The organism is Bacteroides parvus (assembly GCF_017309675.2).
Lineage (GTDB): Bacteria > Bacteroidota > Bacteroidia > Bacteroidales > Bacteroidaceae > Bacteroides > Bacteroides uniformis.
Genome location: NZ_CP084680.1, coordinates 1,730,148 through 1,845,490, shown reverse-complemented (window position 1 = coordinate 1,845,490; position 115,343 = coordinate 1,730,148). Strand labels below are relative to the sequence as shown.

Annotated in this window: 97 protein-coding genes and 2 tRNA genes (2 of these 99 cut by a window edge); 59 read left to right on the top strand and 40 right to left on the bottom strand. The window is 48.2% G+C overall.

Annotation, left to right across the window (positions count from 1 at the left end; translation table 11 throughout):
• The 6 genes from JXR92_RS07330 to JXR92_RS07305 all read right to left on the bottom strand — a co-directional run.
• On the bottom strand, positions 1-515 hold the 5' portion of the coding sequence (locus tag JXR92_RS07330) for a DEAD/DEAH box helicase (RefSeq protein WP_138345889.1). Its footprint begins 2,950 nt before the window's first position; only the first 515 of its 3,465 coding nucleotides appear in the window; the start codon lies at positions 513-515; its stop codon lies off the left edge, out of view.
• On the bottom strand, positions 512-1,333 hold the full coding sequence (tatC, locus tag JXR92_RS07325) for a twin-arginine translocase subunit TatC (RefSeq protein ID WP_005823936.1): 822 nt from the start codon (positions 1,331-1,333) through the stop codon (positions 512-514). The genes JXR92_RS07330 and tatC overlap by 4 nt, the downstream gene beginning before the upstream one ends.
• A gap of 137 nt (positions 1,334-1,470) precedes the next feature.
• Complete coding sequence (locus JXR92_RS07320) at positions 1,471-1,686, bottom strand: Sec-independent protein translocase subunit TatA/TatB (protein ID WP_005823939.1); 216 nt, start codon at positions 1,684-1,686, stop codon at positions 1,471-1,473.
• Positions 1,687-1,797: 111 nt separating this feature from the next.
• Positions 1,798-4,323, bottom strand: coding sequence for a bifunctional UDP-N-acetylmuramoyl-tripeptide:D-alanyl-D-alanine ligase/alanine racemase (locus tag JXR92_RS07315; RefSeq protein ID WP_138345887.1), 2,526 nt, complete (start codon positions 4,321-4,323; stop codon positions 1,798-1,800).
• A complete protein-coding gene (locus tag JXR92_RS07310; RefSeq protein ID WP_117599331.1) occupies positions 4,299-5,288 on the bottom strand; it encodes a GSCFA domain-containing protein in 990 nt (329 codons plus the stop codon). Before JXR92_RS07310 ends, JXR92_RS07315 begins: the two co-directional genes overlap by 25 nt.
• Before the next feature lie 162 nt (positions 5,289-5,450).
• Complete coding sequence (locus JXR92_RS07305) at positions 5,451-6,548, bottom strand: hypothetical protein (RefSeq protein WP_034525358.1); 1,098 nt, start codon at positions 6,546-6,548, stop codon at positions 5,451-5,453.
• Between the two features lie 566 nt (positions 6,549-7,114).
• On the opposite strand from JXR92_RS07305, the gene dxs reads away from it, so the two are divergent.
• The 14 genes from dxs to JXR92_RS07235 all read left to right on the top strand — a co-directional run bounded on the left by dxs (position 7,115) and on the right by JXR92_RS07235 (position 22,622).
• Positions 7,115-9,019, top strand: a complete 1,905-nt coding sequence (dxs, locus tag JXR92_RS07300) for a 1-deoxy-D-xylulose-5-phosphate synthase (protein ID WP_034525360.1) — start codon at positions 7,115-7,117, stop codon at positions 9,017-9,019.
• Between the two features lie 66 nt (positions 9,020-9,085).
• On the top strand, positions 9,086-10,426 hold the full coding sequence (gene trkA / locus JXR92_RS07295; protein ID WP_005823949.1) for a Trk system potassium transporter TrkA: 1,341 nt from the start codon (positions 9,086-9,088) through the stop codon (positions 10,424-10,426).
• A 21-nt stretch (positions 10,427-10,447) separates the two neighbouring features.
• The gene (locus JXR92_RS07290) at positions 10,448-11,899 is read left to right on the top strand and encodes a TrkH family potassium uptake protein (RefSeq protein WP_117599329.1); all 1,452 of its coding nucleotides are present in this window, start codon (positions 10,448-10,450) and stop codon (positions 11,897-11,899) included.
• Between the two features lie 102 nt (positions 11,900-12,001).
• Positions 12,002-12,373 carry a hypothetical protein gene (locus JXR92_RS07285; RefSeq protein WP_117599328.1) on the top strand — a complete coding sequence of 124 codons (372 nt, stop codon included), beginning with the start codon at positions 12,002-12,004 and terminating at the stop codon, positions 12,371-12,373.
• 112 nt (positions 12,374-12,485) lie between these two features.
• Positions 12,486-12,836 carry an NADH-quinone oxidoreductase subunit A gene (locus JXR92_RS07280; RefSeq protein WP_005823956.1) on the top strand — a complete coding sequence of 117 codons (351 nt, stop codon included), beginning with the start codon at positions 12,486-12,488 and terminating at the stop codon, positions 12,834-12,836.
• Positions 12,827-13,408 carry an NADH-quinone oxidoreductase subunit B gene (locus tag JXR92_RS07275; RefSeq protein ID WP_005823959.1) on the top strand — a complete coding sequence of 194 codons (582 nt, stop codon included), beginning with the start codon at positions 12,827-12,829 and terminating at the stop codon, positions 13,406-13,408. The genes JXR92_RS07280 and JXR92_RS07275 overlap by 10 nt, the downstream gene beginning before the upstream one ends.
• 15 nt (positions 13,409-13,423) lie before the next feature.
• A complete protein-coding gene (locus JXR92_RS07270) occupies positions 13,424-15,013 on the top strand; it encodes an NADH-quinone oxidoreductase subunit D (protein WP_138345883.1) in 1,590 nt (529 codons plus the stop codon).
• A 133-nt stretch (positions 15,014-15,146) separates the two neighbouring features.
• Positions 15,147-16,223, top strand: a complete 1,077-nt coding sequence (nuoH, locus tag JXR92_RS07265; protein WP_009037156.1) for an NADH-quinone oxidoreductase subunit NuoH — start codon at positions 15,147-15,149, stop codon at positions 16,221-16,223.
• 57 nt (positions 16,224-16,280) lie between these two features.
• Positions 16,281-16,784: a 4Fe-4S binding protein gene (locus JXR92_RS07260; protein ID WP_117599326.1), complete on the top strand. Its 504-nt coding sequence runs from the start codon at positions 16,281-16,283 to the stop codon at positions 16,782-16,784.
• Between the two features lie 30 nt (positions 16,785-16,814).
• Positions 16,815-17,327: an NADH-quinone oxidoreductase subunit J family protein gene (locus JXR92_RS07255; protein ID WP_005823970.1), complete on the top strand. Its 513-nt coding sequence runs from the start codon at positions 16,815-16,817 to the stop codon at positions 17,325-17,327.
• Between the two features lie 5 nt (positions 17,328-17,332).
• Complete coding sequence (gene nuoK / locus JXR92_RS07250; protein ID WP_005823972.1) at positions 17,333-17,641, top strand: NADH-quinone oxidoreductase subunit NuoK; 309 nt, start codon at positions 17,333-17,335, stop codon at positions 17,639-17,641.
• Between the two features lie 58 nt (positions 17,642-17,699).
• On the top strand, positions 17,700-19,613 hold the full coding sequence (gene nuoL, locus JXR92_RS07245; RefSeq protein ID WP_119961798.1) for an NADH-quinone oxidoreductase subunit L: 1,914 nt from the start codon (positions 17,700-17,702) through the stop codon (positions 19,611-19,613).
• Positions 19,614-19,664: 51 nt separating this feature from the next.
• On the top strand, positions 19,665-21,143 hold the full coding sequence (locus JXR92_RS07240; protein WP_117964860.1) for a complex I subunit 4 family protein: 1,479 nt from the start codon (positions 19,665-19,667) through the stop codon (positions 21,141-21,143).
• Between the two features lie 39 nt (positions 21,144-21,182).
• Positions 21,183-22,622 carry an NADH-quinone oxidoreductase subunit N gene (locus tag JXR92_RS07235; RefSeq protein WP_117599323.1) on the top strand — a complete coding sequence of 480 codons (1,440 nt, stop codon included), beginning with the start codon at positions 21,183-21,185 and terminating at the stop codon, positions 22,620-22,622.
• 135 nt (positions 22,623-22,757) lie between these two features.
• Here the strand turns inward: JXR92_RS07235 and JXR92_RS07230 are convergent, their stop codons facing one another.
• On the bottom strand, positions 22,758-25,541 hold the full coding sequence (locus JXR92_RS07230; protein WP_138345881.1) for a sensor histidine kinase: 2,784 nt from the start codon (positions 25,539-25,541) through the stop codon (positions 22,758-22,760).
• A 235-nt stretch (positions 25,542-25,776) separates the two neighbouring features.
• Between JXR92_RS07230 and JXR92_RS07225 the strand changes: the two genes are divergently transcribed.
• Positions 25,777-28,482, top strand: a complete 2,706-nt coding sequence (locus JXR92_RS07225; protein WP_117599321.1) for a TonB-dependent receptor — start codon at positions 25,777-25,779, stop codon at positions 28,480-28,482.
• Positions 28,483-28,602: 120 nt separating this feature from the next.
• Positions 28,603-29,784, top strand: a complete 1,182-nt coding sequence (locus tag JXR92_RS07220; RefSeq protein WP_138345879.1) for a hypothetical protein — start codon at positions 28,603-28,605, stop codon at positions 29,782-29,784.
• 120 nt (positions 29,785-29,904) lie between these two features.
• Here JXR92_RS07220 and JXR92_RS07215 read toward each other — a convergent pair whose 3' ends face one another.
• The 4 genes from JXR92_RS07215 to JXR92_RS07200 form a co-directional block, all read right to left on the bottom strand.
• A complete protein-coding gene (locus JXR92_RS07215) occupies positions 29,905-30,330 on the bottom strand; it encodes an HU family DNA-binding protein (protein WP_087332919.1) in 426 nt (141 codons plus the stop codon).
• A gap of 335 nt (positions 30,331-30,665) precedes the next feature.
• The gene (locus tag JXR92_RS07210) at positions 30,666-31,943 is read right to left on the bottom strand and encodes a mechanosensitive ion channel family protein (RefSeq protein ID WP_165853602.1); all 1,278 of its coding nucleotides are present in this window, start codon (positions 31,941-31,943) and stop codon (positions 30,666-30,668) included.
• Between the two features lie 27 nt (positions 31,944-31,970).
• Positions 31,971-32,984, bottom strand: a complete 1,014-nt coding sequence (locus JXR92_RS07205) for a DUF4435 domain-containing protein (protein WP_119961795.1) — start codon at positions 32,982-32,984, stop codon at positions 31,971-31,973.
• 11 nt (positions 32,985-32,995) lie between these two features.
• Positions 32,996-33,826 (bottom strand): AAA family ATPase, encoded by an 831-nt coding sequence (locus JXR92_RS07200; RefSeq protein ID WP_119961794.1) that lies wholly within the window; start codon positions 33,824-33,826, stop codon positions 32,996-32,998.
• Positions 33,827-33,965: 139 nt separating this feature from the next.
• Between JXR92_RS07200 and JXR92_RS07195 the strand changes: the two genes are divergently transcribed.
• Positions 33,966-34,877, top strand: a complete 912-nt coding sequence (locus JXR92_RS07195; protein WP_138345877.1) for a DMT family transporter — start codon at positions 33,966-33,968, stop codon at positions 34,875-34,877.
• A gap of 16 nt (positions 34,878-34,893) precedes the next feature.
• Here the strand turns inward: JXR92_RS07195 and JXR92_RS07190 are convergent, their stop codons facing one another.
• The 6 genes from JXR92_RS07190 to JXR92_RS07165 form a co-directional block, all read right to left on the bottom strand.
• Positions 34,894-35,478: a Crp/Fnr family transcriptional regulator gene (locus tag JXR92_RS07190; RefSeq protein WP_005824006.1), complete on the bottom strand. Its 585-nt coding sequence runs from the start codon at positions 35,476-35,478 to the stop codon at positions 34,894-34,896.
• 24 nt (positions 35,479-35,502) lie between these two features.
• Complete coding sequence (gene meaB / locus JXR92_RS07185; RefSeq protein ID WP_119961792.1) at positions 35,503-36,606, bottom strand: methylmalonyl Co-A mutase-associated GTPase MeaB; 1,104 nt, start codon at positions 36,604-36,606, stop codon at positions 35,503-35,505.
• A gap of 130 nt (positions 36,607-36,736) precedes the next feature.
• Entirely contained in the window at positions 36,737-37,801 is a 1,065-nt protein-coding gene (locus JXR92_RS07180) for a DUF1573 domain-containing protein (RefSeq protein ID WP_138345875.1), read from the bottom strand.
• A 134-nt stretch (positions 37,802-37,935) separates the two neighbouring features.
• On the bottom strand, positions 37,936-43,821 hold the full coding sequence (locus tag JXR92_RS07175; protein WP_138345873.1) for an alpha-2-macroglobulin family protein: 5,886 nt from the start codon (positions 43,819-43,821) through the stop codon (positions 37,936-37,938).
• A gap of 699 nt (positions 43,822-44,520) precedes the next feature.
• Positions 44,521-45,978 carry an aminoacyl-histidine dipeptidase gene (locus JXR92_RS07170; protein ID WP_138345871.1) on the bottom strand — a complete coding sequence of 486 codons (1,458 nt, stop codon included), beginning with the start codon at positions 45,976-45,978 and terminating at the stop codon, positions 44,521-44,523.
• Between the two features lie 337 nt (positions 45,979-46,315).
• Positions 46,316-47,302 carry a lysylphosphatidylglycerol synthase transmembrane domain-containing protein gene (locus tag JXR92_RS07165; protein ID WP_138345869.1) on the bottom strand — a complete coding sequence of 329 codons (987 nt, stop codon included), beginning with the start codon at positions 47,300-47,302 and terminating at the stop codon, positions 46,316-46,318.
• Between the two features lie 135 nt (positions 47,303-47,437).
• Between JXR92_RS07165 and rsmA the strand changes: the two genes are divergently transcribed.
• From rsmA to JXR92_RS07150, 3 genes are all read left to right on the top strand, one after another.
• Positions 47,438-48,232, top strand: a complete 795-nt coding sequence (gene rsmA, locus JXR92_RS07160; protein ID WP_119961787.1) for a 16S rRNA (adenine(1518)-N(6)/adenine(1519)-N(6))-dimethyltransferase RsmA — start codon at positions 47,438-47,440, stop codon at positions 48,230-48,232.
• A gap of 26 nt (positions 48,233-48,258) precedes the next feature.
• A complete protein-coding gene (gene mgtE, locus JXR92_RS07155; RefSeq protein WP_165491386.1) occupies positions 48,259-49,605 on the top strand; it encodes a magnesium transporter in 1,347 nt (448 codons plus the stop codon).
• A gap of 117 nt (positions 49,606-49,722) precedes the next feature.
• A complete protein-coding gene (locus JXR92_RS07150) occupies positions 49,723-51,576 on the top strand; it encodes a DUF349 domain-containing protein (protein WP_138345867.1) in 1,854 nt (617 codons plus the stop codon).
• 88 nt (positions 51,577-51,664) lie between these two features.
• Here the strand turns inward: JXR92_RS07150 and JXR92_RS07145 are convergent, their stop codons facing one another.
• Positions 51,665-52,843 carry a phosphoribosylaminoimidazolecarboxamide formyltransferase gene (locus tag JXR92_RS07145; RefSeq protein WP_138345865.1) on the bottom strand — a complete coding sequence of 393 codons (1,179 nt, stop codon included), beginning with the start codon at positions 52,841-52,843 and terminating at the stop codon, positions 51,665-51,667.
• A gap of 185 nt (positions 52,844-53,028) precedes the next feature.
• Positions 53,029-53,099 (bottom strand) — tRNA-Gln (locus tag JXR92_RS07140).
• Positions 53,100-53,316: 217 nt separating this feature from the next.
• Here JXR92_RS07140 and rsfS point away from each other — a divergent pair.
• The 3 genes from rsfS to JXR92_RS07125 are packed head-to-tail and all read left to right on the top strand — an operon-like array spanning position 53,317 to position 56,533.
• Positions 53,317-53,676 carry a ribosome silencing factor gene (gene rsfS, locus JXR92_RS07135; RefSeq protein WP_117599304.1) on the top strand — a complete coding sequence of 120 codons (360 nt, stop codon included), beginning with the start codon at positions 53,317-53,319 and terminating at the stop codon, positions 53,674-53,676.
• 9 nt (positions 53,677-53,685) lie between these two features.
• Complete coding sequence (ftsH, locus tag JXR92_RS07130; protein WP_016274133.1) at positions 53,686-55,701, top strand: ATP-dependent zinc metalloprotease FtsH; 2,016 nt, start codon at positions 53,686-53,688, stop codon at positions 55,699-55,701.
• Positions 55,691-56,533 carry a phosphatidate cytidylyltransferase gene (locus JXR92_RS07125; protein ID WP_117599303.1) on the top strand — a complete coding sequence of 281 codons (843 nt, stop codon included), beginning with the start codon at positions 55,691-55,693 and terminating at the stop codon, positions 56,531-56,533. The genes ftsH and JXR92_RS07125 overlap by 11 nt, the downstream gene beginning before the upstream one ends.
• Before the next feature lie 117 nt (positions 56,534-56,650).
• Here JXR92_RS07125 and JXR92_RS07120 read toward each other — a convergent pair whose 3' ends face one another.
• The 3 genes from JXR92_RS07120 to surE all read right to left on the bottom strand — a co-directional run bounded on the left by JXR92_RS07120 (position 56,651) and on the right by surE (position 59,433).
• Entirely contained in the window at positions 56,651-57,400 is a 750-nt protein-coding gene (locus tag JXR92_RS07120; RefSeq protein WP_171030449.1) for a NigD1/NigD2 family lipoprotein, read from the bottom strand.
• Between the two features lie 98 nt (positions 57,401-57,498).
• A complete protein-coding gene (lpxB, locus tag JXR92_RS07115; protein WP_117599301.1) occupies positions 57,499-58,644 on the bottom strand; it encodes a lipid-A-disaccharide synthase in 1,146 nt (381 codons plus the stop codon).
• 24 nt (positions 58,645-58,668) lie between these two features.
• Positions 58,669-59,433 carry a 5'/3'-nucleotidase SurE gene (surE, locus tag JXR92_RS07110; RefSeq protein ID WP_025836086.1) on the bottom strand — a complete coding sequence of 255 codons (765 nt, stop codon included), beginning with the start codon at positions 59,431-59,433 and terminating at the stop codon, positions 58,669-58,671.
• Positions 59,434-59,590: 157 nt separating this feature from the next.
• Here surE and JXR92_RS07105 point away from each other — a divergent pair, with 157 nt between their 5' ends.
• The 7 genes from JXR92_RS07105 to JXR92_RS07075 all read left to right on the top strand — a co-directional run bounded on the left by JXR92_RS07105 (position 59,591) and on the right by JXR92_RS07075 (position 68,274).
• Complete coding sequence (locus JXR92_RS07105; RefSeq protein ID WP_138345861.1) at positions 59,591-61,027, top strand: DUF1080 domain-containing protein; 1,437 nt, start codon at positions 59,591-59,593, stop codon at positions 61,025-61,027.
• 45 nt (positions 61,028-61,072) lie between these two features.
• Positions 61,073-61,546, top strand: a complete 474-nt coding sequence (locus JXR92_RS07100) for a DUF456 domain-containing protein (RefSeq protein ID WP_117964875.1) — start codon at positions 61,073-61,075, stop codon at positions 61,544-61,546.
• A gap of 421 nt (positions 61,547-61,967) precedes the next feature.
• Complete coding sequence (locus tag JXR92_RS07095; RefSeq protein ID WP_117964877.1) at positions 61,968-62,741, top strand: ParA family protein; 774 nt, start codon at positions 61,968-61,970, stop codon at positions 62,739-62,741.
• 185 nt (positions 62,742-62,926) lie between these two features.
• Positions 62,927-63,811 (top strand): ParB/RepB/Spo0J family partition protein, encoded by an 885-nt coding sequence (locus JXR92_RS07090; protein ID WP_061411439.1) that lies wholly within the window; start codon positions 62,927-62,929, stop codon positions 63,809-63,811.
• Positions 63,812-64,591, top strand: a complete 780-nt coding sequence (locus tag JXR92_RS07085) for a DUF5683 domain-containing protein (RefSeq protein WP_117964879.1) — start codon at positions 63,812-63,814, stop codon at positions 64,589-64,591.
• A 31-nt stretch (positions 64,592-64,622) separates the two neighbouring features.
• On the top strand, positions 64,623-65,939 hold the full coding sequence (locus tag JXR92_RS07080; RefSeq protein WP_117964881.1) for a lytic transglycosylase domain-containing protein: 1,317 nt from the start codon (positions 64,623-64,625) through the stop codon (positions 65,937-65,939).
• A gap of 76 nt (positions 65,940-66,015) precedes the next feature.
• Positions 66,016-68,274 carry a RelA/SpoT family protein gene (locus tag JXR92_RS07075; protein ID WP_138345859.1) on the top strand — a complete coding sequence of 753 codons (2,259 nt, stop codon included), beginning with the start codon at positions 66,016-66,018 and terminating at the stop codon, positions 68,272-68,274.
• Positions 68,275-68,287: 13 nt separating this feature from the next.
• On the opposite strand, the gene JXR92_RS07070 is transcribed toward JXR92_RS07075, so the two are convergent.
• Positions 68,288-68,677, bottom strand: a complete 390-nt coding sequence (locus tag JXR92_RS07070) for a MerR family transcriptional regulator (RefSeq protein WP_117588667.1) — start codon at positions 68,675-68,677, stop codon at positions 68,288-68,290.
• Positions 68,678-68,706: 29 nt separating this feature from the next.
• Positions 68,707-69,675, bottom strand: a complete 969-nt coding sequence (locus JXR92_RS07065) for a M23 family metallopeptidase (protein ID WP_117588668.1) — start codon at positions 69,673-69,675, stop codon at positions 68,707-68,709.
• A 171-nt stretch (positions 69,676-69,846) separates the two neighbouring features.
• On the opposite strand from JXR92_RS07065, the gene alaS reads away from it, so the two are divergent.
• Positions 69,847-72,465 carry an alanine--tRNA ligase gene (alaS, locus tag JXR92_RS07060; protein ID WP_117588669.1) on the top strand — a complete coding sequence of 873 codons (2,619 nt, stop codon included), beginning with the start codon at positions 69,847-69,849 and terminating at the stop codon, positions 72,463-72,465.
• Between the two features lie 453 nt (positions 72,466-72,918).
• Here the strand turns inward: alaS and JXR92_RS07055 are convergent, their stop codons facing one another.
• Positions 72,919-73,728: a hypothetical protein gene (locus tag JXR92_RS07055; protein WP_117588670.1), complete on the bottom strand. Its 810-nt coding sequence runs from the start codon at positions 73,726-73,728 to the stop codon at positions 72,919-72,921.
• A gap of 76 nt (positions 73,729-73,804) precedes the next feature.
• Positions 73,805-75,223 (bottom strand): ATP-dependent DNA helicase, encoded by a 1,419-nt coding sequence (locus JXR92_RS07050; protein ID WP_138345857.1) that lies wholly within the window; start codon positions 75,221-75,223, stop codon positions 73,805-73,807.
• 95 nt (positions 75,224-75,318) lie between these two features.
• Here JXR92_RS07050 and JXR92_RS07045 point away from each other — a divergent pair, with 95 nt between their 5' ends.
• Genes JXR92_RS07045 through rsmD form a run of 3 tightly spaced genes read left to right on the top strand, consistent with a single transcriptional unit; the run spans position 75,319 to position 77,342 of the window.
• Positions 75,319-76,005 (top strand): hypothetical protein, encoded by a 687-nt coding sequence (locus JXR92_RS07045; RefSeq protein ID WP_117964889.1) that lies wholly within the window; start codon positions 75,319-75,321, stop codon positions 76,003-76,005.
• Between the two features lie 18 nt (positions 76,006-76,023).
• Positions 76,024-76,803 carry a DUF3822 family protein gene (locus JXR92_RS07040; RefSeq protein ID WP_117588673.1) on the top strand — a complete coding sequence of 260 codons (780 nt, stop codon included), beginning with the start codon at positions 76,024-76,026 and terminating at the stop codon, positions 76,801-76,803.
• Positions 76,794-77,342: a 16S rRNA (guanine(966)-N(2))-methyltransferase RsmD gene (rsmD, locus tag JXR92_RS07035; protein WP_117964891.1), complete on the top strand. Its 549-nt coding sequence runs from the start codon at positions 76,794-76,796 to the stop codon at positions 77,340-77,342. Before JXR92_RS07040 ends, rsmD begins: the two co-directional genes overlap by 10 nt.
• 64 nt (positions 77,343-77,406) lie before the next feature.
• Here rsmD and cls read toward each other — a convergent pair whose 3' ends face one another.
• The 3 genes from cls to JXR92_RS07020 form a co-directional block, all read right to left on the bottom strand.
• The gene (gene cls / locus JXR92_RS07030) at positions 77,407-78,846 is read right to left on the bottom strand and encodes a cardiolipin synthase (RefSeq protein WP_117964893.1); all 1,440 of its coding nucleotides are present in this window, start codon (positions 78,844-78,846) and stop codon (positions 77,407-77,409) included.
• Positions 78,847-79,023: 177 nt separating this feature from the next.
• Positions 79,024-81,948 (bottom strand): TonB-dependent receptor, encoded by a 2,925-nt coding sequence (locus JXR92_RS07025; RefSeq protein WP_138345855.1) that lies wholly within the window; start codon positions 81,946-81,948, stop codon positions 79,024-79,026.
• A 108-nt stretch (positions 81,949-82,056) separates the two neighbouring features.
• Positions 82,057-82,470 (bottom strand): hypothetical protein, encoded by a 414-nt coding sequence (locus JXR92_RS07020; RefSeq protein ID WP_016274145.1) that lies wholly within the window; start codon positions 82,468-82,470, stop codon positions 82,057-82,059.
• Positions 82,471-82,677: 207 nt separating this feature from the next.
• On the opposite strand from JXR92_RS07020, the gene aroB reads away from it, so the two are divergent.
• Complete coding sequence (gene aroB, locus JXR92_RS07015) at positions 82,678-83,739, top strand: 3-dehydroquinate synthase (RefSeq protein WP_117974686.1); 1,062 nt, start codon at positions 82,678-82,680, stop codon at positions 83,737-83,739.
• Between the two features lie 51 nt (positions 83,740-83,790).
• On the opposite strand, the gene JXR92_RS07010 is transcribed toward aroB, so the two are convergent.
• Positions 83,791-84,321, bottom strand: coding sequence for an HU family DNA-binding protein (locus JXR92_RS07010; protein ID WP_008665685.1), 531 nt, complete (start codon positions 84,319-84,321; stop codon positions 83,791-83,793).
• A gap of 373 nt (positions 84,322-84,694) precedes the next feature.
• Here JXR92_RS07010 and JXR92_RS07005 point away from each other — a divergent pair, with 373 nt between their 5' ends.
• The 7 genes from JXR92_RS07005 (at position 84,695) to JXR92_RS06975 (ending at position 93,368) form a co-directional block, all read left to right on the top strand.
• Positions 84,695-85,444: a NigD1/NigD2 family lipoprotein gene (locus tag JXR92_RS07005; RefSeq protein WP_165491384.1), complete on the top strand. Its 750-nt coding sequence runs from the start codon at positions 84,695-84,697 to the stop codon at positions 85,442-85,444.
• A 183-nt stretch (positions 85,445-85,627) separates the two neighbouring features.
• Positions 85,628-85,701 (top strand) — tRNA-Pro (locus JXR92_RS07000).
• A gap of 199 nt (positions 85,702-85,900) precedes the next feature.
• Positions 85,901-86,680, top strand: coding sequence for a DnaJ domain-containing protein (locus tag JXR92_RS06995; protein WP_119961778.1), 780 nt, complete (start codon positions 85,901-85,903; stop codon positions 86,678-86,680).
• Positions 86,681-86,756: 76 nt separating this feature from the next.
• The gene (locus tag JXR92_RS06990; protein WP_138345853.1) at positions 86,757-90,029 is read left to right on the top strand and encodes a S41 family peptidase; all 3,273 of its coding nucleotides are present in this window, start codon (positions 86,757-86,759) and stop codon (positions 90,027-90,029) included.
• 167 nt (positions 90,030-90,196) lie between these two features.
• Positions 90,197-91,795 carry an aspartate:alanine exchanger family transporter gene (locus JXR92_RS06985; RefSeq protein ID WP_117599288.1) on the top strand — a complete coding sequence of 533 codons (1,599 nt, stop codon included), beginning with the start codon at positions 90,197-90,199 and terminating at the stop codon, positions 91,793-91,795.
• A gap of 3 nt (positions 91,796-91,798) precedes the next feature.
• Positions 91,799-92,788 (top strand): aminodeoxychorismate synthase component I, encoded by a 990-nt coding sequence (locus JXR92_RS06980; protein ID WP_117964905.1) that lies wholly within the window; start codon positions 91,799-91,801, stop codon positions 92,786-92,788.
• A complete protein-coding gene (locus tag JXR92_RS06975) occupies positions 92,772-93,368 on the top strand; it encodes an aminotransferase class IV family protein (protein ID WP_138345851.1) in 597 nt (198 codons plus the stop codon). Before JXR92_RS06980 ends, JXR92_RS06975 begins: the two co-directional genes overlap by 17 nt.
• Before the next feature lie 5 nt (positions 93,369-93,373).
• On the opposite strand, the gene JXR92_RS06970 is transcribed toward JXR92_RS06975, so the two are convergent.
• Positions 93,374-93,763 (bottom strand): DUF2721 domain-containing protein, encoded by a 390-nt coding sequence (locus JXR92_RS06970; protein WP_057097244.1) that lies wholly within the window; start codon positions 93,761-93,763, stop codon positions 93,374-93,376.
• 176 nt (positions 93,764-93,939) lie between these two features.
• Here JXR92_RS06970 and JXR92_RS06965 point away from each other — a divergent pair, with 176 nt between their 5' ends.
• The 5 genes from JXR92_RS06965 to JXR92_RS06945 all read left to right on the top strand — a co-directional run bounded on the left by JXR92_RS06965 (position 93,940) and on the right by JXR92_RS06945 (position 97,513).
• The gene (locus tag JXR92_RS06965; protein ID WP_138345848.1) at positions 93,940-95,256 is read left to right on the top strand and encodes a 3-phosphoshikimate 1-carboxyvinyltransferase; all 1,317 of its coding nucleotides are present in this window, start codon (positions 93,940-93,942) and stop codon (positions 95,254-95,256) included.
• 254 nt (positions 95,257-95,510) lie between these two features.
• Positions 95,511-95,939, top strand: coding sequence for a phospholipase (locus JXR92_RS06960; protein WP_138345846.1), 429 nt, complete (start codon positions 95,511-95,513; stop codon positions 95,937-95,939).
• 50 nt (positions 95,940-95,989) lie between these two features.
• Positions 95,990-96,802, top strand: coding sequence for a metal ABC transporter permease (locus tag JXR92_RS06955; RefSeq protein ID WP_055288494.1), 813 nt, complete (start codon positions 95,990-95,992; stop codon positions 96,800-96,802).
• 17 nt (positions 96,803-96,819) lie between these two features.
• Complete coding sequence (tsaE, locus tag JXR92_RS06950) at positions 96,820-97,245, top strand: tRNA (adenosine(37)-N6)-threonylcarbamoyltransferase complex ATPase subunit type 1 TsaE (RefSeq protein ID WP_057097246.1); 426 nt, start codon at positions 96,820-96,822, stop codon at positions 97,243-97,245.
• Positions 97,246-97,294: 49 nt separating this feature from the next.
• Positions 97,295-97,513, top strand: a complete 219-nt coding sequence (locus JXR92_RS06945; protein WP_117599285.1) for an immunity 17 family protein — start codon at positions 97,295-97,297, stop codon at positions 97,511-97,513.
• A 61-nt stretch (positions 97,514-97,574) separates the two neighbouring features.
• Here the strand turns inward: JXR92_RS06945 and JXR92_RS06940 are convergent, their stop codons facing one another.
• The 3 genes from JXR92_RS06940 to dnaE all read right to left on the bottom strand — a co-directional run bounded on the left by JXR92_RS06940 (position 97,575) and on the right by dnaE (position 102,304).
• Complete coding sequence (locus JXR92_RS06940) at positions 97,575-97,907, bottom strand: hypothetical protein (RefSeq protein WP_005824189.1); 333 nt, start codon at positions 97,905-97,907, stop codon at positions 97,575-97,577.
• Positions 97,908-98,025: 118 nt separating this feature from the next.
• Entirely contained in the window at positions 98,026-98,340 is a 315-nt protein-coding gene (gene trxA / locus JXR92_RS06935) for a thioredoxin (protein ID WP_005824191.1), read from the bottom strand.
• A gap of 166 nt (positions 98,341-98,506) precedes the next feature.
• Entirely contained in the window at positions 98,507-102,304 is a 3,798-nt protein-coding gene (dnaE, locus tag JXR92_RS06930; RefSeq protein WP_138345844.1) for a DNA polymerase III subunit alpha, read from the bottom strand.
• Between the two features lie 170 nt (positions 102,305-102,474).
• Between dnaE and JXR92_RS06925 the strand changes: the two genes are divergently transcribed.
• From JXR92_RS06925 to JXR92_RS06915, 3 genes are all read left to right on the top strand, one after another.
• Positions 102,475-103,161, top strand: coding sequence for a phosphatidylserine decarboxylase family protein (locus JXR92_RS06925; protein ID WP_005824199.1), 687 nt, complete (start codon positions 102,475-102,477; stop codon positions 103,159-103,161).
• Between the two features lie 13 nt (positions 103,162-103,174).
• The gene (gene pssA, locus JXR92_RS06920; RefSeq protein WP_117599282.1) at positions 103,175-103,882 is read left to right on the top strand and encodes a CDP-diacylglycerol--serine O-phosphatidyltransferase; all 708 of its coding nucleotides are present in this window, start codon (positions 103,175-103,177) and stop codon (positions 103,880-103,882) included.
• Between the two features lie 67 nt (positions 103,883-103,949).
• Positions 103,950-104,249, top strand: a complete 300-nt coding sequence (locus JXR92_RS06915; protein WP_016274162.1) for a DUF4834 family protein — start codon at positions 103,950-103,952, stop codon at positions 104,247-104,249.
• A 24-nt stretch (positions 104,250-104,273) separates the two neighbouring features.
• Here JXR92_RS06915 and JXR92_RS06910 read toward each other — a convergent pair whose 3' ends face one another.
• Together JXR92_RS06910 and JXR92_RS06905 are read right to left on the bottom strand one after the other, a co-directional pair.
• Positions 104,274-104,708: a nucleoside deaminase gene (locus JXR92_RS06910; RefSeq protein WP_117599445.1), complete on the bottom strand. Its 435-nt coding sequence runs from the start codon at positions 104,706-104,708 to the stop codon at positions 104,274-104,276.
• Between the two features lie 40 nt (positions 104,709-104,748).
• Complete coding sequence (locus tag JXR92_RS06905) at positions 104,749-104,982, bottom strand: hypothetical protein (RefSeq protein WP_005824205.1); 234 nt, start codon at positions 104,980-104,982, stop codon at positions 104,749-104,751.
• 180 nt (positions 104,983-105,162) lie between these two features.
• Here JXR92_RS06905 and JXR92_RS06900 point away from each other — a divergent pair, with 180 nt between their 5' ends.
• From JXR92_RS06900 to JXR92_RS06880, 5 genes are all read left to right on the top strand, one after another.
• The gene (locus JXR92_RS06900) at positions 105,163-106,935 is read left to right on the top strand and encodes a S41 family peptidase (protein WP_138345842.1); all 1,773 of its coding nucleotides are present in this window, start codon (positions 105,163-105,165) and stop codon (positions 106,933-106,935) included.
• Positions 106,935-107,300, top strand: coding sequence for a YraN family protein (locus JXR92_RS06895; RefSeq protein WP_117599281.1), 366 nt, complete (start codon positions 106,935-106,937; stop codon positions 107,298-107,300). The genes JXR92_RS06900 and JXR92_RS06895 overlap by 1 nt, the downstream gene beginning before the upstream one ends.
• Positions 107,301-107,375: 75 nt before the next feature.
• Entirely contained in the window at positions 107,376-107,732 is a 357-nt protein-coding gene (locus tag JXR92_RS06890; protein ID WP_025834268.1) for an MmcQ/YjbR family DNA-binding protein, read from the top strand.
• Positions 107,716-108,489 carry a biotin--[acetyl-CoA-carboxylase] ligase gene (locus JXR92_RS06885; protein ID WP_005835105.1) on the top strand — a complete coding sequence of 258 codons (774 nt, stop codon included), beginning with the start codon at positions 107,716-107,718 and terminating at the stop codon, positions 108,487-108,489. The genes JXR92_RS06890 and JXR92_RS06885 overlap by 17 nt, the downstream gene beginning before the upstream one ends.
• Positions 108,490-108,880: 391 nt before the next feature.
• Positions 108,881-109,060, top strand: coding sequence for a hypothetical protein (locus JXR92_RS06880; protein WP_117599280.1), 180 nt, complete (start codon positions 108,881-108,883; stop codon positions 109,058-109,060).
• A 188-nt stretch (positions 109,061-109,248) separates the two neighbouring features.
• Here JXR92_RS06880 and JXR92_RS06875 read toward each other — a convergent pair whose 3' ends face one another.
• Genes JXR92_RS06875 through JXR92_RS06865 form a run of 3 tightly spaced genes read right to left on the bottom strand, consistent with a single transcriptional unit; the run spans position 109,249 to position 111,721 of the window.
• Entirely contained in the window at positions 109,249-109,665 is a 417-nt protein-coding gene (locus JXR92_RS06875; RefSeq protein ID WP_117599279.1) for a zinc ribbon domain-containing protein, read from the bottom strand.
• A gap of 34 nt (positions 109,666-109,699) precedes the next feature.
• Positions 109,700-110,428: a zinc ribbon domain-containing protein gene (locus tag JXR92_RS06870; RefSeq protein WP_138345840.1), complete on the bottom strand. Its 729-nt coding sequence runs from the start codon at positions 110,426-110,428 to the stop codon at positions 109,700-109,702.
• A 12-nt stretch (positions 110,429-110,440) separates the two neighbouring features.
• The gene (locus JXR92_RS06865; protein WP_117964913.1) at positions 110,441-111,721 is read right to left on the bottom strand and encodes an SH3 domain-containing protein; all 1,281 of its coding nucleotides are present in this window, start codon (positions 111,719-111,721) and stop codon (positions 110,441-110,443) included.
• A gap of 425 nt (positions 111,722-112,146) precedes the next feature.
• Between JXR92_RS06865 and JXR92_RS06860 the strand changes: the two genes are divergently transcribed.
• The 3 genes from JXR92_RS06860 to JXR92_RS06850 are packed head-to-tail and all read left to right on the top strand — an operon-like array spanning position 112,147 to position 113,547.
• Positions 112,147-112,305, top strand: coding sequence for a hypothetical protein (locus tag JXR92_RS06860; RefSeq protein ID WP_171030448.1), 159 nt, complete (start codon positions 112,147-112,149; stop codon positions 112,303-112,305).
• A 27-nt stretch (positions 112,306-112,332) separates the two neighbouring features.
• Entirely contained in the window at positions 112,333-113,073 is a 741-nt protein-coding gene (locus JXR92_RS06855; RefSeq protein WP_171030447.1) for an ATP-binding cassette domain-containing protein, read from the top strand.
• Positions 113,074-113,076: 3 nt separating this feature from the next.
• Positions 113,077-113,547 (top strand): HlyD family secretion protein, encoded by a 471-nt coding sequence (locus JXR92_RS06850; protein ID WP_117964915.1) that lies wholly within the window; start codon positions 113,077-113,079, stop codon positions 113,545-113,547.
• Positions 113,548-113,668: 121 nt separating this feature from the next.
• On the opposite strand, the gene JXR92_RS06845 is transcribed toward JXR92_RS06850, so the two are convergent.
• Positions 113,669-114,349, bottom strand: a complete 681-nt coding sequence (locus JXR92_RS06845) for a tetratricopeptide repeat protein (protein WP_138346429.1) — start codon at positions 114,347-114,349, stop codon at positions 113,669-113,671.
• A 163-nt stretch (positions 114,350-114,512) separates the two neighbouring features.
• On the opposite strand from JXR92_RS06845, the gene JXR92_RS06840 reads away from it, so the two are divergent.
• Positions 114,513-115,343, top strand: partial view of an MATE family efflux transporter gene (locus tag JXR92_RS06840; RefSeq protein WP_138346426.1) — the 5' portion only. The gene runs 522 nt beyond the window's last position; the window shows 831 of its 1,353 coding nt (coding positions 1-831); its start codon is at positions 114,513-114,515; its stop codon lies off the right edge, out of view.

The window sequence follows — 115,343 nt, the reverse complement described above, 5'->3', positions numbered from 1 at the left end:
TAACGGACACGCAATGGTTCATCGGCCACAGTGTCTACGGGCAGTACATATAAGTAAGTATCATCGGCATACTGAAAACAGACGCGCATGCGCTTTATCCGCTCTTTGGCGGGCGGTGCCACTATATAGGTGGCATCCGCACGGGGCAGCAGGCGATAAAGCCCGGCAGGTATCTCCTTCCCCGTCAAGCGCTTGACAAAGAATGCCAGTGTCTTGGCATCACGCAACAACTGTTCACGTTGCGGTTCCGTCTGGCGGTTCAGAATAGCATTGGAGGTCAGCCGGAAGGTATGCAGACGGTTCTGTTCCACGGTGGAAAGTCCGGCCTTCGAAGCCACGAAACTGATACGTGCAGAAAGATCCGTCATCTGCAAGCTTCCGTCGGGCATCTGTGTACGGCACAAACGCTCCAGCAATTCGCGCAATTGCCGATAGGCCACATCCAGGGAGCTTTCCTCAACGTGGCAGGCTTCCTGCAATATACTAAAATATTCTTTTACTTCACAATCCGTCATTCCTCTGTCTCCACTTCTTCCGCTTCATCATCAGTTTTTTTATCCTTTATCATCAGGATACTCAACTCATAGAGCAGATAAAGCGGCACCGCCACTACTGTCAAGGTAAACGGGTCACCGGTCGGAGTAATGATGGCCGAGGCAATAACAATGATGACAACAGCATGACGGCGGTATTTCCGCAAAAAGGTCTTGTGCACCAGTCCCAGCAGGGAAAGCAACCATGTCACCAGCGGCAGTTCGAATGCCAGCCCCATGCAAAGCACCAGCATCATGAAATTGTCAATGTACGAGTTCAGGGAAATTTGATTCTCGATGGCTGCACTCAGTTGATAAGTAGAAAGGAAACGCAAAGTCAGTGGATAGACCATAAAATACCCCAGCGACACACCGATGAAAAACATCACCGTACCTATACCCAGCGCTTTCCTCACCCCTTTACGCTCGTTTGGATAAAGGGCAGGGCTTACAAAGCGCCAGATTTCATAGAATATATAAGGAGCAGCCGTAACCACCGACATCCAGAAAGCGGTAGACATGTGGACAAAGAACGGTGCGGCAAGATTGATATTGATGAGTTTCACATGAAACTCTTGAGTAAAGAATTCATCCTTCAAATCCAATTTCTGCCCTATCCAACGGAGCAGGTCATAGAAAACAAAGTCGTTATGGCAAGGAGCCAGTATCACGTTGTCAAACAGATAAGGCATGGCAATAAAATAACCGATAGCCAATACAAACCACACACCAAGCACACGAAACAGTACCCGGCGCAACTCGTCCAAGTGATCCCAAAAGGTTAGCTCTTTTTCTGCCATAAACACCAATGCATTTACTATTTTACGATTTACTATTTGGGCTACGCAGTGGAATGAAAGATAACAAATCTCCCCATACTTCTGCAATTTACAGAGTATCAAATAGTAAATCGTAAATAGTCAAATAGTAAATCCTTTTATTTCTTTTCAGCCGGTTTATCCAAATCTTCCTGAGCCTTGTTTATCTCTTCTTTGGCTTCATTCACACCATCCTTGAAGCTCTTCACTCCTTTGCCCAAACCACGCATCAATTCGGGAATTTTCTTACCGCCAAACAATAGTAAGATGACCAATGCAATAATTATCCATTCGGAGCCGCTGGGCAGAAAGCCTAATAAAAGTAAGTTTGTCATAGTTATATCTGATTAATTATAATGCAAAGATAGAAAAATTAAGGATTAGGGATTAAGGATTAAGGATTAATTTTATTGTAATCTCCATCCCCTAATCCCTGCCCCCTATCTTCAGTCTTGATAATAAACACGTTTTACCCGCGTAGAAACGCTTGTCAACACCTCATAAGGAATAGTTGCAAGCGCATCGGAAAGAACGGTTATAGGCAGATGATTACCAAAAATTTCCACACTGTCACCCTCCTTGCAATCGATGTCCGTTACATCAATCATACAGACATCCATGCAGATATTCCCTACATAGGCAGCCCGTTGGCCGTTTACAAGACAATAGGCATGTCCGTTTCCAAGATGGCGATTCAGACCGTCGGCATAACCAATGGGAAGAGCCGCTATACGTGACGGACGGGTGAGATGCCCTTTCCGGCTATACCCAACCGTATCCTCTTCAGGAACATCACGTATTTGGAGGATGGTAGTCTTTAACGTGCTCACATTATTCATAATGGAATTGTCTATGGGATTGACACCATAAAGACCGATACCCAGACGCACCATATCGAATTGCGCCCCCGGGAAACGCTCGATACCTGCAGAATTGCAGATATGGCGAAGTATCTTATGCGGAAAAGCTCCCTGCAATTCCATGGACGCTTTTTCGAACATTTCTATCTGCCGGCGTGTAAAACTGTCGAATTGCTGCGAATCGCTCCCTACCAAATGTGAGAAGACGGAACGGGCAATCACGGCATTCTGTCCCTTCAGCCGTTCTATCAGCCGGGGCATATCCTCCGGAGCAAACCCCAGGCGGTGCATACCGGTATCCAGCTTTATGTGGATGGGGAAGTTTGTGATACCTTCCTTTTCCGCTTCTTTAATCAAAGCGTCCAGCAGATGGAAGCTATATACTTCGGGCTCCAGCTTGTAATCGAACATGGTCTTGAAAGCAGTCATCTCAGGATTCATGATAATGATGTTCGCTGTGATACCCGCTTTGCGGAGTTCGGAGCCTTCGTCGGCAACTGCCACAGCAAGATAATCGACATGATGTTCCTGCAAAGTCTTGGCTATCTCATAAGAACCTGCACCGTAAGCGGAGGCTTTCACCATGCAGACCATCTTTGTTTCCGGCTTCAACTTGCCACGATAATAGTTCAGATTGGCAATCATCGCTCCAAGATTAACCTCCAGGATAGTTTCGTGCACCTTCTTCTCCAATACTTCCGTCAAGGAGTCAAAACCGAACTTACGTGCACCCTTAATCAGAATAATTTCGTTTTCAAGGCGCAGTTCCCCACGCTGGATAGTGCGTATCAAAGCTGCCGTATCCGGATAAAAGGTCTTCTCTATATTAAAGCGTGCAGCGCAGGAAGAGATTTCATTTCCTACACCTATGATGCGTTCAATGCCGCGGCTGTTTACCAGCTGTGCCACTTGTCGGTAAAGTGTCGGCGTATTCTGACCGGTCTCCAATATATCCGAAAGAATCAAGGTCCGCCTCAATCCCTTACTTTGCGAACGGCGGTAAAGAAAATCGAGTGCAATATCCAATGAGCCAAGGTCAGAATTATAACTGTCGTTAATCAACAGACAGTTGTTTTTTCCCTCCTTGACTTCCAAACGCATGGCGATGGGTTCCAGCTTTGCCATACGTTCCGTAATCCGTTCGGCAGGAAGCATCAGATAGAGGCATGCGGCCAGACAGTTCAGCGAGTTCTCGATGGAAGCATCATCTATGAACGGCAAGGTAAACGTATTGTCCATATCCAGATAACGATAGGAAATGACAGTACAGTCATCCTGTTTCTCCACTTTACTTATATATAAAGGACGTTCCATATCCTTCCGGCTCCACGCAATCTCACGTGCAGAAAGCATGGACTTCGCCACACAGTTGCTGACGAACTCATCGTCACCATTATAAATCACTACATCACAATTCTTGAAAAGCATCAACTTCTCCATACACTTCTCCTGTAACGAGAAGAAATTTTCCTGGTGAGCCCCTCCTATATTGGTCAGGATGCCTATGGTAGGCTTAATGATGTTCTGCAAAGCGCGCATTTCCCCCGGTTCGGAAATACCGGCTTCAAAAATAGCAAGTTCAGACTGTTCGTTCATCTGCCACACAGACAAAGGTACTCCAATCTGGGAGTTATAACTACGGGGAGAACGGATAATGGCACGTTCCGGACTGAGCAACTGGTGCAGCCATTCCTTCACAACTGTCTTTCCGTTGCTTCCCGTAATACCGATGACTGGTATCTGGAACCGGTTCCTATGCTGTTCTGCCAGTTTTTGCAGGGCTTTCAGCGGATTGGAAACAATAAGGTAGTTGACAGTGGAAGATTGAAAATGGATAGCGGGTTGCTGCGCATCATTATCAATTTTCAATTCTCCATGCTCAATTAATCTAAAGCTTTCTTCGCTAAGCACAAAATTACGTACTCCACGGGCATATAAATCTGCGATATAGCGCGCACCGTCATTTCTCTTGGTGGTCAAGGCAAAGAATAATGTTTCCTCAGGAAAATTCAGGGAACGGCTGTCTGTGAGCAGCCAGTCTATGGTAGCCGGCACGTTTCCCACACGCCGTGCGCCAATACTTTCGGTTATGCTTTCAATCGAATACGACATATTTCTCTCTCTTTTTGGAAATCTAAGTACGGGTATTTTCCGTTAAGTTGGTCTATTTTTAACACAATTTGTCCTAAAAAACGCTTATACTCTTCTGAAGCAGGATAAAATGGCTTATGCGACAACATCTTACGGATATTTTCACTTTCTTCCATAATCCGTAACGCATCGGCAGAGATGCACGACCGAATAAACCTTTCCCAGATATAGCGAATGGCTATTTCAGAAGGATGCACCATGTCTTCTGCATAGAAGCGATAGTCACGAAGCTCGTCGAGCAACAGCTCGTATGCCGGAAAATAGAAAACATGTTTTGGGAAAGTGGCTTGCAACTGATTCACGGCAAGCAGCAAGGTAGCTTTACTGAGCTGGTTGGCATGCATTCCGTCACGCACGTGGCGGATGGGGCTGACGGTAAACAATATTTTCAGCCGGGGAATCCGCGCCAGCAAACCGGAAAGCAAAGAGGTGTAGTCAGACACTATTTCACTGACGGAAAGCATGTGACGAGTAAAGCAAGACTCAGGTTGCTTATGGCAGTTGGCAACTATAGTTCCCGTCTTTTTATTTTCATATACCCAAGCAGAGCCGAAAGTCAGTAGCAGACAATCCAACCGATCCAATCTTTCATGGGCGCTTTTCAAACGTCCGTTAATACCTGCCAATGTTTCCTCTGCAGAGACTGAGGAGAAGCTACCATGATGCATGGCACTGTGCCAAAGTCCATGAAAGAGGAAAATGTCGTTTTCATTGTAGCATTTGCCCGCAATGATTTCACGCAATGCCACAGAAATGGAAAAAGGATTATAAAGCACACCATAAGGATTGACGTCACAACAGAACTTGGCATCCGCCAGCCTTTGTCCCATCTCGGATGCAAAACAAGAACCCATCAGCAACAGATTATTCTCTTGCGAAAGAAGGGGCATACCGGAAACTACTTCTACAGGCGTATAAAGATTCATAAGCTCGGAATAAAAAAACATTCACATTCGGGAAAAAGGATGTACCAACCTACTTGCTACGCCACAAAGATAGTAAATTTCAATATATAACGGTCGAAACATAAAAAAGGCAGGTAATATAACCTTCCATTATATCACCTACCTTAAATACTATATATTCCATTAATACCAATTAACCGTAGGATCAGCCACCCAATTTGCAAAATCTGGATATTTATTATTAATAGCCTGACGCTCAGAAGTCCAGTCATATCTTGTCTCTACACGTATCTTCTGCGGAGCTTTGCCTACCTCCGCTTTCAGTGTATATACTTCAGCATTTTGACCTTCCACTTTGATATTTACGGCACCAGTACCGTTAACTCTATACATCACCGGAGCCTTAGTTGCTCCAGCACCCGTATTTATCATTGTAGTACTAGAAACACTAAAGATCTCATGAACTTCACGACTATCACCGCCTACCTCAATATACAAAGGCAAAGTACCACCCGCAGCCTGCAGGGTAATGATAGTTGTTCCTCCATTGGTCGCTACATCAAACACGACATCGTTGAAATCAAAATCGTCACTGTCTCCAAGGTCTTCCGCTATGATTCTGTACGCATTTGTATATACGGCCGGAGAGATCTTTACAATCCAATCACTATAATACCCATCTGCAGCTACTTGTTGATTTGGGTTCTGGCCGGTAGCTTCAAAGTCAAATCCCACATAATAAGCACCCTCAATATATTGTATAGTATAATTATAGTGCATTTTACTATCCAGAGAAGCCCTATAGCCAAAAGAAGACGTCCCACTATTCTGCATTAGCATTATAGCTCCCTCAGCAGCATTAAAATTATTGATATGATCATCTGATGCCGCAACCAAAAAATCCATATCAGAGCGTGAGCCACTTACATGTTGAACAAAAAAGTCGGTCCAATCCACACCAATGGATTGTGGATTCTGATGTGTTTCAAACCATTTCGTAACCACTTCTTTTTCTATAGCCGTAACACTCCCCGGTACTTCCGCAAAATCTCTCCATTGATTGCTATTAGTGTTAGCAACACGCGTTGTCGGTGTTACCCCAAATCCCCAATCCTGATTAACTGCAATTTTTCCATACTTCCGCACGAAAGCCGATGCATACTGTGCCTCTTTCTTAGCCACCGCCTTTTCCGGGTCGAACAGATCGCTATCAGAACCGCAAGCGGAAAAAAACACTACGCTCACAATAGCCAAAATTCCAAAGTTAAACTTTTTCTTCATATCATTCATTGTTTATTCATTTAGCAATTCGTGGTTACGCCCCATTCCGGCACATATTACAACTAAGAATGCCATCATGTACAATTCATAATCGTATAACATATTGATAAATAGGACATATTCTACTTTGCAAATATAGATAATATTATATTAACAACAGTCCAAGCTCCTAAAAAAGTTGCAATAAACAGTTTGCAAAGTTGCATTTTTCAACAAGTGTTAAGTTTAAAGCATCTCTTATCATAGATGCACACATACGAGAGTACAAGTCAATCTTTGAAAGGATTAATATCTTTGCTTGCCAAAACTAAATCATTCCTATATGGAGAAAAAATCGTTCCACCATGGTGGAACGATTTTTCTACCATGATGGAACAATATTTTCTCCATGGAGGAACGATTTACCATCAGGCATCTTTTTCCTTAATTATAGGCAGAACAAGAAATGCAATTTATACAGAGAAAGTAAAAACAGAAGTGAACAAAAGAGGCTTTTTTTCCTTCTAAAACTTCCCGTCATCCGTTTTCTTTTGCTATTTTTGCATTTTGTAATCTTCAGATTAGAAATGAGAACAGAACCAACAACATATAACTTGCTTAGCACCATTACATTTCCCGAGGATTTACGCCAACTCAGCGTAGAAGAGCTTCCTGAAGTCTGTAAAGAATTGAGGCAAGACATTATAAAGGAGGTTTCGTGTAACCCCGGACATTTCGCAGCCAGTCTGGGCACGGTAGAGCTGACCGTTGCCTTGCACTACGTATTCAATACTCCGTACGACCGCATAGTCTGGGATGTAGGCCATCAGGCATACGGGCACAAGATACTGACCGGACGCCGTGAAGCATTCTCCACCAACCGTAAATTCAAGGGAGTTCGTCCTTTTCCCTCACCAGAGGAAAGCGATTATGACACATTCACCTGCGGACATGCGTCAAATTCAATCTCCGCCGCCCTTGGCATGGCTGTTGCCGCTGCCGAAAAAGGCGAGAAGGACCGCCATGTAGTGGCCATCATCGGCGACGGAAGCATGAGCGGCGGCTTAGCTTTTGAAGGACTGAACAACGCTTCGTCCACCCCAAACAACCTTCTTATCATTCTCAACGACAATGATATGTCGATAGACAGAAGTGTAGGTGGCATGAAGCAGTATCTTTTCAACCTAACTACCAGCAACCGCTATAACCAGCTGCGCTTCAAAACTTCCAGACTGCTATTCAAAATGGGACTTTTGAACGAGGACCGCCGCAAAGCGCTGATTCGCTTTGCCAACAGTCTGAAATCAATGGCCGCCCAGCAGCAGAATATCTTTGAAGGGATGAACATCCGCTACTTCGGTCCTATCAATGGACACGATGTGAAAAACATAGCCCGTGTCCTGCGGGACATCAAAGATATGCAGGGACCGAAAATACTGCATCTGCACACTGTAAAAGGAAAAGGATTCGAACCTGCCGAGAAGAATCCCGATATCTGGCATGCACCGGGCAAGTTCGATCCGAAAACCGGAAAACGCCTCAAGGCAGATACCAGCAACCTGCCTCCGCTTTACCAGGACGTGTTTGGGGAAACACTGGTAGAACTGGCAAAGGAAAATCCGAGAATCGTCGGAGTAACCCCCGCCATGCCCACTGGCTGCTCTATGAACAAGCTGATGGACACCATGCCCGACCGTGCCTTCGATGTGGGTATTGCCGAAGGACATGCAGCCACTTTCTCGGGCGGTATGGCAAAAGAAGGAATGCAACCTTTCTGCAACATCTACTCCTCCTTCATGCAGCGGGCATACGATAATGTCATCCATGACATCGCCCTGCTCCGCCTCCCCGTCGTACTTTGTCTGGACCGCGCCGGACTGGTGGGAGAAGACGGACCGACCCACCACGGAGTTTTCGACCTGGCCTATTTCCGTCCGATTCCCAACCTGACCATATCTTCACCGATGGACGAACATGAATTGCGCCGCCTGATGTACACGGCACAATTGTCAGACAAAGGTCCGTTCGTCATCCGCTATCCCCGCGGACGCGGCGTATTACTGGACTGGAAATGTCCGCTGGAAGAAATCCCCGTAGGTAAAGGGCGTAAACTGAAGGAAGGTAAAGACCTGGCAGTCATCACCCTCGGTCCCATAGGCAACGTAGCCGCACGTGCCATAGAGCGCGCAGAGAAAGACAAAGGGATCTCCATAGCCCATTACGACCTGCGTTTTCTCAAACCGCTCGACGAAGCCTTGCTGCACGAGGTAGGACTCAACTTCCAGCATGTCGTCACCATAGAAGACGGTGTCAAAAAAGGAGGAATGGGCAGTGCCATACTGGAGTTCATGGCAGACAATGACTATATCCCCCATATCAGACGTATCGGTGTACCCGATGCCTTCATAGAGCACGGCACCATACAAGAGTTGCATCATCTTTGCGGAATGGACGAAGAAGGAATCTATAATCAATTGATAATTGATAGTTGAAAATTGACCGTTTAAGTATCTACCCCATATGTCAACTATTAATTATCAACTATCAACTAATTAAAAGTGAAAATAATTATTGCAGGTGCCGGCGCAGTAGGCACACACTTGGCTAAATTGCTGTCCCGCGAGAAGCAGGACATCATTCTGATGGACGACAACGAAGAAAAGTTGAGCACCCTAAACTCCAACTTTGACTTAATGACGGCTACGGCCTCCCCTACATCCATAAAAGGCTTGAAAGAAGTGGGAGTGAGAGAAGCCGACTTGTTCATAGCCGTCACCCCTGATGAAAGCCGGAACATGACCGCATGCATGCTGGCAAACAATCTGGGAGCACAGAAGACCGTAGCCCGCATTGACAACTACGAATACCTGCTGCCCAAAAACAAGGAATTTTTCCAGAAGCTGGGTGTCGATTCACTCATCTACCCGGAAATGCTTGCCGCCAAAGAGATCGTATCCTCCATCCGCATGAGCTGGGTACGCCAATGGTGGGAATTCTGCGGAGGCGCCTTGATACTGATAGGCACCAAAATACGCGAAAAAGCCGAGATACTGGACATCCCTCTCCACAAACTGGGCGGACCGGAGCTGCCCTATCACGTGGTAGCCATCAAACGGGGAAGCGAGACACTGATTCCCCGCGGTGACGATACCATCAAGCTACATGACATCGTATACTTTACCACCATCAGGAAATACGTCCCCTACATCCGCAAAATAGCTGGCAAGGAAGATTATGCTGATGTGCGCAACGTAATGATTATGGGTGGAAGCCGAATTGCCGTACGCACCGCCCAATACGTCCCGGACTACATGCAGGTGAAAATCGTGGACAACGACTTGAACCGCTGCAACCGTCTGACCGAGTTGCTTGACGACCGCACCATGATTATCAATGGCGACGGGCGGGATATGGACTTACTTGTGGAAGAGGGACTGAAAAACACGGAAGCCTTCGTTGCCTTGACCGGCAATTCGGAGACCAATATTCTAGCCTGCCTTGCCGCCAAACGCATGGGAGTCAGCAAAACCGTAGCAGAAGTGGAGAATATAGACTACATAGGCATGGCTGAAAGCCTTGACATCGGCACTGTCATCAACAAAAAGATGATTGCCGCCAGCCACATTTATCAGATGATGCTGGATGCGGACGTCAGCAATGTGAAATGCCTGACCTTTGCCAATGCCGATGTAGCGGAATTTACCGTTAAGGCCGGCTCAAAGATTACCAAACATCCGGTAAAAGACCTCGGCCTCCCGAAAGGAACCACCATCGGCGGACTTATCCGTCAGGGGGAAGGCGTCGTGGTTATGGGTAATACCTTGATACAACCGGGTGACCATGTGGTGGTATTCTGTCTAAACATGATGATTAAGAAAATCGAAAAATACTTTAACTAATAGAGAATGAGTCGTTGGTAAATGATTAACTTCAAGACAATCATACGGATTATCGGTATTCTGCTATTGCTGGAAACAGTCATGTTTCTGGTCTGTTCGAGCGTGTCTTTCTACTACAGAGAAAGCGATATGCTCGATTTCTGGAAAGCAGGAGGTATCACAGCAGGGATAGGCTTATTGCTGGCAGCTCTCGGTAAAGGAGGTGAACGGCAACTGACGCGCCGTGACGGATATGTACTGGTCAGCTTTGCCTGGGTGGCATTCTCTCTTTTCGGAATGCTGCCTTTCTATATAGGCGGATACATACCCGACATTGCCGATGCATTCTTCGAGACCATGTCCGGTTTCAGCAGTACGGGTGCCACTATTTTGGACGACATCGAGTCACTTCCTCATGGAATACTGTTCTGGCGCAGCATGACACAGTGGATTGGCGGCTTGGGAATCATCATGTTCACCATTGCAGTGCTTCCTATCTTCGGAGTCAGTGGTCTGCAGGTATTCGCAGCCGAAGCAAGCGGCCCCACACATGACAAGGTTCATCCGCGTATCGGTATCACCGCCAAGTGGATTTGGAGCATCTATACCGGCATAACCACTTTACTTGTCTGCCTGCTGATGCTTGGAGGCATGGACTGGTTCGACAGCATCTGCCATGCATTTGCCACTACCGGCACCGGTGGATTCTCTACCAAGCAGGCCAGCGTTGCCTACTATAATTCTCCTTATATAGAATATGTCATCTCCATCTTCATGTTTATCTCCGGTATCAACTTCACTTTAGTATTATTGTTCGTCAACCGGAAATTCAAGAAATTCATCAGCAACGCCGAGCTGAAATTCTATTTCAGCTCAGTCGTATTTTTCACTGCAGTCATAGCCATCGCGCTCTATTATACCAGTCCCATGGGGATGGAAGAATCCTTCCGCAAATCCTTGTTCCAGGTAATTTCCCTTCATACGTCCACCGGCTTTGCAACGGATGACTACATGCAATGGTCGCCCGTCCTATGGGGCCTGCTTACCATCATCATGCTGATGGGAGCGTGTGCAGGCAGTACCACCGGAGGCTTGAAATGCATACGTATGGTAATTCTTACCAAAGTATCACGGAACGAATTCAAACACATCCTACACCCCAATGCCATACTTCCGGTACGAATAAACAAGCAAGTCATATCTTCCTCCATTGTCTCCACCGTACTGGCTTTTTGCTTTATTTATATCACCATTATAGTTATCAGCACACTGCTTATGATGACTATGGGAGTCGGAGCTGAAGAGTCAATAGGCTGCGTTATTTCCAGCATCGGTAATATGGGACCCGGATTGGGTGAAACCGGACCTGCCTATTCGTGGAATGCCCTGCCCGATGCAGCTAAATGGCTATTATCCCTTTTAATGCTTCTGGGACGTCTTGAGTTATTCACCGTACTACTGCTTTTCACACCTGATTTCTGGAAACGAAATTGATTTAGGATAAAAAGTGTAAAAATAACCATTTTTGTTATGCGGGGATAGCAAAATGAGCAAGACTTATTATATCTTTGCGCCCTTGAAAGAGAGATTTGTGGTATGAAGCAATGCATCAAATACTGTTTAATCATTATCTTTGCAGCCCTATTGCACGACAGTGCAATAGGAGTTGCGGACATTTTGTGTGTTCCTGCCACCCGACAAGCAGAATGCTGTACGCTGTCACAAGCTCCTACCACCCAACAAGTAGTCCAGAAGTTCTACGACTTGTTTTCACCAAACTCCCTCTGCATAGAGCATGTGGATCATACGCAAGTACCAACCAATAAAAACGTACTCCTGCGCATGTACATCTACAAGATGCAGCAGTATGCTTATGCACCGGAATGCGACCGTTTGTTAAATCTGTCTCCTCATCCCGTACCCGACGCAAACTATTATGTGTTCGGACTAAGAAAGATTATCATTTAGAAGGCCTGCAAGCGCAAATGCTTGCCCCTTGACCTCGCCCCGGACAACATTCAGTTTTTTGTCCTCTGGTACGATGTATCTATTATTATATATCTAAAATCTTATCAGGTTTATGAACTTTACTTTGTTAGTGGTCGTCTTATTGACGGCAATCGCTTTCGTGGGTATCGTCATCGCGCTCTCCAATGCGATAGCACCCCGTTCGTACAATGCACAGAAGATGGAACCGTACGAGTGTGGCATCCCTACCCGCGGTAAATCGTGGATGCAATTCCGGGTAGGTTACTATCTGTTTGCCATCTTGTTCCTGATGTTCGAAGTGGAAACGGTATTTCTGTTCCCTTGGGCAGTCATCACCCGCGAACTTGGCGTGGCAGGACTTTTCAGTGTTTTATTTTTCCTGATTATATTGATTCTGGGTCTTGCTTATGCCTGGAGGAAAGGAGCTTTGGAATGGAAGTAACAAAGAAGCCGAAAATTAAATCTATCCCTTATGAGGAGTTTACAGACAACGAAACGTTGGAGAAACTGGTTCGGGAACTTAATGCCGGAGGCGCCAATGTTGCCCTTGGCGTACTGGACGATTTCGTCAATTGGGGACGCAGCAACTCACTGTGGCCTCTTACGTTTGCAACCAGCTGTTGCGGTATCGAATTCATGGCCCTCGGCGCAGCCCGCTATGATATGGCGCGCTTCGGGTTCGAAGTAGCCCGTGCCAGTCCGCGCCAGGCAGATATGATTATGGTTTGCGGGACAATAACCAACAAGATGGCTCCCGTTCTGAAACGTCTTTACGACCAGATGGCCGATCCAAAATATGTAGTAGCCGTAGGCGGCTGTGCCGTCAGCGGAGGCCCGTTCAAGAAATCCTATCATGTGGTGAACGGTGTGGACAAGATTCTGCCGGTGGATGTCTACATTCCCGGTTGCCCTCCGCGTCCGGAAGCATTCTACTACGGCATGATGCAATTGCAGCGTAAAGTGAAAATAGAAAAATACTTCGGTGGAGTAAACAGAAAAGAAGAAAACCACTAATCAGCACTTAAATATATGGAAATAAAATACATAGAGCCCTCAGCCCTGCACGACGAAATGCTGCGTCTGCGGAAAGAGAAACAGATGGACTTTCTGGAATGCCTCAGCGGTATGGATTGGGGAATACCCGACGAGAAAGACACACCGGACACTCCCCGCGGACTCGGTGTAGTCTATCTGTTGGAATCTACCGTTACCGGCGAACGGATAGCGGTACGTACCGCCACTCTAAACCGGGAACATCCCGAACTCCCTTCCGTCAGCGATATCTGGAAAGCTGCGGATTTCAACGAACGCGAAGTCTACGACTTTTACGGTATCGTTTTCATCGGTCACCCGGATATGCGCCGACTCTATCTGCGCAATGACTGGGTAGGCTATCCCATGCGTAAGGACAATGAACCGGAAAAAGATAATCCGTTACGTATGGACAACGAAGAAACGGTAGACACCACCATGGAGTTGGAGCTGAATCCCGACGGTAGCATCAAAAATAAGGAGATGCAACTTTTTGGTGATGAAGAATATGTGGTGAACATCGGTCCCCAACATCCGGCCACCCACGGCGTAATGCGCTTCCGTGTATCATTGGAGGGTGAAGTCATCGACAAGATTGATGCCAACTGCGGCTACATCCACCGGGGTATCGAGAAGATGTGCGAAAGCCTGACCTATCCGCAGACTTTGGCTCTGACCGACCGTCTGGACTATCTGGGTGCACACCAGAACCGCCATGCCTTGTGCATGTGTATCGAAAAGGCAATGGGCGTGGAAGTTAGTGAACGCGTGCAGTACATACGTACCATTATGGACGAGTTGCAGCGAATAGACTCTCATCTGCTGTTCTACTCTTGTCTTGCTATGGACTTGGGTGCATTAACGGCCTTCTTCTACGGTTTCCGCGACCGCGAAAAGATACTCGACATCTTTGAGGAAACTTGTGGCGGACGCCTCATCATGAACTACAACACCATCGGTGGCGTGCAGGCGGACATTGCTCCCGGCTTCGTAAAGAAAGTGAAGGAGTTCATCCCCTACCTCCGCGGTATCCTACACGAATATCACGACGTATTCACCGGAAACATCATTGCCCAGCAACGTCTGAAAGGTGTGGGTATACTCTCACGGGAAGATACCATCGCCTTTGGAGCTACCGGAGGCACCGGACGCGCCAGCGGATGGGCCTGCGACGTGCGTAAGCGTATGCCGTATGCCGTATATGACAAGGTGGACTTTAAAGAAGTCATCCGCACCGAAGGTGATTCATGGGCACGCTACCTTATCCGTATGGATGAAATTTTGGAGAGCCTGAAGATTATCGAGCAACTGATAGACAACATCCCGGAAGGAGCCTACCAGAAAAAGATGAAACCTATTATCCGCGTACCGGAAGGCACTTATTATGCAGCCGTAGAAGGTAGCCGCGGTGAATTCGGCGTCTTCCTCGAAAGCCACGGTGACAAAACGCCTTACCGCCTGCACTTCCGCAGTACGGGTTTGCCATTGGTATCGACCGTAAACACGATTTGCCGCGGAGCTAAAATCGCCGACCTTATTGCCATTGGCGGAACATTAGATTATGTAGTACCAGATATTGATAGATAAAAGAATTTACGATTTGACAATTCACAATTTACCATGCGGAATTACAGCGCAGCCAAATTGTAAATTGTACATTGTAAATCAAAAAGCGCCTCGTAAATTGTACATTGTAAATAGTAAATAGTAAATGAACAACGTGTTTGACTTTAGTATAGTAACCAACTGGATACACCAGATGCTGACTTCCCTGATGCCGGAAGGTCTGGCAATATTCCTCGAATGCGTGGTGATTGGCGTATGCATCATCTTGATGTATGCCGTGCTTGCCATCATCCTGATTTACATGGAGCGTAAAATATGCGCCTTCTTCCAATGCCGCCTCGGTCCGATGCGCGTGGGGAAATGGGGATTGCTCCAAGTGCCCTGCGACGTCATCAAGATGTTGACGAAGGAAATCATTGATTTGAAATTTTCTGACCGGTTCCTCTACAATCTGGCACCGTTCATGGTAATCATCGCTTCTTTCCTGACATTTGCCTGCCTGCCCATCAACAAGGGATTGGAGGTATTGGACTTCAATGTAGGAGTGTTCTTCCTGCTGGCTGCATCGAGTATCGGCGTAGTGGGTATCCTGCTGGCAGGCTGGAGCTCCAACAATAAATTCTCGCTGATTGGAGCCATGCGAAGCGGTGCGCAGATTATCAGCTACGAGTTGTCCTGCGGATTGAGCATACTGACAATGGTAGTGTTGATGGGAACCATGCAGTTCTCCGAAATAGTAGAAGGACAAGCTGACGGCTGGTTCATCTTCAAGGGACATATCCCTGCATTGATAGCCTTCATCATCTACCTCATTGCCGGAAATGCGGAAACCAACCGTGGTCCCTTCGACTTGCCCGAAGCCGAAAGCGAGTTGACTGCCGGATACCATACGGAGTACAGCGGTATGGGCTTCGGATTCTTCTATCTGGCGGAATATTTGAATCTGTTTATCGTAGCCTCCGTGGCAGCCACCATCTTCCTGGGAGGCTGGATGCCGCTACACATCGTAGGTCTGGACGGCTTCAACGCAGTGATGGATTACATTCCGGGCTTTGTATGGTTCTTCGGAAAGGCCTTCTTCGTAGTCTTCCTGCTGATGTGGATAAAGTGGACTTTCCCCCGCCTGCGTATTGACCAGATTCTGAATCTGGAGTGGAAGTACCTGGTACCCATCTCTATGGTGAACTTGATTTTGATGGTATTAATTGTAGTATTTAAATTGCATTTCTAACCGGCGTAGCGCCGGAGCAAGATTTCCTTGCGGATAATTTTAATAAAGGCAAAAGTAATGAAAGAAAAGAACTCTTATATCGGCGGACTCATACACGGCGTCACTTCTCTGCTGACGGGTATGAAGACAACCATGACCGTATTCTGCCGACGAAAGACTACCGAACAATATCCGGAAAACCGCTCGACATTGAAACTCTCCGACCGTTTCCGTGGCACGCTGACCATGCCCCATAATGACAAAAATGAACATCGGTGCGTGGCTTGCGGCTTGTGCCAGATGGCTTGTCCCAACGACACCATCAAGGTGACCGGCGAGATGATTGAAACGGAAGACGGCAAGAAAAAGAAGATATTGGCTAAGTACGAGTACGACCTCGGTTCGTGCATGTTCTGCCAACTCTGTGTGAATGCCTGCCCTCACGATGCCATCACGTTCGACCAGGATTTTGAGCATGCTGTGTTCGACCGCACGAAACTGGTCATGACGCTGAACCGTCCGGGCAGCCATGTAGAAGAAAAAAAGAAACCCGCTGCTCCCAAAGAAGAGACAACAAAGTAATTCGTTAATAGTAACTTGTAATTAAACAACATGGAAATAACTCTTGAAACAGTAGTATTCTACTTCCTTGCGGCCTTTATCACCGTATTTTCCATCTTGACGGTAACGACCCACCGCATGGTGCGCTCGGCCACCTACCTGCTGTTCGTGCTTTTCGGTACGGCAGGCATCTACTTTCTGCTGGGTTACACCTTCCTCGGTTCCGTGCAGATTATGGTCTATGCCGGCGGTATCGTGGTACTCTACGTCTTCTCCATACTGCTTACCAGTGGCGAAGGCGATGTCATCGAGAAGTTAAAGCGTAGCAGATTCCTTGCCGGACTGGGTGCCACCGTGGGCGGTGCCATCATCGTAGTATTCATCACTTTAAAGCATAAGTTCATTGCCACTACCGACGTGGAGCCTTTGGAAGTCAACATCAAGACCATCGGTCACCACATGCTGAGCGGTGACAAGTATGGTTATCTGCTTCCCTTCGAAGCTGTCAGCATTTTATTATTGGCATGTATCGTAGGCGGATTATTAATAGCACGTAAAAGATAAGAATTATGATACACATGGAATATTATCTGATAGTTTCGGCTATCATGTTCTTCGCAGGCATCTATGGGTTCTTTACCCGCCGCAACACACTGGCGATACTTATCAGCATCGAGCTGATTCTGAATGCCACGGACATCAACTTTGCGGTGTTCAACCGTTTCTTATTCCCTGGAGGACTGGAAGGATATTTCTTCTCTTTATTCTCCATTGCCATCTCGGCGGCCGAAACGGCTGTAGCCATTGCCATCATGATCAACATCTACCGTAACATCCGCAGCATCCAGGTGAACAAACTGGATGAGATGAAATGGTAAGAGCCAAAATCGCCAAACGATGTTTCTTGAATAGTAATAATTGATAAACATAGTATATATGGAATATACAATATTAATCCTTCTGCTCCCTTTCCTCTCTTTCCTCGCCCTGGGACTTGGAGGTAAATGGATGTCGCACCGCATTGCCGGCCTTATCGGAACTGCAGTACTGGGCCTGGTCGCAGTGCTTTCCTATCTCACCGCAGGAATGTACTTCAGCGCTCCCCGCCTTGCTGACGGTACGTACGAGACGCTGATGCCCTATAACTTCAAATGGCTGCCCTTCACAGAAAGCCTCAGTATCGACATGGGCATTCTGCTTGACCCGATTTCGGTCATGATGCTCGTAGTCATCAGCACCGTTTCGCTGCTAGTACACATATACTCTTTCGGTTACATGAAGGGCGAACGCGGTTTCCAGCGCTACTACGCCTTCTTGTCGCTCTTCACCATGTCCATGCTCGGACTGGTAGTGGCTACGAATATCTTCCAGATGTATCTTTTCTGGGAGTTGGTGGGCGTGTCCTCCTACCTGCTGATTGGTTTCTACTATACGAAACCCGCAGCTATTGCTGCTTCGAAGAAAGCATTTATCGTTACCCGTTTTGCTGACCTAGGTTTCCTTATAGGTATCCTTGTCTATGGATATTATGCCGGCACATACACCTTCAGCCCCAATGAGATGGCGCTGGCAAAGGGCGGTGCGGCCATGATTCCGCTTGCCTTGGGACTGATGTTCATCGGTGGCGCCGGAAAGAGTGCCATGTTCCCGTTGCACATCTGGCTGCCCGATGCCATGGAAGGTCCTACGCCAGTCAGTGCACTGATTCATGCCGCCACGATGGTGGTTGCAGGGGTCTATCTGGTGGCACGCATGTTCCCGTTGTTCATAGAGTATGCTCCCAGCGTGCTGCACATCGTGGCATACGTAGGAGCTTTCACGGCATTCTATGCCGCCAGTGTGGCATGTGTGCAGAGTGATATCAAACGTGTACTGGCATTCTCCACCATCTCCCAAATCGGTTTCATGATGGTGGCGCTGGGTGTATGTACATCAGCCGACCCGCACGAAGGGGGACTGGGCTACATGGCAGGCATGTTCCACTTGTTCACACATGCCATGTTCAAGGCATTGCTGTTCCTCGGAGCGGGTAGCATCATCCATACCGTACACAGTAACGAGATGTCTGCCATGGGCGGACTGCGGAAGTATATGCCCATTACGCATATCACGTTCCTCATCGCCTGCCTTGCCATTGCAGGTATCCCGCCGTTCTCCGGATTCTTCTCCAAAGATGAAATCCTGACGGCATGCTTCCAGTTCAGCCCCACTATGGGATGGATTATGACAGTGATTGCAGGTATGACAGCATTCTATATGTTCCGTCTTTATTATGGTATCTTTTGGGCCGGCTCAGAGCCGGGACAAAAGTCGGCAAGTGATGGGGGCGACAGCCACGTGCCTCACCCCCACGAGAGTCCACTGGCGATGACCTTGCCCCTGATGCTCCTGGCTGTTGTTACGATAGTTGCCGGTTTCATTCCTTTCGGACACTTCATCAGTTCCAACGGTGAAGCATATAGCATCCATCTTGATTGGAGTGTGGCAGGTACAAGTATCGTCGTAGCAGTGGTTGCCATAGCCATTGCCACCTACATCTATGCAGGTAGCCGGCAGCCCGTTGCCAACGCACTGGCACGCCGTTTCAAAGGCCTATGGACAGCAGCTTACCACCGCTTCTACCTGGATGAAGTTTACCAGTTCATCACCCACCGCATCATCTTCGGCTGCATCTGCCGCCCCATCGCCTGGTGGGACCGCCACGTGGTCGACGGCTTCTTCAACTTCCTTGCCTGGAGTGCCGAGGCTACCAGTGACGAGATACGCGGTCTGCAGAGCGGACGCATCCAGCAATATACATTTGTATTCCTGCTGGGCACGCTGGCATTGATACTGCTACTATTGCTATAACCCGAGATCTTTCAATCGTAAATCGTAAATCGTTAAATCATAAATATAAAGATGAACTTTTTATCATTATTTGTACTCATCCCCTTGCTGATGTTGCTGGGTCTTTGGCTCAGCCGCAACATCGCACAAATACGTGCGGTGATGGTGACCGGTGCATCGGCTCTGCTGGTTCTTTCTGCAGCATTGACCGTAATGTACCTCAATGCACGCCACGCCGGTGCCACGGATGAAATGCTGTTCCGTGCCGACATGGCCTGGTATCCTGCACTCAACATCCACTATTCGGTAGGAGTAGACGGTATTTCGGTAGCCATGCTGCTGCTTTCGGCCATCATTGTCTTTACCGGAACATTCGCCTCCTGGAGGCTGCAACCGCTGACTAAAGAATATTTCCTTTGGTTCACCTTCCTTTCCATCGGTGTGTTCGGGTTCTTCATCTCAATAGACTTGTTCACCATGTTCATGTTCTACGAGGTAGCCCTCATTCCCATGTATCTGCTTATCGGTGTATGGGGGTCGGGACGCAAGGAGTACTCTGCCATGAAGCTGACACTGATGCTGATGGGCGGCTCCGCCTTCCTGCTTATCGGTATCCTGGGTATCTACTACGGTGCCGGAGCCACCTCTATGAATCTATTGGAAATAGCACAGATGCACAATATTCCCATCGAACAGCAACGTATCTGGTTCCCGCTCACTTTCCTCGGTTTCGGTGTGCTGGGCGCTCTGTTCCCGTTCCACACATGGAGCCCCGACGGTCACGCCTCCGCACCGACTGCCGTATCCATGCTCCATGCCGGTGTATTGATGAAGCTGGGAGGTTACGGTTGTTTCCGCATAGCCATGTACCTGATGCCCGAAGCTGCACAGGAACTGGGATGGATATTCCTGATTCTTACCGGAATCTCCGTAGTATACGGCGCATTCTCCGCTTGTGTACAAACCGACTTGAAGTATATCAACGCCTACTCTTCCGTCAGCCATTGCGGTCTGGTGTTGTTCGCCATTCTGATGATGAACCAAACAGCTTGCACGGGTGCTGTTCTGCAGATGCTCTCTCACGGACTGATGACAGCCTTGTTCTTCGCCCTTATCGGTATGATATACGGACGTACCCATACGCGTGACGTCCGCGAACTCTCCGGTCTGATGAAGATTATGCCTTTCCTGGCTGTCTGCTATGTAATCGCCGGTCTTGCCAATCTGGGATTACCCGGACTCAGCGGTTTCATTGCCGAAATGACCATCTTCACCGGTTCGTTCCAGCATCCCGATACGTTCCACCGCGTGTGGACAGTCATTGCATGCAGTTCCATCGTGATTACAGCAGTCTATATCCTGCGACTGGTAGGAAAGATTCTCTATGGCACCTGCACTAACAAACATCACCTCACTTTGAGCGACGCTACCTGGGATGAACGCACAGCGGTCATTATCCTCATAGCATGCGTTGCCGCCCTTGGTATGGCACCATGGTGGATTAGCGGCATGATTGGAGACAGCGTATTGCCGATAGTTAATGCACTGTAAATTGTAAATAGAAAATTGTAAAACAATAAATACATAGTCATGGATTATTCTCAATTCCTCCTGCTCAAAGAAGAGCTTTCGCTGATATTGGTCATCGTCATCCTTTTTGTCGCCGACCTCTTCATGAGTCCGGATGCACACAAGAATGACGGCAAACCGGTGCTGAACACAATGCTGCCAGTTGTTCTGCTGACCATACATACACTTATCACCATCGTTCCCGGTCCTATGGCCGATGCCTTTGGCGGCATGTACCACAACCAGCCTATACAAAGCATCGTGAAATCCATCCTCAGTATAGGTACACTGATTGTATTCCTGATGGCCCACGAATGGATGCGCCGTCCGGACACTGCCATCAAACAAGGTGAGTTCTACATTCTGACACTTTCCACCCTGCTGGGTATGTACTTCATGATTTCCGCCGGCCACTTCCTGATGTTCTTTATCGGCCTGGAAACGGCAAGTATCCCAATGGCAGCATTGGTTGCCTTCGACAAATACCGCCATCACTCTGCCGAGGCAGGTGCCAAATATATTCTCACGGCACTGTTCTCCAGCGGATTGCTGCTATACGGATTATCTTTGATTTACGGTACGGTAGGCACTCTCTACTTTGCCGACATACCGGCACGCCTCACCGGTGACCCGTTGCAGATTATGGCATTCGTATTCTTCTTCTCTGGCATGGGATTCAAAATATCACTGGTGCCTTTCCATCTTTGGACAGCAGACGTTTACGAAGGTGCTCCAAGCACGGTGACAGCCTATCTGAGTGTCATCTCTAAAGGCTCTGCCGCTTTCGTACTGATGACTATCCTCATCAAGGTATTCGCTCCGATGGTGGAGCAATGGCAGGAAGTGCTGTACTGGGTTATCATCGCCTCCATCACAATCGCCAACCTCTTCGCCCTGCGCCAGCAGAACCTGAAGCGGTTGATGGCTTTCTCCAGTATCTCGCAAGCAGGTTACATCATGCTGGGTGTCATCAGCGGAAGCGCACAAGGTATGACGTCGCTGGTATACTACGTGCTGATATATATGTTCGCCAATCTTGCCGTATTTACCGTTATCACGATTGTGGCACTGCGGGCAGGCAAGTTCACACTTGAAGACTATAACGGGCTGTATACCACTAATCCGAAGTTGGCGTTCTTGATGACGCTGGCACTGTTCTCTCTGGCAGGCATCCCGCCGTTTGCGGGCTTCTTCTCGAAGTTCTTCATCTTTGCGGCAGCTTTCGAAGGCGGCTTCCATCTGCTGGTATTCATTGCCCTTATCAATACAATCATCTCGCTTTATTACTATCTGAAGATTGTAAAGGCAATGTACATCAACAAGAGCGACGAACCGATTGCAGCATTCCGCAGCGACAACTATACACGTGCCAGCCTGGCCATTTGCACGCTGGGTATTGTGGTACTGAGCATTGCAAGTGTGGTATATCAATCCATCGATAAGTTCTCATTCGGATTATAACCGGAGGGTATCATCACTCACCACAGATTACGCAGATTGACACAAATTATCTTTAGAAGTTCTGATAATCAAGAGCTTTGAGTTATATTAATCTGCATAATCTGTGGTGAGTGTGTATTTGGGCATATTTTCATACTATACAACCGGCAGCATAAACCAAAAGCATGAGCCTTTCCCCGGCTCACTGTCCACACCGATTGTGCCACCCAACTGTTCTATAATACTCTTGCTGATAGAAAGCCCCAGACCCGTACCATGTACAAACGTATTCAGCTTTATAAAACGACCGAATATCTGATCCTGCATTTCCGGCTCGATGCCAATGCCCGTATCGGCCACATAAAAACGTAAACGAGTTTCATCTACCTTGTCATATCCTACACAGATACTTCCCGCAGTGGTGAACTTGATGGCATTGTTGACAAAGTTGGCTATGACCTGATTCAAACGGTTACGGTCACTGACAATCCGGCATTCCGGCAGATGACGGTCGAAAAGAACTTCCACCCCCGGTTTAGCCTTCATCTTCATGAAGCGCACGATGTCCTCACACAGCACGTTCACGTCCAGCTCTTTTTTCACAAAGTCAAATGTCCCGGCCTCTATCTTGGACAAATCCAGTATATCGGAAATCAGCTGCAACAACAAGTCATTGTTTTCTTCGATAATCGCCATATACCGCCTTTTTTCCTCCATGTCCCCGGTCTCTCCCATCAGACTGGAGAAACCGACAATCGCATTCAGAGGCGTACGTATCTCATGACTCATATTGGCAAGGAAGGCACTCTTCAAACGATCGGCGGTTTCTGCCTTCTCTTTGGCTTCAATCAACATAGCTTCCGTCTCCTTCAATTCCGTAATATCATAGTTGACTCCTATCAGTTCTATTTGTCCGTTCTCCGGTTCAAACAGATTGACGACCACATTGGTACGTACCCAATTCCATTTCCCCTTCTCGCCCGGACGCTCAATACGCATCTCTCCCTGAAAATGTTTGGCTTCACCCACACGGGCCTTACAGAAGAAATCGAGCATCCTTCTGCGGTCGCTGGGGTACATCTTGCTATATATCCCCACAATATCCGCCAACTGGGTATTCTCGTCCTCTCCCATATTCTTATACCATTGCTTGATGGCATAGCCTTTCCGGTCAAGCAAGTTCAGCTTGGCATAACCTACCTTCGCATAATCCGATATAAGCAAGAAGAAATTCTCGAAATCACAGATACGGCTCATGGCATCAATCCGTTCCGTATTGTCAATGTTAATCATGGCATAGCCGGTAAAGTTGCCTTTACTGTCATACACCTTGCTCACTTTCGTATAAAGATGTATCACATCCTTCGGCTGTTTGGAAGTGGAGTAATACCCTTCAGTCCGGTCGAAAGCATAATTCAGGCGGAAGTCGACCATATCCTCGGTCTGTATACGTTCTGCCAATTGGGCGGACACATTCGGGTTCTCGAATAAGTTCACTCCAATGACATCCTGTTTGTCACGGACCCCGAATATCTCCATATCCTTATTGTTAATATCTACCAGGAATCCGTCTTTGTCATAGATTTCCACCCCGGCCGGTATATTGGCAAAGATATTCTTGAACAGTTTTTCGCTATGATCCAAAGCCTGATGAGTCTGTACCGAGTCTGTCGTATCGAGGAATAACGCCACCACTTCATTCTTCTCCGGAGAGTATATCACCACATGGCAGTGCTTGTTGGTGAGCTCAAAACACATGTCCATTTCCTTATGTGTCCCGGTGTTCACTATATCAAGCAGATATTCCAGCCTGGGGGCCGCCTCTCTTGAAAAAGACGAGGCAGTCTTGCCGATAAACGCCGACGCGGTTTTTCCCAGAAAATCGGCAAAGATAGAATTCGCATCTGTCACATAATACCCGTAGGGATTGTCCTTTTCATCACAGACAATAGACATCCGTACATACCCCAAAGGCATATAGCGGAACAAATTGCTGAGGAAAGTACGTTCGCGTACAGCCTCATCCTTCGTTTTACGCAATTCTATGCAAATGCTGATGACATTTGCCAACGAACTAAACCATTGATAATCCTCGTTAGTCCACATTCGGATACGGTCTACCAAATCAATGCCCATATATCCCCATACCTGGTCATTGGCAACCAGCGGAGTTACCATCAAGGACTTTATATTCTGTTTCGCCAGAATTTCATATTCGGCATAGGCGTGCTCCGGCAGTTGCCCCAGTGTTTCCAGCAGAACGGGCTTTTGTGCCATAATCTGTGACGTCCACCACGGCAGGCTGTCGGCTTGGACTCCCTGAAGCATTTCTTTCTCAGGAGCCACTCCTGGAGCCACCACCTCGTATGTGCAGCTCTGGTACCGGCACATCTCATCGTATTGGAATATATAGACACGTCCGCCGCGAAAGAAATCAAGAATATCTTTCAATATGTCGTAAATGCCCGCGCTTATATCCTCGTCTTTCAGGAAGCGGAATAGGGAATGGGATATTGAGGTCTGCCGATAAAGCAAATCGTTCACTCTTTGCAAAGCCTGCTTCGCAGCCTCCTCCTTCGGCATCTCTACGCGCTGCAACACTCCGAAAGCCTTCAACGTACCATCCGGCAAATACTCCTTGTATCCCACGCGCGAATAGACCCAGACCACTCCTTCGGTAGAATAGATGGGAAACGTCTGTTCATAGACCTCCATATTCTGAATGGCAAGGAACTCCCGGCTGATACGCGCCCGATAGTCTTCGCGTATCATTTTACCGAAATCCTCAAAGCTCAGGTATTCCCCTTCCAAGCCTAACAACTTACAGACATATTCGGAACAGAGATACTGCCTTGAAGAAAAATCAGCCTCCCACCAACCTATCCGGCCAAGGATGGAAAGACGCCGGAAACGTTCACTATCGTCACGATGAACAGCCATATATTTATCAATATTGGTTTGAGATACAAAAATAGCCATAAAACTCTAATAAGCAACCATTAGAAACTTTTTTCGTCCCAAGCAGCCTATATATAAGGATAACAAACAATCCGGAAAAATGTGCGGTAACCGAATCGTAATAGATTTGAAAATGAAACGTATGTTCCATGTATCACCGGTGTAACGTCATTGCCTCATCTTTGCAGCGGATTAAAAAAACGTACAAAGAAAAGAGATGAGCATGAAATTAGACTTGGGAAAGATTTTCTTCCTTATTTTATTCCTCACACTTTCCGTCATGGCTGCCACGGCGGGAACCATCAAAGGGACAATCACCGACCGACAAACCAAAGAACCGCTGACGGGAGCCACCGTGCAAGTGAGCGGAACGGTACAAGGCGCCGTCGCCGATTTGGATGGTAACTATACACTGGAGCTGAAAAACGGGACCTATACCCTCACCGTCCGTTACATCGGCTACAAAGACATGACGATAAAAGCCGTAGAGATAAAGGGTGAAACCGTGCTTAACTTCGACATGGAGCCGGACACGCAAACCCTGGGCGAAGTGCAGGTTACCGCCAAGAAGAACCTCGAAGGCGAACGCGCCTTGCAAATGGAACGGCAAAAAGCGACCCTCGCCATCGAAAACCTCGGTTCCAAAGAGATGTCCCTCAAAGGTATCGGCAATGTGGAAGAAGGAGTAAAGAAAATAACGGGTATCTCCATCGCCAGCGCCGGACAGCTTATCGTCCGCGGACTGGGTGACCGCTACAGCACCACCACGCTGAACGGACTGCCCATCGCCTCGCCCAACCCGGACAACAAGCTGGTGCCACTCGACCTGTTCCCCTCGTCCACCGTACAGAACATCACTGTCAGTAAAGTGTATGACGCAGCCGCCTTTGCCGACTACAGCGGTGCGCACATCAACATCAGCACCAAAGAAAACATACCGGAAGATTTCTTCCAACTGAGCCTCAACACGGGTGGGAAGTTCAACACCTTAGGCAAAGACCGCTATCAGATGGACCGCAGCGGCTCGCTCCTGAAGACACCCGGCGTAGACGCGGCCGCCCTCGACATGCCCTTGATGGAGTTTGACAAATACGTGAAGACCCACAATATCTTCGATACCTCCTTTGCCGCCAGCAAGAAGAGTTCGTTGCCCGAACTGGGCGGAAACCTCGGTTTCGGCAAGAACTTCGGTATAGGCAACCAGACACTCAGCCTGCTTGCCTCCTTCAGCGCCAGCAACGGCTACCAGAACATGGAAGATGCCTTCTACAAGACACTCGAAGCCACCGGCACCGTGCAGGACGACTTCTCCTACGACAGCTTTGCGCAGGAACTGAAGCTCGCCGCCCTCGGCTACCTGGGCTATACCCTGCGCCGGAGCGACCGCATAGGCTACACTTTCTTCTACGCCCGCAACGCCATCGACACCTATCAGCGCCGCGAAGGTACTGATGCCGAAGGACACGAGCTGACCGGCAGCAACAACATCATGCACATATACACCCTGCAAAACCATCAACTGAACGGAATCCATAACTTCGGCGAGAGCGACAGGTGGCAACTGACTTGGGGAGGCTCGTACAGCAAGACCGGCAGTGAAGAGCCCGACCGCCGCCAAGTGATGTACGTCAGGGACAACGACGGCAGCCTCAGGCTCTTCAAGCTGAACCGCCAAGAGACCATGCGCTACTTCGGCAGCCTGGACGAAGAAGAGTGGAACGCCAACCTCGCCATGCGCTGGAAGTGGAACGACACCAGCCACCTCAAGCTCGGCTTCAACTACAAGGACAAGAACCGCGACTATAGCGCTACCCGCTTCTACTACAACCTGAACAAACTGAACCCCGTCATCACCGACATCTACAACACCGACGGCTTCCTCAACCAGCAGAACATTGCCGACGGACAAATCGTGGTACAGCGTGTGATGCAGCCCAAAGACAGCTACCGTGCCGGAAACGAAATCTACTCCACCTACCTGCTGACCGATTTCTATCCCACCGAAGCCCTCTTGGTGAACCTCGGCCTGCGCTACGAAATGAGCAAGCAATGGGTGCGCTACGCCAGCGACGGCGGCGACTGGTACTCCCGTCGACGCAATTTAGACAAGAACGACCTCTTCCCCGCCCTGAACCTGAAATATGCGGTGAACCCCGCCAACAGCATCCGCTTCTCTGCCTCGCGCACCGTCACCCGCCCCTCGTTCATCGAGATGGCACCCTTCCTCTACCAAGAGTCCTACGGTTCGGCACAAATCCGCGGTAACGAAGAGTTGCAGAACGGTTACAACTACAACTTCGACCTACGTTACGAACGCTTCGGCAAGGACGGCGACATGCTCTCCGTGACAGGCTACTTCAAATACCTCGACAGCCCCATCGAACGCATCCAAGACCTGCAAGGCGGCGCCACGCTGCACAGTTTCAAGAATGCCGACAACGGCATGGCTGCCGGCGTGGAGCTGGAGATGCGCAAACGGCTCGTCAAAGACCTGCGCCTGGGTGCCAACATCAGTTACATGTACACCAACGTGAAGCTGCCCCAAGGCGGTGCCTACACCAACAAGGAACGTTCGCTGCAAGGCGCATCGCCCATCCTTGCCAATGCCGACCTCACCTACTCTCCACGCTTCGGTGAAGACAGGCAACTCAACCTCGCCCTGCTCTACAACCTGCAAGGCAGCCGCATCCATGCGGTAGGCGTGTCGGGCCTGGGCGATGTCAGGCAACAGACGCTGCACACGTTGAACTTCAGCGCCGGATATAGCCTGAACAAACACTTCAACCTGAAGCTGCAAGTGAACGACCTGCTGAACCGCGATGTCATCTTCAAGCAAGATGTGCCCACCACGGGGCAGGAGATGGAAGTGGAACGCTACCACAAGGGAACGAACTTTGAGGTGGGAATAAGCTACAACCTATAAAGTCTCCCACCCTCCCCCTGAAGAGAACGGAGAACACTCTTTGACAAACAAGCTGATTTAAGAGAATCAATCTGAATGACAGACAGATGAATTGAATATAATAACTAAAACAATTGAATCATGAAAACAATGAAATGGAAATTCTACTCTCTGGCCTTTGTAGCCGGAATGTCTATCCTCACCGCTTGCAGCAGCGACGACAACAACGACAATGACGGCAACGACGGCAACGGAAACGGCAATGAAATCGAAAACGGTACGATACTGAAAGGTACCATCACCTCCGACGTGACCCTGGCTGCCGGAAACACCTACAAGCTGAGCGGCGAATACATCGTAGAAGAAGGCGCCACGCTCCACATAGAGGAAGGCGTGAAGATTATCGCCGTCTACGATGACATCGCAGACTACATCCTCGTGAAACAGGGCGGTAAAATCAACGCCGTAGGCACGCCGGACAAACCCATCGTAATGACCAGCGAAAAAGAAGAACCGGGCGCATGGGGAGGCATCCACATCTGCGGACGCGCCCACACCAATGCCGAAGGCGGCAAGGGAAGTTCTGAAATAGGTGGCGCCGTTTACGGCGGCAACGATGATGCCGACAACTCGGGCACGCTGCAATACATTCGTCTGGAATACACCGGCTTTGCCTTCGATGAAGAGCATGAAGCCAACGGTATCTCTTTCTACGGCGTAGGCAACGGTACCATCGTGGACCACTGCCAAGCCTACAAAGGTTCCGACGACGGCTTTGAGTTCTTCGGCGGCTCGGTAAACGTGAGCAACCTCGTAGCCGTAAGCTGTAGCGACGACTCCTTCGACTGGACCGAAGGCTGGAACGGCAAAGGCACCAACCTCGTGGCTTACCAAGAAGCCGAATCCACACTGGGCTACGACTGCGACTGCCTGATGGAGTGCGACAACAACGGCAGCAACAACGCCGCCACTCCCGTTGCCCACCCCGTATTGAAGAACCTCATCCTCGTCGGCAACGGCGGCAGCAAGCAAGGCATCCGTCTGCGTGCCGGCACGGAAGTGGAAATAGACAACGCCAAGATCTGCGGCAAAGGCCAACCCCTGACCGTGGAAACCGCCCTTACCGAAAACGCCCTAAAGAACGGCACTTCCAAGCTGACCAACATCACCCTCACCGCCGAGCTGAGCAGCAAAGAAGGCATCTACACCCATGCCGACTTCATCGCCGTGACAAGCAACAAGGTGAACGCCAACCTGAGCTACAGCTCTTTCGAGGACATCAGGAAAGAATGCAGCTGGATGAACGGAAGCTGGGTGAAGTAAAAAAAGAAGCACTCGCAAGACTATAAAAAAACACACAACTTCTTCAACAGCGTGCCCCTCGAATGCCTTTCCTGCTTCAAGGGGTACGTGCTGTTTCAAGAAAGAAACTAAAAATACCGTTTACTTCTTCTTCAGCTCCTTCTTCAATTCTTGAACCTGAAAGCTGAACAAGTCCAGACGACGGCAAACGCGCTGCATGAAACTGCCTGCCGCCCTGAAGCAGATACGCGAAATGCGCACTTTATCTGCCGTGCAGTCCTCTATCCGTTCCACCGGTTCGCTGGTGATGGAGGGGAAAAAATTTCCAAGTCCCTTGATGTTCACCGTGCGTCCACTGGCCAGATAGTCCGCTATAATATCCGGCAGTTGCACCAGCACGGACTGGGCATCGCCCACCTGCAGGGAGCTGACAAAAGCCAGTCTCTTGGCAAGTTCATCGTTGCTCACCGGTTCAGGCTGAAGCACTTTTGATGCCGCATAGTAGCGCACCACTTCCTTGTCTCCACTCTTGTCCACCTTCTTGCGGACCACATAATTCATTGACATACCAATCTTTCTTTTAATTAGGTTAGCAAAAAAACGAAAGATATTCCCACCCGGCGTGAAACACATCTACAGCCTACGCACACAAAGCCTATACCTTACGGTAAAGACTCCGTGACCGAATACCTTTCACTATATAACTGAATACCTAAAACACCCGGATGTATTGCCCCAAAACATGGGGATGTTTTCACCCAAAACACCCGGATGTAATACCCCAAAACATGGGGATGTTTTGGGAGAAAAGATAGGGATGTTCTGACCTTTCAGTATAGGGTTCAAAGGTAATGACTCCCTATGAGAAATACAATAGATATAGGTCTTTTTGATGGTCGGAATCAAGCTCCTTTTTCTTCGGAAGCAACAGGCAGTATCCGCTGGAAATCTCTGCCGGACGGAGACTGGAATACCTGCAAATCGAATTCGGGGATAATTGCCAGCACATGGTCGAACACATCCGCCTGCACCCCTTCATAGGGCACCCAATCCTTCAGCGCACAGAAGAAATAAAGCTCTATCGGGATACCGCGGTCGGTAGGCTGGAGTTGGCGCACCATGCAGGTCAGTTCCTGATTTACATCGGGAAGACTTTTCAAATAAGCCGTCAGATACGCCCGGAACACACCCAGATTGGTCTGGCGGCGTCCGTTGACGAGGATGGAGTTATCGATGCCGTTTTCTGCATTGTACTTTTCAATCACTTCCTCCGTCTGCTCCACATAATCTTTCAGCAGTTGTATCTTGCGATATTTTGCCAGCATCTCCGGGGTGCAGAAACGGACGCTGGTCATGTCGATATTGATGCTGCGCTTCACTCGCCGCCCACCGCTCTCGCGCATGCCGCGCCAGTTCTGGAAGGAGTCGCTGACAAGCAGGTAAGGAGGGATGGTGGTAATGGTATTGTCCCAGTTGCGCACTTTTACGGTGTTCAGTGTCACTTCTATCACCGTGCCGTCGGCGCCATACTTGGGCATGGCAATCCAATCGCCCACCTTCAGCATGTCGTTCGCCGAAAGCTGCACCCCGGAGACAAAGCCCATAATGGAATCCTTGAACACCAGCATCAGGATGGCTGCCGAAGCACCCAATCCGGCAAGCAGCGAAAGCGGGTCGCGGCCTATCAGCTCACCCACAACCACAATGCCACCCACCAGCCACAGAATGACCTGCATGGTCTGCAACATCCCCTTTAAAGGGCGGTCGCGGAACTGCTCCCTCTCGCTGTATACGCTATAAACGGCTTTCAGGAAGGAGTTGACGAAGCTCAGGAAAGTAATGATAATGTAAATAAGGCAGATACGCCGGATAAAATCCATTGCCGATGAACCGACTTCGACAAATGCCAATGGGACAAACAGATAGATGATGACGGGAGCCACCATGCGGCTGAGGTGCACCATCACTTTGCGGTCGAATACGATGTCGTCCCATGTAGCTTTGGTCTTCTTCACCAGTTGTGCCACTACTTTCAGCAGAATTTTCCGGCATAGGGCATCCGCCAGAAAAGCAACGGCAAGTATCAGTGCGAAGGCTATGAACTGGTCGAACATGTCGGCACGGGAAGGGGATATGCCCCACCCGATTAAAAGGTCGTCTATCTTCTTCAATATCTCCATAATCATATGTTTATCATAACGGCAATCTTATCTACGCGACTGCTCCTCCCGCTCAAGGAACTCCATGATATCTTCTTTCAACCACTGATAAAGATAAAGGTTCTTGTAGCCGCTGTTTTTTTTCAGCATCACGGATACATTGACCTGACTGTTCTCATACCCCGTCAGTTCGTTGCGGAACTGTTCGTTATGCTCTGCCAGGCGCTTTATCTCCTGCTCGCGCTCGCGACGCAAGACGGTACATACCGGGATAAGGATTTTCAGCACTACACAATCCATGATATGGTGTCCCTGGATATAAAGATAGGTATTGTCCGGAGTCAGTCCCAAACGTTCCAACTCCGTGCCCAGCTGTTCCACCCGGTCGATGTAGTGGGGGAAACGGGCTTGCAGTTCGGACAGCTTTGCCGACACCGTCTTTTGCATCTCGTCCAGACTACGGTAAGGATGACGCAGGCTTATCTCCTGCAAACGCACGCAGGCGTTGAAGTCGTACATCGGGAAAGTGTGTGTGTCGTGCTGGCGGTAGAACCAGACATTCCACAGAAACAGCGGATAGGCAATCTGAGAATAACGCTTCAGAAAAGCAGGGAAGTCCAGGATATGCCGGTCGTTCAGCGTGGCCTGCACACAGACTTCATGCAGACTGTCGGCAAAGCAGTGGAAGTTCTCGATGGCATAGCCATAAGTCTGAAAGATATAGGGATTCTTGTTTATCTTATGCGACACCTTGGTGGCACCTTGCAGCAGGAAGTCGTAGTCGCTGTCTACACAAGCTATCAGGCTGCGGCCCAGCTCTGCCGTATTCAGCGTGTTCATCAGTACCATTTTCTTGCCCTTTGCCAGAGAGGTGGCCGAGGGAAGCATCACTTGAAAATAACGTTCCTCGTTCTCGAACTCGGACAACAGCGTCCGCCAGAAAGCGATGTCATCATAGCTTTCCACATACGCCACTATGCGCCTGCGTGCCCTCTTGGGAGACAACTTGCGGGCGGCATCCAGATAGGAGGAAGTAAGGTTATGTCTTAGGGAAGTAGCCACGCATCCAGGGATTAAGGATTAGGGATTAGGGATGAAATCTCGCTCACTTCGGTCACGGCATCCAGCCAGCCTTCCATGATGACGGCAGGCGAATGGGTGGTGAGAATAAGCTGCACATTGGGATTCAGGTTGCGTATCATGCCGATGAGTTTCTGCTGCCATTCGATGTGCAGGGAGGCTTCCGGCTCATCCATGAAGAGTACGCAGTGGTCATCGTCACGCACCAACACGGTCAGCAGGATGACGAGCATCTGCTTCTCGCCCGAAGACAATTTGTAAGGCAATAGGCGCTCGCCGTTCTGATAGAAAACGATGTCGTTGCTTTTGCGGTCTATCGTCTTATGGGTATAGCTAAAAAGCTCGTCAATCATATCCTGGAACTTCCGCTTCGGGAGGGAAAGGGAGGGAGCTAGGCTGCGCTGCTCTTCATCACCACTGAGCAGCTCTATCATCTTATTGCCGATGTTCACTTGGTAGTCCAGATAACGGCGCTGGAGCAGATAGAGCTGCCAGTCCAGTTCCGACTTCACGTTGGCATCGGCCATGCGTGCCGTAAAGTCGCCCATGATAAGGGGGCGGTCGTAACTACGGATTACATCATAAGGGATAAAGGTGGCTGCGGGGTTGTCGAAGTAGACGTGTACGCCGTTCTTCTCGTCACTCTTCACTTCACCCGATGTCTGTTCCAGATAGTTGACCGAACGGTTCAGGATAGTGGTCTTCCCCACTCCGTTGATGCCGGAAAGTATATTGACGTCAGGACGCAGGTCCCAGGCAATATCGTACCGATGCCACAATTCGTGTATTTCGATACGCTTGATGTAATTGGCTTGTACTTCCATGGTTTCTTGCTTTAATTAAAAGCAAATATACACGATAATCTCTTATTTCTACGCCCACGAACCAGAAAAATCATATAATGAAAGATTTTCTCTTTTCAGAAAATAGTTGTTCTTTTGCACCCGCAAAAAACAAAAGAGTATGAACAAGAACATTCAAGGGCATCTGTTCGCCCTTACCGCAAATATCTTATGGGGCTTGATGGCACCTATAGGCAAGTCGGCTCTGGTGGAGTTTTCCGCGTTGTCAGTAACCACATTCCGCATGGTAGGCGCAGCCGCCTGCTTCTGGCTCCTTTCCTTGTTCTGCAAACGCGAACAGGTGGACCACCGGGACATGCTGAAGATATTCTTCGCCGCACTCTTCGCCCTGGTATTCAATCAGGGTGTCTATATCTTCGGCCTCTCCATGACTTCGCCCATAGACGCCTCCATCGTTACAACCACGCTGCCTATCGTCACCATGATAGTGGCTGCAATCTATCTGAAAGAACCGGTCACCAACAAGAAAGTGCTGGGTATCTTTGTAGGGGCTATGGGAGCATTTATACTCATCATGAGCAGCCAGACCACCGGTGCCGGCAATAGCAACCTTATCGGAGACCTTCTCTGCCTGCTCGCCCAAATCAGCTTCTCCATTTATCTGACCGTATTCAAGGGGTTGTCGCAGAAATACTCTCCCATCACCCTGAACAAATGGATGTTTGTCTATGCCTCCATGTGCTACATCCCGTTCTCTTACCACGACGTGGCTTCCATACAGTGGAGCAGCATCTCCACAGCCGCCCTGCTGCAAGCGGGATATGTGGTTGTGGGTGGAAGCTTCCTTGCCTATATCTTCATAATGAGTGCGCAGAGACTGTTGCGCCCCACTGTGGTGAGCATGTACAACTACATGCAGCCCATCGTGGCCTCAACCGTTGCCATCATCTTAGGCTTGGGAGTGTTCAATTTGGAAAAGGGGATAGCCATAGCCCTGGTATTCCTGGGAGTGTACATCGTGACACAAAGCAAGTCACGCAAGGACTTTGAGAAAGAAGGGAAAGCCGTATAGGACAGCCATTCCGCCGTCACAGCACACCGGCACGTACCCGGCTCAGAGATTCGGGAGTCATTAACAGATAAGATGCTATGTGGTTGACTGAGGCACGCCGGGCTATCTCCGGATAATCCCTGACGAAACGCGCATACCGTTCGCGTGAGGTTTCGAAACGCCAAGAGTCTGCCTTATATTGGGAAAGCATTAAAGACCCCTCCAACAAATGACGAAGCAGACGGGCTATATGCAGATAGCGCTCAGAGAGTTCGACCAGTCCTGCATACGAAATGCTCCAGATGACGCCTTCCTCCAGGGATTCCAACTGAAGGCAATTACGGCGTCCGGTGAAAAGGCTGACGATACACATGGCGCCGTCACCATCGCAGGCAAAGTTCTCTGTAATGTCCCGGCCTTCTTTGAAATAGAACTGGCGAAGCAGTCCTTTCTCTACGAAAACAATATCCCTGGCTATATCTTTCTCACTAATCAACAGTTCTCCTTTGTGCACCTCACGGCGTACAAACAAACCGGCAATGAGCTCCAGCTCCTCAGAAGGGAGTTCATGAAGGCGGCGGGTAAACCGCCGCGCCACTTCCATGTTGTTTTCCTTAGTCATCGATATAGAGAAAGGGATATGCCCTTATTTCTTCAGTTCTGCAAAATAGGTGTCCAGCAAGTTCTTGGCAGCCACAAAAGAAGTCAAGTTGCCTTGTAGCACTTGGTTTTCCTTGCCAGTCAGCATCGCTTCAATCTGCGGATTGTGGTAGAAGCTGTCACGCAGCTGTTCGTTAATGGTCTCGTACATCCAGTATTTGCTTTGCTCGTTGCGGCGGTATTCAAAGTAGCCGTTGTCTTTCACAAAATCAATGTATTTGTAGACCATATCCCACACTTCTTTTACACCAAGATTATAGAACCCGGAATAAGTCAGCACTTGGGGTGTCCAACCGCTCTCCGGAGCCGGGAAGAGGTGCAGCGCATTACGGAACTGCGTTGCTGCCAGCCTGGCCCGCTCCAGATTGTCGCCATCAGCCTTATTAATGACAATGCCATCGGCCATTTCCATGATGCCGCGTTTGATACCTTGCAACTCATCGCCCGTACCCGCCAGCTGTATCAGCAGGAAGAAGTCTACCATGGAATGTACGGCAGTCTCACTCTGCCCCACCCCTACCGTCTCTACAAATATCTTGTCGAAACCGGCAGCCTCACAAAGCACAATCGTCTCACGCGTCTTGCGTGCCACACCACCCAACGAACCGGCAGAGGGACTGGGACGTATGAAGGACTTGGGATGAACGGAGAGCTTCTCCATACGCGTCTTATCACCGAGAATACTGCCTTTGCTGCGTTCGCTGCTCGGGTCAATGGCAAGAACGGCCAACTTGCCTCCGTGTTCCTCCAGTACATGCAAGCCAAATACATCAATAGAGGTACTTTTACCAGCACCGGGCACACCACTGATGCCCACACGAACAGAGTTACCTGAATAGGGCAAACACTTCTCTATCACCTCCTGCGCCACAGTCTGGTGCTCCGGTTTCACACTTTCCACCAGCGTCACAGCCTGGCTGAGTACCGTAACATCACCTTTCACTATGCCCTCCACATAGTCTGATACAGAAAGCTCGCGTTTCTTCCGCCTGGGACGGTTCTTCAAGTAAGGATTGACCGATGAAGGTTGCTCAATGCCTGCATTGACAACCAAGCCTTTATATGCTTCATTATTTTCGGGATGTTCCATGGTTTAATGTGCTAATATGGTTAATATGCTAATGTGCTAATATGAGGAATGTGCTGAATATATTAATAGGCTTTTATGACAATCTCTACTATCTCCATTAGCATATTGGCACATTCCTCACATTAGAACATTACTTGATGTTGATTTCAACTTTCGGCTGCATCGGGTCATTGGTAATCATCAGCAGACGCAGATGACGACGCTTCTTGCCTATATTCTTCTTCACTACCGTTACCCGCAGGCGGGTGCTTTCGCCGGGTTGCAATACGCTCTTCTTGAGGTTAACGCCCACTGCCGGGTGGAATACCTGGAGCTTGTTTATCTGTAAAGGAGAACGCCCGGTATTGGTAATGGTAATATCTTGACGTGCTTTTGACTTCTTGGCCAATATCGCACTCATATCAACTTCTTTAGTAGAAAGGTTGATGGCAGGAGCATTTTCCTTCTCCACTTCCGTCATTCCGGAGAAATCCGGTAAAAGAATGGCAGAAACGGGAATTTCGTTTTCATCGCCCACCTTGTCACCGGAGAAACGAGAAAGATAGACCGACGCTTGAGTCAGTCCGAGGTCAGTCAGTCTTTCCGAATTCAATGTAAGTGTAATCACTCCTTTTTCTCCCTTTTGCAATACATTAGGTTCTACTTTTGTCTGCAAATAAGGGGGTAGATGCATCAGTACCGGTTCATAAGGACGGTCGGAAAGATTGACCACGCCGATATGAATCACCGGCTGCTCACCATGCTGAATATCGGGAAAGTCGAGGCTGTTCTTGTCAATACGTATCTGGCCGATAAGATAAGGGTGCGTCTTGGTAAAGTCCTTGATTTCCTGTACTACTTCACCATTGAACTTCAAATAGACCAGATTGGGTTGCGCATTGCTGTAAATAGCCACGGATTTCTGGAAATGCCCCAATGCCTTGGCGTCAAAAGTCACATTCACCGTTCCTTTTGCCCCCGGAGCAATAGGCGTTTTTGTCCACTGAGCTACGGAGCAGGCACAATCCGGCTCCACTTCTGTAAGCACTAAAGGCCGGTCACCCGTATTGGTGATGGTATATTGCACAGTCACGGGATGCTTCCATTCTATCTGGCCGAAACTGTACATCTCTGTATTCGAGGTAAAACGAGCTTGCGCTACGGCAGCCAATGCCACACTTGCAAGCACATATAAAGTGATCAATATCCTCTTCATCTATTTTTTAATATCAAGATTTCCTAATTCTGCTACTCTTATTCAATATTAGCCGGACAAAAATAGGTGTTTTTAGCGAGAGTACCTAAAATAGAGGAGCGCAATTTGTACAAATTGCGCTCCATACTCTATTGTTACTTTATTACAATTATCCCTCCCGCCGAATGCGAAGCATACTCCGGAGCATACGCACATTGTATAGTGGCCAGCCCCGTTTCGTATGTTCCGCCACGGGCTATGCGATAACTGTGCTCTAAGACATAAACGCCTTTGCCCAAATGGTCGAAGAAGAAATTGGTTGCGGCATCTTCCACTTCTGCATAATAACCGAGGCCATTACTCCAACGATAACCGGAAAGCGAGCCTATAGGTTCAAAGCAGGCACCCCGCAGGTCTTTCAACTGAACAAAATCCATAGCACGATCCAAGCGGATAGTCAAACGGGCCACTATTTTATCACCGACGGATAATACGGTCCCTTCCGCAACCGGTTGCAAGGACTTGCCGCCACTGGCCGATATACGCTCTACATAAAGTTTCTTCTCTACATTCAATTCACCACCCTGCTGCTTTACATCGGATATGGGTGACAGATACTGGGCATAAACAGCTCCCCAGGCAATGCCTGCATCCCGTTTCTCTACTGTAACGGTTTTAGCTTTCAGCTCCGGACTTCCTTGAATGAAAGTTTCCTTGACATAACCTAAATCTGGGATTATGGTCTTTGCAGGCGACAATGTTTCCAGAACTTCGTTGCCTAACGTAATACGTACGTCTCCCCGGCTTTCCAGCAGGTTAGTGCCCTGACAAAGCAATGCATAAACAGCATCAGCCGTTGCAACCGGAGAATTCCAGCTGACAGTCTGCTTCTGTTTCAGCAGCCAGAGTTTCATTTCCTCCACCAAAGCATCGTTGCCACCTGCCATACGCAGGGCTTCCATTACTTCTACATGGGCAGGGATGGGTAGCATACCCCAGTTGTACGGATTTGCCTGGAAAGCAAAGTATGCACCCAGTTCATCCGTCTGTACCAAGTGTTCCTTGAGAGAGGCGATGAATTCATGCGCCTCGGCTGTACGCCCTACCGCTTTCAGAATGATGGCAGACTGCGCCTTGCTGCTCATTGTTCCATCTTTAAGATTGGCCCCAACTTTCGACAAGAAGTAACGGTAAGCATCCTGGTTTGCAGCCGGTACTTTTTCACCGCTGACAGCAATCAGATACAGATACGTCATGGCAGCTTCCGAGTTGACAGTAATTCTAGCGCCATTTTTCTCAGATTTACGGATATTGCGATATTCTTCCAAAGCCTGCCGATTCAAATAGCCGAAAGCTTTCTGCCGCATGGCGGCAACTTCTTCAGGCAGCTCATTTTTCGTCAGCAAAGGAAGACGAACAAGTAATTCTGTAATATAGCCAGTTATATAGCGGCTACCGGGCATTCCTTTATACCAGCTCCATCCACCGTCTTCACCCTGCAATTCTTTCAATTTGGTAAAAGCGGAAAGATTGCGGTTATTCAGTTGGTTGATATCAAACAGCGTGGCAATACGTGCCTGCTGTTCGGCTTCAGTAGTAGCTTCCAGTACCCACGGAGACTCGCTGAGCAGGATATTCTTCACATCCTGATTCTTCTCCAACTGGCTGAGGAAGGTTTCTTTCGTACCACCGGCAGCCTTCCAACTGTCAAATACAGTCTTAATGCGGGGCTGGCTGTTGGCAATGAAGCCTGCCAGACTATTGGCATACCAAGCTGTAGCCCAAGAAATGGCATTATCATTGGCAGGCAGGCTCAATGCCGGCAACGCTTGTACAGCATACCAAGCCGGATTCCCGGTAAATTCTACAGTTAGACGACGGTCTGTCGCTGTACGGCTATTACGATTGAAAAGGCTGTCTAATGAGAACGTACGGGTCTCTTCGCCACGAATAGGCATAGCAAGCGTTTCCGTAATGTACTCCTTATTACTTAATACGGGCAACAGATGCTGCTCGCCATCGCTGAACGCGCCTCCATCAGCGACCATACGGACACCAAGCAAATCATAGCAGTCGGACACATCGAAATGGAAGTTGACGGCAGTATTTCTTCCTGCTTCTACTGAGAATTTCTGACGCTGAGTAGCAATAACTTTCTCCGTCATAGGGTCGAACAGTGTGAATACAGCTGTTCCTTTCACCGCTTTACCCGTCAGATTGGCTATTGTTCCGGCTATCTGTGTTTTATCTCCTACGCGGACAAACCGAGGCATATTCGGAGTCAGCATAAACTCCTTGGCAGTTACAACAGAAGCATCCAACATCCCAGTCAGCATATCCTTAGTATGTGAGTAACCACGGAAATTCCAACGGGTCAAACTCTGCGACATCGTAAAGGAAAATGCAAGCTCCCCTTGTTCGTTGGTACGAAGTTGAGGATAAAAAAAGGCTGTTTCGGCAAAATTGGTGCGAAGTCCCTCAATAGGTTGCAAGGCCTCGCCAACCGGTATCGTTTCCGATTCAAAAACAACATCTTCCACTACTTGTGCAGGAACATATTTCACTTCAACGGCATTCCCAGATTCTGCTTTAGAAGCAAGCATCGGCTGGTTGGCACCACGTATTCTAAGATTACCGGTCAAAGAGCCATTCCGGGTAGTCCCATATCCCACAACACTTACTTCTTCCAAAAGCGCATTGTCTTCTACCATCACTATCCGCATCCTTCCATCCATATAAGGAGAACAGAAGTGGTCAAACGACCACACCGGAACCCTCCAAGCCTTCAACGGGAAATAAATGGAGAAGTAATTGCTATTATAACGGCTCGCACCACGGAATGCTCCATACAGATTATCCGGATAGAAGACCCGTAGTATCTGGTTACTCTTATAAATCTTATCCAGTGAAGCGTCGTACATCGTAGCCAGCATTTCAGCCGCAGCAGGCATACCTTGAGGCGTCTTTATGACGAGCTTCCACTCTTCCTCTTGTCCGGGATGCAAACGGTCACGGAACACTTCCCATTTCATGCCGAGAGCACGTTCAGGCTGCCGCTTCTTCAGTTCAACCTGATGGTTATACATCTCACCATCTTTCACAAAACTGAAAAGAACGGTGATTCCCTTGCCATATGCTTCCTTATAAGGGAATTCCATACGGATAATAGTATCATTCAACTGCAACACACGGCTTTCAATGCGTTTTCTCTCACAAAATACATCCATCAGCACATATGCATCCCGATAAGAAGTCCCCAACAGAAAAGCGGCAGGGTGCTGTACATCAAATTCCTCATTTTCTTTATAATAAAAGAAATCTGTAAACGCAGCCGGACACTTGTCACTCTTTGAAAAGAGCATGAAACTGTCACTGCCATATGCCCCGTTATTCTCTTCACGTCCCAAACTATCACGCACGGAAAGTTTCAAACGATAGTTACCTGAAGGAAGCTTGTTCCAAGCCGAAAAATCCTGGAGCCGATTGGCCATGAAGTCCCCCTCTAATATTACATCAGTCAAAGGGTCAGAGTCTCCTATATTCCTCCCCCGATCCCGTTCTGTTAATGGATACAGATAATAGGAGCCTTTCATATCTTGAGGAACATTCATCATATTATTCACTCTAAAAGTGAACAGCATGCTATCTTCCTTACAAACATATTGAGGCAGGCGGACATCAAAGGAATAAGCCTTAGGGCCTGCCAGCAAGTTATACGAAGCGGACTGCGTTTCACCAGCCTCATCCGTCACCACCGCCTCCACATGATAAGTATACACACTTCCATACCCGTCTGTATCTACAACCGGAACCTCTAAAGTCAAGGGTATGGAAAAATCCCCGTTGGCATCCAATTGTATGGTGTCAGACAGTAATGGTTTATCAGCATTGCTCCAATAGCCAGGTCTCGGATTCCGGCGAGTCACCGTATATGCCAATGGCACATCCTGTACCATCATGCCATTGAAAGCCTTGACATTTCCTTTCAACACTACCTTGCCCCCCAGTCGGTAAGCTTCCGAAACCGGAGTGAAGGCAATCTCAAACGTAGGTCGCTTGTACTCCTCTACCCTAAAAGTGACGGTAGATTGAGGCTCTTTAGTCCGTATACTGAACATGCCATTCAGGCAAGCTGCCGGAAGTACAAACTCCGTAGCAAAAGAGCCGAAATCATTGGTCTGCACCTTCCTAGTGGCAAGTTCCTTTCGGTTGGCATCCAACAAGACAAGCTCATAATCAACTCCTTGTAGCACCTGGGCATTATCACTGTTCTGTTTGTAAGCTATTCCTTTTACATGGACGGTCTGCCCGGGGCGATAAAGCGAACGGTCTGTCAGCAATGCCATCTGCCTCCAATCTGTATCCTTTATACCGTAATAAGAATGATTCATATAAACATTCTGCGGCATCATACCTGTGTCTCTGCCTTTACGCGCCACATAACTTCGGATTCCACTCTGCCAGGGTAATACAGCTTTCCCCCCGGCATCAGTCAGTACCTCTGCCATCACTTTTCTATTCTTCTCATCATAAGAAGAGTAGAAACTCACTTTGGCATCAGCAATCGGCTGTCCGCTACGGGCATCCAATGTAACCACTTCCATACGGTCGTCACCCAAATCCAATGTCAGCACCTTGAAGCGAGTAGATACCAAAAATTTATCATCTGTACGGGCCGTTTCAGCATCAGGTACTATTTGAAGAATATAGACTCCCGTTTCCCGAGGTATCATGAACTTAAATACAGTGTCCGAGGCAAGATAAGGGACATCTTCAGGCAATTTATCCTTGCCTGGCAACGGCTTTAAGCCAAAATGCGTGGAAGAAAACTTCCGGGCATATTTTCTATAAGTATCTTTATTTATACCATGGTCCATCCAAGGCACTTCACTTAAAGTAGTGGCATATAAGTTGAGAGTGAAGCCCCCGACATTACGATAATGCAGTCTCATATTTACCGAATCGCCGGGATAACCGCTTTCATTCATAGTCAGAATGAGTTCAGGCTGCAAAATCTGTTCACGGATATTTTTCAACTCATTGATACGCTTATACGCAGGATAGCGCTTCAAGCCTTCTTCACAGACTTTTAGAGCCTCATCAGCGCGTTTCGGTTCCAAACGGCGCAGGTGGTTGGCTTTATGAATGTAAACCTCGGCACAAACCTCTCGTGAACCGTATTCCTTTATCAATTTATCCAAAACCTCAAGATATTCCCGATTAGCCTTTTCCTGACGCATTCGGAAAGTAGGATAAGGCTGCTGGCTGATACCACCGGTCAGCTTCCAGCTCCAATAATCAAGAGAACAGAGCAACATAGCATCTTCCGAACCGGCACGATGGCGATAAGCATTCATCATATCCAGATAAATCCTTTCGATACGGGCCTGTACCAAAGAATCCACACTGAAACCATCCAGTTGCCGATAGGCATCAACAGCACGGCTTACCAAGAGATGGTACATATCGTGCCCATAGAACCGGCTACCGTCTTCCAACACCACAAAAGGCACATATTTTTCTGCAGATGTATCAAGCAAGCGGATGGAATCCTGCAAGGATGCACGGTTACACCTATCTATTTTATCCACAAACTGGCTGATACTCCACTCACGGATATCTTCCGGGACCTCGTCAACAGCCAGTAGAGTACGTGACAGCAAGACACGGCGATTCTTCCGCATCAAGTCAACATATTCATATGCCAACAAAGAGTGTAGAATAGCCTTGTTCACAGGATTCCTCTCCGATTGTGCCCAAGATTCCATATATTTCAGACTGGAGTAAAGGCTGTCCGGAGTCAGCCCCTCTTGATAAGTCTCCCTACAAATGTAGGCTTTCAACATTTGCGGAGCATTCTGCTCTTGCCGACCTTTCCGATAGATTTCATCAGCCAGTTTTATCACTGTTTGAGGCAGGCTTTTCTTTTGAGCCTGCTCCACCTGCTTCCACAACTTATCGTACGTCTGCGCATACAATGCCGACCCCCCAAATGTAACCAGCAGCAACAATATGCTACAAATTCTTTGAATTACTCTCATGATTATTCGTTTGTTAGTCTTTGTATTAATAACAAAGGAAGTGAATAAAGTTCAAACAAATGTACTTTTAGATATAAAAAATCTTATTCTACTCCTACAAAAAAACAAGGGATATGTTTGCAAACATATCCCTTGTTCTATACTTAAATGTTAGTGTACTCACATTTGGAGGCTATAATATCTCATTGCCTCCATCCAATTCTTACCAGCGGCGGTAAGAATGTGCTTAAATGAATTTGCAATTTTCTTTTTCATAATCTTAAAAAATTAAACCAATACCTGAAAACTAAAATTCGATACTTCACGAAAGGGAAGGAATGCTTAAAGCATTACATATCCCCAAATGTTCTTATCGGCTTCGCCGACATGCTTAAAAAAACTCTTTAACACTTTCATTTTGTTATCCTCCTAAAATCAATCTTGTTATCCTTAAAAAATCTACTAGTTTTCTATTGTTTTCATGTTTTACAACACAAAAATAGAGCCTTTGTTCAAGATAACAAGCAAAAAATGGATAGAAAACATGTTTTATAACACATTTCTTGACTTAAGTCAATTTTCAAGGAGAAAGTGAAAGGATATTGACATGCATTGTAATAAGTCCGAGACATTCTGGCAGAAAGAGGACAAACTGTCACAGATAAAAAAGGCAGGATACTTATAAAGCACCCCGCCCCTATTCATAACATAAAGTATTCTCTACTTTTCAGGAGTCTGCTCCAATGTAGCCACCAAGAAATCATAGAACTTGGAAACAGTAGGAATTAATGCACGCTCGTCCGGTGAATGCGGAGAACGCAAAGTGGGACCGAAAGAAATCATATCGAGTCCTGGACAATTGGCACCAATAATACCGCATTCCAGACCTGCATGAATAACCTTCACGGCAGGTTCCACACCAAACTGCTGCTTATAGGACAGCTTCATGGCATGCAGTATAGGAGAATCCACATTGGGCTGCCATCCGGAATAACCACCACTCAATTCCACCTTCATACCTGCCATAGCGAAACAAGCTGTCAGGCTGTCTGCCAGGAAATCCTTCATTGTATCGCAAGAACTACGCGCCAAAATACGAACTTCGGCCTTACCATCTGCAATGGTTACGATAGCCAAATTAGAGGAGGTTTCTACAGTATCGGGAACAGTAGGAATCATACGCATCACACCATTCTGGCAAGCCATCAACACGTTAATCATATTATCCTGGATTTCTGAGGGAACAACGGCAGCAGGTAGAGTCACCTCTTCTACACTCAGAGTAATACCACTTTCAATCGGAGCATATTCGTCATTCAGTTGTGCCTCGTATTCCTTCATATAATCTTCCAAACCGTCCATATCCTCAGGATTGAACACCAATACCGCATGTGCTTCGCGGGGGATAGCATTACGCATATTGCCACCTTCAAAACTTGCCAGCTGGGAGTCAAACTCAATCAGCAAATCATGTACGACGCGTGCCAGTAATTTATTGGCATTACCGCGCCCTTCATTGATTTCCAAACCGGAGTGACCACCACGCAAACCTTTCAACGTAATTTTACGAGCAACGAAATCGGCCATAGGCGTCTCCTCCTTATATTCCAAAGTAGCAGTAATATCAAGACCACCGGCACAGCCGATATAGAGTTCGCCTTCGTCCTCAGAGTCAAGGTTCAGCAGAATTTCCCCTTGCATAGTTCCGGGTTTCAAGCCGAATGCACCATACATTCCCGTTTCTTCATCCTTGGTAATCAGGGCTTCCAATGGACCATGCTTCAAGTTATTATCTTCAAGTACCGCCATAATGGCAGCCACTCCCAAACCATTATCTGCTCCCAGCGTGGTTCCTTTGGCTTTCACCCAATCACCGTCAACATAGGTTTCAATGGGATCTGTTGTAAAATCGTGGATAGTATCGTTGTTCTTCTGGGGCACCATGTCCATATGCGCCTGAAGGATGACGCCCTTGCGGTTTTCCATACCCGGAGTGGCAGGCTTACGAATAATAACATTGCCGACCTCGTCGACAAATGATTCCAACCCCAAGCCTTTTCCAAAATCAATAAGGAATTTGGTAATCTTCTCCATATGTCCTGACGGACGGGGAATCTGGGTCAGTGAATAAAAGTGCTTCCATACATTCTGTGGAGCTAACTGTAAGATTGTACTCATAATTCTAAAAAGTTAGTTTTCGCAAATATAACGGTTTATTCTCGGAAAGTACAATAAACCGGGATTTTTCTAAAGTACTAAATCATCGGCTATCTTAAATATGGCTTTTACATCATTTAGGAATTTCTCCCGCTTCCATATACAAGCAACAATATCGTTTAAAGAAACCAATCTTCCAACAACCTTTACGACTCCAGTACATATAAGGAAATGCCGAAGTTATTGCAAAGAAGTATTACAGTACTTTTAAAGGAGTACTACAGTGGTTCTCTATAAATAACTGTTTCTGTCCTCTAACATAAGAAATAACAATATAGGAACTCACCACAAGAAACGTCTATTTCTTTGTCCTATTCGCCAACACCAGGTGCAACGACCCGTAGATGCCCAGCACTATCACCAGCAACGTCTGTATGCCATGCACTATCAGCGCAAAGACACCCGCATCCGTAGCATTTACCCCATAAAGCATCATCATAATGATGACAGCAAAGTGCCAGGGACCTGCCCCGTTGGGCGTAGGAACAATGACTGCAAACGTTCCTCCGACAAACATCACCATTCCGGCAAGGAAACTAAGGTGCTCTGTAAACTGGAAGCAATAGAAAGTTATATAGAAATGATAAAAATAGCATAGCCAAATAAGTAAAGTGTAAAGAACAAACAAAGGCACATTCTTCACATTCTTAAGCGACATCACACCTTCCCATATATTCAAGACTACCCCCTTCACCTTTTCAAAAAAAGAGAGCATACGCAACAGAAAATAGAGAAGTACCAGAACACCAATAATAGAAAAAAGAGCCACATAAAACCAAGGAGAAGTCACAAGATGCATCAGTGATGGAATCTTGGTGCCCGTCTCCTCAAAAAAACGGAAAAAAACGGGCATCTGCACCAAAAAAGTAATCCCCGTAATCAGCAGAATGCAAAGCGTATCTACCAACCGCTCTGTCACCACCGTCCCCAAGGACTTCGCAAAGGAAACATTATCATATTTGGCAAGTACTCCACAACGTGAAACCTCTCCCACACGGGGCAGTACCAGATTGGTGGCATAAGATACGAAAATGGCATCGACGCAATCGCTTGTTTTGGGATGAGCATCCAGTGGCTCCAAAGTCTGCTTCCAACGCCAGCCTCGCAACACATGGCTCATCACACCGAAGAACAAGGACAACAACATCCACCACCAGTTCGTCTGATGAAGTAGAACTTCTTCTGCCTTTGAAAAGTCAAAATCACGATATACCCAATAGAGGATAAAACCACCCAATAAAATGGGTAAGATGATTTTCAACGTTTTTTTTAGCAGCTTATTCATACGATATTCCCAAATTCTTCATTCTTCATTCTTCATTCTTCATTGAAAAGAACTACCTTTGCTCCGTGTAAAGATAGGTTGTTGTTCACGCTACAGCCTACGTTTACGGAGCAAAAGTAATGATTTAGTTGATACATGAGAGTAGTTAAACCTAAAAAGTTTCTCGGGCAACACTTCCTGAAAGACCTGAAAGTGGCACAAGACATTGCCGACACGGTAGATGTCTGTCCCGAAATTCCCATCCTCGAAGTTGGTCCGGGAATGGGAGTACTGACCCAGTTTCTTCTGCCCAAAGAACGCAACGTCAAAGTAGTAGAACTGGACTACGAGTCAGTGGCCTACCTACGGGAAGCCTATCCGCAACTGGAAGACAACATCATTGAGGACGATTTCCTCAAAATGAACCTGCAACGGTTGTTTGGCGGGCAACCTTTTGTGCTGACGGGAAACTATCCTTATAATATCTCCAGCCAGATATTCTTCAAAATGCTGGAATATAAGGATCTGATTCCCTGCTGTACGGGTATGATACAAAAGGAAGTAGCCGAGCGCATAGCCGCCGGGCCGGGCAGCAAGACATACGGAATCCTAAGTGTACTGATACAAGCATGGTACAAAGTGGAGTACTTGTTTACGGTACACGAACATGTCTTCAACCCGCCCCCAAAAGTTAAAAGTGCCGTCATCCGCATGATGCGCAATGAAACGCACGATTTAGGCTGCGACGAGAAATTGTTCAAGCAAGTAGTGAAAACCACGTTCAACCAACGACGCAAGACACTGCGGAACTCCATAAAACCGATACTCGGCAAAGACTGTCCACTGACGGAGGACGTATTATTTAATAAACGCCCGGAACAACTGTCCGTAAAGGAATTTATTCAGCTGACCAACCAAGTGGAGCAGGCATTGAGAACAATTAATGATTAATGGTTAGTGATTAAACACGAATAATCATGGAAATAGACGAAGAATATATAGACAAAGTCAAAAGCCTGATAGAACAGAAAGACGCGGAAAACGTCAAGACACTTTTGACCGACCTTCATCCGGCGGATATTGCAGAACTATGCAATGACCTCGGCTTGGAGGAAGCCCGCTTCGTTTACCGCCTCCTTGACAACGAAACGGCAGCGGATGTACTGGTTGAAATGGACGAAGACATCCGGAAAGAATTCCTGGAACTTCTTCCTTCGGAGACCATTGCCAAACGTTTCGTGGATTATATGGACACGGACGATGCCGTAGACCTGATGCGCGAACTCGATGAAGACAAGCAGGAGGAAATACTTTCGCACATCGAAGATATAGAACAAGCCGGTGACATCGTTGACCTGCTGAAATATGATGAAGACACTGCCGGTGGTTTGATGGGTACGGAAATGGTGACTGTCAATGAAAACTGGAGTATGCCGGAGTGTCTGAAGGAAATGCGCCTGCAAGCTGAAAAGCTGGATGAAATTTACTACGTATACGTCATCGACGACGAAGACCGTCTGCAAGGAGTATTCCCATTAAAGAAAATGATAACTTCCCCTTCTGTCTCCAAGGTAAAGCATGTGATGCGAAAAGATCCTATCTCCGTCCATGTAGATACCCCCATTGACGAAGTGGTGCAAATCATCGAAAAGTATGACTTAGTGGCAGTTCCTGTTGTAGACAGCATCGGGCGCCTGGTAGGCCAGATTACCGTAGACGACGTCATGGACGAAGTCCGCGAACAGTCGGAACGTGATTACCAGCTGGCATCCGGTTTGTCCCAAGATGTAGAAACGGACGATAATGTTATGCGCCAAACTTCAGCCCGCCTTCCATGGCTACTCATCGGTATGCTGGGCGGTATAGGCAACTCCATGATATTGGGCAACTTCGACACGACTTTCGCCGCCCACCCGGAAATGGCCCTTTATATTCCGTTGATTGGCGGTACGGGGGGAAACGTGGGAACCCAGTCGTCTGCCATCATCGTACAAGGCCTTGCCAACAGCTCACTGGATGCCAAAGACACCTTCAAACAGGTAGCTAAGGAAGCTGTAGTGGCGGTTATCAATGCAACCATCATTTCCCTGCTAGTATACATTTATAATTTTATCCGGTTCGGAGCTACGGCTACGGTCACTTATTCCGTCTCCATCAGCCTCTTTGCAGTCGTCATGTTTGCCTCCATCTTCGGAACGCTAGTCCCCATGACTTTAGAGAAGCTGAAGGTTGACCCGGCCATTGCCACCGGCCCATTTATCTCCATCACCAATGACATTATAGGCATGATGCTGTACATGGGTATCACAGTCTTACTGTCATAAAAACAAGAAAATAGAAAAAAATCAAGGCAAATTGTATGAAGTAATCATTTTATTTCATTAATTTGTAGCCTAATGTAACCCGAACGGGAGGAACCCGTTTCTAAAAAAGTAAATACAATGACGGACACTCATGACACTAATCTCCCCGAAAAGCCGGTGGAATTAGAAGAAGAAAAGAAGACAGCAGAGGTTTCTGAACCGGCAACAACAGAAACTCCCGCTGAAGAAATCGTTTCTAAAAAGCCGGTAGAGTCAGTTCTGAAGCTCACGAAAGAGGAAATACTTGCCAAACTCAAAGAGGTGGTTGCAGACGTGGAGAACGTGGCAAAACCTGAAATAGACGGTTTGAAGCAATCTTTCTACAAGCTGCACAATGCTGAGCAGGATGCGGCGAGAAAACTGTTCATTGAAAACGGAGGCGCCGCGGAGAACTTTGTTCCACAAACAGACTGTGTGGAGGAAGAGTTCAAGAATATCATGTCCGTCATCAAAGAAAAAAGAAGTGCACTCACAGCCGAACTGGAGAAGCAAAAGGAAATGAACCTGCAGGTAAAGCTTTCCATCATCGAAGAGCTGAAGGAGCTGGTTGAATCTCCAGATGACGCCAACAAGAGCTATACGGAGTTCAAGAAACTACAGCAGCAATGGAACGAAGTTAAACTCGTTCCGCAAGCTAAGGTCAACGAGCTTTGGAAAAACTACCAATTGTATGTTGAGAAATTCTATGACCTTCTGAAACTGAACAATGAATTCCGCGAATACGATTTCAAGAAGAATTTGGAAATCAAGACACATCTCTGTGAAGCTGCCGAAAAGCTGGCGGATGAAGAGGATGTAGTTTCAGCTTTCCATCAGTTACAGAAGCTACATCAAGAATTTCGTGATACAGGGCCGGTAGCCAAGGAACTACGCGACGAAATCTGGGCACGTTTCAAAGCTGCCTCTACAACCGTAAACCGACGTCACCAGCAACATTTCGAAGCATTGAAGGAAGTGGAACAGCACAATCTTGACCAAAAGACTGTAATTTGCGAAATCATAGAAGCCATTGACTACAAAGAACTGACAAGCTTTGCTTCTTGGGAGAGCAAGACGCAAGAAGTCATCGCACTTCAAAACAAATGGAAAACCATTGGTTTCGCTCCGCAAAAAATGAACGTGAAGATTTTCGAACGTTTCCGCAAAGCGTGCGACGAGTTCTTCCGTAAAAAGGGAGAGTTCTTCAAGAGCCTGAAGGAAGGTATGAACGAAAACCTGGAAAAGAAGCGTGCCTTGTGCGAAAAAGCAGAAGCTCTGAAGGACAGTACCGACTGGAAAGCAACCGCCGATGAACTGACCAAACTTCAGAAAGAATGGAAAACCATTGGTCCGGTAGCAAAAAAATATTCGGATGCCGTATGGAAACGTTTCATCTCCACTTGTGACTACTTCTTCGAACAAAAGAACAAAGCCACTTCTTCACAGCGCAGCGTAGAGCAGGAAAATCTGGAAAAGAAAAAAGCCATCATCGAGAAACTGAATGCTATCGATGACCAAATGAATACGGAGGAAGCTACCCAACTGGTACGCGACCTCATGAAAGAGTGGAACGGCGTAGGACATGTACCTTTCAAAGAGAAAGACCGAATCTATAAGCAATACCACAGCCAGGTAGACAAATTGTTTGAACGCTTCAACATCAGCGCCTCCAACAAGAAGCTAAGCAACTTCAAGTCGACTATCAGCTCCATTCAGGAAGGTAGTCCACAAGCCCTTTACCGGGAACGTGAGAAGCTGGTACGTGCCTTCGACAATATGAAGAACGAGCTCCAGACATATGAAAACAATCTCGGCTTCCTGACCACTTCTTCCAAGAAGGGAAATAGTCTGCTGACAGAAATCAACCGCAAGGTGGAAAAGCTGAAAGCAGATATCGAACTTGTAAAAGAAAAGATAAAAGTGGTGGACGAGAATATCAAAAATCAAGGATAACGCAACAAGATAAGACTTAATAAAAAAGTAGACCCGCCCCTACAGCTATACAGCCGTGGGGGCGGGTCTACTTTTTTATTAAGTCTTATCAATGATGGAACAGACGGATACCCGTGAACGTCATGGCAATGCCATATTTATCGCAAGTTTCAATCACATGGTCATCGCGTACAGAACCACCCGCTTGGGCAATGTAATCTACTCCACTCTTATGGGCACGCTCAATATTGTCTCCAAAAGGAAAGAATGCATCCGAACCCAAAGAAACACCTTTCAATGTATCCAACCAAGCCCGTTTTTCTTCACGGGTCAGCACTTCAGGTTTCTCCGTAAAGAACTGCTGCCAAACACCGTTAACCAGCACATCGTCATGGTCTTCACTGATATAGACATCAATCGTATTATCACGGTCGGCACGGCGGATTTTCTCTACCCATGGCAAATTCAACACCCTCGGATGCTGGCGTAAATACCAAATGTCGGCCTTGTTGCCCGCCAAGCGAGTACAGTGGATACGGCTCTGCTGGCCGGCACCAATACCGATAGCCTGACCGTCCTTCACATAGCATACAGAATTCGACTGCGTATATTTCAAAGTGATAAGGGCTATCATCAAATCACGTTTCGCTGCTTCCGGGAAATTCTTATTCCGAGTAGGAATATTCGCAAAGAGTTCATCTCCATTCAGCTTTATCTCATTACGTCCCTGCTCAAACGTGATACCAAAGACATCCTTATGTTCAATCGGGGCAGGCTTATAGCCGGGACTTATCTGAATCACATTGTAAGTTCCTTTACGCTTTTCCCTCAAGATAGCCAGTGCTTCGTCCGTATACCCCGGAGCAATAACGCCATCCGAGACCTCGCGGTTAATAAAACGTGCAGTAGCCTCGTCGCACACATCACTCAAAGCGATAAAGTCACCATAAGAAGACATACGGTCGGCACCGCGGGCACGCACATATGCGCAAGCAAGCGGAGAGAGCGGAAGATTATCCACAAAATAAATCTTCTTCATTATTTCGTCGAGTTCCAAACCGATGGCGGCCCCCGCCGGACTGACGTGCTTGAATGAAGTTGCAGCAGGCATACCGGTCGCCTCTTTCAGTTCCTTTACCAACTGCCATCCATTCAAGGCATCCATAAAATTAATATACCCTGGACGTCCGTTCAGAACCTCAATAGGTAACTCCCCCTCCTGCATGAAAATGCGAGCCGGCTTCTGGTTAGGGTTACAGCCGTACTTCAGTGCTAATTCTTTTGCCATAAAATTCTGCTTTAATGTTGAAATGCTACAAATTTACAGAATATTTCCGGCTTACAGAAGCCTTGTCACTGAATTTGCCACCGAATGCCTACACTGAAATTTTCGTACATGATTGAAAAGTAACGAAAAAACCACTAAAACTTGCGATTTTAGTGGTTTTTTGACTTAAATAAGCTGTTTGATAGTTGGGCTACCTGGATTCGAACCAGGAATGACAGGACCAGAATCTGTAGTGTTACCATTACACCATAGCCCAATTATTGTTATTTCCGTTTTGCGGTTGCAAAGATACAAAGATTTCTATAAATCAAAACAAAAACGAGTATTTTTTTCGCAAAAAACTGATAAGATACCGTAATCCAAAGGATTATATAACTAAAAAAAATCAAAAATTGAAAGAGTTTTCCTCTTTTGCGTGTTTGATATGAGAAATCAACGTATATTTGTCAACAGTTTTAATATAATACTGTATAATGAACGAAACGAAAAAACTGATTCAACAGATAACAGAAGGTATTCAAGATAAAAAAGGAAAAAAAATCGTCATCGCAGATCTGACAAAAATCGACGATACAATATGCAATTATTTCGTCATCTGCCAAGGAAACTCTCCCAGCCAAGTGACAGCCATTGTAGAATCCATCAGGGACTTCACACGCAAGGGTGCCGACACCAAGCCCTTTGCCGTAGACGGGCTGCGCAATGCCGAATGGGTAGCTATGGACTACCCGGACATATTGGTGCATGTCTTCCTGCCTGAAACAAGGGAATTCTACAATCTGGAACACCTCTGGGCAGACGCCAAATTAACTCAAATTCCTGATCTCGATTAATCAAAACGTATGGACAATAATACCAACAAGAAACCCAATAAAGTGAATATGCCCAAGTTCAACCTGAACTGGCTGTATATGATTATAGCAATGATGTTGCTGGGGTTGTACCTGACTAATGAAAGTGGTACGGCAACTAAAAATATTTCTTATGATGAATTCCAGCAATATGTACGAGACGGTTATATAAGCAAAGTCATCGGCTACGACGACAATTCTGTCGAAGCATACGTCAAACCGCAACACGTAGGAAACGTATTTCGTCAGGACTCCAGTCGCGTAGGTAAGAATCCGCTTATTACGACCGAGGCCCCTTCACGCGAGAGCCTGGGCAATTTCCTGCAAAAGGAAAGAGACGACGCCCACTTTGACGGTTCTATTAACTACGAAAAAAAACGGAACTACTTCGGTGCCATTCTGTGGCAGATTCTCCCTTTTGCATTCCTTATCGGTTTCTGGATTTTCATGTCCCGCCGCATGAGCGGTGGTGGAGGCATGGGTGGAGGTGGAGGCATCTTCAGCGTAGGAAAGTCCAAGGCCCAATTGTTTGAAAAAGGTTCCCCCATCAAGATTACATTCAAAGATGTGGCAGGACTTGCCGAAGCCAAGCAAGAGGTAGAAGAAATTGTCGAGTTCTTGAAAGAGCCCCAGAAATATACCGATTTGGGAGGTAAGATACCCAAAGGCGCTTTGCTAGTAGGCCCTCCGGGAACCGGAAAGACCCTGCTTGCAAAGGCTGTGGCCGGAGAAGCCAACGTACCTTTCTTCTCTTTGGCAGGTTCCGACTTTGTGGAAATGTTTGTCGGCGTGGGAGCTTCCCGTGTCCGCGATTTGTTCCGCCAAGCAAAGGAAAAAGCGCCTTGTATCGTGTTTATCGACGAGATTGACGCTGTAGGGCGTGCCCGTGCCAAAGCAGCCGCTATGGGTGGCAACGACGAGCGCGAGAACACATTGAACCAGTTACTGACCGAGATGGACGGTTTCGGCTCCAACAGTGGTGTTATCATCTTAGCCGCCACCAACCGTGTGGACGTTTTGGATAAGGCATTGTTGCGTGCCGGACGTTTTGACCGCCAAATACATGTAGACCTACCCGACCTTAATGAGCGTAAGGAAGTATTCGGTGTACACCTGCGCCCCATCAAGATAGACAATAGTGTGGATGTAGACCTTCTGGCACGCCAGACTCCCGGATTCTCGGGGGCAGACATTGCCAATGTATGTAACGAAGCAGCTTTGATAGCCGCCCGCCACGGCAAAAAGTTTGTCGGAAAGCAAGACTTCCTGGACGCTGTAGACCGTATTGTGGGTGGGTTGGAAAAGAAAACCAAAATCACTACCGAGGCCGAACGCCGTTCCATTGCCATACACGAAGCCGGCCATGCCAGTATCTCCTGGTTACTGGAATACGCCAATCCACTGATTAAAGTAACCATTGTACCCCGTGGACGCGCTTTGGGCGCGGCTTGGTATCTGCCGGAAGAACGGCAAATCACCACCAAGGAACAGATGCTTGATGAGATGTGTGCCACCTTGGGAGGACGTGCTGCCGAAGACCTATTCTTAGGTAGAATATCCACCGGAGCCATGAATGACTTGGAACGCGTGACCAAGCAGGCGTACGGTATGATTGCCTATCTGGGTATGAGCGAAAAACTCCCCAACCTCTGTTACTATAATAATGAGGAATATTCCTTTAACCGCCCGTATAGCGAAAAGACTGCGGAACTGATTGACGAAGAAGTGAAGCAGATGGTCAACGAACAGTACGAACGTGCCAAGAAAATATTGTCCGAAAACCAAGAAGGGCACAACCGGCTGGCACAACTGCTGATTGACAAAGAAGTAATCTTTGCCGAAGACGTTGAACACATCTTTGGGAAACGTCCATGGGCTTCCCGCTCGGAGGAAATCAGTGCAAACAAGACTGCTGCCGAGCTAAAAAAAGCAGAGCAAGAAGAAGAGCAAAAAGCCATAGAAGCAGAAAAGGAAGTCAAGGAAGAAGAAGAAAAGCATGAAAAATAACTTTATCCAACGTGCCGTTACCGGCGTGTTATTCGTCATAGTATTGGTGGGCTGTATTCTTTACAGCCCCCTTTCGTTCGGTATACTGTTCACCATTATCAGCGCACTGAGCGTACATGAGTTTGCCCAATTAGTCAGCAAAAGCGGCGAAGTAAGCATTAACAAAACCATCACTGCATTGGGGGGAGCCTACCTTTTCCTTGCATTAATGAGTTTCTGTACCCAGCAGTCTGTAGGAGCACGGGTATTCCTTCCTTATTTGGGACTATTGCTCTACATGATGATTACGGAACTTTACCTCAAGAAAAAGAATCCGACGGGTAACTGGGCCTACTCCATGCTAAGCCAATTATACGTGGCACTCCCCTTTGCCCTGCTGAACGTACTTGCTTTTCAAAATTCCTCGGAAACGGGCAGTGTAACCTATAACCCTATTCTACCGCTTTCCATTTTCGTATTTATCTGGTTGAGCGATACAGGTGCCTATTGCGTAGGTTCGCTGATAGGCAAAAACCGTCTGTTCGAACGTATCTCACCTAAAAAATCTTGGGAGGGCAGCATCGGCGGCGGAATATTCTCCATCGCTTCCTCTCTTGGCTTTGCACACTTCTTTCCATTTATGTCAGAATGGCAATGGGTAGGTCTGGCAATCGTTGTCGTCATTTTCGGCACTTGGGGCGATCTGACCGAATCACTCATGAAACGCCAATTGGGCATAAAGGATTCCGGTAACATTCTGCCGGGGCATGGAGGGATGCTCGACCGTTTCGACAGTGCACTGATGGCAATTCCTGCAGCAGTTGTTTATCTATATGCCTTGACGATGTTCTAACGACGACTCACATGACCAAACTTACATAAAACAAATATAAAAAGAGCACCCGGGCAAGGTGAATGACATCAAAATCCCGGGTGCTCTTTCTAACTATATACTCTCGCAAACTCTTTCTTACTTCAACTGCATATTGGACAAATCCACATTAGTAGTCAACTTTTCATTAGTACCCACAGTTTTCAAATCAAAGGTTACTTCCACCTCTCCATTCTCCTCTGAATTGAGTTTCAACTTGATACCTTTGGTTTCAAAGGGAATGTCCAGACTGTTCAGATTATAAGAAACAGCACCGGGGCTGCGATAACCCGTCAAGTCATCATAGTCGTTATAGCGGAGTTCCAAGTGGATGGATCCGTCTTCACCATACAAAGCATCATCTTCTTGCGGACGTACCAGACTGATGCGATGTTTATTATCAGCCGAAGACGGCAGGTTCTGCATGAAAAAAATGTTCATATAGCCACCGCTAATGGTAATGTCACCTTTATATATAAGTACGGAATCATTGCCGAACTCCTCTTCTGTTTCGGGAGTCAGCGTCTCCACCTCTTTCGTCAGAACATTCTGCAAGCGTAACAATTTCACAGCATGGTCATACCCTGCATAGTCGTCCCACAAAGGATTGAACATGGTAATCACACGCTGCCCATCCACAGCATCATACCACCCAATGTCCGTATTCACCGGCCAGAGTGTCCCCCAGACATCGCAGTTTAAATAAAAGGCATTTCCCGTAACACGCACAGTAGCCCACAAAGGCGGGGTGAAATCACCCAAAGAATATCCGTCGTTATCATCACATGATTGCAAAGCGGGCATCACTGCCAAACATATTGCCATAAATAACCAATGTAGCTTTTTCATAATCAAAGTCCTTTTCATTTGTTTCTGTATAGAAAATACAAAAGCCGGGCATTTACTGCACCGGCTTTTCCCATTTTAACAAATTCTTAATTTTTCGATTATTCTTCCCTCCTTCTCAGTAATGCCACCATCTCGCGGGCAGTATGTTTGGGTGCTCCTGCCTCTCCCAGACGGGATGCCATATACTCATATCCCTCGAGCATCTGACGGCGGTATTCCTTATCGTACAAAATGCGGTTCAGCTCCGAGCGTACCTGCTCTACCGTCATGGTATCTGCAACCAGCTCTTTCACCACCTCCCGGTTGGCTATGAGATTGACCAGGGAAATGTACTTCACTTTCAGTATATGCCGTTTCAGGAAAGCGATAACCTTTCCTATCGGAGTATGGTAGCACACCGCTTGCGGCACACGGAACAGAGCTGTTTCCAGCGTTGCCGTCCCCGAAGTGACCAGTGCAGCCTCTGCCTGCCTCAACAAAGGGTATGTCTTGTTGAAGATAATCTTCACGTCCGCCCCACCCACATAACGTTTATAATACTCGGGGGAAATACCCGGAGCACCGGCCAGCACCAGTTGATAATCGGGAAAAGAAGCTGCCGCACGAAGCATGTCGGGCAGATTGTCCTTGATTTCCTGTTTGCGGCTACCAGCCAGCAGAGCAATAATGGGTTTGGTAGGAAGTCCGTTTGCCCGGACAAAGTCGTCGAATGTCTCTGAGCTGGAAGCAAGAAAAGCCGTCACTTCATCCACTGTCGGATTGCCGACATAACGTATCGGATACCCGTGCTTCCCTTCAAAAAACTCCACCTCGAACGGTAGGATGGAGAACAGCTCATCTACATCCCGTTTAATATTCTTGATGCGGTATTCCTTCCATGCCCAAATCTTGGGAGAGATATAATAAAAGACAGGAATCCTCGTGTTGGCATGGACAAACTTGGCTATATCCAGATTAAAGCCCGGATAGTCCACCAAAATCAGCACATCCGGCTGCCACGCAACAATATCCTCCTTGCAGCGCTTCATATTGGCAAAAATGGTGCGCAGATGCAGCAATACGGGAATGAACCCCATATATGCCAACTCTTTGTAATGCTTCACCATCACACCACCCACTGCAGCCATGAGATCGCCTCCGAAGAAACGGAACTCCGCTTGCGAGTCCTCCTCCTTCAATGCAGCCATCAGATGGGAAGCATGCAGGTCACCAGAAGCTTCACCGGCAATCAAGTAGTACTTCATATCAATTGATAATTGTCAATTAATTCAGAACCATGTTTTCAGTTCATCAATCAAGCCGTATGCCGTTGCATCCACCGTGGTCGGGGTGATTGCCACATAACCGTTATCAAGCGCCCAATGGTCATTCTTCTCATTTTCGGCATCGTTGTTCTCAAACTCGCCGGTCAGCCAGTAGTAATGGGCATCTCCTCTATGGGCAAAGTTTTCCCATTCATTGGTCCATTGCCCCTTGGTTTGTTCGCAAATCTTCACACCCTTCAATTCTTTGGTATCGGGGAAGTTGACATTGAGGCATGTCAACGGAGGGAGTCCTTTCTCCAATACCAGCCGGGCTATCTCGCGGATGTAAGGACCTGCAGGTTCAAAATCAGCGTTCGGCTCATGGTTGCAAAGGGAGAATCCGATGGAAGGCACTCCTTTCAGGCATCCCTCTATCACAACGCCCATCGTACCGGAATAATGCAGGTTTACGGAAGAATTGTCGCCATGATTGATGCCGCCTACCACCAAGTCGGGCTTGCGGTCGAGCACCGTATGAAAAGCCAGCTTCACACAATCGGTCGGCGTACCGGAACACTTGTATACCGTCAGCCCAACATCCTTACGAACCAGCTGGTAGTGGATAGGTTCCGTTACTGTCAGCGCACAAGCACTTCCAGAGCGGGGTGCATCCGGCGCCATTACCACAATCTCACCCAGCGGACGGAGGAATTTGATTAACTCGCTAATACCTTTCGCAATGATGCCGTCATCATTGGAAATCAATATCAAAGGTCTCTGATTTTCCATAACTTTCTTTTTTATTATCGTGCAAAAGTAGCTAAAAAGGCTTTAAACTGAATACTACAAAGATAATAATTCTTTTGTATTCAAAGATATTTTCAGAAAAGGCTAACTTTGTACCGACAATAATCGGAATATAATCATTCATAAAATCCATGCTATAATGAACACTTTTTGCCATCCTACCATTGCTGCACGCATCGAGACGGCAGCTGCCGCAATAATTCTGTTTCTAACAACCCTGACAAGTTGTGGCAGGAACTGTTCTCTCGAGCCACTTGACCAATGGAATGACGGGACATCTACGCTTCACACGGCAGACCCGGTCATTGCAGAAGGCCGGAAGCTCTTCAACGACAAAGAATACCAAAATTTCCGACTCACCGGAGAAGCCCTCACACAACCCGGCTCCGAAGCAGGCCTCCTCTTTCATACGGACGGCGAGTCCGGTTATGAAGTGATATTCCGTAACGGAGACATCGACGGCACACGCAAGAGCGGCTCACTCGCCTCGGTGCGCAACCTCTATCGCTCACTCGCAAAAGATGGAGAATGGTTTGACTTCGAGATAACCGTACGCGGACAAAACATCATTGTCTGCATTAACGGAACCGAAGTTGTCTGCTATACCGAACCCGAACATCCATATCGCACAGAGGAGCACGCCCGGCAACTGTTGAGTCAAGGTTCCATAGCCTTGCAAGGCATACACGGCGAAGTGTCATTCCGGAATCTCGCCATCGAACAGCTTGCCAAGGAAGCACGCAACGAAGCCGACACGCTTGCTCCGGTAGACGAGCGCACGGATGAGATAATCAGGCTACAGCAGCGCGATTTCCCAGTTATAGACTACCACGTTCACTTGAAAGGAGGGCTGACGAAGGAAACGGCACACGCCATGTCCATGAATTACGGTATCAACTATGGTGTCGCCCCCAATGCCGGAGAAGGAGGCGTAGGACGTATGCTGGCCGATAACAAAGAAGTGTACGACTATTTTAATGAAGTAAAAGGGATGCCATTCCTGTGCGGTGTACAAGGTGAGGGACGCAAATGGACGGCAACTTTCTCGCAGGAAGCCTTGGGGATTTTCGATTACCTGTTTACCGACGCCATGACCATCATAGACCACAAGGGACGTAATTCGCGCATCTACCGGGCCGAAGAAGCACTCTTTGATGACATTACGCTTGAACGGTATATGGACCACCTTGTCGACCAAACAGTCCTGATTCTGACCAACGAGCCTGCCGACATTTATGCCAACCCTACCTTCTTGCCCGACACTATGGCGAATGATTACGACAAGTACTGGACGGACGGACGCATTGAACGCGTATTGGATGTATTGCAACAACATGGAATCGCTCTGGAAATCAATGCACGCTACCGGATTCCCAGTTTCGAGATTATCCGTCGCGCCAAAGCACGTGGAATCAAATTCACATTCGGTACAAACAATGTCGATGCCGACTTCGGACGACTGGAATACTGCGCCGAAGCCATCAAGCAATGCGGCCTCACAGCCGACGATATATGGTTCCCGTCGATGAGCACACGCCGCTCCCGCCCCATTGTCATATACAACCGATTCGAGTAGCAGGGAACAACCGCTGTCATCTTCACCAACAGAAACGATACACCTATGGACATTCTTCTCATCATCTTGGGCATCCTCTGTCTGATTGTCGGATTGGCAGGCTGCATCCTGCCTATGATTCCGGGACCGCCCGTAGCCTATGCAGGCTTGTTGCTTCTACATTTCACGGACAAGGCGCAGTTTTCCACCACGCAGTTACTTCTATGGCTGGCAGCAGTCGTCCTTGTACAGATACTGGATTATTTCGTCCCGATGCTGGGCAGCAAATATAGCGGAGGCAGTCGGTGGGGAACGCGCGGCTGCCTCATAGGCACCATCGTAGGGTTGTTCTTCATGCCTTGGGGCATCATCCTCGGCCCCTTTCTCGGAGCCTTTGCCGGCGAACTGATGGGAGGCAGCAAGACAGACCAGGCCTTGAAATCGGGGCTGGGCTCGCTGCTTGGATTCTTGCTGGGCACAGTAGTGAAATGTGTCATATGTGCATACTTCTGCTGGGAGTTCGTCAAAGCCTTGGTCTGACACCATCTCCTCTCCTTCCGCCTGGGAACAACTTATCTGCCGACCGCCATCCACACAGTAGTCCATCTGCATGAGATGTGCATCTCGAGCAACATGAGATGCCCGTCTCAAACAACACGAGATGTACATCTCATGCAAGTAGAGAGAATAGTCCAAGCCAATGTCTTCCATTGGTTTACAAATCTTAATCTTCTGCAAGCGAGACAAAAAAACAGCTTCATTTCAAGATAAATACGTATATTTGCCCACTAAACAGAGAAAGAACGCTTTACGAGTAATTTACAGGAAGAAAAACAGCGGTAAACGTCTGTGAGTTATTAACAAAACAGCCGACTTATCAACCGTTTTTGCAATCTTTCTCCAAATTTGTAGGCGCTATCCGGAATTATCACTTATTTCGCTGCCAATAAATATTGAGATTATGGGAAAAATAATTGCTATGGCTAACCAAAAGGGTGGTGTAGGCAAGACTACGACGACGATCAACCTCGCAGCCTCACTCGCCACACTTGAAAAGAAAGTGCTCGTTGTGGATGCCGACCCTCAGGCCAATGCCTCCTCAGGATTGGGTGTGGACATCAAGCAGTCGGAATGTACTATCTACGAGTGCATTATTGACCGTGCAGACGTACGCGAAGCCCTTCATGACACGGAGATAGACACACTGAAGGTAATCTCCTCCCACATCAATCTGGTAGGTGCCGAAATAGAGATGCTCAATCTGAAAAACCGCGAAAAGATACTGAAAGAGGTACTCGCTCCGCTGAAGAATGAATTTGACTATATCTTGATAGACTGTTCCCCGTCTTTGGGCCTGATTACGGTCAACGCACTGACTGCCGCCGATTCAGTAATCATCCCCGTACAAGCGGAATATTTTGCACTAGAAGGCATCAGCAAATTGCTGAATACCATTAAAATCATCAAGTCCAAGCTGAACCCTGCCCTCGAAATTGAAGGCTTCCTGCTGACGATGTACGACTCGCGTCTGCGCCAAGCCAACCAGATTTACGATGAAGTGAAACGCCACTTCCAGGAATTGGTGTTCAACACCGTCATCCAGCGTAATGTGAAACTGAGCGAAGCTCCCAGCTACGGCCTGCCCACCATTCTCTATGACGCAGACTCAACCGGAGCCAAGAACCACATGGCACTTGCCAAGGAGCTGATAAGCAGAAACGAAAGAAGGGATTAGCGGTTAGGGATAAGGAATAAGCAGTTAGTGATTAATGATTAGGGGGTAGTGATAAATACCATATTTACAATACACAACAAAATCACCCCGTATGGCTAAATAGTAAATTGTAAATCGTCAACGTACCTATGTGTCAAAGATAAGAAATGTGTCATGACCGTAGGGAATAAATAGTAAATAAATAGATGGCACAAAGAAATGCATTAGGACGCGGGCTGGACGCCCTCTTCTCCATGGATGAAGTAAAGACCGAAGGCTCCTCTTCTATCAATGAAATAGAGTTGTCGAAGATTACGGTCAATCCCAACCAGCCCCGTCATGAATTCGACCCGGTTGCGTTGCAGGAGTTAGCTGATTCCATCTCCGAAATCGGCATCATACAGCCCATCACCCTGCGCAAGCTTAGCGACGACGAATACCAGATTATCGCCGGCGAGCGTCGTTTCCGCGCTTCGCAGCTTGCCGGACTGACCAGCATCCCCGCCTATATCCGCACTGCAGACGATGAGAACGTCATGGAAATGGCGCTCATCGAAAACATACAGCGCGAAGACTTGAACTCCGTAGAAATAGCTCTCGCTTACCAGCATCTATTGGAGCAATACGGGCTGACGCAAGAGCGCCTCAGCGAACGTGTAGGCAAGAAGCGCACCACCATCGCCAATTACCTGCGGCTGCTCAAACTGCCAGCTCCCGTCCAGATGGGGCTGCAGAACAAGCAGATAGACATGGGACATGCCCGCGCGTTGGTAACGCTCGGCGACCCCAAACTGCAAGTAAAGATTTTCGAGGAAATCCTGGAGCACGGGTATTCCGTACGCAAAGTGGAAGAAATAGTAAAGTCACTGAGTGAAGGCGAAACCGTGAAAAGCGGTGGTCGTAAGATTGCTCCCAAGCGCGCCAAACTGCCCGAAGAATTCAATATGTTGAAACAACAACTCTCGGGCTTTTTCAGCACCAAGGTGCAACTCACCTGCTCGGAGAAAGGAAAAGGCAAAATCAGTATCCCGTTCAATAACGAAGAAGAATTGGAACGTATCATCGGCATTCTTGATACGCTGAAGAAATAAATGAGAAAAAAAGGAAGAATATATCAGTTAGCCATTACCCTGCTGCTCTGTTTTTTACAGACGGCAGGGATTGCTATGTATGGTCAGGACCGTCCGCGTGCCGCTTCCAAGCGTGCGCAGCGGCATCAGACCGATACACTCAACACCGTGGTAAACCGGGACAGCCTCGCTGTTGCCGACAGTCTTGCGGCCGAAAACAAACGGAAGATGCTGGAAATGACCGCCAGCCCCGACCTGAAGGAACAGCCCGTACCTACAGACAGCCTGCAAAAGGCCATCGACCCCAAGCGATGGGTGCCCAACCCCACAAAAGCCACCTGGCTTGCCCTCGTCATTCCCGGCGGTGGACAAATCTACAACCGCAAATATTGGAAACTGCCCATCTTCTATGGAGGATTTGCCGGTTGTGCCTATGCCCTCACGTGGAACAGCAAGATGTACAAGGACTATTCGGCCGCCTACAAGGATGCCGTAAATGGTAATTTCAACTCCAGTACCATTACCGACCTGCTGCCTCCCAACTATAACTATACCGAAAGCCAGCTGACGGAGACACTGCGGAAGCGTAAGGACACCTTCCGACGATACCGCGACTTGAGCATCTTCGCCTTTATCGGTGTATATCTATTGTCCGTTGTCGACGCATACGTAGACGCAGAACTGTCCAACTTCGACATCACCCCCGACCTCAGCATGAAAGTGGAACCTGCCATAATCAACAGTCAGATGACCGGTTCCTCTAATAAGAACGTCGGCGTGCAATGCAGTTTCCGATTCTAAAAACGAAAATTAAAGCATAAATTATTACCTAATGATACACAAGGCCATATATATGAAAAGAATTATTCTCGGTTCCTCGCTTCTGTTTTGCGCCCTCTTCGCCGTTCCGGCCATGCATGCGCAAGAAAGCGTGGAAGTACTTATCCGCGAAAACGGTACAGAACGCCAGGAATCCATCGAGCTGCCCAAAAGCATGACCTATCCGCTGGACAGCCTGCTCAATGACTGGAAAGCCAAGAATTACATAGACTTGGGAAAAGACTGCAGCACCTCTACCGTAAACCCGATGTTCAGTGACTCTGTATACATAGACCGGTTGTCGCGCATGCCGACCGTCATGGAAATGCCGTACAACGAGATTGTACGCAAATTCATCGACATGTATACCGGACGCCTGCGCAACCAAGTTGCCTTCATGCTGAGCGCCTGCAACTTCTATATGCCCATCTTCGAAGAAGCGCTGGATGCCTACGGTCTGCCGCTCGAGCTGAAATATCTGCCCATCATAGAATCCGCTCTCAACCCTTCTGCCGTATCCCGCGCTGGAGCTTGCGGACTATGGCAGTTTATGCTCGCCACCGGGAAGATATACGGACTGGAAAGCAATAGCCTCGTAGACGAACGCCGCGACCCGATAAAGGCAACCTGGGCGGCAGCACGCTACCTGAAGGACATGTACGACATTTACAAAGACTGGAACCTGGTGATTGCCGCCTATAACTGCGGTCCGGGCACCATCAACAAAGCCATCCGTCGTTCGGGAGGGAAAACCGATTATTGGGAAATCTACAACTATCTGCCCAAAGAGACACGTGGCTACGTGCCCGCCTTCATTGCCGCCAACTACGTAATGACCTACTACTGCAAGCACAACATCTGCCCCATGGAAACCGACATTCCGGAAGCAACCGATACGGTGCAGGTAAGCCGTAACCTTCATTTCGAACAGATTTCCGACCTATGCGGCATCAGTCTGGATCAGATAAAGAGTCTGAATCCTCAATTCAAGAAAAGTATCATCCCCGGAGAGAGCAAGCCACAGACGCTACGCCTCCCCATCAATTATATCAGTGCCTTCATCGACAAACAAGATACAATCTATGCCCACCGCAGCAATGAGCTGTTCAAGAACCGCAGAGTCGTGGCCGTTTCCAATACACGCCCGACGGCACGCAGCAGCAAAAGCAGTACCACTACGGGGAATGTCACTTACTACAAGATACGCAAGGGTGACAATCTCGGCAGCATTGCACGAAAATACGGCGTCACAGTCAATCAGTTAAAAAGTTGGAATGGATTGCGTAGTACCAGAATCTCCGCAGGAAAGCGTTTGAAGATTTATAAATAAAGACATAAACGCTTGCCCGGTGTTGAAAATTGCTTATTTTTGCAAAAAGTGAAGTGAAGAAAGGAGAAAGCAGTATATGGAAGAAAATATAAGTCAGAAGGAAAAGGAAAAAGCCGAAGAGGAAATGATCGAACAAGCATTCCAAGAACTGTTGAACGACTATTTGGCCACCAAACACCGCAAGCGCATCGAAATAATAACCAAAGCATTCAACTTTGCCAACCAGGCGCATAAGGGCATCAAGCGTCGTTCCGGCGAGCCCTACATCATGCACCCCATTGCTGTGGCAAAGATTGTCTGTAATGAGATAGGACTGGGGTCTACTTCCATATGCTCGGCATTGCTGCACGATGTGGTGGAAGACACTGACTACACCGTAGAGGATATCGAAAACATCTTCGGTCCCAAAATCGCCCAGATTGTAGACGGGCTGACAAAGATTTCCGGCGGTATCTTCGGCGACCGTGCCTCGGCGCAGGCGGAGAACTTCAAGAAGCTGCTGCTCACTATGTCCGACGATATCCGGGTTATCCTCATCAAGATAGCCGACCGTCTGCATAACATGCGTACACTCGGCTCCATGCTGCCCAACAAACAGTTCAAGATTGCAGGCGAAACACTCTACATCTATGCTCCTCTCGCCAACCGCCTCGGCTTGTACAAAATCAAGACAGAACTGGAAAACCTGAGCTTCAAGTACGAACATCCGGAAGAGTACCACGAGATAGAAGAGAAACTGGAAGCCACCGCTGTGGAGCGCGACAAGGTATTCAATGAGTTCACCGCTCCGATACGGGCGCAACTGGACAAAATGGGACTGAAATACCGTATCCTTGCCCGTGTAAAGTCCATCTACTCCATCTGGAACAAAATGCAGACCAAACATGTCCCCTTCGAGGAAATCTATGACCTGCTTGCTGTCCGCATCATCTTCGAGCCTCGCAATATAGAGGAAGAGCTAAACGACTGCTTCGACATCTACGTCTCCATATCCAAGATATACAAGCCCCACCCCGACCGCCTGCGCGACTGGGTGAGCCATCCCAAAGCCAACGGCTACCAAGCCCTGCACGTCACCCTTATGGGTAACAACGGGCAATGGATTGAAGTACAAATCCGCAGTAAGCGTATGAATGACGTTGCCGAACAAGGCTTTGCCGCCCACTGGAAATACAAAGAAGGCGGAGGCAGCGAAGATGAAGGCGAACTGGAGAAATGGCTGCGTACCATCAAAGAAATTCTGGATGACCCGCAACCGGACGCCATCGACTTTCTCGATACCATCAAACTAAACTTGTTCGCGTCGGAAATTTTCGTCTTCACCCCGAAAGGCGACCTCAAGACCATGCCGCAGAACTCTACGGCACTGGACTTTGCCTTCTCCTTGCATACCGACATCGGCAGCCACTGCATCGGCGCCAAGGTAAACCACAAATTGGTCCCCCTAAGCCACAAACTGCAAAGCGGTGACCAGGTAGAGATATTGACCTCCAAATCGCAACGCGTGCAGCCGGAGTGGGAAGTATATGCCACCACTGCCCGTGCCCGTACCAAGATTGCCGCCATCTTGCGTAAAGAAGCAAAAGCCTATCAAAAAGAAGGTGAAACCATACTGAACGAATTCTTCAAAAACGAGGATATACGTATGGATGATGCCGCTCTGGACAAACTGACCAGGCTGCACGGCTTCCACACCCGCGACGAGTTGTTCGTTGCCATTGGTAACAAGCGGGTTGTGCTGGGCGATGCCGACAAGAATGTGTTCAAGGAAAAACAGAACAGCAACTGGAAGAAGTTCCTGACCTTCTCCTTCGGTAACAAGGACAACAAGGATGCCAAAGAACAACCGGAAGAGAAAGCACCGCAAGAGAAAATCAACACCAAGCAGATTCTGAAGCTGACGGAAGAGACCATCTCAAAGAACTATATCATGGCTGACTGTTGCCACCCCATTCCGGGTGACGACGTACTGGGATACATCGACGAACAGAACCGTGTTGTCATCCACAAGCGCCAATGCCCCGTTGCCACCCGCCTTAAAAGTAGCTACGGAAACCGTATCATCGCCACCGAATGGGACACTCACAAGGATTTGTCGTTCCTCGTCACCATATATATAAAAGGTATAGACAGCATGGGATTGCTGAACGAAGTGACCCAAGTCATCTCCCGCCAGCTCAACGTGAATATCCGTAAACTGACCATCGAAACCAACGATGGCATCTTCGAAGGAAAGATACAGCTCTATGTACACGATGTGGACGACGTGCGCACTATCTGCAATAATCTGAAGCAGATACAGAATATAAAACAAGTGACGAGAGTAGAGGAATAAACGGAGTGGTATTCTACTTCAGTCCTTGGATATTTTCCTTCAAGTTCTCCACATCCTCGTAGGTAAACTCATCCAATGCCAGTTTCATGCCTACCAGTTCTTCGCGGATAGCTCTGAGGCGATCTACGATTTCAAAGTTACGTATCGTAGCTTCCTTATTGTCTTTTATCCGTTGGCGGGCGCCGGGCAAGGTCATCCCGCGCTCCTTCACCAGATGATAGATAAGTTTCACTGTCTCAATGTCCTCCTTACGGTACTGGCGTATTCCCCGCCCTCCTTTCTTCGGATTGAGTTGCGGAAACTCCTTTTCCCAGAAACGGAGCAGCGATTCGTTGACGTCGAACATGGCAGCCACCTCACTGATGGAGTAATATAACTTCAAATTCTTATCTGTATTCAACATGATGTAATCCTTTCTTTATCAATCATCCGTCAATCAAGCACCTTACCATTGTTCGCAGCAATCTGTATCATGCGGTCATAATCCTCAGCACTGAGGTCCATAAAGTAGTAGTTGACGGGATTCACAACCTTTCCCTTGACGTGTACTTCGTAGTGCAAATGCGGACCAGTGCTCTTGCCCGTACTGCCTACCCCGCCAATGACCTCACCACGTACCACTTTCTTGCCTAACTTCGTCCGGAAATCGCGCAAGTGTGCATATACTGTCTGGTAACCGAATCCGTGATCTATCACGATTCTATTGCCATAGCCCGATTGCCAGCCCATCTGCACCACAGTACCGTCTCCCGTGGCATAGACGTCTGTACCCTGAGGAGCCGAAAAGTCCATACCCTCATGGAACTTGCTGGTACCATAAATGGGGTCGATACGCGTACCGTAACCGGAAGCAGTCTTACGGAGGTCCTTGTTCGAAACAGGCTGTATGGCAGGAATGCAACGCAGCATTTCATCATGATTCTTGCACATCTCCACCACGTCATCGAAAGAGCATGACTGAATATAGAGCTGCTTCGTCAGCATGTCCATCTTCTGGGTGGTATTGATAACCAGGTCAGAGTTTGCCATATCCATCAGATGCTCATAGCGGTTGGTGCCGCCATATCCAGCCTGACGGATGGCAGAAGGAATAGGGTCGGCCATGAAAATCACCCGGTACAGATTGTCGTCACGCTGCTGTATGTCCTGCAGCACTCCCATCGCCTCGTCCAGCCGACGGGAGAGCACGTTGTACTGCGCCTGCAGTTTGCTGTTCTCCTTCCGCAGCTCCTTCTCCGACGGAGAACCGAAGATAAGCAGCAATACGATGAAACTGCCCGCACCCAGCCCCATACCGATGAACAAACGGCGGAGAATGCTCAACGCCCGCTGCCTCACGGTAGGATAAATACGGTCATACGTCTGCGTCTGGGGATTATAAATGTAGTAAACTTTGCGCATCTTAGGAAATATTTCGCTTGTCAATGCGACAAAAGTAATAAAAACAAGCTATCTTTGCACAGTTTTTTCAAGAATATTAAGACTAAGTAGCAAGTAGTTAGTAGTAAGAAACGGACAAAAAACGACAGAAGAAGATAAATCAAATTAGAATCAGATAAATCAATAGAGAGTATGTTGACTGCAAACGAAATCAGAGACTCTTTCAAGAGTTTCTTCGAAAGTAAAGGTCACCAGATAGTGCCTTCGGCCCCGATGGTGATTAAGGATGACCCCACGTTGATGTTCACCAATGCGGGAATGAACCAGTTTAAAGATATCATTTTGGGCAACCACCCGGCGAAATACAAAAGAGTTGCTGACTCGCAGAAATGCCTTCGCGTAAGCGGAAAACACAACGACCTGGAGGAAGTAGGTCACGATACCTACCACCACACCATGTTCGAGATGCTGGGCAACTGGTCGTTCGGCGACTACTTCAAGAAAGAAGCCATCTCCTGGGCATGGGAGTATCTGGTGGATGTATTGAAACTCGACCCCAAAGACCTCTACGCCACCGTATTCGAAGGTAGCGCCGAAGAAGGACTGGAACGCGACAACGAAGCCGCTTCTTACTGGGAGCAGTTCTTGCCGAAAGACCACATTCTGAATGGCAACAAACACGATAACTTCTGGGAAATGGGTGATACGGGACCGTGCGGTCCGTGTTCGGAAATCCATGTGGACTCCCGTTCGGAAGAAGAGAAGGCCAAAGTACCCGGCAGCCAGCTGGTGAACAAAGACCACCCGCAGGTGATTGAAATCTGGAACCTCGTGTTCATGCAGTTCAACCGCAAGGCAGACGGCAGCCTGGAAGGACTTCCCGCCAAGGTTATCGACACCGGCATGGGCTTCGAGCGACTGGTGCGCACACTGCAAGGAAAGACCTCCAACTACGACACCGACGTGTTCCAACCGATACTGAAAGCCATCGGAGACATAGCAGGCAAGAAGTACGGCGACGATGAGAAGTCGGACATCGCCATGCGTGTGATTGCCGACCACATCCGTACCATCGCCTTCTCTATTACCGACGGACAGCTTCCAAGTAATGCCAAAGCAGGTTATGTCATCCGCCGTATTCTCCGCCGTGCCGTTCGCTACGGCTACACGTTCCTCGGACAGAAGCAGGCATTCATGTACAAGCTCCTCCCCGTACTCATCGAGAACATGGGTGCCGCTTATCCCGAACTGAATGCACAGAAGGAACTGATTGCCAAAGTTATCAAGGAAGAAGAAGATTCCTTCCTCCGCACTTTGGAGACGGGTATCCGCCTGCTGGAAAAGACCATGGCAGACGCCAAAGCCGCCGGCAAGAACAAAATCAGCGGAAAGGACGCCTTCACTTTATATGACACCTTCGGTTTCCCGCTTGACTTGACGGAGCTGATTCTCCGCGAAAACGGCATGACTGCCGACATCAAGGAGTTTGACGCCGAAATGCAACAGCAAAAACAACGTGCCCGCAATGCCGCTGCCATAGAGACCGGTGACTGGATTACGCTGAAAGAAGGTACCACTGAATTCGTGGGATATGACTATACGGAATACGAGACATCCATTCTGCGCTACCGCCAAGTGAAGCAGAAGAACCAGACCTTATATCAGATTGTACTGGACAAGACTCCATTCTACGCCGAAAGCGGCGGTCAGGTAGGCGATACCGGTGTATTGGTAAACGAGTTCGAAACCATCGAAGTAGTAGACACCAAGAAGGAAAACAACTTGCCCATCCACATCACCAAGAAGCTGCCCCAACATTTGGAAGCTCCGATGATGGCATGCGTAGATACCGACAAACGTGCTGCTTGTGCTGCCAACCACTCTGCCACCCACTTGCTGGATGCCGCACTGCGCGAAGTATTGGGCGAACATGTAGAGCAGAAGGGCTCTTTGGTTACACCAGACTCCCTGCGTTTCGACTTCTCACACTTCCAAAAGGTGACGGACGAGGAAATCCGCAAGGTGGAACACATCGTTAATGCAAAGATTCGCGCCAACATACCTTTGAAGGAATACCGCAACATTCCTATCGAAGAAGCCAAAGAACTGGGCGCCATCGCTCTGTTCGGCGAAAAGTACGGCGACCATGTACGCGTTATCCAGTTCGGTTCTTCCGTAGAGTTCTGTGGTGGTACACATGTGGCTGCAACCGGAAACATCGGTATGGTGAAGATTATCTCCGAAAGCTCCGTGGCTGCCGGTGTGCGCCGTATCGAAGCCTACACGGGTGCACGCGTGGAGGAATTGATGAACACCATCGAGGACACGCTGCACGACCTGAAGGCGCTCTTCAACAACGCACCCGACCTTGCCGGAACCATCCGCAAGTATATCGACGAGAACGCCGGACTGAAGAAGCAGGTAGAGGACTTCATGAAAGAGAAAGAAGCACAGCTGAAAGAAAGACTGCTGAAGAACGTGCAGGAAGTCAATGGCGTTAAAGTCATCAAGTTCTGTGCCCCGCTGCCGGCAGAAACAGTGAAGAACATCGCCTTCCAGCTGCGTGGCCAGATTACGGAAAACTTGTTCTTCGTGGCCGGAACAGAAGCCGAAGGCAAGCCGATGCTGACCGTCATGCTGAGCGACAACCTTGTGGCAGGTGGACTGAAAGCCGGTAACCTGGTGAAAGAAGCCGCCAAACTTATCCAAGGCGGTGGCGGTGGCCAGCCCCACTTTGCAACTGCCGGCGGTAAGAATGTTGATGGACTGAACGCTGCCATTGACAAAGTATTGGAATTGGCAGGATTATAATCGAAAATAATTGGCAAAACACTTGACATCGCCTCTGCGATGTTGTATATTTGTAACGTCATTTTTTAGATATTTAAAAATTAAACTACCGGGAAAGGAGGAGCATTGCTTCTCCTTTTCTTTTTACCCTCCACAGTATTCCATTTGAAATGCCACATGCCGGCTCCCCAAACTCCACACCTTACCATCCTAAATGCCACACCTTAGCAAGTGAAATGGCTGGCATTTACCCTCCAAAGCCCTGGGGTTTCCGTGAAAAGCCCTGAGGTTTGGGACAGTGAAGTGGAGGGAACGGATGATTAGTCCAGAACAAACAGACAATACATTCGAAGCAAACGAATGATGCATACAGAACAGACAGATGATGCACAACAGAAACAAAAACGGGAAGCCTAAGCCTCCCGTCTGTTAATCTTTCGTAAATCTACTCTTGACAAGATTTTCACTAAAACCTCATTCCGTCCGAAGTAGAAACATCTCGCGATAAACCACCAGTGCACCTTCGGGCAACAAACCGGAAGGACAGAAAGGAGTTACATTTTCCGCAAGTACACATTTACCATTTCCCGAGACCGTCCGCGTAAAGAGCCTCTTCTCTCCATTATAAGTAAACTGCCACAGTGCATATGTATCTCCGTTCTCATCTTCCACTGGAACTGTCTCGTATATTCCCATTAGCGGTTCCTCCTCTTTCCCCGTCGGATAGATTTCCAATACACCTTTCCACATACTATTGGAGAAATCTTCGGGTACCAGCACATAATACCCGCCATCCTTCACCCAAGGACGCTCGGCAAGCGCCTTAGAGACATCACTCAGCAGTTCCGTCAGTGCACCATTACTGATACCATACTCGGAGCCCATCTTCGTCAACGTATATTGCCTGCGACCTTTCACCGTGATGCGCAGTTGGGTCTCCTCACCGGAACCATCCATCACCTTCACAATCGTCTCTCCCTCTGCCAACGGATGAATTTTGATACGCTGATAACCGTTGACCTCATCGGTAAAAGTCACGGAAGCCACCGACTCATGTTCGTTAATCACATTATAGGAACCGTCACCACCGTCAATGCCCAGCACTGTATCTTCGTTTGTTTCAGAAAGATAATAAGAAAGATTAGACACCAGATTATCACATGTCCCAATCTGATAAATAGGCTCCACGCCTTCGAAAAGTACCATGCTCCGGTAATCGTCCTCGCAACCGGAAGCGGTAAACAGCAGTGCTATCAAGGCAAAGAGAGAATATAGCTTCTTCATACTTGTTCTGTTATAGTTGTTCTATCTACAAAAATACAAAAAATACCGGAATACTGCATCGGTACCCCTCTCTTTTTCAAACGATTTGTTCTTTCGGATAGTTCACCAAGTAGAGCGTTCCCGTGGCACGGGTAAAAGCCGTATAGAGCCAACGAAAGTAATCGGGTGTCAAATATTCGTCCGTCATATAGCCCTGGTCCAGAAATACATTCCTCCACTGCCCGCCCTGCGCCTTGTGGCAAGTCACGGCGTAGGCATACTTCACCTGCAAAGCATTGTAATACGGGTCTGCCTTCATCTTCTTCATCCGCTCACGCTTCACGGTGATGTCGGCATAGTCTTCGAGGACGGAATAGAAAAGCCGGTCGTTCTCTGCCTTAGGCAGCGCAGGCGAGTCGGTATGCAGCGTATCGAGCAGCATGTTCACTTCCAGTTCAAAGTCGTTATAGTCAGGAAAGACCAGCGTCACGTCCGCAAAGCGGAAACCATACAGCTCCCGCGTACGGCGCACGCGGCGCACTACGGCAGTCTCACCGTTGGCAATGAAGTCCATCTCCTTCTCTTTTTCCGTCCAGAAGTAGTTATTTTTCGCCACCATCAACAAATCACCGGTGTTCAATTCATCCTCACGCCAGAGAATCTGCGCACGGATGCCCTTGTTGTAGATGTTCGCCCGCTTATTGGAACGGCACACCACGATGGTTTCATCCAGCCCGTCGCGGTCGTAGCAAGAGCTCAGCGTCTCTATCAGCTCATTACCGGGCAGAACTTTAATATCGGCAAACCCCGAAACCTTTATCTTTGGCAGGCTGTAACAATCGTCTTCCGCTATCAACTGCCTCAGGCGGGTGGCATTCCACAAGATACCCGACTGCTGCTCCTGACGCACTACCTGCGTCAAGTCCACCTCCACCACTTCCAGCCCGTAGCCTTTCAAGGCATCGGCAAAGAGGGCAGGACTCTGCTCCTCCCCCACTGGCGGCAGCTGTGCCGTATCGCCCATCAGCAGCAAACGGCATCCCTGGCCGGAATAGACAAACTGCACCAGGTCGTCCAGCAACCTGCCCGTGCCGAACATGGAACCGGACAGTCCCCCATTGGAAATCATCGAGGCCTCATCCACTATATAGAGAGTGTGAGTTGTCAAATTATCGTTCACAGAAAAATTGCTCAGCTCGTTGGAGAAAGATTGCTGTCTATAGATTTTTTTATGAATTGTAAACGCCGGATGCCCCGCATACGATGAAAAAACTTTTGCCGCCCGCCCGGTCGGTGCCAGCAATACCGACTTCTGTTGCAGCTTATCCAACGTCCGCACCAAGGCACCGACCAACGATGTTTTGCCCGTCCCCGCATAACCACGAAGCATAAAAACCACCTCGCTACGAGGTGATAGAAGGAACTCCGATAAAGATTTTACAGCAATTTCTTGCTCAGGAGTTGGTTGGTAAGGAAAATTTTCCTTAATTTGCCTTTCTAAATAGTTATTTATCATTTTTGTAACAGAAAAAAGTAAAGGGAACTATCGTTTTTAAATTAATTTCTTTTATTTTTGCGGTGCGAATATAACAACTAAAAAACATATTTATCATGAAAACAGTATTTAATGTCATTTTAGGCTTATGTGCTTTGGTGCTAATTTATATTTGTTACGCCAGCATTATGGGTCCTATCAACTTTGAAAAAGCAAAGAAGCACAGAGATGCAGCTGTCATTGCACGTCTGATTGACATCCGTAAAGCACAATTGGAATATCGTACTTTACATGACCAGCAATATACTGCAAGCTTCGACTCTCTGATTGACTTTGTTAAAAACCAGAAACTTCCGTTCATCTTCAAGCAAGGAGAACTGAACGATAAGCAGCTGGAAGACGGTCTGACTGAAAAGAAAGCCATCAACATCATCAATAAAGCCAAGAAGACCGGCAAATATGATGAAGTAAAGAAATGGGGATTGGAAAACTTCAAACGTGATACCTTGTGGGTAGCCGTATTGGACACTATCTTCCCGAAAGGTTTCAACCCCGATTCAATGAGATATGTTCCCTTCGGAAACGGTGCACAATTCGAAATGGCCATCAAGAACGATACAGCCAAATCCGGTGCTCCTTTCTGTTTGCTCGAAGTGAAGACTCCGTATGAAGTTTACTTGAACGGTCTGGATAAGCAGGAAATTGCTAACATCAAGGACGTACAAACCAAACTTGGCAAGTACTGCGGTCTGATGATTGGTAGCTTGGAAACAGCTAACAACAACGCCGGTAACTGGGAATAATCTCACCCCGACAAACGTATGATAGAAACGACTGATTTTAATAAATCGGAACAGTATACATTATCCATCCGTCTCAGCACGGATGGATTTTCTTTTTCTGTGTTCAATCCTCTGGGCGACGGTGAGTTTTCTTACTACGACCGTGAAGTGGATGAGTCCCTCTCCCTCACTGCCAATCTGAAACAGACTTTCCGCGAGCTGGAGTGGCTGAAACGCCCCTTCCGCCGTGTCAATGTGCTCATGGCAGACAAACGCTTCACGTTCATTCCCCTGGAGTTCTTCGAAGACGAACAAACGGAAATCATCTTCTATCACAACCACCCTAAACGGGAAAATGAAACCGTACAATACAACATACTGCATAAGAACAACACTGTCGTACTGTTCGGCATGGATAAGAGTGCCTGTTCCTTCCTTCGCGAACAGTATCCCGGTGTCAAGTTCTATTCCCAAGCCAGCCCCTTCATTGAGTTCTTCTCTTCAAAGAGCCGCTTGGGCAACAGCCGGAAAATGTATGCACACTTGCGAAAAGATGCCGTAGACGTATACGGCTACGAGCGCGGACGCCTGCTTCTAGCCAATTCCTTTGAGTGCAGAAGCACACCCGACCGTGTCTACTACCTATTATATATATGGAAACAACTCGGCTTCGAGCAGGAGCGCGATGAGCTGCACCTAACCGGTGACCTGAACGACAAAGAGCTGCTACTGCCCGAACTGCGAAAATTCATCCGGCAGGTATTCATCATGAATCCCGCCACTAATCTTGACCTGCAAGCCATAACCCTATGCGAGTAATCAGTGGAATATACAAAAGACGACGTTTCGACGTGCCCCACTCCTTCAAGGCACGCCCCACCACAGACTTTGCCAAAGAGAATCTGTTCAATGTACTCTCCAACTACATGGACTTTGAGGACGGCATCCGTGCCCTCGACCTATTTGCCGGTACGGGCAGCATCAGCATCGAGCTTGTGTCCAGAGGCTGCGACCAAGTAATCAGCGTGGAAAAAGACCGCGACCACTATGCCTTCATCTGCAAGATTATGCAGGAATTAAAGACGGACAAGTGCCTGCCCATACGCGGTGACGTATTCAAATACCTCAAAAGCGAACGGGAGCAATTCGACTTTATCTTTGCCGATCCTCCCTACGAACTTGCCGGGCTGGAAACTTTGCCCGACCTTATCTTCGAAAACAACCTGCTGAAAGAAGACGGCCTCTTCGTTCTGGAACACGGGAAGAAAAACAGTTTCGAAGGACATCCGCACTTTGTGGAGAGAAGGGTGTACGGGAGCGTGAACTTCTCATTCTTTAAACGGAAAGGTGAAAATTGAAAATGGGAAATGAATGGTGAGAATGTATCAGGTATTGATTTTTATCTCATTTTCAACTTTCCACTTACAAAAGCGGCGCCATCAGCCGCACCACACTCTCTGCAGCCTTACGATACCAAGGGCGCTTCACCCAGTTCTTCAGGAATACCTGTACGCAGTCGCGCTGATCTTGGAGGAAGATTTCGCGCATCTGAAGCGCTGTTTCTGTGTCATAGATGAAGGCATTCACCTCAAAGTTATGTTCAAAACTGCGAAAATCCACATTCGTGGAGCCTACCGTGGACAACTCATCATCCGAAACCATCAGTTTGGAGTGTAGGAAGCCCTTCTTATAGAAATAGACCTTGACTCCCGAATAGAGCACATCTGCCAGATAAGAGCAGGAGCCCAGATGTGTCAAGCGATTATCAGCACGCATGGGCAGCATCAGACGCACATCCACACCTGATAAGGCAGCTGTCTGCATGGCAACAAGTACGGCTTCGGTTGGCAGGAAGTAGGGAGTCTGGATATAGAAGTATTTCTTTGCGCTGGAAATGGATATGACGAGGCCCTGCATAATGTCTTTCCATGGGCCCACGGGCTCACTCGTTACAATCTGTGCCAAGGAAGTACCGTAGTTTTCTATTTTCGGGAAATAGCGGGTAGACGTAATCAGTGTACGGTCCACAAAGTACCAATCGAGCAGGAAGGCGGTCTGCAATCCGTGAACAGCCTTGCCCTCCAGCAGCAGATGTGTATCCCGCCAGATGCCCCATGAGAATCCGCGCATATAGCGTTCGGCAAGATTCATCCCCCCCACAAAGCCGATGTGCCCGTCAATGACAACTATTTTCCGATGATTACGATAATTCACCTTGCTGGTGAAAAGCGGAAAACGTACCTTCAGGAAGCTGCGTACCTCGATACCGGCCTCGCGCATCTCTTCAAAAAAACGGTTGGGAACATGCCAGCAACCCACATCATCATAAATCACACGTACCTCTACCCCGGCACGCGCCTTTTCCATCAGGACATCACGCACCAAGCGCCCGATGGCATCGTCCTCAAAGATATAGAATTCCATGTGGATATGCTTCGTTGCTTTCCCCAATTCGCGCAGCAGGGATTGCAGCATGGAGAGCCCCAGGGTATAGACTTCCACCCGGTTTCCATCGAAGGGGAAAGCCTGGTTGGTATTACGGAACAAAGATATGAGACGGCTGTAATTGATGGGAAGCGTACATGAATCCTGCGCCAGATATTCCGCCATAGGTTTCTTCAACAAGCGACTGTAACTCTTCTTCCCTATCATGCGCACACGGCGCTGACTACGCCCGAAGAAGAAGTAAAACACCAGCCCCACGATAGGAAGGAACATCAATACCAGTATCCATGCCATGGTTTTCACCGGATTGCGGTTGTCGAGGATAATGACGACAATCGTTCCGATGATGGCACCGAAATAAACAATGTCGAAGGCTATCGTAGCAATCTGGCTGGCAATGAAGTTCCAATCAAGCATGTTCACAGACAATTAAGTGTGAAACAAATGTAGGAAAAAGAAATGAAGTACAAAAAATGAAATGAAAGAAAAAGAAAAGGAAAATCACAAAGACACAGAGATACAGAGAGCTTATATAATATAAAGAATAAGCTCTGTGCCTCTGTGTCTTTTACAAACCTTATACAGAAAAGGATTTTAGAACGGCCTATGCCCTCCGAAACGGCCAGGACCATGCCCCGGACCAAAGCCCGGACCACCGAAGCCACGTCGACCCTGCATCTTGTCGCGTGCGGCCTTGCTGCCGAAAATATTCAGACGATAGATGAAGTGAAGCATGCAATAGCTGTTCACGCCGTTATATTCGTACACCGAGCGACCGCTTGCAGTCAGCGAACGACTGATGTTGCTCTGCCTCTTCAGAATGTCGTACATCTCGAAGCTGACAGTGGCATTTCCTTTCAGAAAAGTCTGCGACAACTGCGCATTCCAGATAAGCTCATTACGGTTCATACTACTGTCCGTATATCCGCGACGGCTCTGATTGGCAATGTTGGTAGAGAGCGTCATGTTCCACGGCATGGAAATCTGCGTATTGGCACCGTAGGAGAAGGTATAGGGCTCCTGGTTATTGTCAGGCGTCAGTTTATCCTTCTCTATTGAATAGGAAATGCTTCCGTTCAAGCCGAATTCAAACCAGTCGTTACGATAGGCGGCATTCAGACGTTCGCCCAGCGTCAGGTTGGTGGTCGTATTCTTCCGTTCCACGGCATCTGCTCCCTTACCGGACGTCAGATAAGCCACATTGTTCTGATATCTGGCATTGGAGAAAGAACTGATGGTGTACTTCTTATTGGGCAGCGCTGTATTGAAGCCGAACAAGCCGAACGCATTCCAATTACCGTTGATATTCTTCGGAGTTGTAGTCCATCCACCGGTTTCCGAATTGTACACACGGCTGTTGCTGATGCTATTCTGCGTTGCCGAGAAATTGACGTGCGACATAATACCGCGTTGCTTTTCGGCATTATACGTATTATAGAAAAATCTCATGCTGTGCGTGAAGGAAGGCTTCAAGCCCGGATTACCGATACGCACATTCTGCGGATTGGAGTTGTCCACAATCGGCAACAGATTCTCCATACTCGGTTGGCTGCTACGCCCGCGGTATGTTATACGCAGCTGGCTCACTTTGGAGAAACGGAGGCGCAAGTCCAGGTTCGGAGCGAAGTTGAACACATTGCGGGTGGTATCAATCATATAGTCGCCACGTTTATAGGACAACACAGAATGTTGCGGCTGAAACGACATACCTGCGCTCAGCTGATACTTCTCGCGGATAAAGCGTAAGGACACGGATGCATCGTGGTTGTAGTAGCGATATTCCGCATACTTACCCAGACTGTCCACCGCATGCTCTTCATATCCCGTGGGAAGCTGGGTTGACAATCCCCAATCCGGAAAGCCCTGCAAATCGTACGTCGTCTTGTCACTCTCACTGTACTTGTACTGGAACTGATAGCTGAATTGCAGGAAAGTGGCACGGGCTATCGGTTCGCTGTAAGTCAGCTGTGCACTGTAATTGTAGTTCTTGGTAGGAGTAGTGATGTACTGGTTACGTACCAAGATGGAGTCTCCTCCCAAAGCATTCAACAACTGGAAGTAGTGCGTTTCCGACTCCGTATACTGGTTGTTGTCAGTATTGGTATAACCGAACCTTCCACGGAACGTGACATTGCGTCCTTTGTCATTCAGCTTTCTGTTCAACTGCAAGGTTGCATCCGTAGACACACTCTTATTGTCACTCAGCGAACCGCTATTGATGGCATTTATACGGATACTTCTCAACGGGTCATCGTCCGGATTGAGAATCTTCTCCAGATTCAGCCAGTTATTGGGGTCGCTCACCAGACTGTAAGGGTCGGAATTGAACGTACCGTTCTCAGAATTGGAGAGATTGTCCGTTTTACCATACGAGAAGTTGGGGCGGAAAATAATATTCGTCATCGAATCCGGCTTCCACTCCATACGGAAATCGGCATTGAAATTCTTGGCTTTGTTACGTTGCTTGCTGTTCGAGTTGGAGTAAGAGTTGCCGTCCGGCAGAAAGTCCTCGGTAGAGCCAATGCTTGCAATGTCCCCATCCTGATAGTTGTAGCGTGCACTACCACCCAGTTCCAGTTTATCGGTCTGGGTAGCGAAGTTTACACCCAGCATTTTCGTTGCAGTAAGTCCGTTGTTCCTGCGCCAGCGCGGAGGACCGCCACCGCCTGAAAAGCCTTGGTCGTTCACGTTATTGGCAGAGCCAATAAGAGTAACTTGAGTATTTTCAACAAGACGGTTCAGCATAACACGTCCCATGTAGCGGTCTTCCGTACCTCCGGCCACATCGGCATTACCGAACCACCCCTGGTTCATGCCTTTCTTTACGGTCAGGTCGAGCACCGTCTCCTCCTCACCGTCGTCAATACCGGTGATACGTGCCAAATCGGACTTCTTGTCGTAGGTTTTCAGCTTCTCTATCATATCTACCGGCAGATTCTTCAAACCGGTCTTTACGTCTCCACCAAAGAACTCCTTCCCGTCGACCATAATCTTCGACAAGTCCTTACCGTTGATTTTCACATTCCCCTCGTCATCAATCTCCGCACCGGGCAACTTCTTCACCAGCTCTTCGAGCATGGCTCCCTCGGGGGTACGATAAGCAGAGGAATTATAGACCAATGTATCTTCCACCACCTGCACTTGCGGCGCTTCTGCCGTAACCACAGCCTCGGCCAGCATCACCGCATCCGTTTCCAGTGTCAGGGTACCCACGTTCTTGGCGGTTGTCGTGGCATAAAGATGTAAAGGGATGTACCGGCTCTTGAACCCGATATAAGAAACCTTTAGCACGTATTTACCCGCACTGACTTTGGGAAGAGTGAAATAACCTTGTGCCGTAGTAGCCGTACCCGATGCCTGGACACTGTCTGGCAACAAAAGCAACTGCACGGTAGCTTGTATCGCGGGCTCCTTGGTGTCCTCCACGACACGGCCCGATACCGTAATGTTTTTGGTCTGTGAGAATGCAGACAGCGTTGTTACCAACAGCAACGCCATCCCCGTGATAATTTTCTTCATGTGTCTATTCTTTGTCTATTCTTAAATGAACAATGCCTTTTATTCACTGTTTCATTTGACAGACTTCCGGGCAAAAGGTTTAATGCCCCACATGACGATTTGCTCCGTTTATCGACTATTCCGCTTAAATAATCTATCAACTGTCGCTTTCTTTATACCAAATTCCAAGCAAAGCACATTCAATATAAGAAATATGAGAAAAGAAGAAGAATCGACCGAAAGGAGGTCACCCTGCGCCACCCGGTAGAGCATACCGCCGAAGATAAAAAGAACGGTCAGAAAGATGGCATTGCGCGTGGCCTTGTTGCGCACCTGCTCTATCTCCTTATTCTCGTTCTTCGTCAAGGCAAAGATTATCATCAGTGCCCCCATCATCATCAGGAGTTTGGAGCATTCCTTGTAAAACAGCAAGTTGGCATCTGTCACTTTTCCCCACAATAGGAATATGAAAGGGAGGAACAACGCCAAAGCTATGATGAAATAACCCAGCGGACGGCAATAAACGGGAAGTAATGCTCTCATTTCTATCAATCAATTACAAATTACTAATTACAAATAGTGGGAGGCAGATGACGGAAACGCCTTGCCACCCATAGAATTTCACGGGACAAAGATAACGTTTTATTGCCAAAAGAGCTATCTTTGTGCCACAATATAATGAAGAAGGCCCCCTTTCCTTCATAATCCGTAACATCAGTAATTGGTAATTCGTAATTTGTAATTAACAAGATGAGTAAACAAGAAGTAATCCTTTGCGAAGGACTGGCAAACAGCCTGACGCATGCCATAGCGAAGTGTCCCCATGACAAGCTTTTCATCCTTACCGACGAGCATACCCACCGCCTCTGCCGCCCGCATCTGGACGGTATCCCCGCCTTGGAAGAAGCGGAAGAAATTATTATCGGTGCAGAAGACGTACACAAGAATCTGGAAACGCTGGCTGCCGTATGGCAAGCCCTGAGTGAGAAAGGGGCCAGCCGCCACTCCCTGCTCATCAACCTGGGCGGTGGCATGGTGACCGACCTTGGCGGTTTTGCCGCTTCCACCTTCAAGCGGGGCATCGCCTACATCAACGTTCCCACTACGCTGCTCGCCATGGTCGACGCTTCCGTGGGAGGCAAGACGGGCATCAACTTCAACGGTCTGAAGAATGAAATCGGCGTCTTTGCTCCTGCCGCCTGCGTGCTGCTGGAAACCGAGTTCCTGCGCAGCCTCGATGCCCATAACTTCTTCTCCGGCTATGCGGAGATGCTGAAGCACGGCCTCATCAGTACCCCGGAACATCTGGCGGAACTGCTGGCCTTCGATACGGAGAAGATAGATTATGCCTTGCTGAAGTCCATGGTAGGACGTTCCGTGCAGGTAAAGGAACACATCGTAGAAGAAGACCCGCAGGAACATGGCATCCGCAAAGCCCTGAACCTGGGGCACACCGTGGGACACGCCTTCGAAAGCCTCGCCCTTGCCGAAAACCGTCCGGTGCTGCACGGCTATGCAGTGGCATGGGGGCTGGTCTGCGAACTATACCTTTCTTATATAAAGACCGGATTCCCGAAGGACAAGATGCGCCAGACCATCCAATTCGTCAAAGAGAATTATGGCAGCTTCTCCTTCAACTGCAAACAGTACGACCAGCTGTACGAACTGATGAAGCATGACAAGAAGAATACCGCCGGAGTCATCAACTTCACCCTATTGAAAGAAGTGGGTAACATCTGTCTCAACCAGACGGCAGACAAGGATACTATCTTCGAGATGTTCGACTTTTATAGGGAGTGCATGGGAGCATAGCACTCCCGGCAAGGAGAGACAGTATTCTCTGAATTCTTCCACATTCATCGCTCACTCCTCCCCCGAAAAGTCCTCCGTATCATTTTCCATCCCAACCGGGTCTTCATCCGGAATTCCCGTCTTTCCCTCGGCCCGCTCCTTTCGCAGCGTTTCCGGCCGCAACATATCGTGAGGGAAATATCGGCTAAGCGGATAACGGTAGAAATCCATCCCGCTGTTCAGCCTCGCCACCAGCGACTTATCCGGACGAAAATAGACACGAGATAAGCGCACCTTGCCCGGCATCACATCGTCGGGATGCTCAAACCCGTCACTCGTCACCGCCACATGGAAGGAACCCAGCCCCTTAATGGTCACCGACTCTCCCTCCATCAGCGCTTCCTCTATAAACTTCGGCAAATCTATCAATACACTCTGCACGTCTCCCGAACTCATCCCTTTTCTGGATGCCATACGCTGCGCCAGCAGCTCTGCCGTCACACCTCCACGCCGCTGTAACACACGCTGCACAGCATAATAGAGTTGCTTCACCCCTTCCGCCGTGCGGAAAACCTTCTTTCGAACCAAATAGACTATACTCATACTCTTTTCACAATGAACATAATGTTTCTTACTGCAACCAGACTGCCGACACCCCACCCGAAGTTTACTTCCCCTCAACAGAAAGCCAGTTTCCATACGGCCGGACAGCTATTCCCCAACATGCACGAGATGCACATCTCATGCAGTTCGAGACATACATCTCAACACACGCGAGATGTGCATCTCATACAGCAAAGATAATCATATTCCACCTGATATACAAATATCTTTCATGTATCGGGGAATAATGTTCCGCACCAGCTTACTCCGGCTCTTATCATTAATTAACAATGCCGCATGCAGGGTTTTCGCAAATATGCTATTTTTATAAAAGTGAAGCCTATTCCGAATGTTTAATTTAAAAGAGTACACTATGAAAATAAAGTCAATCTTTAACAAGAAAATTTTAATCGCTATTGCAACCATCAGTTCCTTAAGCCTCCAATCATGCCTGGACGACGATGATAATTATGCCATGAGATTCCCCAATGCCCTGGTAACGGTAAAGACCGATGCAGACCAGACAGTCTTTCTGCAATTGGATGACAAGACCACTCTGCTGCCTACCAACATGACGAAATCTCCCTATGGCGAAAAGGAAGTCCGCGCTTTGGTAAACTACAAGGAAGTGGACGAGCCCAGCGATATCTACACCCAAGCTGTACATATAAACTGGATAGACAGTATCCTTACCAAACCCATCGCCCCGGATTTGGGTGAAGAGAACGATACCGTATACGGCACCGACCCGGTGGAAATTGTGAACGATTGGGTGACCATTGCAGAAGACGGTTATCTAACCCTTCGCTTTAGAACTCAGCAAGGAGACTATCAAACAAAGCACTTTGTCAATCTGCTGCTGAGCGAGAATCCGGAAAACCCGTATGAAGTAGAATTCCGCCACAATGCCAAGGGCGATATTTACGGCAGGTATGCGGACGGTCTGGTTGCTTTCAAGTTGGATGCCCTGCCTGATACAGAAGGCAAGACCGTTAAATTGAAACTGAAATGGAAATCATTCAGCGGCGAAAAGTCTGCGGAATTCGATTATTGTACCCGGAAATCCGTAACGCCCGAAAGTCCGGCTGTCACTTCCGTAAGAAATAGCCTAAACCTGCAATAACTTCATTCAAAGTATGCCTGCCCGCTCAAAGCCATTGCCTTGCGAAGCAGGCATACAAGTAAAAAGAGAGTAGGGCACGTTGGCCGAAAGCCTTGAAACTGCAAAATATAGGTTCATTCAATAAAAAAAGCACTATAAATATTTGCTATTTTAAAATAAAGCCGTACATTTGCACCCACAATTCGGGATGTAGCTCAGCCCGGTAGAGTACGCGTCTGGGGGGCGTGTGGTCGCAAGTTCGAATCTTGTCATCCCGACTGTTGAGCATTAAGGAGTTAAGTCTAAGACTTAACTCCTTAATTTTTATAGTATTTCTTAATGACAGACTTGCTGCCATGAATATGCTGAATATGTACAAAAAGAAGACGGTGCTATTCGCTTCAGTGGGAATAGCCCATCAAATTACTGGAATTCTCGTAAGAAATCTCTATTTTTGCACTTTAAACAAGAAAAATTATGGGAGCAGCTAAATGGATAGGCGGCATCATCGGTTTCATGGCCGGAGGACCGCTGGGAGCCTTGGCAGGTTTTGTATTCGGTTCACTGTTCGACACCGATTCAAATGACGCAGGCAGTTATTATGGAGAAGAACCAACGCGCGGCACTACCTATACCGGGCAACGGAACAGTTTCCTCTTCTCCATGCTCGTGATGGCTTCGTACATTATCCGTGCAGACGGGCGCATCATGCATAGTGAAATGGAATTCGTCCGCCGCTTTCTGAGAAGCACATTCGGTGAGGCTGCCGTGGGCGAGGGAGAACGAATACTGCTCAACCTCTTCGAACAGCGCAAGCAGATGGACAGACAAAACCCACTGGCATTTAAAAACACCATCCGTGACTGTGGAACGCAGATTGCCGCCAACCTGACATACGAGGAACGCTTGCAACTGCTGGTATTCTTGGTAGAAATTGCCAAAAGCGACGGACACGTCTGCAACGAGGAGATAGAAGCCTTGAAAGAAGTGGCCATGTACATGGGACTATCCGTCAAGGAAGTGGAATCCATGCTCAACCTGGGCGGCAGCTCACTGAACGAGGCCTATAAAGTACTTGAAATTGAACCTACCGCCACCAATGACGAAGTGCGTGCCGCTTACCGCCGCCTAGCCTTGAAACACCATCCCGACCGGGTGGCAACGCTGGGCGAAGACATCAAGAAAGCCGCAGAAGAGAAGTTCCAAAGCATCAACAATGCCAAAGAACAGATATACAAGGCACGAGGTATGAAATGACATACCTCGTGCCTTGCCTTGTGGACAGCATCATGACGTTTATAAACATTCTATATTAACATCAACCCACACATTTATGAAGAAAACCCTTGCAATCCTTGCACTAGGCCTTACTGCCATTGCCGGACATGCCGCCACGCCGCTCTGGATGCGCGATGTGCAAATTTCTCCCGACGGTACGGAAATCGCATTCTGCTACAAAGGAGACATCTACAAGGTGCCTGCCAAAGGTGGAACCGCCACACAGCTTACTACCCAAGAGAGCTACGAATGTACCCCCATATGGTCGCCGGACGGCAAACAGATTGCCTTTGCCAGCGACAGATACGGCAACTTCGACGTATTCGTGATGCCGGCAGACGGCGGAACCGCCCAACGGCTCACTACCCACTCCACCGGTGAGATACCCTCCACATTCACTCCGGACGGAAAGTATATCTTGTTTTCCGCCTCCATCCAGGACCCGGCAAGCAGCGCTCTTTTCCCCACGTCGGCCATGACCGAGCTTTACAAAGTACCTGCAACGGGAGGGCGTACGGAACAAGTGCTGGGCACCCCTGCCGAAGCGGTCTGCTTCGACAAGGCGGGCCAGCAGTTCCTCTACCAAGACCGCAAGGGATTTGAAGATGAATGGAGAAAGCACCACACCTCCTCCATCACCCGCGACATCTGGCTGTATGATGCAAAGACGGGTATCCATACCAACCTCACCGACCGCGCGGGCGAAGACCGCAACCCGGTGTTGTCACCCGATGGAAGAACGGTTTACTTTCTGAGTGAGAGAAACGGCGGCTCATTCAACGTGTATGCCTTCCCGCTGGCACAGCCCCGAGAGGTGAAGCCCATCACCAGCTTCAAGACACATCCCGTGCGCTTTCTCTCCATGAGTGACGGCGGGACGTTGTGCTACGGTTACGACGGCGAAATCTATACCCAGCAGCCGGATGCCACCCCGAAGAAAGTCGCCATAGAAATTGTGCGCGATGACCGGCCGCAATTCGCCAACCTGCAGTCTTCCGACGGAGCCACTTCTGCCGTTGTGTCCCCGGACGGAAAGCAGATTGCCTTCACGCTGCGCGGCGAAGTCTTTGTCACTTCGGCAGACTATGCCACTACCAAGCAGGTGACACACACACCGGCACGCGAAGCGGGCCTCTCCTTTGCGCCAGACAACCGCACCCTGGCCTACGCCAGCGAGCGAGGCGGCAACTGGCAGCTCTACCTTGCCAAGATAGTCCGCAAGGAAGACCCTAACTTCCCGAACGCCACGCTGATTGAAGAAGAAGTGCTGCTGCCCTCCACCACCGTGGAACGTGCCTATCCGCAATTCTCGCCCGACGGTAAGGAACTCGCCTTTATCGAAGACCGCATCCGGCTGATGGTGCTCAATCTGGAAACGAAGAAGGTGCGCCAGATTACGGACGGCTCCACCTGGTACAGCACCGGCGGAGGATTTGACTACGCATGGTCGCCGGACGGCAAGTGGTTTACACTTGAGTTCACCGGCAACAAGCACGACCCCTACTCCGACATCGGCCTGGTCAACGCAGAGGGAGGCAAAGACATCATCAACCTCACCAATAGCGGCTACATGAGCGGCTATCCCCGCTTTGCGCTGGACGGCAACGCCATCCTCTTCACCACCGAACGCTACGGCATGCGTGCCCACGCCTCATGGGGCTCGCTGAACGACGCCATGCTCGTCTTCCTCAACCAAGACGCCTACGACAAATACTGTCTGAGCAAAGAAGACTACGAGCTGCACAAGGAGCTGGAGAAGGAGCAGAAGAAGTCTGCCGGGAAGGACACCCCCCAAGGCAAAAACAAGGATAAAAAGAAGAAAGACGACAAGAAAGACAGCAATGCTGACGAAAAAGATGACCAGCCGAAAGACATCGTCGTAGAGCTGAAAGGCATCGAAGACCGTGTGGTGCGCCTCACCCCGAACTCTTCCGACATGGGCAGCACCATCATCTCCAAGGATGGCGAGACACTCTACTACCTGGCAGCCTTCGAAGGTGGCTACGACCTCTGGAAGATGAACCTCCGCAAGAAGGAAACCAAACTGCTGCACAAGATGGATGCCGGATGGGCAGACATGCAGCTGGACAAGGACGGTAAAAACCTCTTCCTGCTGGGCAGCCGTAAGATGCAGAAAATGGACACTTCATCCGATGCGCTGACCCCCATCACCTTCCAGGTAGATGCCAAGATGGATTTGGCTGCGGAGCGCGAATACATGTTCGACCACGTGTACCGCCAGCAGCAGAAGCGATTCTACAATACCAATATGCACGGAGTGGACTGGGAGAAGATGACCGCCGCCTATCGCCGCTTCCTGCCCCATATCGACAACAATTATGACTTTGCCGAACTGCTGAGCGAATGGCTGGGCGAGCTGAACGTATCTCACACCGGCGGCCGTTTCTATCCCAAAGGGCAGTCCGAGCCTACTGCCAGTCTGGGACTGTTCTTCGACTGGAACTACACGGGCCGGGGCATGCTCATTGCCGAAGTAGTAGAGAAAGGCCCCTTCGACACAGCCAACACCCGGGTGAAAGCCGGCACAGTCATCGAAAAGATAGACGGCGTGGAAATCACCCCCGATGCGGACTATTACACGCTGCTCAACAACAAGGCACGGAAGAAAACACTTGTTTCTCTCTTCGACCCGCAGACCAAGGAGCACTGGGAAGAGGTCATTATCCCCATTACGAACGGTGCGTTCAGCGATTTACTCTACAGCCGCTGGGTGAAACAGCGCGCGGCAGACGTTGACCGATGGTCGGGTGGCCGATTGGGTTACGTGCACATTGAGTCTATGGGAGACGACAGTTTCCGTTCTGTCTACTCGGACATCCTGGGCAAGTACAACAACCGCGAAGGCATCGTCATCGACACCCGTTTCAATGGCGGCGGACGCTTGCACGAGGATATAGAAATACTTTTCAGCGGACAGAAATACTTCACCCAGGTGGTGCGCGGCCGCGAGGCGTGCGACATGCCCAGCCGCCGCTGGAACAAACCCTCCATCATGGTGATGTGCGAGGCCAACTACTCCAATGCGCACGGCACGCCGTGGGTATACAGCCACCGCGGCATCGGCAAGCTGGTAGGTATGCCCGTGCCGGGAACCATGACCAGCGTGTCGTGGGAGCGCCTGCAAGACCCGTCATTGGTATTCGGCATCCCCGTCGTAGGCTACCGCCTACCAGACGGCAGCTATCTGGAGAACTCGCAGCTGGAGCCGGACATCAAGGTAGCCAATTCACCCGAGACCATCGTGAAGGGAGAAGACACACAACTGAAAGCTGCCGTAGAGGAACTGCTGAAGGAACTCGAAAAATAAGTACCGCCCTGCCCCACGCAGGAATACCGGCCATATAGGCCAATATATATTAAGGAGTTAAACCGTGGTTTAACTCCTTAATATATACCACAAGAAAACAATGCCTTTTTCTATCTCACTTTTTTGCACTATCTTTGTGGCATAAACTCCTAACTCTTTAACTGATTATGTTTGCTGACTTGTTAAACTCCTCCTATTTCGCGCTCTTTCTTATTGTGGCTTTAGGCTTCATGTTGGGAAGAATCAAGATTAAAGGGCTTTCACTCGACGTCTCCGCTGTCATCTTCATTGCCCTGCTGTTCGGACACTTCGGCGTCATCATCCCCAAAGAGTTAGGCAACTTCGGACTGGTGCTGTTTATCTTCACCATCGGTATCCAGGCCGGTCCCGGATTCTTCGACTCCTTCCGGAGCAAGGGCAAGACACTTATCGTCATCACCCTGCTCATCATCTGTTCTGCCGCCCTCACAGCCGTAGGATTGAAGTACGCTTTCGATATAGACACACCCAGCGTGGTCGGTCTCATAGCCGGCGCGCTGACCAGTACGCCGGGACTCGCCGTAGCCATCGACAGCACCCACTCTCCGCTAGCCTCCATCGCCTACGGTATCGCCTATCCCTTCGGTGTCATCGGCGTCATCCTCTTCGTCAAGCTGCTGCCCCGCATTATGCGCATCGACCTCGACAAGGAGGCGCGCCGACTGGAGAAGGAACGCCGCAGCCAGTTCCCGGAACTGACAACCTGCCTGTTCCGTGTAACCAACCCCGCCGTCTTCGACCGGAGCCTGATGCAAATCAATGCGCGCGCCATGACCGGAGCTGTCATCTCACGCCATAAGCACAATGAGCAGATAGCCATCCCCACCGCCCAGACCATACTTCACGAGGGAGACTACATACAAGCCGTGGGCAGCGAAGAGGCCTTGAACCAGCTCGCCGTCCTCGTGGGCCAGCGCGAAGAAGGCGAACTGCCACTCGTAGACATGCAGGAGATTGAATCTCTACTGCTCACCAAGAAGGACATGATAAACAAACAACTGGGCGACCTCAACCTGATGAAGAACTTCGGCTGTACCGTCACCCGCGTCCGCCGAAGCGGTATCGACCTCTCCCCCTCGCCAGATCTGGCACTGAAGTTCGGCGACAAGCTGATGGTGGTAGGCGAGAAAGACGGTATTAAAGGCGTGGCACGCCTGCTGGGCAACGACAACAAGCAACTGTCCGACACCGACTTCTTTCCCATCGCCCTGGGTATCGTGCTGGGCGTGCTCTTCGGCAAGCTGAACATCTCCTTCTCGGACAGTCTGTCGTTCTCACCGGGACTGACGGGAGGCATCCTCATGGTGGCCCTCTTCCTCAGTGCCATCGGAAAGACCGGTCCCATTCTGTGGTCTATGTCCGGCCCAGCCAACCAACTGCTGCGCCAGCTGGGACTGCTGCTCTTCCTGGCCGAAGTGGGAACCTCGGCAGGACGGAACCTGGTAGCCACATTCCAGGAAAGCGGCTGGCTCTTGTTCGGCGTAGGTGCCGCCATCACGCTGGTACCCATGCTGGTGGCCGTCATCGTCGGACTGTTCGTATTCAAGATAAACATTCTCGACCTGCTGGGCACCATCACCGGTGGCATGACCAGCACGCCCGGCCTTGCCGCCGCCGACTCCATGACGGACAGCAACATACCGAGCGTAGCCTATGCCACGGTATATCCCATTGCAATGGTATTCCTCATTCTGATAATCCAGGTGATATCCTCTGCAGTCTACTGATATATGAAAACTTACAACCGAACAGAAGCTATCGCCCGCATGAACGCACTGGCCGGGGACAATGTGCCCTTCCTCTTCATCGTAGACTACGCACAAGAGCAGTCGCACGTAGAGCCCCTCGACCAGATAAATCCCGCCACTTGCCTTTTCCAATTCCCGAAGGCAGGCAACGTGGGGGTAGCTGCAACAGCCGCCCGATACGCCGGTCTTATTCAGTGGGACATCACTCCCCCTTCCCCCGCCGCATACAAACACTCGTTTGACCTCGTGAAGCAAAATCTACTGGCGGGCAACAGCTACTTGACAAACCTCACCTGCCGGGTGCCCGTCAGCACCAATCTGACAATGGACGAAATATTCCTCCACTCCGAAGCCTTGTACAAGCTGTGGCTGAAAGACCGATTCGTCTGCTTCTCCCCCGAAATCTTTGTCCGCATAGAGAAGGGCAAGATAAAGTCCTTCCCCATGAAAGGCACCATCGACGCTACCCTGCCTGATGCGGAACAGCTTTTGATGCAGGATGCCAAAGAGGCCGCCGAGCACGCCACCATCGTCGACCTGATACGCAACGACCTAAGTATGGTATCAGAGCACGTAGAGGTAACCTCCTACCGATACATAGACCGCCTGCAAACCAACAAAGGCCCCATCCTCCAGACCAGCTCCGAAATATGCGGGACCCTCCCCGAAGATTATACCGCACACATCGGCGACATCCTCTTCCGCCTGCTTCCCGCCGGTTCCATCACCGGTGCCCCCAAGCCCAAAACCGTGGAAATCATTGCCGAAGCCGAAGATTACGAACGGGGCTTCTACACCGGCATCATGGGGCATTATGCCGATGGACAGCTGGACAGCGCAGTCATGATACGCTTCATCGAGCAGGAAAACGGCCGGCTCCACTTCAAGGCAGGAGGCGGCATCACCGCCAAAAGCCGGTGGGAAAGCGAATACAACGAAGTAATACAGAAAATATATGTGCCTATTTATTGAAACCATACGCATCGACCACGGAAAAGCCTGCAACCTTTCCCGCCACAATCGGAGGCTGAACGATACCCGCGCCCACTTCTGGCCGGAAAGTACACCGCTACAACTGCGTGACCATCTGTCGTCTCTCGGCTGCGAGGCAGGTATCGTCAAGGCACGCGTAGTGTATGGTGAGAAAGGTATTGAAGATGTCAGCTACTCCCCCTACACCATGCGGCACGTGCATTCGCTGGCACTGATACAGGCAGACCACATCGACTACACCTACAAAAGCACCGGACGCGAACCGCTGAACCGCCTCTTTGCCCTGCGCGGCGCATGCGACGACATTCTGATTGTGAAACAAGGCCTGCTGACAGACACCTCCATCGCCAACATCGCCCTTTCCGACGGCACCCACTGGTACACGCCGGCACATCCCCTGCTGAAAGGAACCAAACGGGCAGCCTTGCTGGAAGAAGGAATCTTGCAGGAAAAAGACATCAGACCGGAAGACTTGCCTTCATTCTCTACCGTCAGACTATTCAATGCCATGATTGACTGGGGAGAACTGGAGCTCCCCGTACGGAACATCATCCCATAGAGCCGCTACTCGTGCATATCGTTGAGATGTATCTCCAAAGACTTCACCGATATATATATTTCGTACACTGATATGGCCAGCGAAACAATCAGCAATATCAGCGCTAAACCGAAGATATAGGCCGAAAGCAGATGGAGACGGATATAGACAAAGAACATGCTGACCACGCACAGCAGCAGGCTTCCGATACCCGCCACCTGCATGGCACGCGTCAGGTAGAGCCGCTTCCTCAGGTTGGCAATCTGCGCCGCCTTCACCGAAGACGGGTTCTCCATGTACTGTTCCTTCAAGGTGCGCACCAGTTGGGCATAGGACAAGAAACGGTTAGTATAGGCCAGCATAATCAGCGATATGGCCGAAAACAGCAAAGCGGGGGTGGTTAAATCTATTTCCATAAGAATGATGCTTAATTATATCTATCCGTCCCGATAGCAGGACTTACTTCCGCAAAGATAAACGAAAGATTGAAACCACAGAAACAAGTTTCCTTTTTTCCATTTCCCAAAGATTTATCCTACTTTTGCAGTGACAATAAAAAACGCCTTACCACCGTAACTTAACAAATACGACCATGCGATATACCGTTTCCGCTCCTGCCTCACTGCACGCAGCCATACAGCTCCCGGCATCCAAAAGCATCAGTAACCGGGCACTCATCCTCCACTCCCTTGCCCACGGCAATATCCTGCCCTGCAATCTGAGCGATTGTGACGACACCATAGTGATGACTCGCGCCCTCGACGGAAATCCCGGACATATAGATATCCTTGCCGCCGGCACCGCCATGCGTTTCCTCACCGCCTACCTCAGCGTAACTCCTGGCACCCGAATCATCACCGGTACGCAACGCATGCAGCAACGCCCCATCCGCATACTGGTAGACGCCCTGCGAGAGCTCGGCGCCCGCATAGAATACGTCGGAAACGAAGGGTTCCCTCCCTTGCGCATCACCGGAACAGAACTGACCGGCAGCGAAATATCCCTCGCCGGCAATGTCAGCTCACAATACATATCCGCCCTGCTGATGATTGGTACCGTCCTTCCCAAAGGCCTGCGCCTGCACTTGACGGGTGACATCATCTCCCGCCCCTACATCAACCTGACCCTGCAACTGATGCGCGACTTCGGCGCCCAAGCCGACTGGGTCTCCGAAGATTGCATCACCGTCAGCCCCGGCGGATACACGGATACCCCTTTCACCGTAGAAAGCGATTGGAGCGCCGCCTCTTACTGGTATCAGATGATGGCAATAGAAGGAATTAAAAATGAAAAAATAAAAGGGGGAGACAGAAGTAGCGCAAAAGAAAGTGAAGACAGCACGAAGGAAGAAGCGCACACGGCAGAAATCGAACTGCTCGGTCTCTTCGCCCACAGCTATCAAGGCGACAGCCGCGGCGCGGAAGTCTTTACCCGCCTCGGCGTCCATACCGAATATACAGACCGGGGAGTAAAACTGACCCGGAAGGGTACTCCCGCCACCCGTCTCGACGAAGACATGGTGGACATCCCGGACCTGGCGCAGACCTTTGTTGTCACCTGCTGCTTGATGGACATCCCTTTCCGCTTCACCGGACTGCAAAGCCTCAAAATAAAGGAGACCGACCGTATCACCGCCCTCATTACAGAACTGCGTAAACTGGGTTACGTCGTGCGCTCCGAGCAAGACAGCATCTTGTTGTGGGATGGCGAACGCTGCCCGGCAGACGCTGACCCCGTCATCGCCACCTACGAAGACCACCGTATGGCCATGGCATTTGCCCCCGCCTGCCTTGTACTGCCCCAAATACAGATAGATGAACCACAGGTCGTTACCAAATCTTACCCTGCTTACTGGGAAGACTTGCAAAAGGCGGGATTTAAAGTCTGCCAAAATGCAATGCAATCTTAGAATAAAGCTTTTATTCTTAGAAATACAGCCTTTATTCTTAAGAATATAACCTTTATTCTTAGAAATAAAGGATACATTCTAAGATTAGGATGTATCCAAAGTAGTTTTACAGTACGTTCCAAGCAAGTAATGCCTGCGTCGGGTGGAAGTAATCTACCTACCTGCAATCTGAAGCATTATTTTGTCGTGTACAAAACAATATGTATCTTTGTCCGTTCTATTAATGGAACATGTTTTTCAAGAAAAGGAAGCCCATGTGGATATTGATTATTAGCCTGATTGCCCTTGCCCTCGTGGCAGCCACAGCCGGAATTATACGCAACCGGAAACTGCAGAAGAAGATAGACCGCGGCGAACTGGACGCCATGCCCGAAGTGCAGGAAGTGGATTCCGAATGCTGCGGACAGCATGAAATCTGCGAACGTGACAGCTTACTGGCAGCCGTCAGCAAACAAATTGAATATTACGATGACGAGGAACTGGACAAATACATCGGCACCGCTCCCGATGCCTATACTCCCGAGCAGGAAGACGAGTTCCGCGACGTGTTCTACACCATGCAAGACACGGACGTAGCCGGATGGGTGCGCAGCCTGCAATTACGCGGCATAGCCCTGCCGGAAAATATCAAGGATGAAGTATTCCTCATTATCGGCGAACGTCGTCTCCCCCCCCATTCCTAACACTCCACATCCAACTTTTAATTTGTAATTCTTAATTTTTAATTGAATAAATGGAGCTACTGCAATACACCTTTTTCCAACATGCCCTCATCGGCAGTCTGCTGGCAAGCATTGCTTGCGGGCTGATAGGCACATACATCGTCACCCGGAGACTGGTGTTCATCAGCGGCGGATTGACGCATGCCTCCTTCGGCGGTATCGGTCTGGGATTGTATACCGGCATTTCTCCCATTCTGTCGGCAGCCTTGTTTGCAGTCTTGTCCGCTTTCGGTGTAGAGTGGCTCAGCAAACGAAAGGATATGCGGGAAGACTCCGCTATTGCCGTATTCTGGACATTGGGCATGGCATTGGGCATTATGTTCACTTTCCTTTCGCCGGGATTCGCACCCGACTTGTCCGCCTATCTCTTCGGTAACATTCTCACGATTACCTGGAGCGACATCGCTCTATTGGGTGGGCTTGCCCTGCTGCTGATACTGTTTTTTGCACTGTATCTCCATCCTATCATCTACGTGGCTTTCGACCGGGAGTTTGCCCGCTCGCAAGGCATTCCGGTGCAGGTATTCGAATATGCACTGATGATGTTCATTGCGCTTACCATCGTGGCATGCCTGCGCATGGTGGGCATCGTGCTGGTCATTTCGCTGCTCACCGTTCCGCAGATGACCGCCAACTTGTTCTCGCATCGGTTCCACCGCATCATCTGGCTTTCCATCGGCATCGGTTACCTCAGTTGCCTGGGCGGGCTGATGATTTCTTTCTACTTGAATGTCCCCTCGGGTGCATCCATCATATTCTTTTCCATCATTATCTATGCCATTTGCAAGACGGGAAAAAGTTTTTGGCTATATTTGCAACGCTAAAGAAATCTATAAACACAATGGAAATCAAAATTCAGTCATTAGACCAGATTCATGAAGCCGCCCGCCAGTTCATCGCTGAAATGGGCGACAATACCGTCTTCGCCCTCTATGGAAAAATGGGGGCGGGCAAGACGACTTTCATCAAAGCCGTTTGCGAGGAGTTGGGCGTTTCCGACGTCATCACCTCCCCTACTTTCGCCATTGTCAACGAATACCGTTCCGACACTGCCGGCGAACTGATTTACCATTTTGACTTCTACCGCATCAAGAAACTGGAAGAAGTGTATGACATGGGGTACGAAGATTACTTCTACAGCGGCGCCCTCTGCTTCATAGAATGGCCGGAGCTGGTAGAGGAGCTCTTGCCGGGTAATACCATCAAGGTCACCATCGAAGAAGTGGAGAACGGAGAGCGGAAAGTCACGTTAGAGAACTTTGAATAAGGCATGCTTTTCCCCCACTTTAATTTTTAATTCTTAATTTTTATTTCTGATGAGCCAATACTTCGTTCAAGGAATTTTTGCCGTCGCGGGCATCACCGCCTTGCTGGCAGCCATATTGGACTGGAACTGGTTCTTTACTGCCCGAAACACCCAGTTTATCGTACAAAATGTAGGGCGGCGACAAGCCCGCCTGTTCTACGGCGTATTGGGTGTCATCCTCATCGGCACGTCCATCTTCTTTTTTCTGAATACGCCACCGGCTACATAAAAACAAAAAATCGCGGATGAAGCCATGCTCATCCGCGATTTTCCTATACTTTTGATACAGACTATTCTTCGTCCAAAGATTCCGTATATTCCATCTCACCTTGTACGATGAAAAGGATTTCTTCCGGATCATAGTCACCCATCTCATCCTTATGGGCTTCCTTGACAATATAGTCCACGATTTTCCCCAAATCAATCTCGATGTACCCATCCGCATCCGGCTGCGCATCAAGGATGCCGCTCTCGGAATAGTACTCGTCAATCAAATCGAGAAAATAATAGAACTCGTCGTCAGAGAACTTCTCTTTCAACTCCTGCGGCAAATAATTCTTGATGTACTCGATGGTCTTTTCATCATCGACATCATTCTGCAAAAAATCGTCTTCCATTCCCATACTTACTATTGCTTAAAGGGTTAATGTTATTGACTATTTGACGATTTACGATTTACTATTTGGCTGCGCTATGATACCGAAAGGGTAAATCGTAAATAGTAAATCGTCAAATAGTACCTTATAATATCGCTTCTATCTTGGCCACGTAAGCAGATTTCGGAGCAGAACCTACTTGCTTGTCCACCAGCTCTCCATTCTTGAAGAACAAGACTGTAGGGATGTTGCGTATACCATATTCGGCAGCCACGTCGCCGTTCTCATCCACGTCACATTTGCCAATGATTACCTTTCCTTCATATTCAGTAGCCAATTCATCGATGATTGGTCCCACCATCTTACAAGGGCCGCACCAAGGTGCCCAGAAATCCATAACGACCGGCTTTCCCTCTGCCAGGATTTCTTGAAAATTGCTGTCTGTAATTTCTAAAGCCATTTCTTTTAATATTAAATGTCAACTATAATTATTAATTTACTGTCAATTGCGTTTTATCAACCTTCGCTTTCGAAGCAAAGATAGTGCAAACCGAATGCAAAACAAAATGAACTAGTTCATTTTTTATGCTGAGATGCAGCCTATCTTCGTTTTCCAACAAAGATAACTAATTAATCCTGAACTCAAGATCCGGACGCTCTTTTAAATAAGTAATCAGTTCACGCCCCACGGAAAGCTTCACGGGACGGGAAATCAAATCGACCGTCATCTTGCTATCCTCATCTCTGACTTTGAAATAAAGCTCCGTACTGCCCGGACGTTCCTTGGTCAGTTCCGCCAGTTCAGTTATCAAAGCCTTGTTCAGCACACTCAGCGGAATGAGAATGGTTATCTTCTCAATCAGTTTCTCCTTGACGTCAGGCAACAGTTCCATGGAGGTTATCTTCAGCTCCAACTCATCCTGCCGCCATTGCTTGGGCTGGCAACGGGCTTTGATGAACAAGAAGGTACGCTCACCCAAATACCCCTGATAGGTCACCCAATCATTTCCGAAGAAAGGAAGCTCTGCCGAACCGGAATAGTCTTCAATCTTGGCTATGCCGTAAGGATTTCCATTTTTGCTGATACCGCGACGCACGGCGGTCACGATGCCACCCATTGTTATTTCGCGTCCCACAAGTGCCGTCTTATCTTCCAGCTCTGCCATGTGAGTGTTGCAAACATGCTCCAGAACTACGGAATACTCATCCAACGGGTGTGCGGACAGATAGATACCTACCAAATCGCGCTCCCGGTTCAAACGGTCGAGGTCGCTCCAACGTTCCGCTACCGGTATTTCCGGAGTGGCGATATCCACCACATTCTCACCACCGAACAGGGAGTTTGCAGCCGCAGCCTGATCGGCCTGATAACGGTTACCATAACGCACCAAGGTTTCGAGGAAGACCTCGTTCTTGGAGTTTACGGCAAAATACTGCTCTCGCTTCAGCTCCGGGAAGCTGTCGAACCCGCCTGCCAAAGCAAGACATTCCAGGTTCTTCTTGTTGCAGGCTGTCAGATTGACACGCTGCACAAAATCAAATATACCTTTGAAAGGACCATTCTTCTCGCGTTCCTCCACGATGCTCTGCACAGCACCCTCGCCTACCCCTTTCACCGCACCAAGGCCAAAACGGATATTGCCTTCCTTGTTCACGGTGAACTTCAGGTTACTTTCATTTACATCCGGTCCCAATGTATTGATACCCATTACCTTGCATTCATCCATCAGTTTGGTTATATCGGTAATATTCGCCAAACTTCGGCTCATGACCGCCGCCATGTATTCGGCCGGATAATTGGCCTTGAGGAAAGCCGTCTGATAGGCCACCCACGAATAGCAAGTGGCATGTGACTTATTGAAGGCATAGGATGCAAACTTTTCCCAGTCGGCCCAGATTTTCTCGAGCACCTTCGGGTCGTGGCCGTTCTTTTGTCCACCCGAAATGAATTTCGGCTTCATGTGGTCCAGCTTGTCACGCAGTTTCTTACCCATCGCCTTACGCAAGGCATCGGACTCACCACGGGTGAAGTCTGCCAGCAAACGCGACAGAAGCATGACCTGCTCCTGGTAGACCGTAATGCCGTAGGTATCCTTCAGATACTTCTCCATGATGGGGATGTCATACTCGATGGGCTTGCGTCCCCACTTACGGTCGATGAAGTCGGGGATATAATCCATAGGACCCGGACGGTAGAGGGCATTCATGGCAATCAAATCCTCGAAAGTGCTAGGTTGCAACTCGCGCAGATACTTCTGCATACCGGCCGATTCAAACTGGAACGTACCGATGGTGCGGCCGTCGCAATAGAGTTTATAGGTAGCAGGGTCAGAAATGGATATCTTGTCGATGTCGAGTTCCAAGCCGCGGTGCAGACGTACATTGGCAACGGCTTCCTTAATGATGGACAAGGTTTTCAGTCCGAGGAAGTCCATCTTGATAAGTCCCGTATCTTCGATGACGGAACCTTCGTATTGGGTAACGAGCATCTTCTCGCCCGTCTCCTTATCATCCGCCGTGCTGACGGGTACCCAATCCGTGATGTCGTCACGACAAATAATAGTACCGCAGGCATGCACACCCGTACCGCGCACATTACCTTCCAGCATCTTGGCGTATTTCATCGTATCGCGCACCAGGGGATCGGGTGAAGCTTCCGCAGCCTGCAATTCGGGTACGTACGCGATAGCATTCGGCAGGTTGAGTTTCTTGTCGGGAATCTTATCCGGCACGAGCTTGCACAGACGGTCCGATTCGCTCAAAGGCAGTTTCTGTACGCGCGCCACGTCCTTGATGGCCATCTTGGTCGCCATTGTGCCGTATGTAATGATGTGCGCCACCTTCTCTTGCCCGTATTTCTCCGTCACCCAGCGGAGCACTTCTCCACGTCCGTCATCATCGAAGTCCACATCGATATCAGGCAAAGAGATACGGTCGGGATTCAGGAAACGCTCGAACAGAAGGTCGTATTGAATCGGGTCTATTTTCGTGATGCCCAAGCAATAGGCCACCGCCGAGCCGGCAGCCGAACCACGTCCCGGTCCTACCGAAACGCCCAGCTGTGTGCGGGCGGCATTGATAAAGTCCTGCACAATCAAGAAGTATCCCGGGAAACCCATCGTCTTCATGATGTACAGCTCAAAGACCAGACGTTCCTTCACCTCGTCGGACAAGGGATCACCGTACAGTTTCTTGGCACCGTCGAATGCCAATTTTGCCAGATAGTCGGCTTCCAGCTTGATACGGTACAGCTTGTCGTAGCCCCCCAGACGCTTTATCTTGGCATTGGCGGCATCCTCATCCAGCACCACCTTGCCGTTTTCATCCTGGGTAAACTCATCAAACAAATCCTTTTCGGTATATTTCTGCCGATAGCCCTCTTCCGTTCCGAAATCTTCCGGAATAGCAAACGTAGGCATAATAGGAGCGTGGTCGATGGAATAATATTCCACCTTGTCCAAAATCTCCAAGGTATTGGACAAGGCTTCGGGAACATCCTCAAACAAGGCGTTCATCTCAGCCTTTGTCTTCATCCATTCCTGCTTGGTATAAAGCATTCGGGTAGGGTCATCCAGATCTTTACCCGTGCTCAGACAAATCAGGCGGTCGTGCGCTTCTGCATTCTCTTCATCCACAAAGTGGACGTCATTGGAGCAGATAACCTTAATGTCATATTTCCGGGCAAGCTCCAGCAACTTGGCATTCGCCTTCTGCTGAAGCGGATAGGCTTCGTGGTTGGCACGGGGAACAGTGGCTTTATGGCGCTGAAGCTCCAGATAGTAATCATCGCCAAACAGATTCTTATACCAGCGTACAGCTTCTTCTGCCTCTTCCAGCTGGTCATTGATAATCTTCTTAGGAACCTCGCCACCGATACAAGCCGAGCAGACAATCAGCCCCTCATGGTACTTTTCCAGTTCACTGCGGTCTGTACGCGGACGCATATAGTATCCCCTTGTCCAGGCATGCGATACAAGTTTTATCAGATTGTGATACCCCTTCTCATTCTTTGCCAGCACAATCAGGTGATAGCCACTCTGGTCCGGCTTCCCCTCCTTCTTATCCATGGTTCGGCGGGCCACATACATTTCACAGCCTACAATCGGCTTGAACAGCTTGCTTTCCGCTTCTGCCATCTTGGCACGACAATCGGCAATCTCCGCTTCCTTGTCTTCACACTCTATCTCACCGCTTTCAATACCGGCAATCCTTTTCTTGAGGTCCTTTATCTCCCCCTTTGGCCCGCTGTTCTTCTTGTTGACATAGTTGGTGAACTCCTTGATACCGAACATATTTCCATGGTCGGTCACGGCAATGCCTTTCATACCATCCTTCATGGCCTTGTCAACCAGCCTGCTGACACTTGCCTGACCATCCAGAAGAGAGTATTGGGTATGGACATGTAAATGAACAAAATCTTGCATATATATCCTTTCTATTGAGAGCCTAAAATTACAACCTCTATCACAGCTAACAAAAATATTTCCCAAAAAGTTATCAACATGCACATTTCTCTCTCCAAATCCTTGTTAGATTTTCAAAATAAGCCTATTTTTGCAGATAATTTCTATCTAAATTAGCAAATACGATATACATGGGTCGATTAAAAAGATTAAAAAAGATACGCATACACCGTGAAGGAACACATACATTGGCAGGCAGCCTGGTTCTGATTCTGGCTGTCAACACTGCCCTTTACTTCGGATTGGAATGCAAAGTTCCTTTTTACGTAGTAGCGGTCATCAGCCTCATAGTATATGGCATACTCGTGAACTTCTTCCGCTGCCCCATCCGTTTGTTCGGACAAGAAACGGAGAAAGTCGTGGTAGCTCCTGCCGACGGTAAAATCGTAGTGGTGGAAGAAGTGGAGGAAAACGAATACTTCCACGACCGCCGTATCATGGTATCTATATTCATGAGTCTGGTTAATGTACACGCCAACTGGTATCCGGTAGATGGTACGGTAAAGAAGGTATGGCACAAAAACGGGAAGTTCATGAAAGCCTGGCTGCCCAAAGCCAGCACCGACAACGAGCGTTCCACCGTAGTAATAGAAACTCCGGAAGGCGTGGAGATTATGGCACGACAGATAGCCGGAGCCATGGCGCGCCGCATCGTGACCTATGCCGAACCGGGCGAGGAATGCTATATTGACGAACATATGGGTTTCATCAAATTCGGCTCCCGCGTGGATGTCTTTCTACCGTTGGGCACCGAAGTATTCGTTAAACTAGGACAACTGACTACCGGCAATCAGACTGTGATAGCCAAACTTAAATAATAAAAGAACAACAATGGCAAACTGCATTACCCGCCATATTCCAAATACTCTGACCTGCCTGAACCTATTCTCCGGGTGTATTGCTTGTGTCATGGCATTCGAAGCCAGATATGAATGGGCACTCGCTTTCATTATCTTCAGTGCCGTATTCGATTTCTTCGATGGCATGATGGCACGTGCACTGGACGCACACTCCATTATCGGCAAGGATTTGGATTCTCTGGCAGATGATGTCAGTTTCGGAGTGGCCCCTTCCCTGATTGTATTTTCCTTGTTCAAGGAAATGGACTATTCGGGCGCAATGGAAAGCTTGGCCGGCGTTTTCCCCTATCTCGCATTTCTTTTGTCCGTATTCTCTGCACTGCGGCTTGCCAAGTTCAACAACGATACCCGCCAGACGAGCTCTTTCGTAGGACTTCCCGTCCCGGCAAACGCCTTGTTCTGGGCTTCATTGGTGACGGGCGCTCACGACTGGCTGGTGAGCGGCAGCTTCCATCCGGTTTATCTGTTGCTGCTGGTCTGCCTTTTCTCATGGCTACTTGTATCGGAGATTCCAATGTTCTCACTCAAATTCAAGAATCTGTCATGGAAAGACAATAAAACAAGCTTCATTTTCCTGCTTGTCTGCATTCCGTTCCTCATCTTCTTGGGAATCTGCAGCTTTGCTGCAATTATCGTGTGGTATATACTACTTTCGCTTATTACAAGGAAAAGTAAATAAACAAATCTTTGGCACGGTTGTTGTATTGAAGTTCGCAGAAAACGAACACATAAAAAGACATTAGCCCATGTTTCATATTTTAGGATTTTTATTCATCATCATAATTGCCATTCTGCTCATTGGCCTCAGCATTATCGGTACTGTCATCCGGAACATATTCGGATTGGGCGGACGCCGTACTTCCTCCAACTCCGGTCCCTACCAAAAAGGAAATGGTAACTACCAGCCGGGAGGGTACTCCTACAATGATAATAGACAATCGTCTGAAGAGGTACAAGCTGAAGAAGGTGAAATACGCCCCCGCCACAAGAAACTGTTCTCCAAAGACGAGGGAGAGTATGTGGATTTTGAAGAAATCAAAGAGTAGGGATTAGGGATAAAGGATTAGAGATTATTTGCGCTTGGCGGCAAAGAACTCTTTCATCAGGGCGGCACATTCATCTGCCAGAATTCCTTTTACCACTTGTGTTTTGGGATGCAATGCCTGCGAGGCATAGCGCTGATACCCTCTTTTCTCATCTTCAGCACCAAACACCAGACGTCCCATCTGCGCCCAGGCAATGGCACCGGCACACATCACGCAGGGTTCCACTGTGACATAGAGAGTACATTCATTCAGATATTTGCCGCCAAGGGATGCAGCGGCAGCGGTAATGGCTTGCATCTCGGCATGGGCGGTGACATCTGTCAAGGTCTCCGTCAGATTATGGGCACGAGCTATGATACGGTCCTTGCAAACCACAACCGCACCTACAGGAACTTCTCCCCGTTCACCTGCCTTCTGCGCTTCCTGAAGTGCCTGCTTCATATAATAGCTATCGTCCAACGCCATCCCCTTTTAATTGTTAATTTCTAATTTTTAATGCTCATCTCCTCATGTCGTGCTCACCGAACAAAGTAGGATAATCCTCTTCCATATTCTTATGGATAAACATGAGAATAGTCTCCCGCAGCCAACGCGACTTGTTCGTTATCTTGTATTTCTCCAGATAACGATCCACAATCCGCTGCTCTTCCTCGCTCATCAGGCATACCATGCGCTGCTCGCGCTTCGGTTCTTCGGGCGTTGCTTTCGCACACGTTTTATCTCTCTTTCTCATATTTCCTGCAAAATTACTTTTACTTCTGTAAAAACAAAACGAACCTACGTAATTTTTATATCAGAAACGCTTAAATGGCACTGAAATATTTTTTTGACCGATAAACTTAAAGAATTTCTTAAAAACATTTTAATTTAATAATTAAAAACGTATTTTTGGAGAGTTCTAAATTTAAAAGGTATGAAACATGTAAATTATCTCAGCTTCTTTCTACTCGCGTTGTTCAGTATAAGTTTTATCTCATGTAGTGACGATGACGATAATAAGCTTAATACCGGCATAACCAATCAAAGTTGGACAGAGGGAAAATCCCTGGAGATCAGCCAGGATAATGACTTGTCTGTAAGCTTCAATGCTGCAGCTAAATGGGTAGCTTCCGTCACCTCTGGAGCGGATTGGTGCAAACTGAATACGACCTCGGGCACAAAAGGACAAAGTACCTTGAAATTATCTGTAAGTACAAGTTCCACCACCGACCGGACAGCCAGAATCTCCATTAATATAGACGGCTATTCTCCTGCAAGTTTTGAAGTTACACAAAAAGGGACCAGTGCTCCCCAAACCACTGAAGATATGGAGATTAACGCAAAAGTTGATGAATATCTGAGAGAAATGTATCTCTGGAACGATGAATACAAAACATTGAATCTTGACCATAACAAAGGCTATGAAGACTTCTTCTATGATGCATTGGGAAGTATGACTACTAATACTTTGGATAAAAAGGCCACTGCGGATGGAAAATATACTCTCTTTTCATACATACAGAAAAAAAATCCCATCGGTTCAACCCGTTCCACTCAATGGGTAAAAAAAGAACAAACTTACAGTTTCGGCATTACCGGAGCAGACGTTCGAGCAATTGGAAGCGAAGATAATTACACTATCTACTTCTTTGTACAAGGTGTTTACCCCAATTCACCGGCAGCACGGGCAGGTATTAAACGAGGTTCCTCAATCATGCAAATAAACGGAGAGAAGTTAACCATGAGTAATTATTGGCAACATTACCTAGATTTACTGATACCAGCTTCGGCTTTCAGCCTGAAAATTACAGAGGAAAAGACAGAGGGAGGAACCCAAGAAAAAGACATATCTTCCGAAGCCATGTACTGCAATCCTATTCTTTTCAGTAAAGTGACAGAAGAAGAAGAAACCCCAGGGCACAGAATTGGCTATCTTGTTTATTCTGGATTTGAGGCCGGATTTGACCAAGAATTATTCGATGTATTCAAAGAATTCAAAAGTCAGAATATCACGGACCTAATTTTGGATTTACGTTACAATGGAGGTGGCCACGTTATATCAGCCAACCTAATAGCAACTTGTATAGCCGGCGCAAAATCTGAAGGCAAAGTGTTCACAAGCCTGAGATATAATAAAGAAAGAATGAAAAAACGCAATGATAAACGTGAGGAAGAATTGTTTGCATATTCCAACTATGAGAATCTGGCTACGTCTCTATCAGCAGGTGCCTTAAACCTTCAGCACGTCTATTGTATCGTAGGTAACGGAACAGCATCAGCCAGTGAACTTGTCATCAATTCTCTAAAGGGAATAGATGTAGAAGTAACACTTATAGGTAAAAGAACTACCGGTAAAAATGTAGGTATGGAACCAGTAGAATATACCATAAGAAATAACGTCTACGAAGTGGTTCCCATCACCTTCCAAAGCTATAATGCCAAAGGAGTTGGAGATTATGAAAATGGGTTCACACCTGACATCGAAATAGATGAAAACGACCCTTACGGCAGAGGAGACGGATATTACATATACAGAGACTATGGTTCGGATAAAGAGTTCCTATATGCCCGTGCCATCCAGGAAATCACCGGTCAGGCTCCGGCACCCACAACACGCAGTGCAGAACCCCTGATGAGAGGCAAAGCCTTGAAGGTCCCTGCCATCTACCGACGAGGACATGAAGGCATGATTAAGTTGCCGGAATAATGGCAATACACAATATTCTTGGAAAAGCCGGTGAAGACGCCGCTGCCAAATATTTGGAACAGAACGGTTACACCATACGTGACCGTAACTGGCGGAAGAATCACCTTGAGCTGGATATTGTAGCCGACAAAGATAAGGAACTGATTATTGTGGAAGTGAAAACCCGTAGCAATACGGACTACATCGAGCCGCAGAATGCCGTGAACTGGCAGAAAATACGACGTATTGTCGTAGCGGCCGATGCCTATATCAAGCACTTCTGTTTGGATGCACCCGTCCGCTTCGACATCATAACTGCTGTAGGCGAACCGGGAGCATTCAGGATAGAGCACATGAAGGATGCCTTCTATCCACCCATATTTTGATAATTGACAATTGATAAGTGAGAGTTATTTCAATCGTAAATCGTAGATTATAAATTGTAAACCGTAAATACCATCATGGACATAGAAACCGCCCGCGAATATTGCCTCAGCAAAAAGGCCGTCACGGAATGCCTTCCGTTCGACGAATACTCGCTCGTGATGAAAGTCATGGATAAAATGTTTGCACTTATCGACCTGGAAAGCGCCAACAAGATTTGTCTGAAATGCGACCCCGAATATGCACTCGAACTGCGGGAGCACTATGCTGCCATCGAAGGTGCCTATCACTTCAACAAAAAGTACTGGAACCAGGTGTTCCTTGACGGTGACGTCGACGACAAACTGTTGAAGCAACTGATAGACCACTCTATGGAAGAAGTATTGAAGAAGTTCACCAAAAAAATGCGTACCGAATATGAAGCCCTGCCCTGACACATTCCCGTTCCCGCTGGTAGCATTGGACGAAACGGCATCGACCAACCAATACCTCAGCCAGCTTTGCAACCAGTTGCAAGAATCCGTTGCCGAACTAACAACCGTGACTGCCGAGTTCCAAACCGCCGGTAAAGGCCAGCGCGGCAACACCTGGGAAGCTGAAGAAGGCAAGAACCTGCTTTTCAGCTTTGTACTCTACCCTTCTTTTCTGGAAGCCCGCCGACAGTTCATCCTTTCACAAATCGTTTCCCTCGCCATTAAGGAAGAACTGAGCAGATGGTCTGATGAAATCACCATCAAATGGCCGAACGACATTTATTGGAAAGACAAGAAAATCTGCGGTATACTGATAGAGAACGACCTTTCCGGACATCATATCAGGCGCAGCATTGCCGGAATCGGCATCAACATCAACCAGGAAGTCTTCAACAGTGATGCTCCCAACCCCGTCTCACTGAAACAAATCACCGGAAAGGAGCACGACCGTTATGAAATCCTTGCCCATATCCTGAGACGTGTACAAATCTACTACAACAGCCTCCAAATGGAGGACTTCGCCGTCTACTCCGACGAGATATCCACACGGTATGCCCGCTCCCTTTTCCGTCGCCGGGGATTGCACCCTTATGAAGATGCCAACGGCAAGTTCCTTGCCCGGTTGCTGCGTGTAGAGCAAGACGGACGGTTCGTGCTGGAGGATGAAGGAGGAAGTGAACGGGAATATCTGTTCAAGGAAGTGCAATACATTCTGTAAAGGAGATTCATCCCTATCACAAAGTTTATTTTGAAATTCATCTGTCACGCTATCACGTCACAAGGGAGGAACCATCTATGCCAAACAAGTTGCCTATCGCAAACTTTTGGAACTCACCATCGAACAAGCGACACAGACGGAAACCATCCACCGGATGCACTTCCCTCTACAACTATCAACTGCGTGAAAAAGAGAACAACCGGCTGAAAGCGACAACTTAGAGTTGCTCAACCACATCTTGCAACAAAAAGCGATAGAAAACGAGCAAGAGCAGGAGGGCCAAGAGTATCTGCTTGGTTCCAATATATAGCAGAAACTATAAGAACGGGCAAACTTCGCTCGTGGCGAGGCATACATCACCCCTGAAGAATGGGAAATACTGAAAGAACTGATGTCTCCTGTCTGCCCCAACTTCTTTGAAAAGCTGCATTCACTGCACAATCCCAACGAAAACGAACTGCACGTATGTATGCTTATCAAGCTCCAATTCCGCCAAACAGACATCGCACGGTTGATGCACCCAAGCCGGAAAGCATTTCTTCCATCCGAAGACGACTTTATCAGAAAGTGACCGGAGAAAAAGGGACACCGGAAATGTGAGAATGAAAATTATGAAATTTCTTTAGCTCTACTTTCTTTTGTTTTGATTACAAAAGTAACAAAATATGCTGGCAAAAAGTGAATTTGTTCTTTTTGCCAGCATCACTTAATTGGTATCTAAAATTCTTAAACGATAGAACCTTCTATGTATAACAACCATTAACTAAAGAGTGAAAAGGCTCCAATAGACCCAACGACGAACACAGCGACAATCACCCATATAAATGAGATAATGAAACCTGCAATGGCGCAGCCGCGCGGACTTTTGAATAAGCCGATGAAACTAAAAAGCGCACCGAGGAACCAGATAATCCACCCAAGAATAGGTATCCACCCAAGAAAGATTCCAAGAATGGCGAATACCAGCCCAGTAGTGCCGATACCATTGGATTGCTTACCTGGAACATTTACGTAAACCGACTGTTGCGTAGCATTTGTGTTCTGCTGGAACGGCTGCTGGGCTGTTTGAGGTTGAACCTGAGGTTGTCCTGCTTGCAGGACTGCATTACAATGAGGGCAGGTGGTAGCTTTGTCCGAAACCTGCTTTCCACAATGGGAACAAAAAATGAGTGCCATAATACAAAATATATTAGCGTTAATAAATAAAAAACTATTCTAGGTGAGTATGTTGTTTGGAAACATACAGTACAAGTCCCTTATAATCAACCTTATAAAAGTCTCCTACTTCTCCTAAATAAGGAAACCGTTCACCTTTCTCCGGGTGACGGTTGGTTCCGTCAGCCCACTTGTATGTTTCTGCATCCGACGATGGTGCATACCGTAAACGTAGGTTGACACCATCAATCACTACTTGCCGCGAAGTACCTACGACAGATTTCAATGTGTTGGTCTTATCCTTAAAATAATCGGTCGTATAATAAAATATACCGAAACTTACTAACAGCACCAATACAATACCACCAATAAACCAATATAAAGCCCTACTCCTTGGGGGAAGGGAAAGTTCCTGCTCTTCAACCTCTATAGGAGATGCTGTCTGTGTAATGGATACCGGAGGGATAGATGAAGCGGCAATCGGCGTAGCTGGTACAACGGGACATCCGCATTGCGGACAAACGTATACGGAATCAGCCAGCTCAGCACCACATTCATGGCAATGGCGATTTTTCGTGGCAGATATGGGGCACCCGCATGTGGGGCACGATGTTACACCGTTAGGGATTTCAGTTCCACATTCACTACAAACAATAAACTGTTCCTCTTCTGCACAACGTTCACTGATGTTACCACACTTCGGACAGAAACATTCCTTTTGATAAGCATCATGTTCAAATATGTGTTGGCATGAAGTACACTTGAATTTCATTTTCGTACTCATAAATAGTTATTTTTAGTTGTTGAAATACTCAAGGGATTGTGTCTCGATACGTTCCGGTTCTGTTTTGGTAGAGAATGACTCACCATTCTCCTTATACTCTTTCACCTGATTGGTGCGGGTAACTTTTCGCTTCAACCAATTCCCATGCTCGTCCACTTCCAGATACTCATATCTATCTGTGGTAAGGTAATCTCCGGTTTCATCGTAATCGTGTACACTTTTACTATCAGGAAGAAGGTTCACACCGGTGTAAGTGAATGTTTCTGTGAGGTAAATCATTCTTACCTGACTTTTACGTTCTATGATTCTGTCCTGCTCGTCAAAAAGATATTCTACAGAACCTTCCATATCGGATTCATTCTTACTCATATCGCTCCGCTTATGGTCGCTGTATGTGATGGTGTAAGAGCCCCAATCGCTTCGGCTGTATTCTGTACGGTTGTCATTGTACTTATAAATCAGGGAATATTCTTCCCCTTTACTGATTTCCAGTATATTCCCAACCTTGTCAAACCGAGTGGTTTCCCCTTCACTATTGGTCAGACTTTCTACGCTCCCATATAGGCCGAGACCTTTACGTGCCGACAAAGGATGAGGAGTTTCAGTTTCTTTATTAACGGGAGCCGCATTCAAAATGCCATCAACATCTGAAGTCTTAAATAGTGCCCCTTCAAAGATGAATCCTCCCTCAACGGGCGAATAATATGCGGTATAAGGCTTTACTTCCTCCATCTCCTCCGGAGTAACGTCTTCCAGCAGTCCCCTAAAGGATTCCAAGTGACGTGTGAAGACCAGCCGATTTCCTTCTATCTTTCCATAATAGACCGTTGCCCCTTGGTAGACCGAATTCCAAAGATTTCCATCCTCTGGCACAGAATTATAACCCCTCGCCATAAATACGTTGTTTCCATCCAGTCTGAAAGATAGGGCACCGTATTGTACTCTCTGCTCTGCCAAAGGACAATACGCTTCAAAAGCCTTCTTCGGAATAGAATCATGGGATAGCACTTTGGAAAATTCGCTGTTGACATAGCCCTCTTCACCTGTACGTAACCGAACTTTATACCATCCGTTGACCGAATCTACCAGTTCGCACATTTCTCCACGTTCAACAACCCCTACCAGTTTGCCTTCCACCGATTCCTTTTTGACGCTAATGTCCGACTTTATTGCAATTACATACGTGTGGTTTGGATTCTTTGAGGCAGAAAGAGACTTTTGCTTGGGAGAGTCTTTGCAGGCCATGAATAACAAAAACGTACCGCATAAAATGAATAGGTGACGTGCATTCATAATATTTAAATAATTAATCTCCCTCAGTCTCTCCCGGGAACCATTCAACATAAAAGCGTGAGACTGCAATGCCACGTTCTGGTTGGAGGTCCTAGGAAAACCTTGTACACGGATATGGTTATAGCAGCCCACGCTATATGCGTGAGAACCACTATGCTATCCTTGTGTACAATTGCGAATTTCCTAGGTTCCCAACCACAAGATAAGCATAACGCTTCTTCAAATTCTAAAATGTCTTGGAGAGAACTCCTCTCTCCAAATGCAAAAATATGAAAAATGTAGGAAGCGCAATAACATTTCCTGCATTTTTTATGTTGGCGCATAAATATCTCAAAGACGGATATGCAACGGTGCTCAATATAAAACTCAAAAAAAGAAGCTAGACTTACCAGCTGCTAAATCTGAACAATGACGTCCATCCGGGAATGTTGACAAATTCTCATAGTGGAAGTTTTGAAACCGGGAACGATAAATTCTCTTTCTACACCATCTTTTCCTGGGCGGGAAACAACCGTAAAAAAGGAACTGAATACGGAGAACAGCACTACTCCGGAACAGAAAAATACTACAATACAGAAACCTGAAACTATTTGCGCAATGTCGCCTTTTACATGGGAGGAGACTTTGTGCCTAACCTTAAGAACAACAACAAAACCTACCAGTTCATCACCGCCATGCAGGGGATAAAGCTGCAAGACTGCGAGCAACACCGCCGCTGGGAGTGGGAAGACGTGCAGGCCGAACTTTTCGAAGCCAACATGAAGAACCTGAAACTGCAACAGACACAAGAAGCAGGCAGCATCTTCATCAACGAAATAAAGAACAGGAAGCGGAAAGACGACCATCATCAAATTGCTGTTGGGCTACTACAAGGCATTGGGCGGAGAAATCTCCATCGGCGACACAGATCTCAACCAGTTCAACCTAAAATAGACAAAGAACGGCTGGCAGAGGCTGCCCGGATTGCCAATATAAACGACTACATCATGCGCCTCCCCCTGAAATACAACACTCTGATAGGGCAAGACGGTGTGGGTCTGAGTCAAGGGCAGAAACAACGGATACTGATTGCCCGAGCCGTCTACAAGAATCCGCAGTACATCTTTCTGGACGAAGCCACCAATGCGCTGGATGCCAACAACGAGCGGATAATTGTAGAGAACCTGACGGAGTTCTACAAAGGGAAAACGGTGATCGTGGTGGCCCATCGCCTAAGCACTGTAAAGAACGCCGACCGGATAGTAGTGATAGACAAAGGGAAAATCATAGAAGCCGGAAAGCATCAGGAACTGATAGCCAGCCGGGGAGCTTATTATAATCTTGTGAAGAATCAATTGGAATTGGGCAGTTAGCATATGGAAAGCAAGGATATAGAACTCAGAAGCAAACAGGTACGGAAAATCATCGGGCAGATTCCTCCGCTGCTGGTACGTAGCGGAATCGGCATCATCGGAATAATTATAGCTTTGCTGCTGGCTGTAGCCGCATTTGTCCCCTATCCCGAAACAACGGAATGCGACATCACCCTGACGGACATTCAGCAAGGAGAAGTGTCAGCTACCGGAGAACTGCCGTATGCCTGCATCACACAAGTAAGTACCGGCATGAAAGCAGAAATTGAACTGGAAGGATATACAAGCAAGGAATACGGCTATCTGCAAGGAACTGTCACAACCGTTTCTACACGGATAATCAGCCGCAACGGGCACAACTATTTCTGTTTTATACTGTCACTGAAAGAAGTCCCTTTCATGCAGAAAGGCATGAAAGGAAAGGCATCCATCATCTTGTCGGAGAAGACGCTGCTCGGAAGAATATGGGAGTGAACAGCTATGCCTCGCCAAGCAAGTCTTCCCGCACGACACCTCGCTTCGCACCCGCGATGAATAAGCGTTAGAAATCTATTACTTGCGCAATCCGTATCTCAAAAAGGAGATTGAGCTACTATTAACGCATCTCCGCCTCCATCTTCTTTATTCTTTCCAGCGTATTGCCCGCCTCCATGGAAGGGAATACCTGGAGTACCCGTTGCAGATAGGTCTTTGCCTTGCTATAGCTATTGGTAAGCACGTCCGACAAACCGTTACGATAACGGGCATACTGCATCCGCGTAGGGGAAGTTATCTTCTTAAAGTCATCATCGAGCTTCTTCCTTTCCTTTTCTGCCTGAAGATAGAAATAATTCCCCAAGAAGATATTTGCCTGCAGGTTATCACCGTCGAGCATCAGCACCTTCTCGTAGGTTTTCAGAGCATCCTTCTCTTTTCCCCGCATCATTTCCATCTCGGCACAAGAAACAAGGGCAGGCACATCTTCGGGATGGCGTTGCAAGAACTCCTTATAGAAGAGATAGGCCTTGTCGTAATTCCGCATTTCCTTGTAATGGGCAGCCAGCTCATTGGCCAAACGGGAAGCTACCACAGTGTTCTTGTCAACATTGGCCCAATAGAACATTTCCGCCTGGTCCACACCGGCATCTGCCGACTGACGGAACAGACTTACGACATAATCGTCCTTGCCTTCGGACAACGCTTCGGAAACTTTCTGCAACAGTTCACCCGCCGACTGAGCGAAAACAGACAGAGGCAACATCAGAAACAAAGAGAAAAATAAAGTTAAGGATTTCATTTTTAAAGTATATAATAGTTTAACAGCCTGAATCATCTCCATAGAAATTCACCTACAAATTTACACACTTTCACTGCAAACATCAACAAAATATAGTTAATCTTTCCCACTATTTTCCCCTTTTCTGCGTAACTTTGCCAATCTTATGAAATAAGCGTTACCAATGAAGCTCAGAGACAAGCAAATCTTGCAAATAGCACTGCCTTCCATCGTATCAAACATCACCGTTCCTTTGCTCGGACTGATTGATGTAGCCATTGTCGGACACTTAGGTTCACCGGCCTATATCGGAGCCATTGCCGTAGGCGGGATGCTGTTCAATATCATCTACTGGATTTTCGGTTTCCTGCGCATGGGGACCAGCGGAATGACTTCACAAGCATACGGAAAACGGGATTTGCCGGAAGTTGTACGCCTATTAGTGCGCTCCGTCGGCATAGGGCTGGCTGTCGCGTCCTGCCTCATAGCATTGCAAGTCCCCATCAGACAAGGCGCATTCCTGCTGATTCATCCTACAGACGAGGTCAAAGAGATGGCAACGCTTTATTTCCACATCTGCATCTGGGGTGCACCCGCCATGCTGGGACTATACGGGCTCACGGGATGGTTCATCGGCATGCAGAATTCACGCATTCCCATGTATATAGCCATCACACAGAATATAGTCAATATCATTGCCAGCCTCTGCCTGGTCTATCTATGCGGAATGAAAGTCGAAGGAGTTGCCCTGGGGACGCTGATAGCCCAGTACGCCGGTTTCCTGATAGGGCTGATGCTCTGGATACGCAATTATGGAAAGTTGCAGAGATACTGGGAAATTAAAAATTATAAATTGGAAATTAAAGGGGAAGAAAGAAAAGGTATCTGGGAGAAGGAGACAATGCTAAAATTCTTCCAAGTGAACAGGGACATTTTTCTGCGCACCCTTTGCCTGGTGGTGGTTACTCTGTTCTTTACTTCAGCAGGAGCCTCGCAGGGCGAAATCATTTTGGCT

Coding starts and splice junctions, on each gene's coding strand:
- JXR92_RS07150 (WP_138345867.1), top strand. CDS start 49,723: ATGACGGACACTCATGACACTAATCTCCCCGAAAAGCCGGTGGAATTA.
- tsaE (WP_057097246.1), top strand. CDS start 96,820: ATGGAAATCAAAATTCAGTCATTAGACCAGATTCATGAAGCCGCCCGC.
- JXR92_RS07240 (WP_117964860.1), top strand. CDS start 19,665: ATGAACTTTTTATCATTATTTGTACTCATCCCCTTGCTGATGTTGCTG.
- JXR92_RS07170 (WP_138345871.1), bottom strand. CDS start 45,978: ATGAGTACAATCTTACAGTTAGCTCCACAGAATGTATGGAAGCACTTT.
- JXR92_RS06975 (WP_138345851.1), top strand. CDS start 92,772: ATGTGCCTATTTATTGAAACCATACGCATCGACCACGGAAAAGCCTGC.
- JXR92_RS07045 (WP_117964889.1), top strand. CDS start 75,319: ATGAAAACAGTATTTAATGTCATTTTAGGCTTATGTGCTTTGGTGCTA.
- JXR92_RS06940 (WP_005824189.1), bottom strand. CDS start 97,907: ATGGGAATGGAAGACGATTTTTTGCAGAATGATGTCGATGATGAAAAG.
- JXR92_RS06860 (WP_171030448.1), top strand. CDS start 112,147: ATGTTGACAAATTCTCATAGTGGAAGTTTTGAAACCGGGAACGATAAA.
- nuoK (WP_005823972.1), top strand. CDS start 17,333: ATGATACACATGGAATATTATCTGATAGTTTCGGCTATCATGTTCTTC.
- lpxB (WP_117599301.1), bottom strand. CDS start 58,644: ATGAAGTACTACTTGATTGCCGGTGAAGCTTCTGGTGACCTGCATGCT.
- JXR92_RS06850 (WP_117964915.1), top strand. CDS start 113,077: ATGGAAAGCAAGGATATAGAACTCAGAAGCAAACAGGTACGGAAAATC.
- mgtE (WP_165491386.1), top strand. CDS start 48,259: ATGGAAATAGACGAAGAATATATAGACAAAGTCAAAAGCCTGATAGAA.
- pssA (WP_117599282.1), top strand. CDS start 103,175: ATGGCAAACTGCATTACCCGCCATATTCCAAATACTCTGACCTGCCTG.
- JXR92_RS06880 (WP_117599280.1), top strand. CDS start 108,881: ATGTCTCCTGTCTGCCCCAACTTCTTTGAAAAGCTGCATTCACTGCAC.
- trxA (WP_005824191.1), bottom strand. CDS start 98,340: ATGGCTTTAGAAATTACAGACAGCAATTTTCAAGAAATCCTGGCAGAG.
- JXR92_RS07095 (WP_117964877.1), top strand. CDS start 61,968: ATGGGAAAAATAATTGCTATGGCTAACCAAAAGGGTGGTGTAGGCAAG.
- rsmD (WP_117964891.1), top strand. CDS start 76,794: ATGCGAGTAATCAGTGGAATATACAAAAGACGACGTTTCGACGTGCCC.
- rsfS (WP_117599304.1), top strand. CDS start 53,317: ATGAACGAAACGAAAAAACTGATTCAACAGATAACAGAAGGTATTCAA.
- JXR92_RS06905 (WP_005824205.1), bottom strand. CDS start 104,982: ATGAGAAAGAGAGATAAAACGTGTGCGAAAGCAACGCCCGAAGAACCG.
- JXR92_RS06855 (WP_171030447.1), top strand. CDS start 112,333: ATGGGAGGAGACTTTGTGCCTAACCTTAAGAACAACAACAAAACCTAC.
- JXR92_RS07275 (WP_005823959.1), top strand. CDS start 12,827: ATGGAAGTAACAAAGAAGCCGAAAATTAAATCTATCCCTTATGAGGAG.
- JXR92_RS06845 (WP_138346429.1), bottom strand. CDS start 114,349: ATGAAATCCTTAACTTTATTTTTCTCTTTGTTTCTGATGTTGCCTCTG.
- JXR92_RS07280 (WP_005823956.1), top strand. CDS start 12,486: ATGAACTTTACTTTGTTAGTGGTCGTCTTATTGACGGCAATCGCTTTC.
- JXR92_RS07230 (WP_138345881.1), bottom strand. CDS start 25,541: ATGGCTGTTCATCGTGACGATAGTGAACGTTTCCGGCGTCTTTCCATC.
- dxs (WP_034525360.1), top strand. CDS start 7,115: ATGAGAACAGAACCAACAACATATAACTTGCTTAGCACCATTACATTT.
- JXR92_RS07270 (WP_138345883.1), top strand. CDS start 13,424: ATGGAAATAAAATACATAGAGCCCTCAGCCCTGCACGACGAAATGCTG.
- cls (WP_117964893.1), bottom strand. CDS start 78,846: ATGCTTGATTGGAACTTCATTGCCAGCCAGATTGCTACGATAGCCTTC.
- JXR92_RS07050 (WP_138345857.1), bottom strand. CDS start 75,223: ATGATAAATAACTATTTAGAAAGGCAAATTAAGGAAAATTTTCCTTAC.
- JXR92_RS06925 (WP_005824199.1), top strand. CDS start 102,475: ATGGGTCGATTAAAAAGATTAAAAAAGATACGCATACACCGTGAAGGA.
- tatC (WP_005823936.1), bottom strand. CDS start 1,333: ATGGCAGAAAAAGAGCTAACCTTTTGGGATCACTTGGACGAGTTGCGC.
- JXR92_RS07125 (WP_117599303.1), top strand. CDS start 55,691: ATGAAAAATAACTTTATCCAACGTGCCGTTACCGGCGTGTTATTCGTC.
- JXR92_RS07145 (WP_138345865.1), bottom strand. CDS start 52,843: ATGGCAAAAGAATTAGCACTGAAGTACGGCTGTAACCCTAACCAGAAG.
- meaB (WP_119961792.1), bottom strand. CDS start 36,606: ATGGAACATCCCGAAAATAATGAAGCATATAAAGGCTTGGTTGTCAAT.
- JXR92_RS07290 (WP_117599329.1), top strand. CDS start 10,448: ATGATTAACTTCAAGACAATCATACGGATTATCGGTATTCTGCTATTG.
- JXR92_RS07020 (WP_016274145.1), bottom strand. CDS start 82,470: ATGAGAGCATTACTTCCCGTTTATTGCCGTCCGCTGGGTTATTTCATC.
- JXR92_RS07315 (WP_138345887.1), bottom strand. CDS start 4,323: ATGTCGTATTCGATTGAAAGCATAACCGAAAGTATTGGCGCACGGCGT.
- rsmA (WP_119961787.1), top strand. CDS start 47,438: ATGAGAGTAGTTAAACCTAAAAAGTTTCTCGGGCAACACTTCCTGAAA.
- JXR92_RS07025 (WP_138345855.1), bottom strand. CDS start 81,948: ATGAAGAAAATTATCACGGGGATGGCGTTGCTGTTGGTAACAACGCTG.
- JXR92_RS06870 (WP_138345840.1), bottom strand. CDS start 110,428: ATGAGTACGAAAATGAAATTCAAGTGTACTTCATGCCAACACATATTT.
- JXR92_RS07320 (WP_005823939.1), bottom strand. CDS start 1,686: ATGACAAACTTACTTTTATTAGGCTTTCTGCCCAGCGGCTCCGAATGG.
- JXR92_RS06895 (WP_117599281.1), top strand. CDS start 106,935: ATGGCAATACACAATATTCTTGGAAAAGCCGGTGAAGACGCCGCTGCC.
- JXR92_RS06865 (WP_117964913.1), bottom strand. CDS start 111,721: ATGAATGCACGTCACCTATTCATTTTATGCGGTACGTTTTTGTTATTC.
- JXR92_RS07305 (WP_034525358.1), bottom strand. CDS start 6,548: ATGAAGAAAAAGTTTAACTTTGGAATTTTGGCTATTGTGAGCGTAGTG.
- JXR92_RS07255 (WP_005823970.1), top strand. CDS start 16,815: ATGGAAATAACTCTTGAAACAGTAGTATTCTACTTCCTTGCGGCCTTT.
- JXR92_RS07235 (WP_117599323.1), top strand. CDS start 21,183: ATGGATTATTCTCAATTCCTCCTGCTCAAAGAAGAGCTTTCGCTGATA.
- JXR92_RS07070 (WP_117588667.1), bottom strand. CDS start 68,677: ATGTTGAATACAGATAAGAATTTGAAGTTATATTACTCCATCAGTGAG.
- JXR92_RS07010 (WP_008665685.1), bottom strand. CDS start 84,321: ATGAGTATAGTCTATTTGGTTCGAAAGAAGGTTTTCCGCACGGCGGAA.
- JXR92_RS07260 (WP_117599326.1), top strand. CDS start 16,281: ATGAAAGAAAAGAACTCTTATATCGGCGGACTCATACACGGCGTCACT.
- alaS (WP_117588669.1), top strand. CDS start 69,847: ATGTTGACTGCAAACGAAATCAGAGACTCTTTCAAGAGTTTCTTCGAA.
- JXR92_RS06890 (WP_025834268.1), top strand. CDS start 107,376: ATGGACATAGAAACCGCCCGCGAATATTGCCTCAGCAAAAAGGCCGTC.
- dnaE (WP_138345844.1), bottom strand. CDS start 102,304: ATGCAAGATTTTGTTCATTTACATGTCCATACCCAATACTCTCTTCTG.
- JXR92_RS06985 (WP_117599288.1), top strand. CDS start 90,197: ATGTTTGCTGACTTGTTAAACTCCTCCTATTTCGCGCTCTTTCTTATT.
- JXR92_RS07105 (WP_138345861.1), top strand. CDS start 59,591: ATGAACACTTTTTGCCATCCTACCATTGCTGCACGCATCGAGACGGCA.
- JXR92_RS06915 (WP_016274162.1), top strand. CDS start 103,950: ATGTTTCATATTTTAGGATTTTTATTCATCATCATAATTGCCATTCTG.
- JXR92_RS07225 (WP_117599321.1), top strand. CDS start 25,777: ATGAGCATGAAATTAGACTTGGGAAAGATTTTCTTCCTTATTTTATTC.
- JXR92_RS07190 (WP_005824006.1), bottom strand. CDS start 35,478: ATGACTAAGGAAAACAACATGGAAGTGGCGCGGCGGTTTACCCGCCGC.
- JXR92_RS06955 (WP_055288494.1), top strand. CDS start 95,990: ATGGAGCTACTGCAATACACCTTTTTCCAACATGCCCTCATCGGCAGT.
- ftsH (WP_016274133.1), top strand. CDS start 53,686: ATGGACAATAATACCAACAAGAAACCCAATAAAGTGAATATGCCCAAG.
- JXR92_RS07005 (WP_165491384.1), top strand. CDS start 84,695: ATGAAAATAAAGTCAATCTTTAACAAGAAAATTTTAATCGCTATTGCA.
- JXR92_RS07065 (WP_117588668.1), bottom strand. CDS start 69,675: ATGCGCAAAGTTTACTACATTTATAATCCCCAGACGCAGACGTATGAC.
- JXR92_RS07075 (WP_138345859.1), top strand. CDS start 66,016: ATGGAAGAAAATATAAGTCAGAAGGAAAAGGAAAAAGCCGAAGAGGAA.
- nuoL (WP_119961798.1), top strand. CDS start 17,700: ATGGAATATACAATATTAATCCTTCTGCTCCCTTTCCTCTCTTTCCTC.
- JXR92_RS07215 (WP_087332919.1), bottom strand. CDS start 30,330: ATGTCAATGAATTATGTGGTCCGCAAGAAGGTGGACAAGAGTGGAGAC.
- JXR92_RS06980 (WP_117964905.1), top strand. CDS start 91,799: ATGAAAACTTACAACCGAACAGAAGCTATCGCCCGCATGAACGCACTG.
- JXR92_RS07285 (WP_117599328.1), top strand. CDS start 12,002: ATGAAGCAATGCATCAAATACTGTTTAATCATTATCTTTGCAGCCCTA.
- JXR92_RS06885 (WP_005835105.1), top strand. CDS start 107,716: ATGAAGCCCTGCCCTGACACATTCCCGTTCCCGCTGGTAGCATTGGAC.
- JXR92_RS07195 (WP_138345877.1), top strand. CDS start 33,966: ATGAACAAGAACATTCAAGGGCATCTGTTCGCCCTTACCGCAAATATC.
- JXR92_RS06970 (WP_057097244.1), bottom strand. CDS start 93,763: ATGGAAATAGATTTAACCACCCCCGCTTTGCTGTTTTCGGCCATATCG.
- JXR92_RS07210 (WP_165853602.1), bottom strand. CDS start 31,943: ATGGAGATATTGAAGAAGATAGACGACCTTTTAATCGGGTGGGGCATA.
- JXR92_RS06965 (WP_138345848.1), top strand. CDS start 93,940: ATGCGATATACCGTTTCCGCTCCTGCCTCACTGCACGCAGCCATACAG.
- JXR92_RS06875 (WP_117599279.1), bottom strand. CDS start 109,665: ATGGCACTCATTTTTTGTTCCCATTGTGGAAAGCAGGTTTCGGACAAA.
- JXR92_RS07085 (WP_117964879.1), top strand. CDS start 63,812: ATGAGAAAAAAAGGAAGAATATATCAGTTAGCCATTACCCTGCTGCTC.
- JXR92_RS07175 (WP_138345873.1), bottom strand. CDS start 43,821: ATGAGAGTAATTCAAAGAATTTGTAGCATATTGTTGCTGCTGGTTACA.
- JXR92_RS07165 (WP_138345869.1), bottom strand. CDS start 47,302: ATGAATAAGCTGCTAAAAAAAACGTTGAAAATCATCTTACCCATTTTA.
- JXR92_RS07055 (WP_117588670.1), bottom strand. CDS start 73,728: ATGAAGAAGCTATATTCTCTCTTTGCCTTGATAGCACTGCTGTTTACC.
- aroB (WP_117974686.1), top strand. CDS start 82,678: ATGAGTAAACAAGAAGTAATCCTTTGCGAAGGACTGGCAAACAGCCTG.
- JXR92_RS06900 (WP_138345842.1), top strand. CDS start 105,163: ATGAAACATGTAAATTATCTCAGCTTCTTTCTACTCGCGTTGTTCAGT.
- JXR92_RS07090 (WP_061411439.1), top strand. CDS start 62,927: ATGGCACAAAGAAATGCATTAGGACGCGGGCTGGACGCCCTCTTCTCC.
- JXR92_RS06960 (WP_138345846.1), top strand. CDS start 95,511: ATGTGGATATTGATTATTAGCCTGATTGCCCTTGCCCTCGTGGCAGCC.
- JXR92_RS06990 (WP_138345853.1), top strand. CDS start 86,757: ATGAAGAAAACCCTTGCAATCCTTGCACTAGGCCTTACTGCCATTGCC.
- JXR92_RS07180 (WP_138345875.1), bottom strand. CDS start 37,801: ATGAAGAGGATATTGATCACTTTATATGTGCTTGCAAGTGTGGCATTG.
- JXR92_RS06995 (WP_119961778.1), top strand. CDS start 85,901: ATGGGAGCAGCTAAATGGATAGGCGGCATCATCGGTTTCATGGCCGGA.
- JXR92_RS07040 (WP_117588673.1), top strand. CDS start 76,024: ATGATAGAAACGACTGATTTTAATAAATCGGAACAGTATACATTATCC.
- surE (WP_025836086.1), bottom strand. CDS start 59,433: ATGGAAAATCAGAGACCTTTGATATTGATTTCCAATGATGACGGCATC.
- JXR92_RS07080 (WP_117964881.1), top strand. CDS start 64,623: ATGATACACAAGGCCATATATATGAAAAGAATTATTCTCGGTTCCTCG.
- JXR92_RS07310 (WP_117599331.1), bottom strand. CDS start 5,288: ATGAATCTTTATACGCCTGTAGAAGTAGTTTCCGGTATGCCCCTTCTT.
- JXR92_RS07220 (WP_138345879.1), top strand. CDS start 28,603: ATGAAAACAATGAAATGGAAATTCTACTCTCTGGCCTTTGTAGCCGGA.
- JXR92_RS07100 (WP_117964875.1), top strand. CDS start 61,073: ATGGACATTCTTCTCATCATCTTGGGCATCCTCTGTCTGATTGTCGGA.
- JXR92_RS07120 (WP_171030449.1), bottom strand. CDS start 57,400: ATGAAAAAGCTACATTGGTTATTTATGGCAATATGTTTGGCAGTGATG.
- JXR92_RS07200 (WP_119961794.1), bottom strand. CDS start 33,826: ATGGAAGTACAAGCCAATTACATCAAGCGTATCGAAATACACGAATTG.
- JXR92_RS06945 (WP_117599285.1), top strand. CDS start 97,295: ATGAGCCAATACTTCGTTCAAGGAATTTTTGCCGTCGCGGGCATCACC.